Source organism: Actinomadura violacea, assembly GCF_017573465.1.
Lineage (GTDB): Bacteria > Actinomycetota > Actinomycetes > Streptosporangiales > Streptosporangiaceae > Spirillospora > Spirillospora violacea.
Genome location: NZ_JAGEPF010000018.1, coordinates 1 through 107,618 on the forward strand (window position 1 = coordinate 1; position 107,618 = coordinate 107,618).

At 71.1% G+C, this 107,618-nt stretch carries 126 protein-coding genes, 17 tRNA genes and 2 pseudogenes (1 of these 145 running past the window's edge); 33 read left to right on the forward strand and 112 right to left on the reverse strand.

Annotated features, from left to right (window positions below):
- Positions 1-15: 15 nt before the first annotated feature.
- Positions 16-447, reverse strand: a complete 432-nt coding sequence (locus J4709_RS28100) for a hypothetical protein (RefSeq protein WP_208244817.1) — start codon at positions 445-447, stop codon at positions 16-18.
- 382 nt (positions 448-829) lie between these two features.
- On the opposite strand from J4709_RS28100, the pseudogene J4709_RS56205 reads away from it, so the two are divergent.
- Positions 830-1,024: pseudogene (locus J4709_RS56205) on the forward strand (hypothetical protein); the annotation flags it as partial.
- Between the two features lie 82 nt (positions 1,025-1,106).
- On the opposite strand, the gene J4709_RS28110 reads toward J4709_RS56205, so the two are convergent.
- Positions 1,107-2,342, reverse strand: a complete 1,236-nt coding sequence (locus tag J4709_RS28110; RefSeq protein ID WP_307801617.1) for a phosphotransferase family protein — start codon at positions 2,340-2,342, stop codon at positions 1,107-1,109.
- 179 nt (positions 2,343-2,521) lie between these two features.
- Here J4709_RS28110 and J4709_RS28115 point away from each other — a divergent pair, with 179 nt between their 5' ends.
- A complete protein-coding gene (locus J4709_RS28115) occupies positions 2,522-2,794 on the forward strand; it encodes a hypothetical protein (protein ID WP_208244818.1) in 273 nt (90 codons plus the stop codon).
- Here the strand turns inward: J4709_RS28115 and J4709_RS28120 are convergent.
- The 5 genes from J4709_RS28120 to J4709_RS28140 form a co-directional block, all read right to left on the reverse strand.
- Entirely contained in the window at positions 2,775-3,368 is a 594-nt protein-coding gene (locus J4709_RS28120) for a hypothetical protein (RefSeq protein ID WP_208244819.1), read from the reverse strand. The genes J4709_RS28115 and J4709_RS28120 overlap by 20 nt on opposite strands.
- Positions 3,369-4,322: 954 nt before the next feature.
- The gene (locus tag J4709_RS28125; RefSeq protein WP_208244820.1) at positions 4,323-4,670 is read right to left on the reverse strand and encodes a hypothetical protein; all 348 of its coding nucleotides are present in this window, start codon (positions 4,668-4,670) and stop codon (positions 4,323-4,325) included.
- Positions 4,671-4,752: 82 nt separating this feature from the next.
- On the reverse strand, positions 4,753-6,009 hold the full coding sequence (locus J4709_RS28130) for a tyrosine-type recombinase/integrase (protein ID WP_208244821.1): 1,257 nt from the start codon (positions 6,007-6,009) through the stop codon (positions 4,753-4,755).
- On the reverse strand, positions 6,006-6,758 hold the full coding sequence (locus tag J4709_RS28135) for a hypothetical protein (RefSeq protein WP_208244822.1): 753 nt from the start codon (positions 6,756-6,758) through the stop codon (positions 6,006-6,008). The genes J4709_RS28130 and J4709_RS28135 overlap by 4 nt, the downstream gene beginning before the upstream one ends.
- A gap of 70 nt (positions 6,759-6,828) precedes the next feature.
- Positions 6,829-7,335: a hypothetical protein gene (locus tag J4709_RS28140; RefSeq protein WP_208244823.1), complete on the reverse strand. Its 507-nt coding sequence runs from the start codon at positions 7,333-7,335 to the stop codon at positions 6,829-6,831.
- Positions 7,336-7,985: 650 nt separating this feature from the next.
- Here J4709_RS28140 and J4709_RS28145 point away from each other — a divergent pair.
- The 4 genes from J4709_RS28145 (at position 7,986) to J4709_RS28160 (ending at position 11,726) form a co-directional block, all read left to right on the forward strand.
- The gene (locus J4709_RS28145; protein ID WP_208244824.1) at positions 7,986-8,360 is read left to right on the forward strand and encodes a hypothetical protein; all 375 of its coding nucleotides are present in this window, start codon (positions 7,986-7,988) and stop codon (positions 8,358-8,360) included.
- A gap of 125 nt (positions 8,361-8,485) precedes the next feature.
- The gene (locus J4709_RS28150) at positions 8,486-9,109 is read left to right on the forward strand and encodes a DUF6283 family protein (RefSeq protein ID WP_208244825.1); all 624 of its coding nucleotides are present in this window, start codon (positions 8,486-8,488) and stop codon (positions 9,107-9,109) included.
- Positions 9,106-11,226 carry a hypothetical protein gene (locus J4709_RS28155; RefSeq protein WP_208244826.1) on the forward strand — a complete coding sequence of 707 codons (2,121 nt, stop codon included), beginning with the start codon at positions 9,106-9,108 and terminating at the stop codon, positions 11,224-11,226. The genes J4709_RS28150 and J4709_RS28155 overlap by 4 nt, the downstream gene beginning before the upstream one ends.
- Positions 11,227-11,342: 116 nt before the next feature.
- Positions 11,343-11,726, forward strand: a complete 384-nt coding sequence (locus tag J4709_RS28160) for a hypothetical protein (protein ID WP_208244827.1) — start codon at positions 11,343-11,345, stop codon at positions 11,724-11,726.
- Between the two features lie 661 nt (positions 11,727-12,387).
- On the opposite strand, the gene J4709_RS28165 is transcribed toward J4709_RS28160, so the two are convergent.
- Positions 12,388-13,491: a PIN domain-containing protein gene (locus J4709_RS28165; RefSeq protein WP_208244828.1), complete on the reverse strand. Its 1,104-nt coding sequence runs from the start codon at positions 13,489-13,491 to the stop codon at positions 12,388-12,390.
- A gap of 410 nt (positions 13,492-13,901) precedes the next feature.
- Here J4709_RS28165 and J4709_RS28170 point away from each other — a divergent pair, with 410 nt between their 5' ends.
- Positions 13,902-14,540, forward strand: a complete 639-nt coding sequence (locus J4709_RS28170) for a TauD/TfdA dioxygenase family protein (protein WP_208244829.1) — start codon at positions 13,902-13,904, stop codon at positions 14,538-14,540.
- Complete coding sequence (locus J4709_RS28175; protein ID WP_208244830.1) at positions 14,540-15,460, forward strand: hypothetical protein; 921 nt, start codon at positions 14,540-14,542, stop codon at positions 15,458-15,460. The genes J4709_RS28170 and J4709_RS28175 overlap by 1 nt, the downstream gene beginning before the upstream one ends.
- Positions 15,461-15,523: 63 nt before the next feature.
- Here J4709_RS28175 and J4709_RS28180 read toward each other — a convergent pair whose 3' ends face one another.
- Together J4709_RS28180 and J4709_RS28185 are read right to left on the reverse strand one after the other, a co-directional pair.
- Positions 15,524-17,221 (reverse strand): hypothetical protein, encoded by a 1,698-nt coding sequence (locus J4709_RS28180; protein ID WP_208244831.1) that lies wholly within the window; start codon positions 17,219-17,221, stop codon positions 15,524-15,526.
- Between the two features lie 191 nt (positions 17,222-17,412).
- Positions 17,413-18,246, reverse strand: a complete 834-nt coding sequence (locus J4709_RS28185) for a TIGR02391 family protein (RefSeq protein ID WP_307801621.1) — start codon at positions 18,244-18,246, stop codon at positions 17,413-17,415.
- A 314-nt stretch (positions 18,247-18,560) separates the two neighbouring features.
- On the opposite strand from J4709_RS28185, the gene J4709_RS28190 reads away from it, so the two are divergent.
- A complete protein-coding gene (locus tag J4709_RS28190) occupies positions 18,561-19,442 on the forward strand; it encodes an NUDIX hydrolase (RefSeq protein ID WP_208244832.1) in 882 nt (293 codons plus the stop codon).
- Between the two features lie 184 nt (positions 19,443-19,626).
- On the opposite strand, the gene J4709_RS56400 is transcribed toward J4709_RS28190, so the two are convergent.
- Positions 19,627-19,893 carry a carbamoyltransferase C-terminal domain-containing protein gene (locus J4709_RS56400; RefSeq protein WP_208245316.1) on the reverse strand — a complete coding sequence of 89 codons (267 nt, stop codon included), beginning with the start codon at positions 19,891-19,893 and terminating at the stop codon, positions 19,627-19,629.
- 97 nt (positions 19,894-19,990) lie between these two features.
- Between J4709_RS56400 and J4709_RS28200 the strand changes: the two genes are divergently transcribed.
- The gene (locus tag J4709_RS28200; RefSeq protein WP_208244833.1) at positions 19,991-20,251 is read left to right on the forward strand and encodes a hypothetical protein; all 261 of its coding nucleotides are present in this window, start codon (positions 19,991-19,993) and stop codon (positions 20,249-20,251) included.
- 30 nt (positions 20,252-20,281) lie between these two features.
- On the opposite strand, the gene J4709_RS28205 is transcribed toward J4709_RS28200, so the two are convergent.
- The 3 genes from J4709_RS28205 to J4709_RS28215 form a co-directional block, all read right to left on the reverse strand.
- Complete coding sequence (locus tag J4709_RS28205) at positions 20,282-20,704, reverse strand: hypothetical protein (protein WP_208244834.1); 423 nt, start codon at positions 20,702-20,704, stop codon at positions 20,282-20,284.
- A 316-nt stretch (positions 20,705-21,020) separates the two neighbouring features.
- Positions 21,021-21,857 (reverse strand): SAM-dependent methyltransferase, encoded by an 837-nt coding sequence (locus tag J4709_RS28210; protein WP_208244835.1) that lies wholly within the window; start codon positions 21,855-21,857, stop codon positions 21,021-21,023.
- 83 nt (positions 21,858-21,940) lie between these two features.
- A complete protein-coding gene (locus tag J4709_RS28215; RefSeq protein ID WP_208244836.1) occupies positions 21,941-23,215 on the reverse strand; it encodes a DUF5753 domain-containing protein in 1,275 nt (424 codons plus the stop codon).
- Positions 23,216-23,648: 433 nt separating this feature from the next.
- On the opposite strand from J4709_RS28215, the gene J4709_RS28220 reads away from it, so the two are divergent.
- Together J4709_RS28220 and J4709_RS28225 are read left to right on the forward strand one after the other, a co-directional pair.
- Complete coding sequence (locus J4709_RS28220; protein ID WP_208244837.1) at positions 23,649-23,885, forward strand: hypothetical protein; 237 nt, start codon at positions 23,649-23,651, stop codon at positions 23,883-23,885.
- Between the two features lie 84 nt (positions 23,886-23,969).
- Positions 23,970-24,539 (forward strand): hypothetical protein, encoded by a 570-nt coding sequence (locus J4709_RS28225; protein ID WP_208244838.1) that lies wholly within the window; start codon positions 23,970-23,972, stop codon positions 24,537-24,539.
- Positions 24,540-24,640: 101 nt separating this feature from the next.
- Here J4709_RS28225 and J4709_RS28230 read toward each other — a convergent pair.
- Positions 24,641-25,072 (reverse strand): annotated as a pseudogene (locus J4709_RS28230) (pyridoxamine 5'-phosphate oxidase family protein); the annotation flags it as partial.
- A gap of 245 nt (positions 25,073-25,317) precedes the next feature.
- Here J4709_RS28230 and J4709_RS54950 point away from each other — a divergent pair.
- Both J4709_RS54950 and J4709_RS28240 read left to right on the forward strand, forming a co-directional pair.
- Positions 25,318-25,689, forward strand: coding sequence for an OsmC family protein (locus tag J4709_RS54950; RefSeq protein WP_208244839.1), 372 nt, complete (start codon positions 25,318-25,320; stop codon positions 25,687-25,689).
- 288 nt (positions 25,690-25,977) lie between these two features.
- The gene (locus J4709_RS28240) at positions 25,978-26,715 is read left to right on the forward strand and encodes a nucleotidyltransferase family protein (protein WP_208244840.1); all 738 of its coding nucleotides are present in this window, start codon (positions 25,978-25,980) and stop codon (positions 26,713-26,715) included.
- 364 nt (positions 26,716-27,079) lie between these two features.
- Here the strand turns inward: J4709_RS28240 and J4709_RS28245 are convergent, their stop codons facing one another.
- Positions 27,080-27,469, reverse strand: a complete 390-nt coding sequence (locus tag J4709_RS28245; RefSeq protein WP_208244841.1) for a hypothetical protein — start codon at positions 27,467-27,469, stop codon at positions 27,080-27,082.
- Positions 27,470-27,589: 120 nt separating this feature from the next.
- Between J4709_RS28245 and J4709_RS28250 the strand changes: the two genes are divergently transcribed.
- The gene (locus J4709_RS28250; protein ID WP_208244842.1) at positions 27,590-28,552 is read left to right on the forward strand and encodes an aminoglycoside phosphotransferase family protein; all 963 of its coding nucleotides are present in this window, start codon (positions 27,590-27,592) and stop codon (positions 28,550-28,552) included.
- A gap of 106 nt (positions 28,553-28,658) precedes the next feature.
- Here the strand turns inward: J4709_RS28250 and J4709_RS28255 are convergent, their stop codons facing one another.
- From J4709_RS28255 to J4709_RS28275, 5 genes are all read right to left on the reverse strand, one after another.
- On the reverse strand, positions 28,659-29,567 hold the full coding sequence (locus J4709_RS28255; RefSeq protein WP_208244843.1) for a hypothetical protein: 909 nt from the start codon (positions 29,565-29,567) through the stop codon (positions 28,659-28,661).
- The gene (locus J4709_RS28260; protein ID WP_208244844.1) at positions 29,567-29,899 is read right to left on the reverse strand and encodes a hypothetical protein; all 333 of its coding nucleotides are present in this window, start codon (positions 29,897-29,899) and stop codon (positions 29,567-29,569) included. Before J4709_RS28260 ends, J4709_RS28255 begins: the two co-directional genes overlap by 1 nt.
- Before the next feature lie 257 nt (positions 29,900-30,156).
- Positions 30,157-30,450 carry a hypothetical protein gene (locus J4709_RS28265; protein ID WP_208244845.1) on the reverse strand — a complete coding sequence of 98 codons (294 nt, stop codon included), beginning with the start codon at positions 30,448-30,450 and terminating at the stop codon, positions 30,157-30,159.
- A gap of 284 nt (positions 30,451-30,734) precedes the next feature.
- Positions 30,735-31,250: a hypothetical protein gene (locus J4709_RS28270; protein ID WP_208244846.1), complete on the reverse strand. Its 516-nt coding sequence runs from the start codon at positions 31,248-31,250 to the stop codon at positions 30,735-30,737.
- Positions 31,251-31,517: 267 nt separating this feature from the next.
- Positions 31,518-32,174, reverse strand: a complete 657-nt coding sequence (locus tag J4709_RS28275) for a vWA domain-containing protein (protein WP_208244847.1) — start codon at positions 32,172-32,174, stop codon at positions 31,518-31,520.
- Between the two features lie 806 nt (positions 32,175-32,980).
- On the opposite strand from J4709_RS28275, the gene J4709_RS28280 reads away from it, so the two are divergent.
- A complete protein-coding gene (locus J4709_RS28280) occupies positions 32,981-33,553 on the forward strand; it encodes a hypothetical protein (RefSeq protein ID WP_208244848.1) in 573 nt (190 codons plus the stop codon).
- Between the two features lie 116 nt (positions 33,554-33,669).
- Here the strand turns inward: J4709_RS28280 and J4709_RS28285 are convergent, their stop codons facing one another.
- The 20 genes from J4709_RS28285 to J4709_RS28380 all read right to left on the reverse strand — a co-directional run bounded on the left by J4709_RS28285 (position 33,670) and on the right by J4709_RS28380 (position 48,740).
- Complete coding sequence (locus tag J4709_RS28285) at positions 33,670-34,509, reverse strand: hypothetical protein (RefSeq protein WP_208244849.1); 840 nt, start codon at positions 34,507-34,509, stop codon at positions 33,670-33,672.
- 251 nt (positions 34,510-34,760) lie between these two features.
- Positions 34,761-35,390 (reverse strand): DNA/RNA non-specific endonuclease, encoded by a 630-nt coding sequence (locus J4709_RS28290; RefSeq protein ID WP_208244850.1) that lies wholly within the window; start codon positions 35,388-35,390, stop codon positions 34,761-34,763.
- Positions 35,391-35,709: 319 nt separating this feature from the next.
- Entirely contained in the window at positions 35,710-36,066 is a 357-nt protein-coding gene (locus J4709_RS28295; RefSeq protein WP_208244851.1) for a DUF6907 domain-containing protein, read from the reverse strand.
- Positions 36,067-36,079: 13 nt separating this feature from the next.
- Positions 36,080-36,943, reverse strand: a complete 864-nt coding sequence (locus tag J4709_RS53695) for a restriction endonuclease (RefSeq protein WP_208244852.1) — start codon at positions 36,941-36,943, stop codon at positions 36,080-36,082.
- Positions 36,940-37,179: a hypothetical protein gene (locus J4709_RS28305; RefSeq protein WP_208244853.1), complete on the reverse strand. Its 240-nt coding sequence runs from the start codon at positions 37,177-37,179 to the stop codon at positions 36,940-36,942. Before J4709_RS28305 ends, J4709_RS53695 begins: the two co-directional genes overlap by 4 nt.
- A gap of 251 nt (positions 37,180-37,430) precedes the next feature.
- A complete protein-coding gene (locus J4709_RS28310) occupies positions 37,431-37,598 on the reverse strand; it encodes a hypothetical protein (protein ID WP_208244854.1) in 168 nt (55 codons plus the stop codon).
- The gene (locus tag J4709_RS28315) at positions 37,595-38,071 is read right to left on the reverse strand and encodes a hypothetical protein (RefSeq protein WP_208244855.1); all 477 of its coding nucleotides are present in this window, start codon (positions 38,069-38,071) and stop codon (positions 37,595-37,597) included. Before J4709_RS28315 ends, J4709_RS28310 begins: the two co-directional genes overlap by 4 nt.
- Complete coding sequence (locus J4709_RS28320; protein ID WP_208244856.1) at positions 38,068-39,270, reverse strand: recombinase family protein; 1,203 nt, start codon at positions 39,268-39,270, stop codon at positions 38,068-38,070. The genes J4709_RS28315 and J4709_RS28320 overlap by 4 nt, the downstream gene beginning before the upstream one ends.
- 93 nt (positions 39,271-39,363) lie before the next feature.
- Positions 39,364-40,134 (reverse strand): hypothetical protein, encoded by a 771-nt coding sequence (locus tag J4709_RS28325; RefSeq protein ID WP_208244857.1) that lies wholly within the window; start codon positions 40,132-40,134, stop codon positions 39,364-39,366.
- Between the two features lie 256 nt (positions 40,135-40,390).
- On the reverse strand, positions 40,391-40,690 hold the full coding sequence (locus J4709_RS28330) for a hypothetical protein (protein WP_208244858.1): 300 nt from the start codon (positions 40,688-40,690) through the stop codon (positions 40,391-40,393).
- A 293-nt stretch (positions 40,691-40,983) separates the two neighbouring features.
- Entirely contained in the window at positions 40,984-41,493 is a 510-nt protein-coding gene (locus J4709_RS28335) for a hypothetical protein (protein ID WP_208244859.1), read from the reverse strand.
- Positions 41,494-41,617: 124 nt separating this feature from the next.
- Positions 41,618-42,205, reverse strand: coding sequence for a hypothetical protein (locus J4709_RS28340; protein ID WP_208244860.1), 588 nt, complete (start codon positions 42,203-42,205; stop codon positions 41,618-41,620).
- Positions 42,206-42,362: 157 nt separating this feature from the next.
- Positions 42,363-42,713, reverse strand: coding sequence for a hypothetical protein (locus J4709_RS28345; RefSeq protein ID WP_208244861.1), 351 nt, complete (start codon positions 42,711-42,713; stop codon positions 42,363-42,365).
- A 165-nt stretch (positions 42,714-42,878) separates the two neighbouring features.
- Positions 42,879-43,475 carry a hypothetical protein gene (locus tag J4709_RS28350; protein ID WP_208244862.1) on the reverse strand — a complete coding sequence of 199 codons (597 nt, stop codon included), beginning with the start codon at positions 43,473-43,475 and terminating at the stop codon, positions 42,879-42,881.
- Entirely contained in the window at positions 43,472-44,476 is a 1,005-nt protein-coding gene (locus J4709_RS28355) for a hypothetical protein (RefSeq protein ID WP_208244863.1), read from the reverse strand. Before J4709_RS28355 ends, J4709_RS28350 begins: the two co-directional genes overlap by 4 nt.
- The gene (locus tag J4709_RS28360; RefSeq protein WP_504740144.1) at positions 44,466-44,915 is read right to left on the reverse strand and encodes a hypothetical protein; all 450 of its coding nucleotides are present in this window, start codon (positions 44,913-44,915) and stop codon (positions 44,466-44,468) included. The genes J4709_RS28355 and J4709_RS28360 overlap by 11 nt, the downstream gene beginning before the upstream one ends.
- Positions 44,916-44,970: 55 nt before the next feature.
- Positions 44,971-46,296 carry a hypothetical protein gene (locus J4709_RS28365; protein WP_208244865.1) on the reverse strand — a complete coding sequence of 442 codons (1,326 nt, stop codon included), beginning with the start codon at positions 46,294-46,296 and terminating at the stop codon, positions 44,971-44,973.
- 162 nt (positions 46,297-46,458) lie between these two features.
- Entirely contained in the window at positions 46,459-46,746 is a 288-nt protein-coding gene (locus J4709_RS28370) for a hypothetical protein (RefSeq protein ID WP_208244866.1), read from the reverse strand.
- Positions 46,747-46,978: 232 nt separating this feature from the next.
- Entirely contained in the window at positions 46,979-48,253 is a 1,275-nt protein-coding gene (locus J4709_RS28375; protein ID WP_208244867.1) for an MFS transporter, read from the reverse strand.
- A 4-nt stretch (positions 48,254-48,257) separates the two neighbouring features.
- Positions 48,258-48,740: a hypothetical protein gene (locus J4709_RS28380; RefSeq protein WP_208244868.1), complete on the reverse strand. Its 483-nt coding sequence runs from the start codon at positions 48,738-48,740 to the stop codon at positions 48,258-48,260.
- A gap of 282 nt (positions 48,741-49,022) precedes the next feature.
- Here J4709_RS28380 and J4709_RS28385 point away from each other — a divergent pair, with 282 nt between their 5' ends.
- Positions 49,023-49,883: a hypothetical protein gene (locus J4709_RS28385; RefSeq protein WP_208244869.1), complete on the forward strand. Its 861-nt coding sequence runs from the start codon at positions 49,023-49,025 to the stop codon at positions 49,881-49,883.
- Between the two features lie 106 nt (positions 49,884-49,989).
- On the opposite strand, the gene J4709_RS28390 is transcribed toward J4709_RS28385, so the two are convergent.
- A complete protein-coding gene (locus tag J4709_RS28390) occupies positions 49,990-50,721 on the reverse strand; it encodes a hypothetical protein (RefSeq protein ID WP_208244870.1) in 732 nt (243 codons plus the stop codon).
- Positions 50,718-50,882, reverse strand: coding sequence for a hypothetical protein (locus J4709_RS28395; RefSeq protein WP_208244871.1), 165 nt, complete (start codon positions 50,880-50,882; stop codon positions 50,718-50,720). Before J4709_RS28395 ends, J4709_RS28390 begins: the two co-directional genes overlap by 4 nt.
- A 243-nt stretch (positions 50,883-51,125) precedes the next feature.
- Between J4709_RS28395 and J4709_RS28400 the strand changes: the two genes are divergently transcribed.
- Positions 51,126-51,452 (forward strand): hypothetical protein, encoded by a 327-nt coding sequence (locus J4709_RS28400; RefSeq protein ID WP_208244872.1) that lies wholly within the window; start codon positions 51,126-51,128, stop codon positions 51,450-51,452.
- Between the two features lie 109 nt (positions 51,453-51,561).
- On the opposite strand, the gene J4709_RS28405 is transcribed toward J4709_RS28400, so the two are convergent.
- The 24 genes from J4709_RS28405 to J4709_RS28520 all read right to left on the reverse strand — a co-directional run bounded on the left by J4709_RS28405 (position 51,562) and on the right by J4709_RS28520 (position 75,250).
- Complete coding sequence (locus J4709_RS28405) at positions 51,562-51,960, reverse strand: hypothetical protein (protein WP_208244873.1); 399 nt, start codon at positions 51,958-51,960, stop codon at positions 51,562-51,564.
- Between the two features lie 372 nt (positions 51,961-52,332).
- The gene (locus J4709_RS28410; protein ID WP_208244874.1) at positions 52,333-53,571 is read right to left on the reverse strand and encodes a hypothetical protein; all 1,239 of its coding nucleotides are present in this window, start codon (positions 53,569-53,571) and stop codon (positions 52,333-52,335) included.
- Between the two features lie 341 nt (positions 53,572-53,912).
- Positions 53,913-55,277, reverse strand: coding sequence for an alpha-galactosidase (locus J4709_RS28415; protein ID WP_208244875.1), 1,365 nt, complete (start codon positions 55,275-55,277; stop codon positions 53,913-53,915).
- Between the two features lie 241 nt (positions 55,278-55,518).
- The gene (locus tag J4709_RS28420) at positions 55,519-56,187 is read right to left on the reverse strand and encodes a 2'-5' RNA ligase family protein (protein WP_208244876.1); all 669 of its coding nucleotides are present in this window, start codon (positions 56,185-56,187) and stop codon (positions 55,519-55,521) included.
- An 80-nt stretch (positions 56,188-56,267) separates the two neighbouring features.
- Positions 56,268-57,233 (reverse strand): endonuclease/exonuclease/phosphatase family protein, encoded by a 966-nt coding sequence (locus J4709_RS28425; protein WP_208244877.1) that lies wholly within the window; start codon positions 57,231-57,233, stop codon positions 56,268-56,270.
- Positions 57,234-57,445: 212 nt separating this feature from the next.
- On the reverse strand, positions 57,446-58,327 hold the full coding sequence (locus J4709_RS28430; protein ID WP_208244878.1) for a helix-turn-helix domain-containing protein: 882 nt from the start codon (positions 58,325-58,327) through the stop codon (positions 57,446-57,448).
- 97 nt (positions 58,328-58,424) lie between these two features.
- Entirely contained in the window at positions 58,425-59,066 is a 642-nt protein-coding gene (locus J4709_RS55775) for an HAD family hydrolase (protein ID WP_208244879.1), read from the reverse strand.
- A 270-nt stretch (positions 59,067-59,336) separates the two neighbouring features.
- Positions 59,337-59,948, reverse strand: coding sequence for an HAD family hydrolase (locus J4709_RS28440; protein ID WP_208244880.1), 612 nt, complete (start codon positions 59,946-59,948; stop codon positions 59,337-59,339).
- A gap of 214 nt (positions 59,949-60,162) precedes the next feature.
- A complete protein-coding gene (locus J4709_RS28445) occupies positions 60,163-61,191 on the reverse strand; it encodes a M48 family metalloprotease (RefSeq protein ID WP_208244881.1) in 1,029 nt (342 codons plus the stop codon).
- Positions 61,188-62,063, reverse strand: coding sequence for an SAM-dependent methyltransferase (locus J4709_RS28450; RefSeq protein ID WP_208244882.1), 876 nt, complete (start codon positions 62,061-62,063; stop codon positions 61,188-61,190). The genes J4709_RS28445 and J4709_RS28450 overlap by 4 nt, the downstream gene beginning before the upstream one ends.
- Before the next feature lie 312 nt (positions 62,064-62,375).
- A complete protein-coding gene (locus J4709_RS28455; RefSeq protein ID WP_208244883.1) occupies positions 62,376-63,728 on the reverse strand; it encodes a cytochrome P450 family protein in 1,353 nt (450 codons plus the stop codon).
- Between the two features lie 67 nt (positions 63,729-63,795).
- Positions 63,796-65,130 carry a cytochrome P450 family protein gene (locus J4709_RS28460; protein WP_232384188.1) on the reverse strand — a complete coding sequence of 445 codons (1,335 nt, stop codon included), beginning with the start codon at positions 65,128-65,130 and terminating at the stop codon, positions 63,796-63,798.
- The gene (locus J4709_RS28465) at positions 65,130-65,915 is read right to left on the reverse strand and encodes a GTP-binding protein (RefSeq protein WP_208244884.1); all 786 of its coding nucleotides are present in this window, start codon (positions 65,913-65,915) and stop codon (positions 65,130-65,132) included. The genes J4709_RS28460 and J4709_RS28465 overlap by 1 nt, the downstream gene beginning before the upstream one ends.
- Positions 65,896-66,450: a DUF742 domain-containing protein gene (locus J4709_RS28470; RefSeq protein ID WP_208244885.1), complete on the reverse strand. Its 555-nt coding sequence runs from the start codon at positions 66,448-66,450 to the stop codon at positions 65,896-65,898. The genes J4709_RS28465 and J4709_RS28470 overlap by 20 nt, the downstream gene beginning before the upstream one ends.
- Complete coding sequence (locus J4709_RS28475) at positions 66,447-66,977, reverse strand: roadblock/LC7 domain-containing protein (protein ID WP_208244886.1); 531 nt, start codon at positions 66,975-66,977, stop codon at positions 66,447-66,449. The genes J4709_RS28470 and J4709_RS28475 overlap by 4 nt, the downstream gene beginning before the upstream one ends.
- Complete coding sequence (locus J4709_RS28480) at positions 66,974-68,710, reverse strand: ATP-binding protein (protein ID WP_208244887.1); 1,737 nt, start codon at positions 68,708-68,710, stop codon at positions 66,974-66,976. The genes J4709_RS28475 and J4709_RS28480 overlap by 4 nt, the downstream gene beginning before the upstream one ends.
- Before the next feature lie 208 nt (positions 68,711-68,918).
- Positions 68,919-69,776, reverse strand: coding sequence for a hypothetical protein (locus J4709_RS28485; protein WP_208244888.1), 858 nt, complete (start codon positions 69,774-69,776; stop codon positions 68,919-68,921).
- Positions 69,766-70,206, reverse strand: a complete 441-nt coding sequence (locus tag J4709_RS28490) for a hypothetical protein (RefSeq protein WP_208244889.1) — start codon at positions 70,204-70,206, stop codon at positions 69,766-69,768. The genes J4709_RS28485 and J4709_RS28490 overlap by 11 nt, the downstream gene beginning before the upstream one ends.
- A 71-nt stretch (positions 70,207-70,277) precedes the next feature.
- A complete protein-coding gene (locus J4709_RS28495) occupies positions 70,278-71,225 on the reverse strand; it encodes an endonuclease/exonuclease/phosphatase family protein (RefSeq protein ID WP_208244890.1) in 948 nt (315 codons plus the stop codon).
- Complete coding sequence (locus J4709_RS28500) at positions 71,222-71,887, reverse strand: HAD family hydrolase (protein WP_208244891.1); 666 nt, start codon at positions 71,885-71,887, stop codon at positions 71,222-71,224. Before J4709_RS28500 ends, J4709_RS28495 begins: the two co-directional genes overlap by 4 nt.
- Before the next feature lie 45 nt (positions 71,888-71,932).
- Positions 71,933-72,724 carry an SAM-dependent methyltransferase gene (locus tag J4709_RS28505; RefSeq protein ID WP_208244892.1) on the reverse strand — a complete coding sequence of 264 codons (792 nt, stop codon included), beginning with the start codon at positions 72,722-72,724 and terminating at the stop codon, positions 71,933-71,935.
- Positions 72,721-73,569 (reverse strand): SAM-dependent methyltransferase, encoded by an 849-nt coding sequence (locus J4709_RS28510; RefSeq protein ID WP_208244893.1) that lies wholly within the window; start codon positions 73,567-73,569, stop codon positions 72,721-72,723. Before J4709_RS28510 ends, J4709_RS28505 begins: the two co-directional genes overlap by 4 nt.
- Positions 73,566-74,411: an SAM-dependent methyltransferase gene (locus tag J4709_RS28515; RefSeq protein ID WP_208244894.1), complete on the reverse strand. Its 846-nt coding sequence runs from the start codon at positions 74,409-74,411 to the stop codon at positions 73,566-73,568. The genes J4709_RS28510 and J4709_RS28515 overlap by 4 nt, the downstream gene beginning before the upstream one ends.
- A gap of 182 nt (positions 74,412-74,593) precedes the next feature.
- Positions 74,594-75,250, reverse strand: coding sequence for a bifunctional DNA primase/polymerase (locus tag J4709_RS28520; protein ID WP_269757440.1), 657 nt, complete (start codon positions 75,248-75,250; stop codon positions 74,594-74,596).
- A 187-nt stretch (positions 75,251-75,437) separates the two neighbouring features.
- Here J4709_RS28520 and J4709_RS28525 point away from each other — a divergent pair, with 187 nt between their 5' ends.
- Positions 75,438-76,817 (forward strand): NsdA family TPR-like regulatory protein, encoded by a 1,380-nt coding sequence (locus J4709_RS28525; protein WP_208244896.1) that lies wholly within the window; start codon positions 75,438-75,440, stop codon positions 76,815-76,817.
- A 5-nt stretch (positions 76,818-76,822) separates the two neighbouring features.
- Here J4709_RS28525 and J4709_RS28530 read toward each other — a convergent pair whose 3' ends face one another.
- Positions 76,823-77,734, reverse strand: a complete 912-nt coding sequence (locus J4709_RS28530) for a phosphotransferase enzyme family protein (protein WP_307801643.1) — start codon at positions 77,732-77,734, stop codon at positions 76,823-76,825.
- A gap of 296 nt (positions 77,735-78,030) precedes the next feature.
- On the opposite strand from J4709_RS28530, the gene J4709_RS28535 reads away from it, so the two are divergent.
- The gene (locus J4709_RS28535; protein ID WP_208244898.1) at positions 78,031-78,654 is read left to right on the forward strand and encodes a hypothetical protein; all 624 of its coding nucleotides are present in this window, start codon (positions 78,031-78,033) and stop codon (positions 78,652-78,654) included.
- A 237-nt stretch (positions 78,655-78,891) separates the two neighbouring features.
- Here J4709_RS28535 and J4709_RS28540 read toward each other — a convergent pair whose 3' ends face one another.
- Complete coding sequence (locus J4709_RS28540; protein ID WP_208244899.1) at positions 78,892-79,275, reverse strand: hypothetical protein; 384 nt, start codon at positions 79,273-79,275, stop codon at positions 78,892-78,894.
- A gap of 42 nt (positions 79,276-79,317) precedes the next feature.
- Positions 79,318-80,241, reverse strand: coding sequence for a recombinase family protein (locus tag J4709_RS28545; protein WP_208244900.1), 924 nt, complete (start codon positions 80,239-80,241; stop codon positions 79,318-79,320).
- Between the two features lie 267 nt (positions 80,242-80,508).
- Here J4709_RS28545 and J4709_RS28550 point away from each other — a divergent pair, with 267 nt between their 5' ends.
- Genes J4709_RS28550 through J4709_RS55780 form a run of 3 tightly spaced genes read left to right on the forward strand, consistent with a single transcriptional unit; the run spans position 80,509 to position 83,524 of the window.
- A complete protein-coding gene (locus J4709_RS28550; protein ID WP_208244901.1) occupies positions 80,509-81,489 on the forward strand; it encodes a serine/threonine-protein kinase in 981 nt (326 codons plus the stop codon).
- Positions 81,486-82,058 (forward strand): AAA family ATPase, encoded by a 573-nt coding sequence (locus tag J4709_RS28555; protein WP_208244902.1) that lies wholly within the window; start codon positions 81,486-81,488, stop codon positions 82,056-82,058. The genes J4709_RS28550 and J4709_RS28555 overlap by 4 nt, the downstream gene beginning before the upstream one ends.
- Before the next feature lie 14 nt (positions 82,059-82,072).
- Positions 82,073-83,524, forward strand: a complete 1,452-nt coding sequence (locus J4709_RS55780; protein WP_307801628.1) for an ASCH domain-containing protein — start codon at positions 82,073-82,075, stop codon at positions 83,522-83,524.
- A gap of 51 nt (positions 83,525-83,575) precedes the next feature.
- On the opposite strand, the gene J4709_RS28565 is transcribed toward J4709_RS55780, so the two are convergent.
- From J4709_RS28565 to J4709_RS28575, 3 genes are read right to left on the reverse strand one after another with little or no spacing between them, the layout of a single operon-like run.
- On the reverse strand, positions 83,576-86,203 hold the full coding sequence (locus tag J4709_RS28565; protein ID WP_269757452.1) for a Tn3 family transposase: 2,628 nt from the start codon (positions 86,201-86,203) through the stop codon (positions 83,576-83,578).
- Positions 86,204-86,653, reverse strand: coding sequence for a DUF4158 domain-containing protein (locus J4709_RS28570; RefSeq protein WP_208244904.1), 450 nt, complete (start codon positions 86,651-86,653; stop codon positions 86,204-86,206).
- A gap of 53 nt (positions 86,654-86,706) precedes the next feature.
- Positions 86,707-88,155 (reverse strand): NsdA family TPR-like regulatory protein, encoded by a 1,449-nt coding sequence (locus J4709_RS28575; protein WP_504740145.1) that lies wholly within the window; start codon positions 88,153-88,155, stop codon positions 86,707-86,709.
- Positions 88,156-88,336: 181 nt separating this feature from the next.
- Here J4709_RS28575 and J4709_RS54960 point away from each other — a divergent pair, with 181 nt between their 5' ends.
- From J4709_RS54960 to J4709_RS28590, 4 genes are all read left to right on the forward strand, one after another.
- A complete protein-coding gene (locus J4709_RS54960) occupies positions 88,337-88,462 on the forward strand; it encodes a hypothetical protein (protein WP_269757441.1) in 126 nt (41 codons plus the stop codon).
- A gap of 157 nt (positions 88,463-88,619) precedes the next feature.
- Positions 88,620-90,116 carry an MBL fold metallo-hydrolase gene (locus J4709_RS28580; RefSeq protein ID WP_208244906.1) on the forward strand — a complete coding sequence of 499 codons (1,497 nt, stop codon included), beginning with the start codon at positions 88,620-88,622 and terminating at the stop codon, positions 90,114-90,116.
- Complete coding sequence (locus tag J4709_RS28585) at positions 90,113-90,982, forward strand: hypothetical protein (protein WP_208244907.1); 870 nt, start codon at positions 90,113-90,115, stop codon at positions 90,980-90,982. Before J4709_RS28580 ends, J4709_RS28585 begins: the two co-directional genes overlap by 4 nt.
- Positions 90,983-91,050: 68 nt before the next feature.
- Entirely contained in the window at positions 91,051-91,410 is a 360-nt protein-coding gene (locus tag J4709_RS28590; RefSeq protein WP_208244908.1) for a VOC family protein, read from the forward strand.
- Here the strand turns inward: J4709_RS28590 and J4709_RS28595 are convergent.
- The gene (locus tag J4709_RS28595) at positions 91,407-91,970 is read right to left on the reverse strand and encodes a hypothetical protein (protein ID WP_208244909.1); all 564 of its coding nucleotides are present in this window, start codon (positions 91,968-91,970) and stop codon (positions 91,407-91,409) included. The two genes, J4709_RS28590 and J4709_RS28595, sit on opposite strands and share 4 nt — an antisense overlap.
- Before the next feature lie 51 nt (positions 91,971-92,021).
- A tRNA-Arg gene (locus J4709_RS28600) sits at positions 92,022-92,095 on the reverse strand.
- Positions 92,096-92,136: 41 nt separating this feature from the next.
- Between J4709_RS28600 and J4709_RS28605 the strand changes: the two genes are divergently transcribed.
- Positions 92,137-92,421, forward strand: a complete 285-nt coding sequence (locus J4709_RS28605; protein ID WP_208244910.1) for a hypothetical protein — start codon at positions 92,137-92,139, stop codon at positions 92,419-92,421.
- Here J4709_RS28605 and J4709_RS28610 read toward each other — a convergent pair whose 3' ends face one another.
- From J4709_RS28610 to J4709_RS28630, 5 genes are all read right to left on the reverse strand, one after another.
- Positions 92,422-92,658 (reverse strand): hypothetical protein, encoded by a 237-nt coding sequence (locus J4709_RS28610; protein WP_208244911.1) that lies wholly within the window; start codon positions 92,656-92,658, stop codon positions 92,422-92,424.
- A 139-nt stretch (positions 92,659-92,797) separates the two neighbouring features.
- A tRNA-His gene (locus J4709_RS28615) sits at positions 92,798-92,871 on the reverse strand.
- A 2-nt stretch (positions 92,872-92,873) separates the two neighbouring features.
- Positions 92,874-92,945: transfer RNA gene (locus tag J4709_RS28620), tRNA-Val, on the reverse strand.
- Positions 92,936-93,112 carry a hypothetical protein gene (locus J4709_RS28625; protein WP_208244912.1) on the reverse strand — a complete coding sequence of 59 codons (177 nt, stop codon included), beginning with the start codon at positions 93,110-93,112 and terminating at the stop codon, positions 92,936-92,938. The genes J4709_RS28620 and J4709_RS28625 overlap by 10 nt, the downstream gene beginning before the upstream one ends.
- A gap of 27 nt (positions 93,113-93,139) precedes the next feature.
- Positions 93,140-93,361 carry a hypothetical protein gene (locus tag J4709_RS28630; RefSeq protein WP_208244913.1) on the reverse strand — a complete coding sequence of 74 codons (222 nt, stop codon included), beginning with the start codon at positions 93,359-93,361 and terminating at the stop codon, positions 93,140-93,142.
- Positions 93,362-93,417: 56 nt separating this feature from the next.
- Here J4709_RS28630 and J4709_RS28635 point away from each other — a divergent pair, with 56 nt between their 5' ends.
- Both J4709_RS28635 and J4709_RS28640 read left to right on the forward strand, forming a co-directional pair.
- Entirely contained in the window at positions 93,418-93,939 is a 522-nt protein-coding gene (locus tag J4709_RS28635) for a YkgJ family cysteine cluster protein (RefSeq protein ID WP_208244914.1), read from the forward strand.
- Between the two features lie 31 nt (positions 93,940-93,970).
- On the forward strand, positions 93,971-94,162 hold the full coding sequence (locus J4709_RS28640; protein ID WP_208244915.1) for a hypothetical protein: 192 nt from the start codon (positions 93,971-93,973) through the stop codon (positions 94,160-94,162).
- Positions 94,163-94,504: 342 nt separating this feature from the next.
- Here J4709_RS28640 and J4709_RS28645 read toward each other — a convergent pair.
- The 3 genes from J4709_RS28645 to J4709_RS28655 all read right to left on the reverse strand — a co-directional run bounded on the left by J4709_RS28645 (position 94,505) and on the right by J4709_RS28655 (position 94,858).
- A tRNA-Ile gene (locus tag J4709_RS28645) sits at positions 94,505-94,577 on the reverse strand.
- 80 nt (positions 94,578-94,657) lie between these two features.
- Positions 94,658-94,730, reverse strand: a tRNA-Val gene (locus J4709_RS28650).
- Between the two features lie 56 nt (positions 94,731-94,786).
- Positions 94,787-94,858 (reverse strand) — tRNA-Glu (locus J4709_RS28655).
- Positions 94,859-94,920: 62 nt separating this feature from the next.
- Here J4709_RS28655 and J4709_RS28660 point away from each other — a divergent pair.
- Positions 94,921-95,088 carry a hypothetical protein gene (locus J4709_RS28660; RefSeq protein ID WP_208244916.1) on the forward strand — a complete coding sequence of 56 codons (168 nt, stop codon included), beginning with the start codon at positions 94,921-94,923 and terminating at the stop codon, positions 95,086-95,088.
- Positions 95,089-95,421: 333 nt separating this feature from the next.
- Here J4709_RS28660 and J4709_RS28665 read toward each other — a convergent pair whose 3' ends face one another.
- From J4709_RS28665 to J4709_RS28720, 12 genes are all read right to left on the reverse strand, one after another.
- Positions 95,422-95,772, reverse strand: a complete 351-nt coding sequence (locus J4709_RS28665; protein ID WP_208244917.1) for a hypothetical protein — start codon at positions 95,770-95,772, stop codon at positions 95,422-95,424.
- 124 nt (positions 95,773-95,896) lie between these two features.
- Positions 95,897-95,970, reverse strand: a tRNA-Thr gene (locus J4709_RS28670).
- Positions 95,971-95,991: 21 nt separating this feature from the next.
- Positions 95,992-96,150, reverse strand: coding sequence for a hypothetical protein (locus tag J4709_RS28675; RefSeq protein ID WP_208244918.1), 159 nt, complete (start codon positions 96,148-96,150; stop codon positions 95,992-95,994).
- Between the two features lie 18 nt (positions 96,151-96,168).
- Positions 96,169-96,242: transfer RNA gene (locus tag J4709_RS28680), tRNA-Thr, on the reverse strand.
- Between the two features lie 27 nt (positions 96,243-96,269).
- A complete protein-coding gene (locus J4709_RS28685) occupies positions 96,270-97,067 on the reverse strand; it encodes an SAM-dependent methyltransferase (protein ID WP_208244919.1) in 798 nt (265 codons plus the stop codon).
- A gap of 94 nt (positions 97,068-97,161) precedes the next feature.
- Positions 97,162-97,238 (reverse strand) — tRNA-Leu (locus tag J4709_RS28690).
- 28 nt (positions 97,239-97,266) lie between these two features.
- A tRNA-Pro gene (locus J4709_RS28695) sits at positions 97,267-97,341 on the reverse strand.
- Between the two features lie 112 nt (positions 97,342-97,453).
- Positions 97,454-97,518, reverse strand: a tRNA-OTHER gene (locus tag J4709_RS28700).
- Positions 97,519-97,523: 5 nt separating this feature from the next.
- Positions 97,524-97,599, reverse strand: a tRNA-Arg gene (locus J4709_RS28705).
- 208 nt (positions 97,600-97,807) lie between these two features.
- Positions 97,808-97,881 (reverse strand) — tRNA-Phe (locus tag J4709_RS28710).
- Positions 97,882-97,987: 106 nt separating this feature from the next.
- A tRNA-Phe gene (locus J4709_RS28715) sits at positions 97,988-98,055 on the reverse strand.
- Positions 98,056-98,144: 89 nt separating this feature from the next.
- Positions 98,145-98,219: transfer RNA gene (locus J4709_RS28720), tRNA-Pro, on the reverse strand.
- A gap of 89 nt (positions 98,220-98,308) precedes the next feature.
- Between J4709_RS28720 and J4709_RS28725 the strand changes: the two genes are divergently transcribed.
- Positions 98,309-98,815, forward strand: a complete 507-nt coding sequence (locus J4709_RS28725) for a hypothetical protein (protein WP_208244920.1) — start codon at positions 98,309-98,311, stop codon at positions 98,813-98,815.
- 4 nt (positions 98,816-98,819) lie between these two features.
- Here the strand turns inward: J4709_RS28725 and J4709_RS28730 are convergent, their stop codons facing one another.
- From J4709_RS28730 to J4709_RS28780, 11 genes are all read right to left on the reverse strand, one after another.
- Positions 98,820-98,960, reverse strand: coding sequence for a hypothetical protein (locus tag J4709_RS28730; RefSeq protein ID WP_208244921.1), 141 nt, complete (start codon positions 98,958-98,960; stop codon positions 98,820-98,822).
- Positions 98,961-99,143: 183 nt separating this feature from the next.
- Positions 99,144-99,216: transfer RNA gene (locus J4709_RS28735), tRNA-Glu, on the reverse strand.
- 130 nt (positions 99,217-99,346) lie between these two features.
- Positions 99,347-99,418: transfer RNA gene (locus J4709_RS28740), tRNA-Ala, on the reverse strand.
- 550 nt (positions 99,419-99,968) lie between these two features.
- Positions 99,969-100,166: a DUF397 domain-containing protein gene (locus J4709_RS28745; RefSeq protein WP_208244922.1), complete on the reverse strand. Its 198-nt coding sequence runs from the start codon at positions 100,164-100,166 to the stop codon at positions 99,969-99,971.
- Between the two features lie 95 nt (positions 100,167-100,261).
- The gene (locus J4709_RS28750) at positions 100,262-101,221 is read right to left on the reverse strand and encodes a hypothetical protein (RefSeq protein WP_208244923.1); all 960 of its coding nucleotides are present in this window, start codon (positions 101,219-101,221) and stop codon (positions 100,262-100,264) included.
- 53 nt (positions 101,222-101,274) lie between these two features.
- Positions 101,275-101,550, reverse strand: coding sequence for a hypothetical protein (locus J4709_RS28755; protein WP_208244924.1), 276 nt, complete (start codon positions 101,548-101,550; stop codon positions 101,275-101,277).
- Positions 101,547-101,855, reverse strand: a complete 309-nt coding sequence (locus J4709_RS28760; protein ID WP_208244925.1) for a hypothetical protein — start codon at positions 101,853-101,855, stop codon at positions 101,547-101,549. The genes J4709_RS28755 and J4709_RS28760 overlap by 4 nt, the downstream gene beginning before the upstream one ends.
- Positions 101,852-102,154 (reverse strand): hypothetical protein, encoded by a 303-nt coding sequence (locus J4709_RS28765; RefSeq protein ID WP_208244926.1) that lies wholly within the window; start codon positions 102,152-102,154, stop codon positions 101,852-101,854. The genes J4709_RS28760 and J4709_RS28765 overlap by 4 nt, the downstream gene beginning before the upstream one ends.
- Before the next feature lie 229 nt (positions 102,155-102,383).
- On the reverse strand, positions 102,384-102,743 hold the full coding sequence (locus tag J4709_RS28770; RefSeq protein WP_208244927.1) for a hypothetical protein: 360 nt from the start codon (positions 102,741-102,743) through the stop codon (positions 102,384-102,386).
- 130 nt (positions 102,744-102,873) lie between these two features.
- Positions 102,874-103,308 carry a single-stranded DNA-binding protein gene (locus tag J4709_RS28775; protein ID WP_208244928.1) on the reverse strand — a complete coding sequence of 145 codons (435 nt, stop codon included), beginning with the start codon at positions 103,306-103,308 and terminating at the stop codon, positions 102,874-102,876.
- 346 nt (positions 103,309-103,654) lie between these two features.
- Positions 103,655-104,464, reverse strand: a complete 810-nt coding sequence (locus J4709_RS28780; protein ID WP_232384191.1) for a peptidoglycan-binding domain-containing protein — start codon at positions 104,462-104,464, stop codon at positions 103,655-103,657.
- A gap of 143 nt (positions 104,465-104,607) precedes the next feature.
- On the opposite strand from J4709_RS28780, the gene J4709_RS28785 reads away from it, so the two are divergent.
- Complete coding sequence (locus tag J4709_RS28785; RefSeq protein ID WP_208244929.1) at positions 104,608-105,009, forward strand: hypothetical protein; 402 nt, start codon at positions 104,608-104,610, stop codon at positions 105,007-105,009.
- On the opposite strand, the gene J4709_RS28790 is transcribed toward J4709_RS28785, so the two are convergent.
- From J4709_RS28790 to J4709_RS28815, 6 genes are all read right to left on the reverse strand, one after another.
- Entirely contained in the window at positions 105,000-106,475 is a 1,476-nt protein-coding gene (locus tag J4709_RS28790) for a helix-turn-helix domain-containing protein (protein ID WP_208244930.1), read from the reverse strand. The genes J4709_RS28785 and J4709_RS28790 overlap by 10 nt on opposite strands.
- Positions 106,475-106,768, reverse strand: coding sequence for a hypothetical protein (locus tag J4709_RS28795; RefSeq protein WP_208244931.1), 294 nt, complete (start codon positions 106,766-106,768; stop codon positions 106,475-106,477). Before J4709_RS28795 ends, J4709_RS28790 begins: the two co-directional genes overlap by 1 nt.
- On the reverse strand, positions 106,768-107,046 hold the full coding sequence (locus J4709_RS28800; RefSeq protein WP_208244932.1) for a hypothetical protein: 279 nt from the start codon (positions 107,044-107,046) through the stop codon (positions 106,768-106,770). Before J4709_RS28800 ends, J4709_RS28795 begins: the two co-directional genes overlap by 1 nt.
- Entirely contained in the window at positions 107,043-107,183 is a 141-nt protein-coding gene (locus tag J4709_RS28805; protein WP_208244933.1) for a hypothetical protein, read from the reverse strand. The genes J4709_RS28800 and J4709_RS28805 overlap by 4 nt, the downstream gene beginning before the upstream one ends.
- Before the next feature lie 91 nt (positions 107,184-107,274).
- On the reverse strand, positions 107,275-107,487 hold the full coding sequence (locus J4709_RS28810) for a hypothetical protein (protein WP_208244934.1): 213 nt from the start codon (positions 107,485-107,487) through the stop codon (positions 107,275-107,277).
- A gap of 100 nt (positions 107,488-107,587) precedes the next feature.
- Positions 107,588-107,618: the 3' end of a hypothetical protein gene (locus J4709_RS28815; protein ID WP_208244935.1), read on the reverse strand. 209 nt of this gene lie beyond the right edge of the window; 31 of the gene's 240 nt are visible here — the last part of the coding sequence; the start codon falls outside the window, past its right edge; it ends in the stop codon at positions 107,588-107,590.

Sequence of the window (107,618 nt, forward strand, 5' to 3'; positions counted from 1 at the left end):
GGCCGCAGAGATTCATCACGCCGGCCTCGCCAACGAACCCTGGGTGAACTCGCCAACGATCTCCGGAAACCCACGGGAAAGGCGAGCCCGTAGAAAGATCATCCGCCAACCATCGCTGGGCGTCACACCGAGGAAGCGGATCAGCGTGGCCAGCAGGGGAGGAGCGGTCAGGCAGACCACGACCGCATCTGCGACCCGGTCGAGCCGGCAGACCTCATCGCGGCGCCCGCTGGCGAGCACCACGATGAGGCACTGGCCTCCTATCGTTCCGGCGAGAAGGACGAACGCGGCCACCGCAAGGGCCAGCCCGGCGAAGCCGATCTGCAGTACAGCCCAGGCGCTCACCACGCCGCAGCCGCTCGCGTACACGATCGACGCAAGGGCAAGACGACGCCCGCGACGGCGCGGCGACCTGATGGAATCCTCCGATCTCGGCTGATTCGTCATAGACGTCATCACAGCATGCGAAGCGTTGCGACGAGGTGCAGTAGCAGGTCCTGGCCCTGGCCGCCTCCGACCTAGGCGATCCATTCACGCTCTTTTCGCCTCGTGAGCTCCATGAAGCGGCCGTTGACACCGCCGGCTTGCGGACGACGAATGCTCCGCCCGCCCCCGGGAGGTGAAGCGCCGGGCCCCTCCCTTTGGTGGGGCCCGGCGTTTGGTGATGCCGTGGTTCGTCGCGAAGGCTCCGGCTGCGGCTCGACTCAGGGTTGTTCGGGCGGTCGCGTGCGGCGGGCAGCGCTGGCGCGCTCGCTGAGTCAGTCGGCTTGGCGAGGGTGAGGGAGGCGGTGGCCGCGGCGGCGGCGTGTTCGGGGTCGCCGGCGCGCAGGTGCGGTTCATCATCGCGCCCGCCGACGGGACCCTCACCGCGATCACCGGCCTTCCCCACGGCGAGCCCGACGTGCCCGACGTCCGGGTCCGCGCCGCCGCCGGCGACCAGGTCGAACCGGCCGTCAGCAACCGCGGCCGCCTGGGATCCTTCGTCGTCACCGGAGACGACCCGCAGCGCCTCGAGCAGCGCGCCGACGCGCTGGCGCGCTGGCGCGCGGCATCCACGTCACCGTCAACGGCGCCGACGTCGCAGCGGGCCGGGCGGGGCTGGCGAGTCAGGTCAGCGCGGACACCACCGCGGCCATCTCCTGATAGGAGCGGGTCACCGCGTCGTGGTGGCCGAGCCGGAACCGCTCCAGACGCAGCGCCCCGACATGCCGGGCCTCATAGATCCGCGAGCGCAGCACCGCGCCCGGGGACGTGCGGTCGAGCCGGCCGTACCCGTCCCAGAACCCGCGCCGCTCGTCGTCCTTGGCGGTCGCCATGCGGACGGTCCAATCAGCGGAGACCTCCCCGAACCACGTGCGATCGAAGTCCAGCACCCCGCTGATCATCGGCGCCGGCGCGGTGTCCGACAGCATCACGTTGACCGTCCACAGGTCCCCGGTGAGCAGCCGCGGCTCGGTGACCTCATCCAGCACGGCGCGGTGCTCGGCGGCGACCGCGGCGACCTTGCGGAGGTCGGCGGCGTCCAAGCCGACGCTGTCCACGTCGGCGGCGATGTCCTCCAACGACGCCAGCACCGCCTGCGACCAGGTCGCGTGCCCCGGGCCAGCGACCGGCCCGAAGTGCGGGCCCCGCACGGCGTGCACCGCGGCGGTGATCTCGCCGAGCTGCGCGAAGTACCCGCCCCAGATCCGCCGCGGATACTCCGACAGCCGTTCGGGTGCCGGAACCCCGGCCAGCAGGCTCTGCACCATGTAGTCCCGGCCGATCACCGTGTGGGACCAGTCCGCGGCGATCACCCGCGGCATCAGCGCAGCGATCGGCGTCAGCCACGGCACCGACGCCAGCTCGTTGCGCATCAACTCCCGCTCACTGCGGAACTGCCGGCCCGGCTCCGGCGCCACCCGCAAGATCACCGGCTCAGCGCCCGCGACCTGGACGCGGTAGGTGGAGTTGTACATCCCCGCACCCAGCTCCACGGCGGACGTCACCTGGCAGCCGGCTCCGAACACCCGCCGCATCACCGCGCGGATCTCCTCGCCCGTCAGGGACTCTTGGAACGCCCCTTCGCCCCGGGCGATCGGCTGGTAATCGAGCGGTATGTCCTGGACGGGAGCGATACGGGCCTGCCGGTCCGCGGCGTCGATCCCACGTGACCGCAGGTCGGCGTACACGGTGTCGCGACGGACATCGGCCGCACGCGCCAGAGCGGCGACATTGCGGATCCCCGCCCACCAGGCGGCGGCGAGCAAGTCGGCGCGGTCCTGTGGGAGACGGTTGCGGCGGGCGACCCATCCGCCGAGCGCAGCCAGGGCCTGCCGAGAGGCGGCATCATCAATGTCCACCCATCCAACCTATGTCGACCCATTCGACATGTCGAGTGAGTCGACATTATCCGTGCCGGATACAGCGACTCGTAGGCCTGGGCCAAAGGTCAGCTCTTCCCCGCACTGCACGTAGCGATCTGGAAGATCATCCGCGGATGACCTGTGGTCGAAGGGCTCTGTCGCTACCGTCCAGGGCCATGACCACGATCTCGATGCCCCTGTCGCCGGGCCCTTTCGGCCCGGCGATGCTCGGCACGGTGCGGTTGACTCCCATGCTCTCGGAGCCCGTGCATGAATTGATCTGCCAGGACTGCCCGTGGGCACTCAGCATCGGCCCGCGCCCCGTCGCCGTCCTGGTGGCGGCCTCTCACTCGCGAAAGGTCCATGACACCGCGGTGTGCGGTGACCTTGATTTGCCCAGCGAAGCGGCCCCTGCCGCCAAGACGGGCTCTACGGCAACTCGACCTTGACCGGGACGGTCCAGTCCGGCAGGCCGTCCTTGCGGCCGACCAACTCCAGCACGAACGGATGCTCGGCGCGCTCGGCCTGCCAGGACTCGCCAGTCATGGAGGTCCAGTGCGGCGGCCGGGTCGGCTTCAGAACGAACTGGCGTCGTTGGCCGACTCGTAGCGCGCCGCACCGGACGGTGCGGCCGTGCTCGTCGGCGCCGTCGCCGCCATGGACGAACTGGTGGGTCGCCCAGACCTGCGCGGCGATCTCCTCCGCGCTCGGCCCGCCGGGGGAGACCGGCGCGCGGCCGGGGATGTCGTCGCGGACGCTGATGGTGATGGCATCCAGGCCGCCGAGTTCCACCGGCCCGGACAGCTCGATCCACACGTCGACATGGTCGAGGTTGCCCGGCCGGGCGGTGATGGTGACGTGCGGGGTCAGCTCACCGTGGCGGCGGTCGGCTTCGATCCGGCTGGTCGTCTGGTCAGCCGCGGCCGACCGGTGCGCCGCCCTCCAGGCGAGGACGCTGACCGGGACGCTGAAGGCGGTACCGACGATAGAGACGCCGAGCCCGGCGAGGGCGATGGGATCCACCTGCGGCACGGTAGCCGCGGCGCCAGCCCGCCAACACCGGAACACCAAACGGCGGCTGCGCCGGTGGGAGTCCGGCAACAACCGCGATAGTGGCAGCCGTGACGCCGACTGCGATAGCGCGCATGTACGGCTCCTTTTCCGACTCGGGCCGTGGATCCCCAGGCTGTGGGATGGAGTCTTACGTGCCGTTCCACTGCCGCGCGGGCACTGATACCGGCAAGAGTCCCGGCGGTGACGTCGTTCTCACCGGCCGGTAACAAGGGCCGGCTGGGCGGCTGCTCTTGGCGTCACCTGGATTCTGTCGGCAGCCCGGCGTAGAGTTGCGCCCGTTGGATCTACAGCCCCGCTCAGGCGGGGATGGTCCTTGGTTTTGTGTGGCCGGCAAGTTGGCCCCGCGTATGCGGGGGTACCCCAAGCCAGGTGATGGTGCGAAATGCTCCCCGCGAGAGCGGGGGTGATCCGGCTGCTAGGGGTAGTTGACCCTGACGTTTGGATCTTGCTCCCCGCGAGAGCGGGGGTGTGGCGCCGCCTTCGGGCGGCGCGGATCACAGCCAGGTAGCGCCCAGTGGACGCGACAAGGGCCCCGGTGCCGAAGCGCCGGGGCCCTTGCTTTCCCTCAAAGGGGCGATGATCGCGGGTTCGCGGGCGGATTCAGCAACAAACCCAACCAGTTGCGATCCCTCAAAGGGGCGATGAAGAAATATGCAGATCGGGTGAAGAAACTCGATCAGTTGCGAACCCTCATAGGGTCAATGAGTTCCCTACGTTAGCACCGTTCTCGCGCGCCGTGATGCCATGGGCGCGCTTTCCTTCCTGGCCGATCCCGACCAGCGCTCAGCTTCCTGGTCCGGGGGATCTGGCCAGGTCGCCGGGGATGGCGTCCAGCAGTTCGCGCGGCCCTGCGGGCCGGGGGAGGGAAGTCGCCAGGAACAGCGGAGCACCCTCCTGGGGCAGCTACCGGTCGTTCTGGACCCGACTGTCACCCTCGCGGCTGGCCGCCGTGGCCTGGTCGATAACCGCGAGCTCATGCGGCTCCATCTCGCATGAACGCACCGTTCCCGCGCGGGGAGTAGGCCCGTCATCGATCAGCGTGATCGACACCCCGGCAGCCCTCATCGTGGTCCCTAGCACCGCAACCTGATCGTCCGGCATCTCGGTCACGTTCGTCATGAGCTCGACCTCGGACGGAGCGATACCGTCCTGCGCGGCCCCCTCCACCAGCATCCGGACCATCTGGTCCACCTCGGTCTCAAAGGGCAGCCCTTCAGGGCGCACCACATACCCGGAACCCGGAATCTGCATAGCTACGTAGCGTAACCACGCTCACACGTGAGCGCAGACGCTTGAAGTTCTCCAGGCCAAGATCAGAGGTATGGATCGGGGGTCAGCCGCCTTGTTGGGTTGACCGCTCGGGGAGCCCGCTGAGGGTGGGGTGGGCGAGGATCCAGGTGTAGAGGATCTCGTGTAGGCGGCCGTCCCAGTGCGGGCGGTTGTAGATGCCGGTGGTGGTGCCGGTGTGGCCGAGCAGGCGGCCGACGCGGGGCTCGTCGACGTCGGCGGCGCGGGCGGCGGTGCTGATGCCGGCGCGCAGGGAGTGCGCGGCCAGGGCGTCGACGACCTCGTCGGGTTGTCCGGCGTCGGCGGCGGCGTCCTTGACGGTGGTGGCGACGTACCGTTCGGACAGTGCGGTGGCGCGGACGTTGCCGCCGTTGGTGATGCCCGACAGCAGCGGCGGCGCGGCCTGGCCGGTGCGGACCCGGCGGCGCCGGGCGAGGTGGCGGCGCCGGTCGGCGGCCTCCAGCCAGGCCAAAGTGGCGCGCACTGGGCACAGCCAGGTCAGCTCGGCGGGCGCGTAGGGGATGTCGATGGTGCGGCCGGCGCCCTCCTGGTCGGTTTTGCTGTGGCCGAGGGTGATCCGCAGGCCCTGTTCGAGGAGCTCCAGGTCGTCGACCCGGATGCCGGTGAATTCGGTGCGGCGGACCCCGGCGAAGAACCCGAGCAGCAGCAGGCAGCGGTCGCGGAGCGCGATCAGGTAGGCGCGGCGGACGGCGGCGCGGGCGGCCGGGTGCGGGCGCGGCGGGACGGGACGGGCGCCGACCATGGCCGCCAGCAGGGGCAGGGAGACGGCGTCCTTGCCGGTGGCGTGGACGCCGTGGGTGCGGCGCATGCCGCGGCTGATCTGCCGGATCCACGGATGGTCGGTGGGGGTGGGCAGCCCGGCCTCGCCGTGCTTGTACCGGATCGCGGCGATCCGCTGCGCCACGGTGCGCATCGCGATGCCGGTGCGGCCCAGCTCGGCCAGGTACAGGGCGACCACCTCGACCTCGGTCGGCCGCGCCGGCACCCCGACCGGCAGGCCGAACCGGGCGCAGAACCCTTCGAACTCGGCCCAGCCGTGCGCGTACTTGCTGCGGGTGGCGGGCGCGTGCGCGGCGGCCAGGTACCCGGCGACGTCGGCGGCCAGCGCCGCCAGGTAGGCGGCGTCGGCGTCGCCGTCGGCCGGGACGCGGGCGCGCACGAACCGGGCCAGGTCCGGGGCGGCGCCGCGGCCACCGGGCGGCGCGGCGGGCACCACCTGGCCCTGCAGCGGCTCGGATCGAGGCTCGGGCGGAGGTGCGGGGGAGGCGACCAGGTCGGTCATGCAGGTCCGTCCGTCGGTGACGCGGCGGGAGACGGGGAGGGGGCGGAGTCGGCGACCGCCGCGCGCGGGCCCGCGCCGGGCTCGCCAGCGGGCTGCTCGGCGGGAGCGCCGGTCCCGGACCCGGCGACGGGGTCGGCCGGGAAGCCTGCGGAGGCGGAGGAGGAGTCGGCGTCAAAGATCAGCGGGCGCGCGGCGTAGTCGCCCAGGATGCCCAGGGTGAGGGGGGCGTGTTCGGTCTTGCCGGCCGCCGGGAGGCGGATGTCGAGTTCGGCGCGGTGGGCGCGGCTGGGGCGGTGGGTGAGTTCCTCCACGGCCGCGGTCTCCTCGGGGGTGGGGGCGATGTCCTTGAGCGTGGAGGCCGAGCGCGCGGCCGCGGTGGCGAGCGCGGGCCAGGAGACCGGATCCGGGGTGACGAACTCGCGGCCCCAGGCCACGCCGAGCGCGCGCAGCAGCTCGGCGGTGCGGGTGAGCCGGTCGGCGTGCTGCAGCATCGCGGTGACCAGGTCGGTGTTGGTGGCGGTGCCGTCGGCGGCGCCGGGCAGCAGCGCGGCGACGTCGACGCCGAGGTCGACCAGGAAGTCCAGCAGCTCGGGCGGCGGCGGCTGCCGCCGCCCGGTCCCGCCGGGCGGCCACGGCTGGCCCGGCTGGTCCCGCTCGGCGGCGGGAGCAGGGCTGGGGACGGATGAGTCGTCGCCGTCGATGGGCCGGAAGGTGTCCAGGCTGGTCAGCGAGCGCTTGCGGCGGGGCATGAGGTCCTCCAGATAGCGGGCGGGCGGCCGGGAAATGGCGGCCGGGGAACTCGCGGGCGAGGCGGCCGGGTCAGGGGCGGACGGTGCGGTGGCCGCGGGCGCAGGCGGTGAGCGGGCCCAGGCGCTCGATCAGCTCGGACCAGGAGTAGCTGCGGTCGTCGGACGGCTCGCCAGCCCGGCGCCGGGGCGACCAGCAGTCCACTGGCAGCGCCCCGAACGAGTCGCGGTCGTCGGGGTGCCGCTCCCACACCGTGCCGTCGCAGTCCACGACGTCCCGCCGCACGTCATCGGCCGGCCGGGCCGACCGGCCGGCGGGGTCGGACCAGGTCCTGGGGGAGACCCAGGACGGGTCCAGGGTGTCTAGGGAGTTGCGGCGGGCTTCGGTCAGCGCCAGCCGGGCCGCCTGGCGGCGGTGGGCCGGATCACGATAGGAGGCGACCTCGGGCAGCGCGAGCACGTCGCGCACCGTCAGGTCGGCCGCCAGCCGGCCGTGGCCGATCTCGGCGGCCGAGGCCGGGACGTGGCTCAGTGGTGGCTCCAGTGGTGGCTCCAGTGGTGGGTCCGGTGGTGGCTGCATCGGGGTCGTCTCTCCTGTGCACGGTCCGGTGGGTGCCCTGCGTCGCGGCCGTGCGGACGGCCGGGAGCATGCCCGGGGTGATGTTCGATGGGTCGGCCGGTTTCCGGCCGATGCGTCGAGAACCCTAGTACGGATGGTCAAGATCGGTCGGTCGAAACACCGCAGTGGGACGGAGTGCATCTGATCGGCGGAGATCCGGAGCCTCGGGTGCCGGGCATCCCTGGGGACGGGGGGCATCGCAGCGAGTGGAAGACGGGCGCCCGGTGAAATCTTGGATGGCGGACTGAAATCTCCAGTGGCAGCGTGCTGTCGGCGGTGCGGCCGAACCTGGGTTACCTGCGAGTAAGGTCCGGGAAGTTTCCCTTCCCGAACCCATTTCCAGGCATCCGGCCGCGTCCCTTCCGAAGCTTGGTCAACCGACTCCGTCATGCTGGGGCACGCGGCGAGTCGACCGCAGCTCCCGATGCAATGCCCGGCGTTACGACCAAGTGACCCGCCGTGCCGGGCCATCGCCAGCAGTTTCGGTCATCTGACCGAATACCAGGGCAGTGGCGCGCGTTGGCGGTCGGATGACCGCGAGGCATGAGATGATCGACGCGGCTCCGGTCATTCGGTCGGAGCGGGGGCGGCGGCGCGGAGGGAGCAGTCGGATGACCGCTGAGCGGGTGCGGGACCGGGAGCCCGCAGTCGGTACGCCGGCCGCGGCCGGTGCCGCCCGTCCCGGCGGCGGGGAGCGCCCGGCGCCGTGGGTGTGGCTGATCAACCTCGGGATGGGGCCGCAGTTCCATGCGTTACCGGCGGCCGACGACCCCAGAGCGGCGCGTCCGCGCGGCTTGGAGGCGGTCACCTGGCCGACCGTGGACGCCGCCGCGGCGTGCGGCCACGACGGCCGGTTCCGGCGCGGCGCCTTCCAGCACGCCGACCTGCCGCGCTGCCCGGGCTGCTGCGCGGCCACCGGCACCGAGGAGGGCTACGGGCCCCGGCCCGGCGCGCCGGCCGGCACCACCGGCGGGAGCGCCCGATGACTCCGCGGGACCTCGCGCCCTGCGGCGACAGCGAGAACAGCGCCGGGAACGGCACCGGCGACACCAGCCTGAACAGCGCCCCGAACAGTGCCCCGAACAGTGGTGGAAACCGCAGGGGAAACAGCATGCGGAACCGCACAGAGGACGGCGCTGAGGACCGCGCGCGGATGCGGTTCCCCGTCGCCGGCTTCCCTCAGCCGCCCGCGGCCCGTCCGCTGCCGCGCCGGAGCGGTCCGTGCCGGGAGTGCCCGGCGGTCAAGGCGCACGCCACGCAGGTGGTGTCGCGGTTCCCGGCGGCGATGTGGCGGTTCCTGCGCGCCACCATTCAGGCGCCGGACGGAGGCTCGGCGGGACCGGACGCGCCGCTGTTCGGCTGCCACGACGGGATGCCCGGCGCCGCCGGCGCCGGGCTGGACGGAGTGTGCGCCGGGTGGCTGGCGGCCTTTGGGCACCGCAGCCTGAAGGTCCGGCTCGCCGAACTGCAGGGCCGGGTGCCGGCCTCGGCGCTGGCGCCCGCGGCGGGCTGGCCCGAGCTGTGGGAGGACTGGGACGCCATGGCGGCGGCGTGCACGCTGCGGCCCGGCGACTCGCTGAAGCACCTGCCGCCCGCTCTGCGGCAGATCACCCGGTGGGAGTGGGCCGGAGTCGCGCCGGAGGACCTCGACCGGGTGGTCGCCGAGTTGATGGCGGCCCCGCGAGCGCCGTCGCGATCGTGTGCACCGACGAGCAGGGAGACGACGGCCGAATGACCGTGAGCGAACAGACGGGCGACAAGCCAGCCGGACGGCCTGCCCGGGAGCCGGACGCGCCGCTCGGGCCGGGCGCGCTGTGGGGGCTGGCGCAGGTCCGCGCCTACACCGGGGTCGGCAAGGAGAAGGCGCGGACCTGGTGGCAGGCCACCCGCCGGCGCGCCGCCGACCCGGCCGCGGCCGCGGCCGCCGACGCGCTGCCGGTCCCGGCCTTCCTGCTCGCCGAGGGCGAGGGCACCGCGGGGTTCTTCTCCGTGCGCGGCGACCGGCACGTCCGGGACTGGTGGACGATCCCCAAGGTCCGGCCGCTGTGGCGGCCCGAGACCATCGCGCTGTGGGCGGCCATCACCGGCCGCGCGGTGCGCGCCGGCGGCGCGCTGTCGGACGAGTACCGGCTGCCGGTGCCGATGTGGGTGGACCTGCCACCGCTGCCCGAGCCGCTACCGCGGGCCACCGATGAGCTGGTGCGCCTGGACTGGCCCGGCTACACCCCGAGCGACCTGCACGTCCGCATCTTCGACGGGCCGTTGCCCGCGGACCAGACGGACGCGTTCACCCACCCCGGCGGCATGAGCGGTGCGAGGAAGACGCACACGCCGGGCGTTGCGCGCATCCCCAGGAACCCGGGCGGGGCGGTGCAGGCCCACCGCACCGTGGTGGTGCTGGCGATGCCCGACGGCGCCACCCTGCCCCCCACCGTCTGGGCCGAGGAGATCGCCGCGCACCTGCTGTCGACCGGGCGGCTCAGCATCGAGCAGGCGCGCCGCGCGTGCTGGTTCGCGCTCCTGTCCACCTCACGCCCGTTCCTGAACGAGGACAACCGCCTGATCGTGCTGCCGGATGCGTACTACCTCGGATTCGCGATCACCGACGCCGCCGCGCTGGCCGACGCGCCGGCCCTGGTCCGCCAGCGGCACCGGCTGACCGCCGCGCTGGACCGCCGCGCCGACCGGCCGGCCGGCGGCCCGCTCAGCGACCCGCGCGTCGAACGCGCCGACTTGGACGACATCGACGCGCTGATCGGCCGCCGCCTGGAGATCTATCCCCGCGGCAGCTACACCGCCGACACGGTCGCGCGGTTCACCGCGCACGAGCGTCCGGTCCAGGAGCCCTGGGACCCCGAGCACCTGGCCGCCGACCTGGAGCACCTGCCGGTGCTGCACGCCGCGGTCCAGGACGCGGCCGCCGGCGAGCAGCCGCCCGCGCGAGCGAAGGCTCTGCGGGAAACGGCTGCGGGGGAGACGGCTCTTCCCGAGCCGGTTCTGCGGGTGGCGCGTGATTGGGTCGCCGCCCACGCCCACCATCTCCTGAACGGCGGCTACCTGGACCCGGTCGGTACGAGCGAGCGGGACGCGGTGATCCGCGTCATGCCCGCGCCCACCGACGCCGACCGCGCTCTGGTCGCCCGGCTCATTGCAGATGAGGAGCCGTACCTGTACCCGATGGCGGTGCGCGACCTGCTCGCCGTGCGCGCCGCCCACGACCACGCCGCCGAGACCGGACAGCCCTCGGAGTTGGCGGCCGCGCTCGCGCACGCCGCCGACCGCATCGCCCTGCACCACCGGCAGCAGATCGGGGGCCGCGCGCAACTGCAGCAGTGGATCCCGGCCCGGGTCGACGCGCCCGGCCCCGCGCCGCTACCGCTCCCAACCCCCGACACCTCCGCCGACGCTGGTATCGAGGCAGCCCCGGACGCCGCTCCGGACGCCGCGGCCTACCTGGCGACCGTGTCCTGGTGGGGGCCGTCGGCCGACGACCGAGAGCACGCCGGCCTGCTGGCGGCGCTGTTCTACCGGCACGAACTCGACGCCGGGACCCGGCACGGCTACGACCCGTTCGGCCGCCTGGTGCTGTGGTGCCCCCAAGCCCGTGCCTTCGGCGTGGCCTGGCCGGTCACCGACCACACCGCCGACCTGCAGGACCCGCAGTACCGGTTCACCGCGCTGGGCGACGGCCGCGTCGACCTGGCCCCTCTCCAGGACCCGCGACGTCGCCGCTGCGAGAACGGCGGGATGGGCAAGACCGTCACGACGATGAACGCAGTGGACGTACCCGATGCGTTCGGAGCCGGGCCCCTCATCATCGACCTCGACGGACAGTCGCCCTCAGCCGGATGACGCGGCAGCGGCGGGCACGGCGGTCGGGAGCCGCTGCCCGCCGTCCCCGCTTTGCCGCCGCAGGCGGGGCGCCCGCGCCCGACCGAGACATAGTGTTCCGCTGCCACATCAGCCCCGTGCACGCGCGCATCGCGGAGGACGACCACCTGATGGTTGAGATCCGCTGCCTCGGTGCAGTTACCGGACCGAGCCAGCGGCAGTTGTTGATCACCATGAGTGGGATCGCGGTTGTGGCGGCCTCGGTGACCCGGATGATCCATCTGGATCCGGCCGAGACCGTCAGCGGAGCTGGGAAAGATGGTGCTGCTGGTGGTGGCGACGCTGCTCACCGCGTCACTGGCCGCGGTAGGGGCATAGCTGGTCAGACGCCTGCGATAGGGGAGCAAGGGCCCCGACACCACAGGGCCAAGCCCGGCCTCGGTAACTCTTCATTGCTCTTTACCTATGACAAGATCCAGGGCGGCGAACTTCTGGCGCACCCCTGTGACCTGCTGCTTTGATGTGGAACAGAGGATCTGGTTCACCAAGTCGCGCACGCGAGTGGCGTGTCTACACAGGCGCGGCGGAGGGTTATCCACACGGGGGTTAACAAATATGCCCCGCCTCCGCCTACCGTGGTCTCGCGCTTCCGCCTCGGCCGAGTCAGCTGGTCGACCGAGGATCTGGGCCTCTCGGCCGGTCTCTCCCCCTCCAGGGGAGTTCGTTCCAGGCCCAGGCAGCAGGGAGGTTCGATGGTGACGCCACCGGATGCCTCCCGCGGTGCGGAAGCGCACCCCGTCCCGGGGTCGCGGTGCCATTGCCGCCACACGGTCGCCCTTGCGGTGAGCGGTGTGGCGATCAATGGAGTCGTGGCCGTCTGGCAAGTGATCGGGCCGCTGCTCGGCCACTAGCCTCCGGGAACGGCAGGGCCCCTTGGACCGGCCGGCCCAAGGGACCCTAGCGGGGCGAAGTGGCCCGGTTCGGAGTGCAGACCAGCCGGGCCATCTTCGCGTCAACGGGGACCACGCGCTCCCGAAACCAGGACGCCGGCGCAGTACGGCCGCACCTCAATGTAGGCCAGGACCTGCAGTGCAGTCGACTCTCGGTCCCCCTACCAGCCACCGGAGTGCATGACCGGCCAGCAGAGTTGCAGGCGCTGACCGCAGGACCGGTCGTGCCGGGCTACATCTCGCCCTCGACGTGGCCATCTCGCTCTGGAGTCGGACGTCGAGCCGGGCGCCCGACGCGGTAGCGACCGCCGGGGAGCGGGGTGAAGGCGGGATGCCGCCCCAGTACCTGGACGACCTCGCGGGCGGTGAGGTCGACGTCGGTGACCGCGGCGGCGAGCGCTCCTGCGGTGAGGGGCTGCCCGCAGCGGGCCAGGTGGCGGGCGAGGGCCTGTTCGAGGGTCAGCGGGCCGTAGGGCTCGACCGCTTGCAGAGCCGCGCGGGCCTTCCCGTGGTTCTCATAGGCCTCGGATGCGGCGTCCAGCAACGGCAGGATGGCCCGCCCGGTCTGCCGAAGCCGTGTCCGGGTGCCCTCACGCGACAGCAGCCCGGCCTTGTGCACGACGAAGGCGAGCGCTGCGACCAGAGCCAGCGCCGGCGCCGGATGACGGCGGGCGAGGTCCACCACGCCGGCTCCCGCCGCACGGCCAAGGGCCAGGACGCAGCGGGCGACGATTTCGAGCAGTTCCAGGGTGTCGGTCACGGTCGCCTCGAAGCCGGCGGCGTGCAGGAAGGCGTAGGCGGTCGGCAGCCAGGTGTCGGCGAGGGTGCTGCCCAGGCCGAAGCGGGTGAACACGCTGTCGGCGGACAGGATGACCGCCGGAGCGAGGAACTCGGCGAGCGCGGCGGTTCCAAGGTCGTCGACGTCGCCCCGCAGGCGTTTGGGCAGGTCGGGGTCGGCGCGCATCAGCGGCTGGATCCTTGGATGCAGGAAGTCGCGGATCGGCAGGTCCACCACGGGCACCGTCGGCATAATCTGGCCCCACAGCGCCTCCTGCGCCAGCCGCAGTCCTTGCTCGGTGGACCGCGTGGTGGCCTCGGGCAGCCGTAGCTCTAATTCTGCTGGGACGTGCGCGGCGACAAAGGTCGGGGACCGGCCGGTGCGCGCCAACCCGGTGAACAACTCCTCTGCCCGGCCGTCGAGGGCCGCATGCCAGGCGCGGGAGGCCAGCGCGTTGGTGTCGGTGACCGCGACCAGAACCGGCGCGGGAAACAGCAGGGGATGGCGCGTCGGCGCCACCCGCCGCGGCAGACCCGAATGCTTACGTGTGCCCTCCACGGCCTCATTCTCGCCGGGCCCGGCACATCCGCGCCCCCGGATTCCTCCGATATCGCGGCCCGACCCGGCGCGGCGCTCGATCGAGTTCGATCTGCTCCTGGTCGCCGAAGGCAGGACGGTTCGCCGCCTCGTCTTCGCTCATGCTCGACACGCCGGTCGTCCTCACCCTTTACCGGAGCGGCCGGTAGGCCGGGGTCTCGCGTGTTCCGTTGGCTTCGTCGCCGACCCGCACGCCGACCCCGACACCACCGGCCACCGGATGGTCCGGCTCCCGGACCGGCGCGTCGACCTGATCCCCCTCACGGCCCGGACACCGAGGCAGCAATCCCGGTGCGGTCGTCAGAGCGGCAGGGAAGCCGGGAGCCTGATCCAGTAGACGCCCCAGCGAATCCTGCCGGTGGTGAGATGCGTTGACCGGGGAGTCCGCTACGCAGTGCAGCGATGATTGGCGCGAAACCCTTGACCGCTACGGCTTCGTCGTCCTGGACGACCATTCCCTCGCGCAGGTCGCCCCGGCCCTGGGGCGGCCTGGGACCTCTGCGCTCCTGACACCACACGACCGCCATAGGGCGGATCCTTGGAGCCTGTCCGGCGTCTACGGGCAGGATGCGTTCCCTTGGCATACCGACGGTGCGGTGTCCGCCCGCCCGCCGCGCTGGCTTGTCCTTCGCGCCGTCCAGATCAACGACGCGCCTCCGACCGAGCTGCTCGACCCCGCCCCAGCCCTGCTCGCGGAGCTGCGCCGGACCGTGCTGAAGGTGACCGACCGGCGTGGCCGGGTCCGCTATCTCCCCGCAGCCAACCACGAGCCTGAGCCAGAGTCCGGCCGCGGTGATGGTCGCTGGCGACTGCGGTGGGACCCGCGGACCTGCGTCCCACGCGCCGGCGTCACCATCGATGAGGTTTCCGCGCGCGCACCGACCGGCACCGTTCAATGGCATGAAGGACGTATCGCGATCGTGGATAATCATCGACTCATGCACCGTCGCCCTCCCGTTCCTCGTGAGAGCGAACGGGTTCTTGAACGCACCTATTTCTGGGACGAGTGATGTGGGATTACGATTCCTATATCGGCAAGGCGAAGCTGTACTTCACCCGCGCAGCCGAGCACCCCCGCGTCGACGACGACGAGATGCCGCTCTGGCTGCTGCTCGGGCTGGAGTTCCTACTCGGAGCCCCCCTGGCCAAGATCAGCCCCCTGCTGCTCGCGGACGTCGAGAAGGCCGGCGGCGCTTCGATCATGGCCGCTGCCGGATACCCCTCGAGCGCCGCGCCCCGCACGGTCCCTACTTCGACGGTCGTCTCCCGGCTCGAGATCGCAATCCCGGACTTCACTCCGGACCTCAAGAAAGAGGCGCTCGGCCTCGTCGGCCTCCGAAACGAGGAGCTCCACACCGGGAACTCGCCTCTGTCCGTCGACGCCGAGCAGTGGCTGCCCAACTTCACCCGGGTGCTGGAAGTCGTCTGCGCCCACTTGGGCCGCGACCCGGCGGACCTGATCGACCAGGAAATAATCGACCAGGGCCGCAAGCTCGTCGCCAGCCAGGACCAAAAGCTCGAAAACGAAGTCCGTAAGCGTATCAACGAGGCCAAGGCATTCTTCGAACGCCTTAAGCCCGATGAGATCTCTGGACGGCGAACACGCGGCAACGAGACACAAAGAGTACTGATTGATACCTTTCCCGAAGCGACGGCATTCCAGGTCGTCGCCTGCCCGGCATGCGGCGATCCCGGATTGGCCCGACTGGACGCCGTCCGGACCACCCGGGAACGCATCGAAGACGACGAGATCCACCAAGAGGTGGTCTACATTGCTGGCGGATTCACATGCACGACGTGCGAACTAGCCCTCTCGGGCACCCCGGAGATCCGCGCGGCGGGAATGCAACAGCAGTACATCCGAAGGTTCCATGAAGAGGCACGGGATCGATACCTGGATGCCTACGAGCCCGACTACGGGAACGACTGAGGCTTCAAAGAAGCCGCCGCCGCGATGAGCTGGCCTGGCTCGCGAAGCCAGGCCAGCCGGATGTCACTGCAGGTCAGTACGGGGGACAGCTGCGATGGTCATCGCCGGATCCGATCCGGGGATAAGGGTGATGGTGTCGCCGTGTGGCGACGCGCTGGTGGCGCTGGCGTCCTGAACACGGGCGCTCTTGCGGACGATGTACTGGTCCATGTCGAGCCGGACCTTCCTGCCATCGATGTCGATCAGCAGAGGAAGGGTCATGGTGACGGCGAATTCATCGTCAGAGGCAAACAGACTCTTCGGCGCCGGCAACTTCGCCCATGTGCCAGTGAGCTGTTCACCGTTCAGGATCCGTGCGATGTTCAACACTCGACCCCACCACTTGGCGTAGAGCGGGCCCGCAGGCAAATCAGGGATTTCGACGCGTTCATAGGTGTGCGCCTGGATGGTCTGCAGCGCTTCCAGCATCGGAACGTGCGATTTGGCCTGGGATGTAAGCGAGGACTTCAGGTCCTGCCATACCGGGCCGATAGGTTTTCCTCCGCTGCGGACCGCCAGCACGAGAGCATTGTCGTCCTCAAGCAAGGCGATCAGCCTCAGCGCGGGCAGCACTTCGGCCGGGACCCGCCCCGCCAGGGGCATCGGGATGATCTCCAGCGTGTTTCTCTCGGCCCCGTTGAGGCGCAGTTCCAGCCGCAACACCCCGCTTCGGTCTCGCGCGGCGATCCAGACTCCTGGGCCGGCGGCGGCGCTGCTGATCTCCACCTCGACCATGTCGAGGGTCTGAACGACCGAGCCGTCGGGAGACAGCGCACGTACTTCGAGGTCCGGCATGTTCTGCACCGGCCGCGGCCAGATGCTGATGCGTCCCTGCCCGGGCAGTTCGGTGATTCCCGGTGGTCCGGTGACGTCGAAGATCCTGCCCGGCATGTCCTGCAAGGGTGCCCCGAACTCGCGGAAGTCGGCGAGTGCTTGGGCCTGGGGTGTGCCGGGTGCGGCGGTCAGCTCGCTGGACATCACGATCGGACGCAGCCGCGTGGATTCGGCGCTCAACGCGATCAATCTCATCACCAGGTAGGTGACGGCATCGAGCTGCTGGTACTGCACCAGCACGATCATGGGATCGCTGTGGGTGTCGGCATCCCACGGCTGGTCGCTGACCTTGCCGGCACGGACTTCGACTTCGTACCGGTAGAAGGGGTCGAGTTCGTTGAGAGCAACGGTGAGAGCCTGATGCCGCCCGATCACGGCGGCGAGCAGGTCGTCCCCCGCCGCCTGTGCAGGGACCTCCTTGCCCGCGTGCAGGGCCTCGGCCATGAGGCGCTGCAGACGCTCACCACCGTCTCCGAAGAAGTACTCCACCAGCGACGGCCGTTGCGCAGCCATCCCATCAAGGATGCGGCCCCCCATCCATTCGACGCGGATGCCGTGGCCGGCGGTGAGCTTGTCCAGCCATTCCAACCGCTCGTTGGTGGGCTCCCAGGGCGTGACCAACGTCCACGACCGCACTGGAAGGACGGGAAGGGCCTTGTCGACGAAGGTGCGCCAGGAGCGCGCGATGTCCTTTGCCTGCTTGGCGGTCAGCTTATCGGCGTACCGTTTGACCTGGTAGATGTCGAAACCGTCCGGGTGCCGCACACAGATGTCCACTCCCCGGTCTCCCCGGGACGGGGTGATCTGGTTCCCGTGGGGGTGATCGAGCAACAACATCGCGGCGACGAACTCCTCGACGATCTCGCCCGGCTCGCGTTCCCAGTTCACCTTCGCTATGCGGCAATCTGAGCACGGACGAGCCGCGCGGAAGCGCCGCCACGCTGCCGCTCAGCAGGCCGGATCCGGTCGTCGGCCTCGCCGCTGCATCCATCAACGACCCGGATGACCGACGCATACTGCTCTCAGAGCGGCACTCGGGTCTCTGACCCGCGATCCCGTTGGCATAGGCGAGAACTGCGTCATGCCCCAGTTCGCACAGTCGCAGCGTCAAGGCGGCGGTGCACCAACGACAGCATCGAGAACAGATCGAGCGCATCCGCTTCGGTCAGCGCCCAGCCCGCCGCCGCCCGCGGCGTGTGCGCCGGCGGGTTCCGGAAGGTCCCGAAGATGCCCCTGAGCAGGTTCGCGAACCCGCGATGCTCACTGACCTCCGACCCGGTGCCATAGTCGTTGATCCGCACGGCCGGCACGCCTGCCGCCGCGCCGAAGCACTGGTCGACCAGTCCAGCGCCGTCACCCGACAAGCCGCTCATCTGCCGCAACCGTTCGCTGACCCCCTTGGTCGCCTCGAACACCGCATGGAACAGCGACTCGCGCAGCAACTCTTCCTCGCAGTAGCGCAGGACCTCCGGGTGAACACCGCGACGCGCCAGCTCGGTCCGCATCCGGCCGGCCAGCCGGGCCACCTCATCCAGCGTGGTCGCCGTCGCCGCCGCCCTTGCGACCTTGCCCTGTTCGTTGACCCGCAGCCCGACCAGCGACAACGCCTCCGTCAGCCCATCACGGAGTGCGTCGAACCGGCGCCGGTCCTGCAGGAACCGGCCCGGTGCCATCGCCTCGGTGATGAACCGGATGACGCAGTTGCTCGCCTGGTCGCGGTGCTGTTGGTCGAGCAGGGCACCGCCCAGACGAGTGCGCTTGTTGGGCGCCTCAACATCAGCGATCCTGAGCATCCCCAGCAGCCGGGTGATCTCAGGATTGCTCAGCCCGGGCCACCCGGTGCTGGCCAGTACGTCGGCGATCGCCTGGACAACGTCCGGCGACCACGGCGGATGCAGATCCTTTGAGGGCACGGCTCCATGATGGCGGTCACCCACTGTGCCTCCGCACCCGGATTCCCTGCTCTCGACCACATCCGGTACCCCGGAAGCGTGGGCGGCTCGCCACCCCTCCGATGAGTGCCTCTGGTCTCCGCGCCCCCGTCAACGTTCGACGTCAGGCTCTACGCCGAGACAACGCCACACGGGCAATCCGACACGACCCCCGCCGCCACCGTCCCGCTGGGTGCCGAGCAGGCGCTGCCCGGTGCCGTCCGCCGCGCCGCCCGGCACGACCACGCCGAAGGCCGCAGGGCAGAATGCCACTCCCCGTCGCTACGGTCAGCGACATGAGCCTCACTCAGGGTTTGGTGCCGCCGCGCACCCCGCTGTGGCGGTTCCTGGATCGAGAGCTGTCGACCGGGGTCCGCCGCGTGCGCGCCACCTACCGATCCCGACTGCCCGCCCGTCCGCTGATCCTGCCCGGCCCCGGCGTCGGCTACGAGGCTGGGACCATCGGTACGGCCATCGACCAGCGGCTGCAGCTGGCGTTCACCTGCAGCTCGCCCGTCGACGCGGCCACCCTGCTCGGCGTGGAGGGATGCGTCCTCGCCGCGGAGCAAAGCGGCGACCCGGCGGTGCGCGCCATCGCCGAGACCGGCCGGCACCTGATGGCGGAGCTGGCCGCCGCGGTGCGGTCGATGCGCCTGGACGACCGCCGAGCGAGACTGACCACCGCCAGCCGCGCTCTCTGTGAAGATGGAATCGTGCCTTCACCACGCCTCCGAGAGGCCGCCCGTGTCATCGTCCTGGACAAGGACGACCACGTCCTTCTCCTGAGATACGAGGAGAATGATGGCTTCTGGGCGGTTCCTGGTGGCTCTTTGGAGCCTGCAGAGACCTACGCCGAGGCCGCGCACCGAGAACTGCAGGAAGAACTCGGGCTGATCGACGTGAACCTCGGGCCCGAGCTGGCCATCCGCACCAAGGACCACCTGGTCGGAGGCGTCACAGCGCGGCAAATCGAGAGGTACTTCGTGGCCGTAGTGGACCCGGCGGCGGTCGACCCGGCTCTGGCCAGCCAACCCGACGCCATCGTCGTGCGGCAATGGTGGAGCCTGCTCAAGATGCAGAGCACCGACCAGACGATCTATCCGCTCGGCCTCGCCGAGCTCGTCACGGACTACCTCCAGAACGGCGCGCCCACAGCACCGTTCGAACTGGCCGGGTAGCAGCCTCCCATCCCAACCCGGACAGGACCATGCTCGGGGAAGGCTTGACTGGTGCAGAGAAGAAGCCGCCGTTCTCGTCGTAGCGCAGCAGCAGGACACGCTGGTCGGCGTCGAGAACGACGGCTCAGGCGGCCTCCCGGAGGGGCAGAGTGCTCATGGGTCTCAGCCTGGCAGGCGGTTCAGCTCAGTGCCGCTCGACCAGGTAGTCCCCGATGCACATCGCGTCCAGGTCGCACGCTTGGAACGTGGCCAGGGCGTGCGCTGGCGTCTCCACGATGGGCTCGCGGTCGTTGAAGCTGGTGTTGAGCACGACGGGGATGCCGGTGAGCTGGTGGAGGTGTTCGATCACGCCCCTGCTGCACGGACCCGTCGCCCTGGTCGGCCGCTCGAGGAGGGTCCATGGACCGACGAGGGCTGGGGGCCCAGCGCAAACGCCGCTGGAACGCCGCAGATCGTAGGTCTAGGTCGTCGCCCTCGGGTCGATTCGTTCATCAAACGATGAAAATTTCTGGGCTCGGCTTGGTCGGGTCCGGGGCACCGCCATTGTCATGGACACCATGACGGGCTCGCCGTGCGGCGGGCCAGTAGGCGACGACGCTCGCCATGCCGCGTGGCTCGCGCGGCTCCTCGGCGTGGATCCCTCCACGATCAGCAAGGCCATGCCTGAAGCCGGCGGACCGCCTTTCACCGTGGACCCGGCCACCGGGCGCAAGCTGTACCCGACCAGCGCCTTCCTGCAATGGTGGGATGCTCGGCCCGGTCCGGGGCGGCCCCGCAAGAACGCCGCCTCGGCCCAGTCCGCTGGCTGAGCTCTTACCTGCTCACCGAAGAACAGCCGCTCAGAAGAAGAAGCGATCGCAGCGCACGTTCCGGGCGACCTGGCGCAGGACGGTGCGCTGCTCGGCGGCGGTCAGGCCATCCAGAATCTGGGTGACCTGCTGAACCTGTTCGGTGACGTCGCCGTGCGGAGCCGGAGTGGCGGCCGGTGAAGCCAGATAGGCCGCGACCGCGCCGAACGCCTTCGCGGGCATTCCGGCTGCGGTCGCGGCGCGCCGGAGGATCGACCGTGTCTCCTGCCGCATCGCCGGGTGGTCGTAGCGGTTCGGGTCCCAGTCGTGGGCGAGGATCAGCGGTTCGGCGTGCTGGAAGATCAAGTCCCGGGTGGTGCGGTATCGGGCGTCTCGCTGCTGGTCGGCGGGATCATGCAGGCCCGGCCGGGGTCTGGGGAAGTCGTGCTCGGCCCAGTCCGCGCCCAGTGTCACGCATTCCTCGAAGGCGTACTGGCGGGCTTGGCGGGTCAGGCGCTCGCGGACTTCGCGCAGCTGCTCCTCTTGCCTTACATCCGCGGGGAGCGGCGAGGGTCCCTTCGTAGGAGGCATGGGGCGCATCCTAATCACGCGCGAACCGGTGCGTCTTGGCGCCGAAGGGGAGCCGGGAGGGAGCGAGCAGTGGGCGCTGGCGGTTGTGTCGCCGCGCTGGTGGCGTATATGGCGGGCACCGGCCCGGCGATCGGCATCTGGATTCCGGCGTCGTAGACGGACGGAGGGAGCCGCTGGTTGGCGTGGGGCGGCTGGTGGCTCAGGGTTTTCTGGCGATGCCGCCGTATGCCTCGACGGTGTCGGGGGTGAGGGGGGAGGGGTCGGGGCGCCAGTGCGGTACGGGCACTACGCCGGGGTCGATGAGGTCCAGGCCGGTGAAGAAGCCGCGGAGTTGGTCGGGGCTGCGGAGCCGGTAGGGCGCGGCGCCGGTGTCGTCGTAGTCCTGCTGGGCGTCCAGGAATGCCTGGTCGGTGGCGGTGCCGTCGTAGAGGGCCAGGAAGCTGCCGGACGCCAGGGCGTCCACCAGGGTGGTGATGGTGGCGGTGGCGGTGGTGTCGTCGGGGATGTGGCCGATGACGCCCATCAGCATCAGCGCGATCGGCTGGGCGAAGTCCAGGTGCTGGCGGGCGCCGGCGAGGATCTGCTCGGGCCGACGCAGGTCGGCGTCGAGGTAGTGGGCGGCGCCTTCGGGGGTGCTGGTCAGCAGCGCGCGGGCGTGGACCAGCACCAGCGGGTCGTTGTCGACGTAGACGATGCGGGAGTCGGGTGCGGCGCGCTGGGCGACCTGGTGGGTGTTGTTCTCAGTCGGCAGCCCGGTCCCGATGTCCAGGAACTGGCGGACGCCCCGGTCGGCGGCCAGGTAGGTCACGGCGCGGCCGATGAAATCGCGGCTGGCCCGGGCCAGGGCGGTGATGCCGGGGAAGGTGGTCGCGTATTCGTCGCCGGCCTGCTGGTCGACGGGGAAATTGTCCTTGCCGCCGAGCCAGTAGTTCCAGATCCGCGCCGAATGCGGCACGCTGACGTCAATGTCACCGCCGGAATCGCTGTCCGACCCACCCTGGGCTTCGTGCTGAAACCGCTGGTCATCGCTGCCCATCGGTGAACTCCCTGCCTGCGCGTCGATATTCCCTTCTTTGTCATGAGAGCAGACGGGTCCGGTGATGCCCAGGCTGGAGCGGGTCATGGCTGGAGCCGGTCAAGCATCCGCAGTAGGAGACTGACGCTGTCGTGCGGCTGTAGCGCCTTGCAGGCCAGCCGGGTGTAGCGCAGCGAGAGCTCCTCGATGGTCTCGGCGTCGTGGACGTAGTGGCCGTAGTCGTGGTGCTCGAGATAGACGATGTCGCCCAGGGCGGGCTCGGGAAACCGCATCAGGGTGATCGGCCCGTCGGGGACCCCGTGGTCGGCATCGGCGCTGCTCACCAACTGCAGGGTGATGTGCTGGTAGGCGGCCATCGAGATCAGGTGCGCGAGCTGCTCGCGCAGTACCGCCGGCGGCGCCGCGTGGTGGGCCAGGGCCCGCTGGTCGATGATCGCCCAGTAGTTCGGGGCGTCCGGGCGGTGCAGGATCTGCTGGCGGACCTGCCGGAGCTCGACGCGCTGGCGGAGCTCGGCGGCGGAAGTGCCGGGCAGATCCTCGGCGATCATGTGGCCGGCGTAGCCGGGTGTCTGCAGCAGTCCGGGGACGCGCCGCGGCGCGTACACGCGGATCAGCGACATCTCCGGTTCCAGGGTCAGGTAGGGGCCGAACCATGAGGGCACCACCTGGCGGTACTCGCGCCACCACACCCCGGCGTCATCGCCGCGGACACGGTCCAGCAGCAACCGCGCGGCCTCACGGAGGTCATCACCCGCGCCGGGGCCCGGGACGGCCAGGGGGCGGAGCCGGGCGCCGGTCTCGGTGCCGAGAGAGTCGGGAACGAGCAGGCCGGTTCCAGGCGCGGAACCGTCGTCGAGCCGGCCCGCTCCCAGCCCGGGCCGTAGCGGCTCCAGCTCCCCCCGGCCCGCCGCCACCGGCCGATGGCGGCATGGCGCCGCGGGCTCTGGGCGCGCCGGACGCAATCTGGACTGCGGCCAAGGCCGCTCCGACTGGGTCTCTCGCGGCTGGGTCTCTCGCGGCTGGGTCTCTCGCAGCTGGGTCTCTCGCAGCTGAGCCTGCTGCGGCCCGGCGGGCTCGGGCCGGGCGGGCGGCGCCGCGGGCACCCGGCCTGCGGTCTCGGTACCGCAGGGTTGGTGGAAGGCGGCCCGGAGATCCTCCAGGGAGGTCATGGTCGCGGTGTCGATGCCGCGCTGCGCGGCGATGTAGTGGATCACCGCCCACAGGCTCGCCACCAGCTCCCAGCGCAGCCTTTTCTCGTGCCGGCCCCGCAGGACGTCGTTGGCCGTTGAGCGGGGCACCCCTTCGACCTTCACCCCGTACACCGTCTGGCCCGACAATTTGGACGAAACACTCTTCATGGAGACATATGACGGCTTATCGGCCGCGCGGTAATCGCCGTTGAGCAGCGCGACCACTGTGGAGTACCGCGCCCCACGCCCACCTTCTGACATGGCCGTATCCGATCGTTCTCGAGCCGCTCACGAACCGACGCGGCCGACCGTAGCGGCGGCGCGGCAGTGGATAGCGGGTCACATGACACATAACACCGACCCAGTCGAGGATCACCTAACACGCTGCGCCACAGGGATATCAAGCGAATGTCAGATTGACGCGGATTCTCGGACACCTCCCGGATACCAGTCGGTATATCCGAGAACGTCCGGGAAACGGTGTTTGGGTCGCACCCCGCCGCCCGCCGGCGACAGGGTGATCTCACCCCGCGCCGCCCGCGGTCTACCTACCAGGCGAGCGCGGCGGCTCCCTCATCTGCCGTACGGAAGGAATCCCGCTATGCCGCAGTGCGCTGCCTCTCCACTCCGACGCCTCCTGGCCGACAGCGGCACCGGCACGGGCTCGGGCGTCCCTGATCCCGCGGGCGCGACGTGCCTGGACGACGCGCGAACCGCGCTGTCGCTGATCACCATGTGGGCGCTCCAGACGGGCCGGACCCTGCCCGCGGTGCCGATCGAGCAGCTCACCGCCCGCCAACTCGAGGACTTCTGGGCCGACGACTCCATGCTCGCCTGACCCGCCCCCCGTTCACCGGCCGGCAGAACCCGGCACGCGGCGCCCGCCCGGGCGCTCCCCCCTCCCCAACACGAGCGGACGATCATGCACACCACCCTCATCGGCGTCGACATCCCCTGCTTCGGTGATCAGCGGCGCGACGCCGACGCCCAGCGGCTCTTGCGCAAGCACCTGTACGAGCACCTGCAGGAGGCATTCCGGATGTCCCGGCTGCCCTGGGAAGCCTGCCATGTCGAGGACCGCGGTGACGGCGCGTTGATCGTCACCCCGGCCGACGTGCGCCCCACCGACGCCATGGACCCGCTCGGCCACCACCTCACCGCGCTGCTGCGCCGCTCCAACCGGCTCGCCAACGACCTCGGCCGGCTCCGTCTCCGCGTCGCCGTCCACGCCGGCGAGGTCCAGCACGACCAGCACGGAGTCCTGGGCCATCCGCTGACGCACCTGTTCCGGCTCCTGGAAGCCCCGGCCTTCAAACAGCACCTGCAGCAGGCCGACGACGCCGACCTGGCGATGCTGGTCTCCCACGAGCTCTACCGGCACGCCGCCGCGACCGGGCTGATCAACCCCGACGCCTACCGCCCCATCAACGTCCGACACAAAGAGACCCGCACCTGCGGATACCTCTGGCTGCCTCCGACCTACAGACGCTGAGCCGAAGCCTCGCGCGGACGCCGGTGAGACGACCGGCGTCGCGCGCGTCGAGGCGGCGGTCAGGCCGCGGGCACTCGGGTGTGGACGCTTTGCGAAACGCCTCAGGCGCGCCGGAGGGTCTGCAGACCCCGGCCGGGTCGCCACAGATCGATGACCATGTCGGGTCCTTCGATCCGGGTGAGAACGACTTCGCTGATGTCGGCGGTGAAGAAGTGGGAGTCGCTGAAGGAGTCGGGGTCCAGTCCCCGTTCGGTGAGCATCGCGGCGATCCGCTGCCGGTCGGTGGCCTCGATCGCGCGGCCGGTGACCTTGGCGTCGCCCGGCGCTGCGGCGGGATCATCGGCCGACAGGATGACCGGCGGGCCGTGGAGCGCGAAGCGCGGGTCGCGCTCCAGGTCCCGGGCCTTCAGCGCGCCGGGCATCGACCCGAACCACAGATCGTCCCCGACGAAGTAGGCCTCGATGCCGCTGACCCGCGGCGTCCCGTCCTTGCGCAGCGTCGCCAGGGTCTTGTGCTTGTGCGCCTCGAACGCGCCCCTGACCCGGGCCGCGAACTACGGCACCGACTCAGCGACCTCACGCCAACTGGCCAACGAACCCTCCCGTTCATCGCATCGGTCACACAAGACGCCCAGCGTCCCATCCGGGTCCGACAATCCGCCGTTGGGACTCCCGCCCACCAGCCCCCGAACGTCTCATTATATGAGAAGAATTGTCTCACAATACGGTGAACGGTCTATGATTCCACGGATCGGCCTTTCGAAGAGGAGGTGAGACGGTGGTCGAGGCCATGGCGCTTCCGATCCCCTGGCAAGTCAGGTTCCACGCGGGCGACAACGAGGGCGTCGCCGATACGCTCAAAGCCGACACAGGCGGGTCAACGGGGATGCGGCCGCACGAACTGCTGGAGGCCTCCCTCGCCGCCTGCATGACCATCTCGGCGCGAATGGCGCTGGCCGATCTCGGCATCACCGCCGCCGACGTCGGCGTACGGGTGCACCTGGAACGCGAGGAATCGGCGACGCGGTTCCGCTACGAACTCGTCCTCGCCAGTGAACTCGAGGCCCACCGGGCCGTGATCGCGGAGCGCATCGCGCGCTCGCCGGTACTGTCCACGCTGAGCAAGCCACTGGTCTTCCAACCTGCATGAGCGAGCCGGTTCAGGCAGGCCGGTGGGCCGGGGTGTCTTCGGTGCCGGGGACGCACCAGTTCGCGCGTGATCAGGATGCGCCACAAGCCCGGGTTCGGGCCGTCGGGTCGCAACGAGGCCTGGACGGTACAGACTTCCGGTCGGAACGGAAGGCTTCCCTGTACTGACCTCATCCGTTTGGGGGCGTGATGTCCGATCACCTTCGGGCCCGGTCCAAGGGACCGGTCTTCACCAGGGATCACCCGGTTGAGCGGCGGGAATTGGTCGGCGCGTTGTTACGGTGCCGCAATGACATCCGACCAGACCTCCTCTCCCCACGGTGGTGCGCCGGTACGCCAGGCGGTCATCCTCGCCGGCGGCCAGGGGACCCGGCTGCGCCCGTTCACCGACGACCGGCCCAAGCCGATGATCGAGATCGCGGGCAAGCCGATCATCGACCACCAGATCGAATGGCTGGCGTCCCAGGGCGTGCAGAAGGTCGTCGTATCGTGCGGGCATCTGGCCAAGGTCCTCCAGGACCACCTCGCCTCCCACGACCAGCCGGCCGAGATCTCCACGGTGGTGGAGACCGAGCCACTCGGCCGCGGCGGCGCCCTGAAGTACGCGGGCAAGAACCTGCCCTGGCCCGATGAGCCGTGGTACGCCGCCAACGGGGACGTGTGGACGCGGTTCCCGCTGCGGCAGATGGCCGCCTTCCACACCGAGCGCGGCGCCACCGCGACGCTGGCGCTGGCCCGCCCCCGCCTGCCGTGGGGCGCCGTCGAGGTCGACCAGCTCGGCCGCATCACCGACTTCGCCGAGGCGCCCCGCCTGCCGTACCCGATCAACGGCGGCGTCTACGTCCTCGGGCCGGACGTCATCGACCTGCTGCCGGACACCGGTGACCACGAACGCAGCACCTTCCCCCTATTGGCCAGACAGCGCCGGTTGGCCGGATTCTCGATTGAGGGTTACTGGCGCGCGATCGACACCCACAAGGACATCCAGGAGGCCGCGAAAGAACTGGAAGGCCACGCGAATTGCTGAACGCCTAATCCGAGTGCGGTTAATCCGCACGGACATCAGGCGTTGAGCCCGCGCCCGGGGGAGGCGGTCCGGGCCGGTCCTGGCCGGAGACCGGCGCCCAGGCACCCAGGCGCCCGTCGACAAGGCCCGACCCGGCCGGTGATCCACGCCCGGCACGCATCCTTCGCGTTCGCCGGGGATGCGCGAGGGCCACGACGGCCCCGGAGGCGTAGAGCAAAGGGGTCAATGCGTCGCCCCCGGGGCCGTGCCGGCCGGGCCGGTACCCCATCCGCCTTGCCTCAACGGAAAACGGCCCGGTGACCCATTCTCGCAGGCGCACGCGCGGCTTCCCGCCCGCATGCAGGCCGCGCCATCGGTCCGCTCTCTAGGTCCTTTGGGGTTCGGGTTCGCCGAAGACGAGCATGCCGTGGTCGTCGGTCTGGAAGCAGGCCGACTGAACGCGCAGCAGGTTCCCCGGATGCAGTTCCTCGTAGCGGGCCAGGACCTTCTGGTAGCGGCGGGCTCGGTGGGCCTTGACCGCTGCGCCGTCTTCGTCGAGCCCGCACGCCAGGGCCAGCGAGGCACCGGCCTTCGAGGCCGCCTTCTCCGAGGCATAGAGCCAGACGTCCAGCCTTCCGCTTCCGGAGTACCCCTTGTGGGCCAACGTCCACACCGCGGGCGCCTCCACGACCGTACGCGTGCCGTCGGGATGGTGGCTCTCGGAGGCGACGACGCGCGCCACGTAGGAATCCAGATCTGTGCCGGGCAGGTCCATGGCCTCACGCTACCGAGACGGCACGGCCCGCGACCTGACCGTGCGCTGACCCGCCCCATCCCGCTTCGCCTGGTGTTCGCCTTGCCGTTCCGCTCTGCCTTGGTGGGGGAGACTGGCCGGATGACCTCGACCGGTACTGCCGTGCGCCCGAGCTGGGAACAGCTCCCCGCGCGGCTGCGCGACGGCCTGGCCGACCGCCTCGGCCGCGTCGAGGGGGTGCAGGTGCAGACGGGCGGGTTCACCCCTGGCCTGGCCGCCCGACTCCAGCTCGCCGACGGCGACCGGGTGTTCGTCAAGGGTATCGACGCGGGCCATCCGCTCGCGGGCCGGTACACCGACGAGGCACGGGTCACGCGCGCCCTCCCGGCCGCCGTACCCGCCCCCAAGCTCCGCTGGGACGCGCGGATCGCCGGATGGCTGGTGCTGGCGTTCGATGACGCCGGGGGCCGTCACGCCGACCTGGCGCCCGGCTCACCGGACGTCGCGGCGGTGGTGGAGACGGTCGCCGGGCTCGCGGCCGCGCTCACCCCCTGCCCCGTCCCCGACGTCCCGGACGCCGGGATCGAACTCGCCGACTTCGTGCACGGCTGGCGGGAGCTGGCCGCCGGACCCGACCTGCCCGCCGACGCGTGGGTGCGCCGCAATCTCGACCTCCTCGCCGACGCCGAAACGGCCTGGCTGCAGGCGGCCGACGGCGCCACCCTCCTGCACGGCGACATCAACCGCAGCAACCTCCTCATCACCGAAGCCGGAGAAGCCGGCGGGGTGGTGCTGGTCGACTGGGGGCAGCCGGTGCGGGGCGCGGCGTGGATCGACGTCGCCGACCTCATCCCGCACCTGATCCTGGCCGGGCACACTCCGGCGGCGGCCGAGGACGCCGTCGCCGGCGCGCTCGCCGCGGCGCTGCGGGAGGCGGGCGCGGGCCCGGAGATGGTGACCGGGTACGCCGCGGGCTTCGCCGGCTACTGGGCGCGGACGTCGCGGCTGCTTGACCCGCCCGGCGTGCCGCACCTGCGAGGTCACCAGGCGCGGGCCGCGCGCGCAGCCGCCGCGTGGGTCGCGCACCGGACGGGCTGGGCGTAACCGGGCGGACGCGGGGAGCGCGACGCGGGGCATCGCGTGGTCGGCGACGTTATCCATGCGGGGCAGCGGGCGGACGGCAACTCGTGCGCTGTTGCGGGATCGCCGGTTAGGAGTAGCTGACCGGGGCGTCGCCGTGCGTGCGGACCACCGCTGCCAGCCGCGCGGCGGCGATGCGGAGGGTCTCCCAGCTCATCGTGGTGTCGTGCCCCCTGCGCTCGGCATCCTCCACCGCGCCCCGCGCTACGAGGAACTCCTGCAGGGGGAACGCCAGCTCGGGGGAGTCGAACGTCGCGGCCGCGTTCTCCAGCATCGCAGCCGCGGCGACCATGTGGGCGCCGGGGCCGAGGTGTTCGAGCCGGTCGGCGATCTCGGTGGCGGTGAGCCCCGCGTACGGAAGGTTCGCGCGCGTGCCCAGTACCGCCCCGGTACGACCTGACCGGCCGGCGACCTCGGCGAGCAGCGCGGGGTTGCCGGATTCCGCGGCGGCGCTGGAAGCGATGCCCTGCACCAGGACGGCAGCGGAGGCGAGCTGGTCGAGCGCGCCCGGGCTGCTCTGCCAGTCCAGAGCCTTCATCCGGCCGATCAGGCGGCGGAGCTGGCGGGACGCCGCGTGGGCCTCCAGGGCCACGCCGGCGAACTGTTGGGGGGTGGGCTGGGTCACCGCACGGCCTCCTTGCGGGGTCGGGACAGGTCGGAGCGTACGCGCCTGCGCGATTGCCCGAGCGGCCCAGTCGCGATGATGTTCCGCCTGCGCCCAAAGATCGGTGCCTTCGCCGAGCATGGCGCGACGAACCAGCATCGCTCCCATCCGGGCCACCTCGTACAACAGGTCGAAGGGCCGGCCCCGCTCGGCGTCGCCGATGAGGGAGGGAGCGGCATCGAGGATGTCGGCGCCTTCGCGTGTCAGACCGGCGAACTCGGTCAGGTACCCGGCGGCGCGCGCGTGTTCGTCTGCGATCTGCCCAGCGAACGTCGCGAACTCCTCTGCCTTCGTGCGCAGCATGTCCGGCAGCATCACGCCTCCTGCGTGGTGGTCGCGGCGGAATCCGGGGTTGACGGCGGCGGCTCGGACCGGACGGCGTCGTCGACGCTGCGATCTTCTCCGGAGGGTCGGCGGCCGTCATTGCGCTCCTGGCCGTTGAGGCTCTCGATGCAGAGGGTGTCTCGATCCGCGTTGCCGCGAAGGGCCTCTGTCGGGTAGAGGTTCTTTGCGAGTGGATCGCGGCGACAATCTTCTACAACCGAACGGGCTCCTTTCGGCCCGAAAGCCTCGATCAGGTAGCCGATCTGCGCCTCCAGTCCGCGGTTGTTTATCTTCGACGCGTGCCCGCTCGCCGCATCATGCACTGCTTCGCAAAGATCCTCGGGATCTAGTCCCATATCCGCAGCCAGGGAAACTATTTGAGCGTCCTCCGGGGTGGGCGGGGTCGTTGCTCCGGAAGACCTGGACGAACATTGCTCGCCGACGATGACCTCTGAGACTTTCTCCACATTTCCTCCCATTCATGGATGGTTTTCATGACCTGTTTTTCCGAAGGCGGGCGCCGCCCTGCACGCCTCTGGCGCCTTGATCATGACTCGGTGCCCTCGTACTGGCCGCTCCGTCAGGTAACGGGGGTGAGGGTCAGGAACGGCTCGTTCGGCTTCTGGCTCACACCGCCGCCGCAGAGCCGAATCACACCGTCAGCATCAACCGAGACCTGCGCCGCCTTCGGCCACTCGATCGGCGACTCGCGTCCGCCAGCGGCCTCCGCCATGTAGAAGCGGTTGGTGGTAACGCGGGTGACGATTCTCCGAGTGGTGCCGTAAGCGGGGTGGTCGGCGCGGGTGATGTAGTGGTTGGTGACGTCGTAGACCTGGCCCGGCTGGACTCGGCGCTTGATCTCCGCGAGGGTCATCTGGGCGTCCCTTCGGTGTGTAGAGGTACACATTGGTTCTCTGGCTGCGGCACGGCCTGAGGTCATGCCGAATCTTCGTTGTCCCTGCGATGAACTGAACGGGGGGCGCAATTGCGTCCGAGGTCGTCGTGGCGGGATGGGCCCGGGGCGGGCACCTTTCATGGCCAGCGCCGCGGTATCCGAGTGGCGCCGGCGCCCAGCGCCGAATTCGAGTCGCTGCTGAGGACCGACGCGCTGCGTCCCGATGAGCCCGACCACGACCGAGCTGCTCAGCTCGGTTCGGATCAGAACAGGGCGGCTTGGCCCCGGGGCTCGGCGTGCAGCGTCTCGGTCAGCACCGCGTACACCTCCGCGGAGATCACGCGGCCCTGCTCGTCGTGGGCGGCGAGTGCGGCACGCCATGCCGCGACCTGGTCGGGGTCGGTGGAGGAGTGGGTGAGCAGGCTCCCCGGGGCGGGCGTCTCGGGCTTGGCTTTCTGGTGCGCGGTGAGCGCGTCGAGCGCTGCGCTCATCCGGTCGCGTATCTCCTCGGTGACCGCGTCGCGGAACTGGGCGATGAGGTTCGCCCAGGGGATCCGGTACGGGCCGACGGCGATGCCATGGGCGGTGACCTCGCAGGTGTGGCCGGTCGCGCAGGTGTCGATCATCTGCTGCTGCCACTGCTGCTCGGCGACCGGGTCACCGGCCGCCGCGATGATCGGCGCGAAGTCCCACCGCAGCAGATGCACTGCGGCCTGCAAGCATTCGCGTTGGTGGCCGGTGAGCCGCTCGGGGATCGTGCTGGGCGCAGGTGTACGCATCGGGTGCCTCACAGACTCTTACAGAAGAAGTAGGGAGGGAGTGTCGGTCATCGGCGCCGCAGGGGCAGGGCGCTGCAAGCCGGGGCGCCCCGGCCCAGCGCTTCACCAACTCGCCGACAACAGGCGTGGCGTACCTTCGTTCGTTGCCCGGGTGGCTTCACGTGCGGCGCCGCCGCACCGGCGTGGCGGTGCGGCGGCGCGGTCCTGGTCGAGTCGGGCGGTCCTGGTCGAGTCGGCCGGGCGGCCGATGCCCCGGCCGGCCATGGCTTACAGGGCGGTGTCTCGTTCGTCGTCGGTGAAGGCGAAGCGGCCGTGGCGGGTTCCGCGGGAGACCATGTGGCCGGCCGAGGTCATGCTGTCCTCGGTCCGGTCGCTGGAGTAGGGCAGCGTGGTGTTGCGGGGGATCCCCAGCTCCCCGGCGACCGAGAACGCGTCCTGGTTGGCGCCCAGGAACACAAACGTCCATCCGTTCGGCCCCTCGCGGTGTTCCCGGATCAGGCCGTTGATCTGGTCCGGGCTGTAGCGCTGGGAGGCGTTGTCGCGCCCGTCGGTGACGATGACGACGATGACTTCGTCGGGTCGCCAGCCCGCCGGGATCTGCTCCAACCGCCTCCCTACCTTGCGCAGGGTGCGACCGATCGCGTCCAGCAGCGCCGTCCGTCCTCGAGGGACCAGCCGGAACTGCGGCACATCCTCCAGCGGCTTGGCCTCGTAGACCACCTCGTATTCGTCGTCGAACTGGCGCAGGGTCACCGTCGTGGGGACCTCGACCTCCCGCTGCGTGTGCAGGAACGCCTCCAGGCCCCCTTCGGTGTCCTCCTTGACGTCCCACATCGACCCGGAGCGGTCCAGCAGGATCTCGATGTGACGCAGCCGCGGGCCCGGGACGAGCTCGTTGTCGCGTTCGTTGTCGCGTTCGTGCACGGTTTCTCCTCATAGCTGGGATGCGGGCACCACAGGACGCGCCCCGGCTGATGAGCCGGGGCGTGTCTGCTCTGCGGGAATGAGCTGGTTGCGGTGGCCGCCCTGCGGTCAGGCGTCCTCGGCGACGCCGTCCGGGGCCTCCGCCAGTGCGACCGAACCGCCGTCCGGCGCGGCGGCCGCGCCGTGGTCCCCCTTCGCGTGCTCCCTCGTCCTCGAAGATTTCAGGGAGAGGGCGGGGGCGTCTCTCCCTGTCCGGCCGACAGCCGGTCAGCCTTGCCGGGGCGGTGACCGCAACCCGAGGTACTCACGGCCGCAGGACCCGCGAGGTGGAAGCCGGGTTGCGGTCACCGCCCCGGTAAGGCAGGCTGCGCCGCCGGACAGGGAGAGACGCCCCCGCCCGGGAGAGAGGTCTTGCTGGACGAGGCGAGTGCCTCCCAGCGCAGCGGCCCGCCCCGCGCCCGGAGGACAAGGTTGCCCGCCCCTCGGGGGCGCGGCCGGTCCGCCCGGTGCAGGGCCGTCGGCTCTCAGGCGCCCTCGGCGAGATCGGCAGCGACAGGGGAGGCCGGCCGCTCGTCCAGCCGGCCCTGGCCAGACGGCCGGCGGCCAGGCAGGCCGGGTTCTCCTCCTGTGCCTGGTCCTCCTGCGCCTGGTCCTCCCACACCGTCAGCGCATTGTCCTGGTCGGCGTCCTGGTCGGCGTCTGTAGGGTCGATGGATCTTGCTGGTTCGGCGGAGGCGGTGGTCGTGATGTTGGGCTTTGGGCGCAAGCGAGGGTTGGAATGGGCCGCCGGCGAGTTGGGCGCTCAGGTGGGAGAGGCGGGCACCCGGCCCCCGTTCGGAACGCTCACCGGGCCCTACACGGGAGCGATCGAGACGCCCGCCGAGTGGTTCGCGGTGACCCACCGGGGCCGCCAGGTCGTCGCCTTCAGTTGCGAGCAGAAGCCGGGGCCGTTCTCCTCCAAGGGCTGGAACCACCTCGTGCAGGTGCGCACGCCGTGGGTGCCCGAGACCCGAATGCTGCCCTACACCCGGCAGGTCCAGCAGGTCTACGAGCAGCTCATCCGGCCGGAGATGCCGATGTTCGTCCCCGACCACGCGCCGAACATCATGGTCTACTCGGCGGACCCCCGGCAGGCCAAGGCCGTCCTCACCGCGGAGTTCCTCACGGCGATCGACCACGACCGCCGGCCGCGGCCGAAGATCATCCCGCCGGTCTCGTTCAACGAGGGCGTCCTCAACCACCAGTCGCGCGGACGCCTCGACCCCCGGAAGGCGCTCGACATCGCCGACGGGCTCATCGACCTTCTCGCGCTCATCCCGGCCACGGCCTGGCCGGGCGACCCGCGGACCTGGCCCCCCGGCCCCTGGCTGCCCAACTGACACCCGTTGTCCGCGAAGACTCCAGCCGGGGCCGCCCGCCGCCTCACCGGTTGTGCCATCGCTCGCGCCGGTCGGGGCGGGCCTCCGGCCGGGCGGCACGTGTGGTGATCCGGCGTTCAATGCCGCCAGACGTTGACCCGCTCGGTCGCCAGCAGCGGCGCCCCCTCGGGGCCCTTGATGTAGGCGGCGATCCAGGTCTTGCGGCGCAGGGCGCGGTCGGGTCCGTGCGGCTGGTCCCGCCAGTGCCCCGACACTACCCAGCGATGCCGGAATCGACGGCCGTCCTGGACCCCGGTCTCTTCGCGGTCGTCTGGCCGGTACCGGCGCCGCAGGTCGATCACCGTCACCGCGGGGTCGCCGGTGTCGGCCTTCCGGGCGCTGGTGCGAGCGGGCTTGTCGGGGTCCGCGCGGGACCGGTCGGCCAGGGTCGGCTGCTGCATCAGGTGCCACGCTGCGGCGAGCGCGGCCAGCACGGTGCGCATCCCCGGGTCCACCTCGGCCATGGAGACCTCGCGGCCCACCGGGAGGACGTCGCCGCCGATGAACAGCAGCGGCGGCATCCCGTCCAGCCCGACCCGGTCGGGGAGGTCCCGTTCGGCCAGGTGCGCGGCCAGAGTCTGTCGGGTGAGGTAGGCGACCACCGCCAGACCGTCGGGGTGCGGGCCCCACAGCAGCCCGTCGGCCGGAACCAGGCGGCCGCGGTCCCCGACCGGCAGGGACCCGATCCCGCCATCGACGTGGAGCAGCCCGCAGGGCGCGGGCCGCACGTGCGGGCCCCACGCGGTCGCGGCCAGTTGCGCGCCGGCGTGCACCGCCAGGGCGGCCATGTCCTTGCTCACCCAGTACAGTTCCGCCGCCCTCAGATGCCGGACGAGCCGCTCGTGGGCGTCGCCGGAGCCTTCGGCGGCGGGATCGGCGTCGTCGTGGACGCGTTGCGGCGGCAGCGGCCCCGACATGCGCAGAACGGTCTTGGCGCGACAGGTCGGCAGGCGCCTCGGATGCATCATCGGCCTCCAGGTCCCAAGCGAAGCTGGCCGACTTCAACCAGGTGAAGTCGGCAGAACCCCTCTGAGGGCCAATGAGGTACCGAATTTAGCACCCTCGCAGTCCAGGGGCGGGGAACGCGGCGTCATCCGCTCCGCCACGTAGGCCGTTGACGGAGGGGGTGCCGCGGCGACGTCGTCGGTGCGAGATGTCGGCGTACCGGTCACCCGCAGCCGGCGGCGCTGAGACCTCGATCGAGCGCGCCACGCAGTTTGTCGTACTCGTCTTTGCTCAGGGTCTGGTTGGGGATGTCGAGCCGGATGGCCTGTGCGGGGTGCGCGTCGGTATCCACGGCGATGTTGGTGTGGAAGGCATCGGGGACGAGCGTTTCGGCATCGGGGTAAGTGACGCGGACACGGTAGTGCTCGATCCGGCCGCCCGGCTTCTTCAGACAGCTTTTGGCGCCGGCCTCCATTCGCTCGTAGATGCCCCGGTTGATCGCTGCACGTTGGGGGACCAGGTCGTAGCGGCGGTCGACGCCATGAAGCGTTGCGGCGATCAGGTGCCCGCCGTCGTACTCCGCGCTGTGCGCCATATGGCCGACCGCGCGCTGGCAGGAACCGCGGTCGGCGACGCTGGTGGTCAGGTCGTCGGCTTGGGCGCGTTCGGGTCGGCCGTGGGCGTCGGTGTAGTACGCGGCGCCCTCGGCGCGGTACACGGCATTGGCGGCCAGGTGCTCAGTGCAGGGAGCGGGATCGATGCCGCGCGCGTCATGGACGGCGGCAGGGCCGGGGGAGCGGATGGCGGCCTGGGCGGGCGCGGCGGTGAGGGCCGCGATCAGCGCGACGACCACGGCGGCGGTGATGGGGGCTGCGGAACGGGAGCGTGCCACGGTCGGGGGCGGTCCTTTCGATGGTCGGCGCGTCCGCCCTTGCGGGCGGCGAGCGCATGCCAACCAAGGAACCACTAACAGCAACGCAAGGTGACTATCCGCGATCGTGGAGTGTGGTGGCGGGACCGGTGCCACCGGTGTTCCCTTACGGCCTCTTGCGGCGAAGGCGGCCGCTCACTCCGCGACCGGTCCTTCGGAACCGGGGTGATGCCCGACCCTCGCGGCCACCTGGGCGCAGTGGACCTGCCGCCCTGCACACGGGCGCGATCGCGGGGGGCCGTCAGCGGGCGGCTTGCTCTCCCAGGTCGTGCAGGACCTCGGCGACGCGACGGGCCAGCTCGGGGGTCAGGGTGACGGCGCTGAAGTCGCTGTCGAGGAGGCTCAGCTCGACTTGGGTGGGACCGGGCGGGGCGTCCAGCGGGGTGACGAACGCCTGCAGCTGCATCTGGACGGTGGTCGGCTTGCCGTCGGGCACTCGGCTGACGTGGGTGGTGATGATGTCGATCGGCTCGCTGCTGTGGTGGAAGCCGTCCTCAAGGTGCAGGTAGGCGCCGGGTTCGAAGTGGTCTCCGGTGCACCAGGAGGGGCAGGGCTGCAAGGTGACCTGCTGCCCGTCGTAGGTCGTGGCAACATCCATGTCCCTCACTGTCCTACGGCTCCATCCGCCTTGGGGGAGCAGTGCGCTGATCGGACGGGTCTCGATCCGATGACGCGCGATCGCCGGCGCCGGGAGAGCCGGGGCGGCTCGGCCCGGCGGCCGCCGGATCGAAGCGGAACCGCAGCCGGTGGCGGCGCCCGCGGCCGGTCCCCAGCCCGAGCAGTTCGGGCAGGCTGATGCCGTGCGCGGCCCACCTCTCCAGCTCGGCCCGGCCCAGCAGCGCGATCCGGAACTGCTCGGCGTTGCGGCGGGCTGAGGGGGTGAACCCGCCGTTGGTGACCACCACCGCGACGTCGGCGCGGTGCGCGGGCCCGGCCGTGCCGTTCACCTGGTAGATCACCGGCGCGCCGACGTTCGCCGCCCGGGTGGTGTGCTTGCACTGCACGACGATCCGGGTCCCGGTCGCGGCGTGGAGCCCGATGACGTCGGCGGCCTGGTCGTCGCTGCCACCGACCCGCCAGGCGGTGATCTTGTCGCGCATCATCAGATCGGCGACGGCGACCTCGAACTCCTGTGGGTCCAGCACGTCGATCTCGGCCAGGGGCAGCGTCAGGTCCGCGCGCCGCTGCGCCTGCACCAAGGCCCGCAGGCTCCGCGCCCGGCCGCGCGTCCACCACACCGCGCCGCCGGCCACCAGGAGCGCAGGGATCACCCACCAGGTCGCGACCAGCGCGCGCAGCAGCTGACCGAGCAGCTGCACGGCCACGGCCACCGCGAACACCGTCAGCAGCGCCGCCCCGATCCAGTCCTGAACGGTCCGCGGCCGCCGGACGCGCCGGACCCGGCGCAGCAGCCACACTCGCGCCTGCACGGCCGCCGCCGGGCGACCGCCCGCCCGGTAGGGGCCCGCGGTCACGGCGTGCCCGACCCGTGCGGGACCTGCCCGTGCGAGGTCTGCCCGGTGGTCTGCCCGGTGGTCTGCCCGGACGGCGCCGGGGCCGGTTTGGCTCCGTCGGAGTCGCCGTCGTGCTGGCGGGCGGCGAACAGCAGAGCCAGCGCGATCAGCCCGGCGATCAGCCATCCGGACGCCTTCCCGCCACCGCGCGATGACGGCGCGTTCACCCAGTGCCCGCGCCGGTAGTACCTGGCCATGAAAGGGGGTCTCCTCCCCGAGCCGGTCCCGCGCGGACCACCCGCGCCCCTTTTTGACTCGACTCAGACCCGTTACTGAAACACCCCAGTCAGACAAAATCCGCCAGATTCCATGCGATCACTGCAAGTTATGCACATTCGGATAGGAACCTCTCGCGCGGGCGTCAGCTGCGCCTAACCCCCCGCGTGCCGCTGGCCCCGGGTGGATCACCTCGGGGACGATCGCCTTGGCGTCGTCGAGGGCGAGCACGTCAGCCGTCGCGCGTCTCAACAACGCGAGCCGTGACCGGAACGTCTGGGAACTCCTCGCGGTGCTCGACGACCCAGTCAACGGCGGTCCAGTAGTCCATCGGTCCCGCGAGTTGCTCGTCGGTGTCATCGCTGAAGATCGCGTACTTGGTGTCGTCGGTGATCGTCACTTCGCCTCCTCGGTCAAGGTGGCTGCGCCTGCGGGTGTTGAGTTCAGCAGAGCAGTTCGTGCTTCACCGGCGCGCACCTGGCACGCTAGGGCGACGTCGCTCCAGGAGGTCCGGGTGAGCCGCAGGCTCCGGACCGCCTCGCTCAATGCCTTCTCGTACTGCGCGCGGGCCTCGGCGAGCGCATCGAGCTGAGCCGAACGCGGCCTCACTCGCAGCAGAGGTTCCTGGACGCCGGTCTGCAGGATGACCGCTTCCCGCGCGGACGTCGCCAACGCCAGCAGGGTCCTGCCATGGACGAACACGCCGTGCTGCGGCGCGGCGATGATCCACCACCGGCCCTCGCGCACAGCCGGCAATACGATCTCCTGCCGGTCCTCGCCCGTTCGCTCCGCACCGGTCCCGGCGTCTTGGGATTCGAGTTCCTGGTCAGTGTTCAGTTCCTGGTCAGTGTTCAGTTCCTGGTCAGTGTTCACAGGCTCTCCACGAGGTTGAGAAGTTCGGTGGCCAGCGCGGACGGCAGGTCTCCGCGCGGTACCACCACCTGGTGTCCAGCGATCTCGTACAGGGTGTGGGTGTCGCTGCCGCGGACCCGCCGCACCGGCACGTCGCGCTCGCGCGCGACGGCGATCACCCGGGCCATGCTCAGCGTCTGCGGACGTCGCATCTGCGCGGTCACCTTCTGGGTCTCCGCCCAGTACTGCGGCGTCACGATCGCCGGATGCGCTGGTTCACGTGACCACACCCATTCCGAGATCGGGTTCCACCGGCCCTGGCCGGAGCTGGTGGCACGTCGGTTGTAAACCATGAAGCCGGTGTACTTCGGCTGGGCGAGCATCGCCGCGACCCGTACACCGCGCCACGGCCGCCGTCCCGGGTCCTGCGGATAGCGGCCCGGGTCGCGGCGCAGTTCGGCGGCGATGTCGGCGTCGCCCAGCCGCTCGTCGCGGCGAAGCCGGAACACCTCCCGGACGGTGTCGGCACGACGGCCGTCGGGATGCAGCGCCAGCCGGCATTTCGGGCGCCCGGCACCGAACCGGTTCGCCGTCGGGGCCGCGTCGGGATCCTCGACGGCGATGTAGCCGTAGCAGGGGTATCCGTGGCGGTAGCCGTTGGCGGCGTGCTGCCGCTGCCCCCGCATGGACATCTCCACCATCTCGTGGCGGGCGACCTCGGCGTGGACCTGCGCGGTCCGCCGCGCCTGGAGCCTGCCCGACTCCATCCCGCCGCGGGGCTCGTTGGCGCACTCCAGCGTGATGCCGCGGCGTTTGAGGTGGTCCTCGACCATGAGGCTGGTGAGCATGTTGCGGGCCGCGCGGCTGATCCGCTCGCAGATGACCCGGGTGAACTCGCCGCGCTCGACCGCCTCCAGCAAGTCGTTCACCCCGCCGGCGCGGGGCACCGGGATCTCCAGGCGCTCGTAGTCGGCGTCGCTGACCTCGCCGCGATCATCCAGCCCGAGCATCCCCGACTCGACGTCGAAGAAGTAGGCGGCGATGCTCTGCCCCTCCTCCAGCAGCGTGCAGGCGTCGGCGACCTGCCCGGCCAGAGACGATCCCGGGTCCTGCTGGTCCTTGGTGGAGCAGCGCCCCAGGAACGCGATGCGCTCCTCACGGCGCCGGCGAGGCTCCTGGAAGTTCGGTAGATCACTCAAATCAATGGGGGCTTCGAACATGATCCTTCCCTGATCGAGGAAGACGGGACGCTGGGCGTGCGGTGGGGCGGCGCAGATGCGGGCCGTTCGCGGCCGGCGCTCACGGTGGTGGTGTCAGTCCCCGGCGCCCCAGCCCGAACCGCGGCCGGGCGCCAGCGTGCGCTGCTGCACGAACCGCACCGGATAGGGCACCTCCAGCGGCTTGTGCTTGCGGCCGTCCGCAGGATGGTGCACGAGCCGACGTTTGTAGGCGCTCCACCAGTGCGAGGTGACGGTCTCGCCGGTGTCGGGATCGGCGCGGACGTCCTCGCCCACCCATCTCGACGGGGTGTCGTAGCGCTGGGTGGTCTCGATCGCGTAGATGTCGCCCTGGCGGAGGACGCGCCGTCCCGCCTCGCGCGCCTTGACGACCTCAGCGGGCGTGACCCACCTCAGCGCATCGGCGACGGCGGTGATCGCCCCCGGGACACGCACCGCCCACGGGCCCGCGTCATCGACGCCGCACAGGTACGACAGCGCCGCGGCCCGCGATCCGACACGGCGGGAGTAGTACCGCCAGCCGTCGACGTGCAGCACCACCATCCCGTCACGCCGGTCGACCAACGCCAAGGGCTCGCGGCGCAGCGCCGACGCCTTGAACCCCTGCTCGATCGAGGTTTCACCGCCGCGCCGTACGATCTCGGCCGTATACCGTCGGGTCAGGTGCTCCACCAGGCGCTCGTCCACCGAACGGGCACGCTCCCGCAGAGGGGCCCGAGCGGCGCGCGAGCGTCTCAGCTCGATGATCGCCGTTCGGGAACGCGCGCCCGGCAATCCCAATTCGGCAGCACGTTGCGCCAGCCGAGCCGGATCGGCGATCTCTGCCGGCGTCAGGCGATTGGCCATGCCACTTCCCTTCAGAGTGAGATGCGGAAATTCGGTTGATCGGCAGTCAGATAGGAGCATTCACGCCGATTGTTGTTCGCCCCGAGGGACTCAAGTGGGTCGCCCACGACAGGAGACGTCATATTCGGGAAGTCTCAAAAAAGGTTCATGCATGCAGACTGGTGGGCCGCCTACACGGCGGCCCACCAGTGCAATGCTCCTATCGAGCTACCGTGGCTCACTTGTTGACGCGGTGGCTCGATTCCGTACCGCGGCCCTACAGTTGATGGCGTCGGCGGAGCGGAATGACCGCAGCCAGCTCGGCGATCTGCTCGTCCTCAGACTGCTTGATCAGCAGTTTCCGCGTCTTGATCCTCAGCTTCATGGCTTCGCCGGTCTGCTTTCCCTGCATGACGTAGAGGGCCGCGGCCACCCCGGCGAGAGTGGCCGTCAACTGAGAGGTGCCGGTGCACCAGCCCAGCAGGAAACCGAGTGCGCCACCACCGTAAGGAGCAGCAATGGTCGCGATCACCGAATGGCGAGCGCGTGCATCGACGTATGCGAGGTACCGCTGCAACTCTTGGGCTCCTATTGTGATCTTGTGGGAGTTGATGGCTTTCCCCTTTCTCTGTAACGGGGGAGTAGCCGCTCGATTCTCGCGGCCTAGCGTGCTCCGTCCCGGCGTGCTGCCGGACCGGGCCGCCGGGGGCTGGCCCGCATAAGTGGAGCTTGCGGAGCGTTGCGGGGCGGCCCCCGGCGACCCAGGCTGCTTAGCCGGGACGGAGCACGCCAGGCCACCGCTGATCAGGTCCCCGGGGACGGGCACCGATAGCGCCGGAAGTTTCAATATGGATAGTTCGCCTTCGGGCGCTATGACCTCACTTCGCCGATCTCGTGGGTCAGGCCGTGCCTGGACAGGCAGTTCCACATCGCGACCTTCTCGGCGAGGAACCGGTCGTGTTCGGCTCGGATGTCGGCGATGACCTGCTCGGCGGAGCCGGGCTCCGGCTCGCGTTCGAGTTCTTGCAGAAGCTCGTGCGCGCGAAGCCCCAGCCGGCTGAAACCCTCGCTCTGCGCGATCTGCCTGGCGAGGTGGCGCAGCGGGTCTCGCAGGGACGCCAGGGCGTGCACGGCCATGTTGAGGCTGCGCGCGCGGGCGGCGTCGAGCGCGGCTTTGCGGACCTGGTCGCCGTGCTTGCGTTCGTCGATCAGGCGGCCTCGCTGCCAGTCGCGCAGCTTGGTGTTCTCGGCGGCGAAGATCCCCAGGTCCTCGCGGAGCCGACTGATCTCGGCGCGCAGCTCCAGGCCGATTTCGGGGAGATGGGACTCGACTTGGTCCAGGATCTCGGTGAGATGCTGGTCGCTGATCGGCTCGATCATCGCACTTGTCCGTTCTTGTCATCGGGCTGCGCCGCGATGGGGCGCCGCCGTGGGGCCGTATGAGGCTTGCTCAGCGGGACGGCCGGCCCCGGGGGGGGTCGGTCCCGGCGGGCAGCAGAACAGTTCACGCGCCCTCGTCGGTGGCCGGCGCCTCGGTCAGGTCCTTCCATGCCTCGCCGGTCCACACCTGCCAGATGTCCCCCTCCTCCAGCTCCTGCGTCTTCAGCTGCTCGACCAGCGCCCGATCGTGCGCGGCCTTGTATCCCGCGGGCGCGCCGTAGGGGATGTAGGTGGTGCTCAGCCCGAGCGAGGGGTCGAAGGAGCGGACGCCGCCCTGCCCAGTGGCGCCGATCGCGGCGAGCCACGTGCTGGTCTCGTACTCGGTCACGAGCGCGTCCGCCACGTATTCGGCGGGAACCTTGCCGGAGTCGGTGGCCCGCAGCCTGGTCACGCTGGCGCGGGCGAACTCGGCTCCCGCCACGAGTTGGTTCCAGAGCGCGATCCGCTCGGAGATGGCGGAGGCCGGCGGTCCGGGAATGAACCGGGTCTCGCCCCCCGTCCCCTCGTTCTCGATCGTCCCGACGATCTCCTTGTCCAGCTGCACCGTCGCGGCGAACGCCTCGCCGTCATGGGTTCGGTGCGCCGTCTTCCCGGTCACCCGCAGGCGCCCGTGGGGCAGCCGCAGCGGCGAGTGCTTGAGCTCGTACATCACAGGAAGCCTCCTTCGAGAAAGCAACAGAAAGCCCCCGGCATCCGTGCGGATGCGAGGGACGTGGCGGCCCTGGTCCGTGGAGTGTCTGCGGGGCCCTTCGCTGGTGAGAGGCATCGCCGCCCGGTCAGAGCGAACAGCCCAAGACCAGGGAGCGGTGTTAAGAGTCGGTGAGGACCAAGCCGATGTGGTCGATGACGTCCTGACGGGTCAGGGCGGCACCAGCGTTCGCCAGCAGCGTCCGGTCGCCGGATCCCGCGAGCCGCCTCCATCGTTGAGCGGCCTGCCAGACCTGCTCAGCCGTCATCGCGTCCAGCACCTGGATGCCCTCCGAGGCCATGAGCTCGGCGAGCGCGTGCGCTCGGGAGACGATCTCCTCGGCCGCCACCAGCCTTGACGCCCCGGCTGCACCCCGAGCCTCCAGCAGCGCCTGGTCATGCTCGTGCTCTTCCTCGTACATCCGCCGGATCTGGGGGTCGTGGATCGAGGACCAGTCCCAGGCGATTCCCACGTGTTTCTCCCTTCAGCTTGTTCGTCGTCGCCGTGTCCATCACGGCCGACGTGCTGCAATGCAGCCAGTGCCCTGTCGGCTGATCTGCGCCGCAATGGCGAGCGGCATCAAGGAGTCCAGCGATGAACCGCCGACCCGGCAGGGGAACGAGTCCGGGCCACGCCGTCAGGCAGCCCCATGGGCCGCCGCCCTCCGCGCGCGCGGCCGGGGCTTTCCGCCTGCCTTTTCCAGTTCGGCCAGGTGCTCGGCGACCGGCGGGTACATCGCGACGATCGCCGTGACCGCCGCCTGCCGGCTCGCGAAGCGTCCCAGCGACCCCGGGATCCTCGCGCCCGCCGCCCCGGCCGCTTGGGTCGCCGGGTAGGACAGCCGCGCCGCCCAGCTGTTCGGCTCGCTGAACGGCTCCTCTGGATACCAGGTGCCGTCGACCGTCACCACCCCGGACTTGGCCAGGTCCACCGCGATCCCGAGCTGCACCCCGTCGAAGTCGACGTGCGACCACTCCGGCGCCCAGCCGAACCGCCGGTACACCGCCAGCCGCAGCGGCGCCCGGTCCAACACCGCGTCCAAGGCCATCGGGAGGTGCTCCAGCGCGTGTCCGCGGCACAGCACCGTCTCGCGCTCGGGGCCGCGCGCCGGCTGGTAGACCGTCGCCGTCCACGTCGCGATGCGGTCGCACCGCACCGCCCGCCCCGTCTGTTCGTCCGGCTGCAGCGTCCGGCACCGCGCCAGCAGGGCCGGCAGGTCCGCCGCGGCCCTCACGACTCGGTCCCGTCCGCCGGGCCGGCGTCGGCGAGCGATCTCACCCGCTCGGGCACCTCCCGCAGGCTCGGCGGGAGGTCGTCCTGGTCCACCAGGTCCGCCGCGAACCGCAGGAACCTCCGCGCCTCCTGCAGCGACAGCCCGTACAGCTCCTCCCCGGTGAGCGCCATCGGGTCGACCCGCACGACCTCGGCCCACTCCAGCTGGTACGTCTCGACCAGGGCGCGGACCCGCGTCCCCTGGACCGTGTGCGCCAACGCCGCCACCAGGTCCTCCATGTCGAACTCGGCGGCGCCGGTCTCGATCCCCAGGTCGAACACCACGTTCACCACCTCGACCGCCCCGGCCTCCGGCGGGAGGCCTTCCCGCCGGCGCACTGTCACACCGGTCGGCGGCCGGCCCGCTTCGGAGCGGTTCGGCTGAGCGTCGGCGATGATGGCCTCCAGCTCGTCGAGCCACCTGCGCGCCGCCGCCAAATGAGCCCGGACCTTCCGGTTCTGGTCGTCGTCGAGGTGGCGGGCGCTATCGGTCGCGCGGGCGACGGCGTCCTCCAGATCGGCGGCGATGAGATCGAGCACGATCTCCAGCATCCGGGCGCGCTCGGCACGCGTCGGCTCATACCGGGGCAGCTCGCCGCCGGCAGAGACGAAGGACCGGACCTCGGCGTGCGGATCCATCCACTTGGCCAGATCGTCCTTGGGCATCTTGCCCTGGCCGACCAGGAGCGAGGCCGCCATGAACCGGATCGTCTCGCGATGCAGGTAGTCGTCGATGAACAGCCGCTGGAAGTCGGTCAGGTCACCGCGGACCCACTGGTTCGTCTCGCACAGCAGCTGCACCACGTGGGCGCGGATCTTGAAGTAATCCTGCTGCTGCCGGACGGCGGACTGCCCCAGCGCGATCCCCATCTGCCAGAGCGCCGCGGCGACCGCCGCCGCCCGCGCGAAGGTCTCCGTACGGTCGGCGTGGTCGTTCTCGCCGCCGTGCACCTCAACTGCCATCGGTCTTCTCCTTAGGGTCGTGTCGCTGTCCGGCGAGCCACCGCGCGTGCTCGGCGGGCCCGAGGTGGTCGTAGATCGCCTTGCCGATGCCGTAGCCGGCCGAACGCTGCTGATGGCCGCAGCCCTTGGTGCACTCCCACAGAGCCGCGTCGCCGTAGGGATCGTCGGGATCCCTGCTCCACCGGGCGTGGCCCGGCCACCCGGGAGGGCGGTGGTATCCCTGCGCGCACGCCGACACGCGCCGCGCCTGCATCTGGTCTTGGTCGCGGGCCATCCACGGATCCAGGCACGCTCTCGAGCAGAACTCGAAGCTGTGGTCGGGCCCGATGCTCTTCACCGTGTACCTCACGCGGTGAAGAGGGTCCAGCGGCCGGTCGCACACCAAACACTCGTAGGTCACGCTCTCCTCCGTCTCTCCCGCCGGAGAAGAGCTATCCATATGGATAGTTCTCCTCCGGCGGGACTCGTCTAGTTGAGGGGGTGGTTTCCGCTGCTCATCGGCTGGAGCTTCTCTGCCGTTGAACGTTTCGAGGGACCCGGTACACCGTCGTTCCAGGCTTGGCTGGCAGGTCCTCCCGGACGGTCAAGGGCCGGATGAACTTGGTCCGCCGCTCGAACGTGACGCCCTCGATGGCGCCGTCCTTGTACACCGGGCCCACGAGCCGGTCGTCGGCGTCGCGGATCCCGACCCGCATCCGGTACTTCCAGTAGCCGCGGCGTTCCTGCCGGTACTGCAGTTGCTTACCGGTGCCCGCCGGGCGCTTCTTGGCGGCCGGGGCGTCGGGTGCCCGGTAGTCCAGGACCCGGACTCCGTGGTAGGCGCCCTGCTGGGCCTGCTTGGAACGGTGGACGCGTCGCGTGTGCGCGCGGTTGCTCTCCCGCTTGCGTCGGCCGGGCGACCGGGGCGGGGACTTCCAGTCCTCCCACGACAGCAGACCTGCGTAGTTCCAGATCACCTCGGCGGCGCGGGCTCCAGCGGTCATGGGGACCGGGATGGGCAGCCATCCGTAGCGGCCGTTGCGCAGGGGCCGGGCCACGATGAGGAACGCCAGGTCGTCCACGGCGAGGTCATCGGTGGCGGCCATGAGCACGCCGAGCAGGAGCGCTTCGGCCGACAGCAGATGCCGTCGGCCGCCCTGGTAGTCCTCCAGGGTGTCGTCGTCCCCGGCGACCACCGACAGCGGGATCCCGTCGTGGAAGATCCAGGCGTACCGGGCCGGGAGGCGGATCTCTGAACGCCTGGCGGGCACCGGCGGCGTCGCGGTGGCGACCTCGACCGCGATGTCGGCCGGGACGAAGTGCGGCGTGCCCAGGTAGGCGTAGGCGGCCGCGACCGATTCGGTGACGCGGGCCTCGGCGATGGACCTTTCATCTGGTGTGCGGGGAGCGCCGTGCGGCGACATGAGCAGCGTCGCCATGGGCCAGCGCAGGGAGCCTGCGTCCGCCGGGACGTACCCGGACAGCCGGCACCGGTCGCGGAGCCATCGACGGCTGCTCATCTCGAAACGCACGTCGTTGCGGTAGCCCTCGGTGAACATGCTCACCAGTTCGTGAGCGAAGTCGACCGTCTCGCTGATCTTGTCGAGGCGGTGCAGGGGCGAGATCACCTGGGCGGTGACGGTGTAGGCGTTGTCGGGGAGGTCGTCGAGCGAGATCCCGAAGTCGCCGAGCCTGCGGCCCATGCCCGAGTCGGCGGCGACCCGCTTGAACGCTCGCGGGACCAGTTGCTCGGCCTCGTGGGGGAAGTCCTGCTCGGGGCCGAAGAGGAACAGCTGGTCGTCGTCGTTCAGATGCATCCATTCGCCCGGCTCGCGTGGCACGTCGGAGGCTCCTTTCCGCAAAGGAGGACGCCCCCTCCGACACGCGGTCGGAAGGGGCGTCCGAAGGGGGCTATCTGGTCCAAATGAGGGGCTGCCTGAAAGGCGTGACCGCGCCCAGGGCCTCGGATCAGGTCAGGTGGGCCCCAGGGGGCTGCGTAGCCATCACAGCCAGGGCGGCCCGCCGCTGTACCAGGGGATCGCTGCGGCCAGCGCGGTCGTGCAGACCTCATGGTCCAGCGGGATGTCGGGCTGGTTCAGGTAGGTCTTGGCGAGGGCCAGTGCCGGGGGGACGTCGGGGTCTTGGAGTCTGCGGTCCCGCTGGTCTGCCGCGTAGCGCAACCAGAGGGCGAGCATCGCCCATGTTCTGCGGTCGGAGCAGGTCATCTCGCGATAGACGAGCATGCGATCGGCGGCCTCGCGCAGAGCCGTGGAATCGGTAAGGGACGGCATGTGAAGTCTCCTGGTCTGCGGCAGCACATTGAAGGCGGGAAGCCCTCCCGGGCGCTGCCCGGCGATCGGCCGACCGCCTCACCGGGACGGTGGCCGCAACCCGGTCAAGAATTGAGCGCAGCGAAAGCCGGGTTGCGGCCACCGTCCCGGTGAGGCAGGCTCTCCCCGCCGGGCAGCACCCGGGAGGGCGTTGCCGAATTGCACTGGTGCGCGAAGGCCGGTCGATCCGTGTTCATGTGGCGATGGCGGCGACTTCAGGGACGGTTGGCGCCTCTGGATCCAGGTCCAGGCCCCGTACCTGCCGCAGCGCCAGCGGCGCGAGTGCCGCGACGGCCATGACGAGCGCGCAGGCACCGATGACGTGCTGGGCGCCGACGTGGTCGGCGCCGGCGCCCACCAGGAGGTAGGCCAGGGGGACGGGGACGCTCTCCACCAGCAACGCGTTGGCTTGGACGCGTCCCAGGAGATGGTTGGGGATCTTGATCTGGATGATGCTCTGCTGGGTGTTGGCGGCGGGACCGGCCATGAACGCGCCCAGCAGCATCCCACCGATCACGCCCGGCAGCGGCAGGCCCGCGCCCATGGTCGCCGGCCCGAGCGCGAGCATCGCGGCGCCCAGGCATCTGGTCCACCCGGCGCGGTGGATGGTGATCCGGCTGGCCAGCCAGGCTCCGGCCGCGCTCCCTGCGGCCAGGGAACCGTTGATCAGTCCCCAGTCCCGCGAGCCTGACAGGCTCGTTTGAGCGTAAAGGGGACCGATGATGAAGGCTGACATGAAAGCGCCCTGCACGAAGGCCTCGGACAGCGTCAGGGCCAAGAGCCAGCGGCGTCGGCGGAATGCCCGCCACCCGTCGATGAACCGCGCGGGCGGCGGCGCGGGAGTTGGCCGCTCGGCCGATGCTTCGGGCGGGTTTTGGGGGCGGGTTCGCGGGAGGCGGGTGAACCACCATGCGGAACCGATAAAGGACAGACCGTCCCAGGCGATGCACCATCCGGGTCCGATGCCGGCCACCGCGATTCCGGCGGCGGCGGGGCCGATCGCCGCGATCGCCATCTGCACGGTCCGCATGGTGGCGTTGGCGCGGGTCAGTAGCGTTTTGTCCACGACCAGGGGGAGGATCCTGGTGCCGGTCAGGTAGGACACGCTGGCGAAGGTCGCGCCGCCGGCGGCGACCAGCGCGAGCGTCAGCACGGTGGCGGTGTGGGTGAGGATCAGCGTCGCCTCGATCCCCTGGCACGCTGCGGCGCCCAGCTGCGATCCGATCAGCATCCGGCGCAGGTCGCCGGTGCGGTCGGTCAGGACCCCGACCAGCGGCATCAACAAAAGCCAGACCGTGTACTCCACTCCGAGGACGACGGCGATGCCGGTGCCGCCGCCACCGGACGCCAAGATCGCGAACGCGAGCGCGACCGGGGCGACCGCTCCGCCCAGGACCGAGGTGATCCGGGCCCCGAAGTAGGCGCGGAACCCGGGGTTGCTCCGCAGCAGTTCAAGTCCGCCCGCCACCCGGTTAGCTCCCCGTCCGGTCGTCCGATGCCGCGGCCCCGGCGTCAGGCGCGTCAGGCCCGGCGGCGGGCCCGGCTAGGACGGCCGTGACGTCGTCGATCTGAGCCGATGGGAAGAAGATCTGGGTGCTGGTGAACAGCCCGCGATGGTCGCGGAAGGAGAAGCAGTACCAGTGCTCGGGGCCGGGTCGAGGGGAGACGCGGTCGGTGAAGCGCGGGTCGGCCGCGACGGCGGCCAGGAACGCATCCGCGTCGTCGTTGCCGAGCTTGAGCCAGGCGTAGCCGGCGTAGTAGGCGCCGGTGCGCTCCCCGCCGGGAGCGCCTCCGTGCCGGCTGGCCTCGCCCATGTCCTGGCAGGACCCCAGCGTGGTCCAACCCCGTTTCCACAACTGCCGCACCAGCGGCAACACCGCGATGTCGACCGTGATCGGTGCGCCGTCGGGAGCGGTCACCTCGGCCGCGGGATGGAGTTGGACGAGCTCGGTCATCAACCATCTCCTCATCCTGCGGCCGTTGCGGTGCGCATCCCCAGTGTCGTTGCGGGGACCGACGTGCGGGAGGCAACGACACATCGCTTCCGGGGAACAGCGCCGTGACCTACGGTGGTGGATGACTATGAGGTCATGGCGCGGCCGGAGAGCGCGCTGGTTTTCTGTCCCCGCGGAGTCGAACGGCTGTTGCGTCTTGCGACGTGAACGCGAATGGCGTTTCGGGGCCAATGCCGGTGTGTCCCTGTTGGGCTTGTGTGCTCGGGCGTACGGTGGCGGTCTATGGCGATTGATGACGACCGGTTCGCTTGGGAGTTGGATTTGCCGGTGGCCGGCCTGGACCGGCCCTGCCGCTATGTGTGGCTGTCGTCGATCTCGGCCGGCTGGCAGCTGATCGGCTGGGTGCTCCAGCAGGTCGATCTGCTGCCGCTGTCGCAGTCCCTGGTCGATACGGCATGGCGCATCGAGCCGGAGGTGTTCGACCGTGTCCTGGCCACGATGGCCGCCGCGGTAGCCGAGCAGGCGTGGCAGCAGCGATCCACGCCGAGCGATGCGACACTGACCGGCGTAGCAGCGCAGCTCGATCGGATCGCCGACCTGCGCCACCTGGAGCATTACGGCGACAACGACCCTCCCGACGACCTGCTGCCGATGCTGGTGGCCGCGACGCCGGACGAACTGGACGGCTACGCCGACATCGCCCGCCGCATCCTGGTGGAGCACGCGGCGGCGCACACCGCGGCCCTCGCGGACGGCGCAGGGCTCACCAGGGCCGTGACGGTGGGGGATCGGCTGCCGTTGTGCCCGCATCATTGGGGTCCGGCGACACTGACGCACCGCACGCCTCGCCGCGTTCGGGACTCGATGATCCGACCGGTGCCGCCCGAGCGCCACATCACCGTCAGCAACACGATCTGTGTCAGTGAGGCGGGAGATCTGGTGCGGTGCCCGCGGTGCGGAGCGACCCACGGTCTGATGCTGTCGTCGGAGGCCGGCGGCTGGGCGGTGACCGTCCGGTGCACCAACGGGCACAGCTGGCCCGAGCCGCGGCTGTCCTCGGAGAATCTGGGAGAGTTGTTCGCGCGCATAGAACAGGAGGAGAAGGAGGAGACCGACTCCGACTCCGAGGGCACCGGTTCTTGACGGCACCTGGTGCGCTCCAGGTGGGGAGGGCTCGCGGCGGTTCATTCGATGCGGGACTGCTCGGGGTGCACAGGCATGTCTCCGCCGCGGCGGGCAGCGGCGCGGCTCAGTACTCGTGGTCCCCGGAGGCGATCGCGGCGAACACCTCACCGATCGACCCGAACCCGGTGAAGAACTTTTCGGTGTCCGCCAGGTCCTCGAGGAAGCCGGGAGCGTCGGCGAGCGCGTCGTCGGAGTCCAGGGCGCGGGCCCAGCGCTCGGCGAGTGCGGCCAGCTCGTAGCAGGCGCCTAGCAGCCCCCCGAACCCTCCGCCGGATCCGTCCCGCCCTGCACCGTCCCGCCCTGCACCGTCCCGGCCTGCGCTGTTGTGTCGTGGGCTGTTTTCGGGTGCCGGCGGGGCGGGGACGGGCTGCGGGTGGTCGTTGAGGGTGACGCCGGTGGCGCGCCCGGCCAGGCGCAGGATCCCCGCCCAGGCGGCCAGCCGGGCGGTGCGTATCCACAGCGGGTCATCGGTGTGCGGCGGCAGGGTGCGGGTGGGGATGCGGGCCGCTGCGACGATGTCGGCGGCGACCTGCTGCTCGGCGGGGGTGGGTTCCCACCGCCCGGTCTGCAGGTCGTGTACGGCTCGGGCCGCCCGCGAGCGGACGGCCTCCGCACGGTCGCGGTACCCGGCGTGGTCATGGAGGTCCAGCACGCCCGCAGTCTGGCAGATCCCGACCGGTCGCCCGCGCCGGTAGCCCGCTGCACCGGCGATGACCGGAGTTGCGGCCGCCGGTTCGGTGAGATCGCCGGCCTCGATCGGCTGGTCGGCGGTGACGTCGTCGGCGAAGACGTTCACGTCGCCCGCCCGGTGGCTGAGGTCTGGCGCGAGCTGAGGATCTCGGCGCAGGGGCTGCATGCCTGGACGCGGGCGGGGAAGCTGCGGCCGGCCCGCGCGGCCAGCACCGTGACGGGGACCTGCCCGACGTGCAGGCACTGGTCGCGGGACTGGGGATGCACGGAGTAACACAAGCATCCGCACCCCGGGCCCTCCGTCTCTGGTCCCTCCGTCTCTGGGGTGTCTGTCTCTGGGGTGTCCTGAGCCGTGGTCATGCTGATGATTGTGGCGGCCGCCACCGGCGATGGTGCGCTGTTTCGCGGCGGGGAACACCACCTGGGAGCGGAGCCGGTCCGCCGACCAGGGCCCGGTCCGCTGAGCGTCAGGGGCTTCTCCGGCCTTGGGCGCTGGGTTATCGTCCGGTCATGGGCGAGGGGACCGACTCCGGTGGTGGCGGGGCACGTGAGGTGAGGGTCGTGGAGATCGCCGCGCGCGTGGTGGAGGCGCTGCGCGCGACGGGCAACTACCAGGCCCGCTACGACAACGACGAGGAACGCGCGGTGCTGCAGCAGGCCGCCCGGATCGCTCGCGCGACGGTCCGGCCGCGTCGGATCACCGCCCGCACCACCGCCGGCGTCTTCTACGCGGTGTGGAGCGAGCCGACTCCGCTGGAGGACGAGGTGCGCTGGCACCAGATGGTCGAGGCGGTCAACGCCGTCCAGCCCAAGAACTGGCGGCAGCGCCGCCCGTAGGCAGTGCCCATAGGCGGGCGGCCGGAAGGATGCGCTGCCTCAGCAGTAGCCGGCGTGTCGGAGCTGCACGTCATTCATCGCCCGACGGCCGGTGTGTCCTCGATCCGGATCACTTCGGAGCGTCGGTGCCGGGCGGTGCCGGGCTTTTCGCGTGCACCAGCAGGACGGCGCCGTACCGGTGACCGGTGGGGTTCTCGCGGTCTTCGGCGTCGTCTTCGGTGGTGGGCTGGACGGTGAAGGCGAAGCCGTTCGCGGTGAGGACCGCGGCGATCGCGCCGATCATCACCGCCGCGATCGGGTGGCGCCCCGGTTCCTCGTCGAGGAACTCGTCCACCGCGTAGAAGACCTCGACCTTGTCGCCGTGGCCGCGCAGCCGGAAGCCGCCGTCCCCGAAGCCCTCCGGGTGCCGCGGCTCCTTCCCGGTCTCCAGGCCCTTGAGCCCGGCCACGTCCAGCGCCGCCCAGACGGCCGTGGACAGTTCCTGGCCAGCGGGGGTGTAGAAGCCCATGGCGATCACCGTAGCCAGCCCGCCCGGTTCGCTGTCGGCCGCGGCTGACGATCGCCCTGGTTTCGCCACGTCCGCCGCGGCGTTCAGGCGCTGCAGCTCATGCGGCTCTGGCTCGCGGGGGTATACCCGCGGGTCGAGGTCGCCGACCTCGGCCGCCCCGGGCCGGGCGGGGCAAGCAGCCCACCGGCACCGGGCCGCCGACCGGACCTGCGCGCCGGCGGAGGCGTGCTCGGGGCCGCGAGGACGTGACTCCTTGGCGAGGGCGGATTCCTTGGTGAGATGGGGCGCCTGCCCGCGCCCGGCGCCGGCTCCGGCGTCGTTCAGCGTCTGCCTGCGCGGACGGATGCTCCCCGGGTCTGGGCGCGGGCCTACCTAGCAGGGGTCGAGGGGTTCGGGGGAGGGGGCCATCCGCAGGAACGCGGTGACGGGCACGTCGGTCTGGTAGCTGTGGCCGGCCGGGCAGCGGGCGGTGACCTCCTGCGCGCCCGGCAGCAGCCGCAAGACGACGCCGCGGCGGGCCTCGCATGTCGGGCAGTGCACCTGGTGCGGGCGGCCGTGGCAGAGCGGGACGCCCTCCTCCTGCTGGTCCGCGGAGGGATCGCTCACCCACCAGGTCTCGGTGAGCAGCACCGACACCTCCTCGGCGCGCAGCAGGCACCGCGGGTCGCAGACGCGGGCGCTGTCGGGGGCGGGTGCGGCCAGCACGACGGGGCTGGGGTCGGCCGGAGTCACCGGCCGGCCCTCTCGCACCGCCGCAAGGCGGATGGGGGGAGCCGGATCGGCGATGGTCCCGAACCGCCGGTGCACCCGCTCGGGCAGTAGCGCCAGCAGCCGCAGCGTGTTGCGGTGCGCGGCGAGGCGACCGTCCCGGTAGGCGCTCTGTCCGCCGACGTCGCTGACGGCCGGGACCGGCCAGGGCGTGACCAGCCGCGCGCAGGCCCGCAGCACCGTCACCCGAGTACGCAGCATCTCGGATCTGAGGTCGCCGTAGCAGTAGTTCACCAGCGAGCCGTCCGGGCCGCCGTCCTGGGGGCCCTTCAGCTCGCCGTAGAGCGGGGACCGCCGCGACGGCACGAGGTTGAACAGCCGCTCGATGTCGGCCGCCAGGCAATCGTCGTCCACAGCGTGGAACGGCCGGCCGCCCAGGTTCTGCGTCAGCTCCCGGGTCATGGCGGTCGGGACGGCAGCGACGTAGTACACCTCGGCGGTCGCGCTGCCGTGGAACAGGTCCGTCACCATCTCCGCCAGCAGACCATCGGAAGACGTCAACAATGTGACCTCCACGTCCCCGCGACGAGCCCGGCCACCAACTGCACCGACACCAGCACCGGCGCCGGTGCTGGTGTCGGTGTCGGCGGGCCACAACGCCGTCGGTCCGGCCGCCGCCTCGAACCCCAACTCGCCCAGAACCCGCTGGACGCGGTCAGGAGCCTCGGCGTAGCCCAGATCGTCCAGCCGCCGGGCACGAGCCTCCGCGCGGACGGAGTTACCGTCCCGCAGCACCTCCCGCGTCCAGTCCGCGGCCACGGCCCAGACCCGCCGCGGATCGGGATCGCCTACCGCAGCCTCCCACCGCGCGCCGTGCCCATCGCGGCGCATCAGCGCGGCCACCTGCCCAAGGTCCTCCCGGCACCACCCTCGGCCCATCCCGTCCCGTCCCCCTCGGCTCTATCCGGGCACATGGGCCTGCTCGCGTCCCGAAGCATCCCGCGGCCGCAGACCACTTTGCTCCCAGAAGACTCCCGGGCTCAAGGGCGCTCGGATGCCTCCAGCGCCACGACGCAGGAGGGCGAACCCAGCGCACCGTTCCTGGCGCGGCGGCGGCCCCGGCCGCGGACCGGTCGGCGGCGCGGTGCGAGGGGCGGGCCCTGCTCGACCGTGCGGCCCGAGGCGACCGCCGCACCCCCGCCGCACCCCCGCCGCACCCCCGGCCGCGCCACCGCCGCGCCTGGTCAGCGGCCTCGGGCGAGCACTGTGCGGGTCGTTTGGACGCCCCAGTCGTCGAGTTCGTCCAGGCGGTCGCCGCTGGCGCGCACGTTCCGCGGCAGCGCGTCGACGTGAGCGGCGATCTCCTCGCGCCCTTGAACCTCCGGGCCGACCATCAGCACGTCGGGGTCCGGGCGGGTCAGATGGGCCAGGTGCGCGCGGGCGGTGCCCGTCAGCACGGCGGACCTGCCCGCGGGCTGGGACAGATCCCCCTCGGGCGGCTCCCACACCGGCCCGTTGTCGGGACTCACCCGGTATGCGGTCAGACCCGCATGGACCGACGCCAACGTCGGGTTTCCGCACCCCAGCAACACAGTTTCCGGGCCGGCCGCGTCCCGGATCAGCCGCAGCGCCTCCCGGTAGGCGGTGACCGGGCCGACGCCCGAGGCGCGCCGCCCGGGCAGCGCCCCGGTCCACAAAAAGTCGAGCTTGAGGACCTGGAACCCGGCCTCGACCACACCGGTGATCAGGCCGGTGAGCAGGTCGGCGCCCGCGGGACTGGTGGGATCCAGCACGCGGACCCGGCGCGCCGTCCCGAACGGCGCGTCCACCTCCGGGACCCACGCCTCAGGGTCGGCCCGGACCGCTTCGGAGTCGACCTGCGCCAGGGTCGGGCACAGCCACAGCCCCGGGGCGAACCCGCGGTCGCCGACCCTTGCGGCCATCGCCTCCAGCGAGCCGAGGTCGGCGCGGACCGAGGTGCGCCAGTCGCCCAAGGTGGCGAAGTACCCGTCGTCCCACAGCAGCGACTCAACCGGGAGTTGGTGCCGGCGGATGGTGTCCATGGTGGCCTGGACCGCGGCGTGGTCCACGCGCCTGCGGTAGGCGTACCACGAGCACCACAATGGCGGCACCGGCCGCTCGTCGCGGGCCGTCCAGCACTCGCCGCCCGGCGCCCACCGCGGCCCCCAGGTGTCCGGCCATGCCGCCGCCCAGGCGTCGAGCGCACGCCGGATCGGGCCGGGGAAGCGTTGGCGGGTGCACGGTCCGTCGGCGGTGATCCGGTAGGTGCGCGCCCCGTGCGGGGTGGCGCGAACGACCGGGATGTGAGCCGGGTCGGGCGCGGCGTACACCATGACGTCGTCGCCGACGCCGGGGTCGAGCGCCAGCAGGCCGCCGTCGGACTGGACGGTCCCGGCCGCATGCATGCCGGGGTCGCTCCAGGACGCGCCGCGCCGGTAGAAGTGATCGTGCAGGCGCTCGTCGCCGGGCCGCGGACCGTTCTGCCGCCACCGGGTCACCAGGCTCGGAGACCAGCTCTGCCAACCCTCGCAGTACACCTGAGCGACGTCGGGATCGACCTCGACCTCGTCGAGCACGATGTCATCCAAAGCCTCTCTCCCTTTCCTTGCGATCAAGCCGCCGGCCCCCGCCGCTTGCGGGTGAGGCAGCAGACGATGCCTTCTGAAGGCGCGGCGGGCGGCCGATCACCGCGGACCGACCACCGGCCCCCGCACCGCGCCGTATCGCAACGGCCTGGGGCGGCGGGAGGCACGGGAGGCGCCGCGACCGGGCCGGGTGACCGTGACAGCCGGGGCCGCGTCCGGACGGTCGGACGCGGCCCCCGGGGCGTCACGACGACGGCGAAGCGCCGTCGGCCGCGGCGCCGCCGCCGGTGTGGCCGAGGGGGATCTCCGCCAGGACGCTCCAACGGATCTCGCGCCGATCGTGGTACTGGCCGACATACACCAGGCGGTCGGCGCGCAGGGTCACCTCGCCGCGGCCGTGGTCGCTGAGCCACGCCTTCAGGGCGGCGCGGTCGACGCCGGCGGCCTCGGGGCCGGCGGCGTAGCCCAGGCTGACGTGCGGCCAGTAGGTGCCAGGGATCCACGGCCACCGGTCGCCGACCACGGCCCGGGTCTGCTGCCAGGTCATCTCCCACAGCGCGCGGGCGGGCGGCCCGGGCCGCCCCAGGCACTCGATCGCGACGTTGCCGGGGGACGGCTGGCTGAAGGTCACCGTGAACGGGTCGATGTCCGCCGCGCACACCCGGACCCCTTCGATGATCCGGGCGATCTCCACGGCGCTGGCGTCATCCTGCGGGCCGGAGTGCAGGACGGTCATGTGCAGCCACTCGGGGGCGACCGGCTCGATACCGGGCCGGTGCGTCAGTTCGGTGTAGGGGTCGGTCAGCGCCGTCCGGACCTGCTCGGTGTCGAACAGGACGTGCCAGTGCAGGTCGGCGCGTCCGGCGGGCCAGGCGTCCTTGCGGGACTCGACTCCGGCGAAGAAGTCATCCATGATCTGCTGCCCTTTCCCATGAGGGGTGTTGTGGCTCTGTGAAGGAAGGTCGTTCGGGAAGATCGGGGATCGGGGAACGGTCAGACGTCCAACTCCACGCTGATGCGCAGATGGTCGCTGTCGGGATGGTCGGGGTCGGCCGGCTGGTGGACCTGGTAGGAGGCCAGCCGGTCGGCGAACGGCTTGTTGAGCAGGATGTGGTCAATGGCGCAGGCCTGGCGGCCGTCGGGGCGGGGAAGCTGGGTCGGGCTGGTGTCGCCGGCGAGTTCGGCGGCGTCGTAGAACCCGACGCCTCCGACGCGGCGGCCCGGCTCGCCCGGCCGTCCCGGTCGCCAGATGCCGCACAGGTAGTCCAGGGCGTCGGCGTCGGGGACGTTCTCCTCGGCTCCCGCGAGGGCGGGGGACCACCGGGTGCGCCAGGCGGGCCGCCACGGCTGCTCCGGCGGGTATATGGCGGTGTCGTTGAGGTCGCCGGGCTCCCAGTCAGGCCCCGACAGGGTGGTGTTGAAGTCCCCGGCGATGGCGCAGGGGATCTCGGTGGCGGCCAGGCGCTGGAGCTCGCGGGCGTCGGCCAGGCGCTGCTGTCCGCTGAAGATGTCGCCGTGCACGGCGACGATCCGGAACTCTTCGGTGCGGCCGGGCAGGCTGCCCACCAGCATGTTGCGGGTGCGTGCGGCGAAGTCGGGGGCGGTGTCGTCGTACCAGCGGTGCACCACGATCCGCTGCAGGTCGACGAAGACGACCGGGGCGAAGGGGCCCCATTGGCGCGGCAGGCTGCCGATCAGCGGGGTGTAGGTGGGGCCGCCGGCGGCGCGCAGCGCGTTCGCCGCGCCCCACGCCGCGGCCGCGCCGCTGAACCGGTAGTAGTCGCCCTCACCCAGGACAAGCACGGCTGGATAGCTTCCGGTGCTCATGATGCGCACCAGGCCGGTGAAGTCCCAGCACGTCCCGGACAGGCTGATGAGGTCGTTGGCGTAGCCGATGCCGTCGGCGGCCACGCGGCCGCCGTGCTCGTAGTTGATGTAGTCGATCCTGAGCCTTGTCACGGTGGTTCTTGCCTCTCCTTGCTGTCGTCGGCCAGTGGATCCGGCGGACGCTGGGACCCGTTCGGGAATGGCGGGCTGGGCGGGTGACGCATGGCTCGCTATTCGTCCTGGCCGGGCATGACCGGGTCTGCTGTTCTTGAGGCTCGGTGCTCTCCTGTGTTCCGGTAGGGGATTTTGTTGTTCACGGGCCAGCGGCAGCCCGACGAGGGCTTTTAGCGGAGCCGCCATTTTCCGACCGCATGTTCGATGAACTGTTTCGACTCCGCCGGAGGCAATGCATAGTCCTTCATGGCGTTCCAGGATTTGCGGTAGAGCTGCGCGCCGTCCCCGAGGTACAGCTCGGGTGAGGCCAGGCCGTCGAGGTAGGCGATGTCGGTGAGGCCGAGCTCGCCGGCGAACTCCAAGACCGTGAACGACTCCCCGAAGACCGGTCTGCGAGCCATCTCCAGCGGCAGGATCCGGATGTCGACGTTCGGGAGCTCCGCCTGCTCCAGCAGGTGCGTCATCTGGCTCTCCATGACCGTCGGGTCGCCGACAGCGCGCCAGAGCGTGGATTCGTCGATCACCGCGGCCAGGCGCAGCGGGGCGGCCGGTGGATCGGCCTGCGCATCGGTCTGGCGCAGCCGCTGCTGCCGGTGAAGACGCAGCTCCAGGCGGCGCGCCACCTGATGCGGGGTGGCCACGCCGATCGCCTGGCCGCTGTCCAGGACGCAGTGCGCGTAGCTTTGGTGCTGCAGCAGCCCCGGGACGGCGGCGAGGCTGAAGGTCAGCGCGGCCCGTGCCTGGGTCTCCATGGCGAGGTAGGCGGCGAAGGTCCCTCCGGCCACATCGCCGTAGTCGTGCGCCCATCCTCGGCTCGTCGGCGCCTGCAGCGCCAGCAGCGCGTCTCGTGCAGGCCCCTGCACGTGATGCGCATCCAGGAGCAGGCGAAGTTCACCGGCGCCGATCCCAGTTCGGCCGTGTTCGATTCGGCTGAGCTTGTGAGTCGGCCAGCCCGCCTGAGCCGCGACCTGCGCGATGGTGCGGCCCGACGTGCGTCTGATACGGCGCAGTTCATTGCCGAGGCGGCGCCGGTGGACGGCGGCTGCGTTCACGATTCATCGTCTCCGCTTGGTCGGGGGCGGTGGAGTGGTGGAGCGGTTCTGCCGCCTCCCTTGCCCCGGTGGCTCGTCCGGGTGGGGCGGCCGTCGGTCATGGCTGTCCGCCCGCGTCGGATCGGCCGGTCGCTTGCCGGCCGAGGTATCTGGGCAGAACGGACAGATCCCGGATCTGTGGGAGGTCTTCGATCAAGGGCGGGTAGGCGATGTCGAAACGTGGCAGCAGCACGCCGCGAAGGCCGTGGAGCTGCGGAGCGGTCACGTCGTTGGTGATGCCGGGCCCGACGCTCAGCACGCGGCCGGGGACGCAGTCGGCGGCGGTGATAATGCGGGAGTACACCAGCGGACTCGGTTTGCCGGCGCCGACGGTCCGGGGCTGCACGATCATGTGGAACAACTCGCCGATCCCGGCGGCGCGCAGAGCGGGGGCCAGGTCGCGATCGTGGACGCTGGTCAGCACGAGCCGCAGTCCGGCTCCGGCCAGCTCGTGAATGGTGCGCGCGGCGTTGGGAGCGATGCCGGGGTCGATGCCGGGCCGACGCGGCCAGCTCGTGGGGATGAGGGAGGTGTAGTCGATCGCAACGCAGCTGATCGACGGGCCGAAGTAGCGTGCGCGGGCCGGAGGGATCGCGGTCGGGGAGACGCCCCAGACCGAAGGGTTTGAGCCGTCTGGTGACGACGCGGCGGGCCGGCCGGGCTGGTGGCCGACGGCCGAGCCGATGTGATTGATGGCCACGATGCGTCTTCTGGTGAGTGGTGGAGGCGGGCGGGGTCGCCGTTGCCGGTTCGTCTCACCGGCTGGCGGGGTGCGATTCGCAGGACGCGGGCCTGCGGGCCAGGACGGATCGGGCGCCGGCCAGCGGGCTGCAGCCGGGGTGTGATCTGGCGGCGGATGGCTCCGGCCGAGGGTGAGATGCCTTCGGCGGCACGCCTGCTCCTTGGACACGCGCCCCGCTTTTCCTGAACCGATTGGGTCTGTGAGAGCAGACCGGTTCCGTTGCGAACCTCATGCATCGCAACCTTCTGCCCGAGCCGCCCCCAGCTCACGAGTGCCTCGCGTCGCAAGCTCTGGGGCATCGGCGCCGGTGTGCTCGCCGGTCAGCAGAGCGGGCAGCTTCTCGAAGTGGGGGATCCGGGTGACAATGACCTGCGGTTCCTCGGGGAGTGACTGCCATCCGACGTAGACGGTGCGGATACGGCCCCTGGCAGCGGGGAGGATGCTGTGCTCGATGTCACTCCCGCACATGACCAGGTGTTCCGGCCGGACTTGGAGGTCGGCGAGGATGTCGCGGTACAGCATCGGGAAGAGCTGCGGGTCGGGGTGGCGCCGCTTGCGGCTGCTGGTCTGGTAGATGCGGTCGCCGAACAGCGCGCCGATGCCCCGGACGTCCAGAGCGGGCCGGATGTCGCGGTCCGGCATGGTGTCGGCGACCACCGCGAGGGTGACGCCGCCGGTCTCGTGCAGCTGGCGGAGCGTGGCTGCGGCGTACCGGCACACCGGCCGCATCATCGTCGCCACGTCGAGCGGGTCACAGGAGCTGGTCAACACGTCGTAGCCGACCAGCAGGTGGGTGATGCGGCCGCCGTGCCCCTTGGCGCGGAACAGATGGTTGGTCATCGGCGAGGCGTCTTTCGCGTATGGGGATCGGGAAAGGGATCTGGTCCTGCAGGTGTCGGCGGTCCGAGGCCGGGGCCGGATGGAGCCGGGCCGGACGGGCCGGGGCCTGCGCGGGATCGCAGCGGCCGCGACCGCGCTCCTGTCCCGCCGATAGGGGCGGGTATCACGCCAGTGCGCCGGGCGAGGCGACCGGCGGATCTGCGCCGCCACTGGTTCACCGCGTCCTCCGGTCGACGATGCGGCTGGTGAGGCAGGCGCGCATCCGGACCGGCGGGTGGATCGGGGAGGTCCGCACGATCCGCAGGTACCAGGGGGCGCGCCGCATGGTGTCGAGGACCGCGGCGTGCCAGGCGGCGGCGCCGTCGCCGGCGGTGCCTGCCGCGGCGGTGTCGGCGGTGAGTTCCCGCGCCCAGGCGACGCCGATCAGCGCGGCGGCGAGTACCGGGACGGCCACCCAGAGCGCGGCGGGTGCCAGGAGCAGACCGAGCAGCATCCATCCCGCTGTCATGGCCATTCCCCACAGGAGGTGGATCCGGCGTTGCAGCCGGGTGGTGTGCTGCAGTTCGTGGGCGAGCACCCACCGCAGCTGATCGACGGTGCCGAGCAACCGGTCGCCGACGATGATCATCGGCGGCGACAGGCAGACGACGGCGCCGATCCGCATGAGCGGCGGAGCGTCGGGCTCGGTGATGTAGACCGGCACGTCGGTGCCGAACCGGGCGGACGCCAAAGCCCGGGCGTTGTCGATGACCGCCGCCGCCTGCGGCGGAAGCTGTGGCGCCGCACGTCGCCGGCGTTCATAGGTCGCACGGGGGGCGAGCGTGCGGACCTTTTTGATCGGGCGGACCTTCAGGGTGACGAGCCGGAGGATCTGCGGTGTCATGAGTTTGCCGACCACGAGCGCGGCTCCCGCCGCCCACGCCGGGCCCGCGGTGGAGCGCACCAGCATTCCTGCTCCGAGCAGCGCCGCTGCCAGGGCGTAGAGCCCGATGATTCGGAGCCCTGCGGCTCGCTTGGAGGCGATCCCGCGGTAGAGGGCCTCGTGCACAGGAGTCGCGAACTCGACGACCTCGGTGTCCGGATCGATGGTCTCCGTGCCGGCCCGGCCGGGCGCCGTCGGCGCGGCGCTCGACGCCTCCCGACCGGACTCGGCCCCCTCAGGTTCCGCAGCGGGTTCCGCGTCGGGTCCGGTGTCGGGTGCCGTGTCGGGTGCGGGCGGCGGGGACTGCTGCGGGCGGGTCATCGGTGGGTTGTTTCCTTGGTGGTGGGTGTGCGGGCCAGGCCGCCCCAGGCGTGGACGGGCGGGTTGTGGCCGGGGTGGGGGTGCCATCGGTGGATCGGCACCACGCCTGGTTCGGTCAGGTCCATGCCGGTGCCCGCGAGCAGGCGGGTGAGCTGGGCGGGGGTGCGCAGGTACCAGGGGTCGGCGCCGGTGGCGTTGTAGCCCTGCACGGCTTTGGTCAGGGCGGTGCTGGTGGCGGTGCTGGCGGCGGTGATGTCGCACACCGCCAGGTAGCCGCCGGGCGTGAGCGCGTCGGCCAACCGGGAGACGATGCGCCGGGCGGCGGAGTCGCAGGGGTCGCTGATCGGGATATGCCGCAGCACCGACATCAGCAGGACCGCGACCGGCTCGCCGAAGTCCAGCCAGCCCCGGGCGGCGGCCAGCAGCGCGTCGGGGTCGGTCAGGTCGGCGTCGATGACGCCGACGGCTCCGCCCGGCGCGGACCGCAGCCACGCCCGCGCGTGGGCCAGCACCAGCGGATCGTTGTCGACATAGACCACCCGGGCGTCCTCGACCACCTGCTGAGCCGCGGTGTGGCTGGGCGTGCCGGGCGGCAGACCGACCCCGACGTCGACGAACTGGCGGACCCCTGCGCGCGCGAGCCGGGTCACCAGGCGCAGGGTGAACTCCTCGCAGGCGCGGGCGAGGACATCGATGGCTGGGTAGATCGCCCGGAACCGCTCGCCGCTCACCTGGTCGGCCCGGAAGTTGTCCTTCCCGTTCAGCCAGTAACCCCAGATCCGGGCCGAGTGCGGGACCGCGGCATCAATACCCGACAGCTGCCTCTCGGCTTCCCGCCAGTCGAACGAGCCGGTGCCCTTCACGGCGCCCACGACCCGGGCTCGGGCTCGGGTGCTCGCCCAGGGGCCGCCGCCCGGCGTACCGCCGCGGCGACCCGGCCGGGGCGCGGGTGAACCCGCGGCCCGGTCTGAAGGGACCGGGGCTGCCGGGCGAGGCCGCTGGCCGCCGCGGTCACCACGCCAGGGCCGACCGGCACGGGGCCGACCGGAATGGGGCCGGGTGCGCGTGAGATCAGCATGGGTCTTCTGCCTGGTCGAAGGGGTGAGCGGGCTGGTAGGGAGGGGGAGCCGCGTCGGGCGGCCGCCGGAGCGGAGTCGCCGGGTGGCCGCCCGAGGCGGCTGGTGTCACCTGGGTGGTGCGCCGTCGAGGTGGACCGGCAGGTCGGTCGGGCAGTTGGTGAACATCGAGGGGACCTGAGTGAGGTCGTCGTCGGGGACGGCGAGCGTCAGGTCGGGGTGGCGGTCGAACAGTGCGTGCAGGGCGATGCGGGCTTCGAGGCGGGCCAGGGGCGCGCCGAGGCAGTAGTGGGCGCCGACGCCGAAGGCCAGGTGCTGGGTGTTGGCGCGGGTGATGTCGAAGCGGTCGGCGGTGGGGCCGTGGACGTCGGGGTCGCGGCCGACGCCCCCGTACAGGCCGATCAGGAGCTGGCCGGGCGGGATGGTGGTGCCGCCGATCGGGACGGCGGCCTTGGTGTATCCGGCGACCAGGTAGTTGATCACGCCGTCGTAGCGCAGGGTCTCCTCGACCACGGCGCTCCAGCCTTCGGGCGGGAGGGTCTTGGCGTGGGCGAGCTGGTCGGGGTGGGCGAGCAGGGCGCGGACCGCGTTGGTGATCAGGGTGAAGGTGGTCTCGTGGCCGGCGACCACCAGCAGCCAGAGCGTGTCGATCAGCTGCCGGTGCGTCAGGGCGTCGCCGTCGTCGTCGCGGACGCCGATCAGGGCGCTGGTCAGGTCGGCGCCGGGCCGTGACCGGCGCCGCTCGACCAGTTCACCCAGCAGCTCCAAGCGGCCGGTCTCGACGTCGGCGGCGTCCTTTGCGGTCTTGTCGCCGGTGCGCATCAGGGCGTCGACCAGGGCGCGCATGCGGGGCCGCATCGGGTCGGGGATGCCGAGCAGCCGGCAGATCACGCCCATGGGGATGGTGTAGGCGTAGTGCGCGCGCAGGTCGACGGCGCCCTCCACGCCCTCCGTGCCGGGGCTGCGGTGGTCGGGCAGGGCGTCCAGGGCGTCGTGGACGATGCGGGTGATGTCGCCGGCCATCTCCTCGACCCGGCGGGCGGTGAACACCCGGCTGATCATCTGGCGGAGGCGGCGGTGCTCGGGGTCGTCGAGGAAGAACATGTTGGTCAGGCCGATGAACATGCCGGCCAGCGGCCAGTCGTCGGGGACCAGCCCGTCGCGGTAGGCGGCCCAGTGCCGGTGCGCGACCCGGGAGATGTCGGGGTGGCGGCTGAGCCGGCCGAGGAGGTCGTGGCGGGTGACCGCCCAGGCGTGGACGGTGTCGGGCAGGCCGGGCAGCACGGTCCGCACGACCGGTCCGGCGGCGCGGAGCCGGGCCATCTCGCCGTGCGGGTCGGCGCCGTCGGGGTCGATGGACACGATCGGGACCGCCGGCTCCGCGCCGCCGGAGCGGACCTCGGGCTGCTGGTCGGACTGCTGGTCGGGCCGGGTGTCGGGGCGGCTGGGGTGAGGGGTCATCGGTTTCCTCCCGAGGTCGGGAACTGATGGGGGTGCGGCGGGGGGCCGGATCGGGTGCTGGCGCTGGTCAGGTGCGGGGCGGGGTGGAGAAGCGGACGGGCAGGACGGCGGGGCGGCGGGCCCAGGGGGAGGGCTCGTAGGGGATGTCTTCTGGGGGGATCGCCAGCTGCATGGCGGGCAGGAGCCGCAGGGCGGTGTCGACGGCGGTACGGGCGATGAGCCGGGCGGGGATCTTGGCGGGGCAGGCGTGGTGTCCGGCGCTGAAGGCCAGGTGGGCGCGGTTGCCGGTGTCCAGGCGGGGGTTGCCGGTGCGGGCGCGGGGGTCGTGGTTGGCGGCGGCCAGTCCCAGGATGAGGGGGTCGCCGCGGGTGATGAGGTGGCCGCCGAGTTCGTGGTCGTCCAGGGCGTAGCGGGCGGGCATGTTGGCCATCGGGGGGTTGGCCCACAGCATTTCGTCCAGGGCGTCGTCGACGCCGAGGCGTCCGTGCCGCAGTTGCCCGGCGAAGCGGGGGTCGGTGAGCATGTGCCGCAGGGTCTGGGTGATCCAGTTGGTGGTGGTCTCCCACCCGGCGACCACGGTGATCACCATGCTCTGCTGGACCTCGTAGTCGGTGTGCAGGTCGGGGTGGTGCAGGAATCGGGTGGTCAGGTCGTTGGCGGGGGCGGCGCGGCGGGCGTTGATGATGCGGGTGAGCAGGGCGTTGAGGGCGCGGTCGCCGTCCTGGGAGTCGGCGCCGGAGCCGATCAGCGCGGTGATCGCCCGCTGCAGTGCGGTGTTGTCGGCGGGGCTGAGCCCGAACAGGTCGGTGACGGCCAGCATCGGGATCGGTGCGGCGTATCCCGACATCAGGTCGGCCTTACCGTTGCTGGCGAAGCCGGCGATGAGCTGCTGGCAGCGGGCGCGGACGGCGTCGAGCATGGCGATCTGGTCGATGCCGTCGAGGGCCTCGGTGATCGGGTCGATGAGGCGGCGGTGCTCGTGGCCGTCCCGGAAGTAGCCGTTGTCGCGGGGCCCCATCATCGGTAGCAGCGGCGAGTCGGGCGGCACCAGGCCTTCGGCCAGCGCCCGCCAGTTCGCGGGGTTGCGGGAGTAGAGCTGCTCGCGGCGGGTCACCTGCAGGATGTGGTCGTAGTCCAGGACCAGCCAGGCGTTGATCGCGGTGCGCTGCCGCTGCGGGTCGGCCGGGGTGAGCTCGACCGGCGCGATGGGCCCGAACCGGGCACGCAGGTGCGCGTAGACGTCGGCGGGCTCCGGGCAGGCGGTCGTGGCGGCCAGCGGTGTCAGCCCGGTCAGCTCCGCCAGCCGTCGCCCCGGCGCCGACACCGCGCCCGGCACCGCGCCCGGCACCGCGCCCGGCAGGGTGTCCGGTAGGGCGGCCTGCTGCAGGTGGAAGTCGCTCATCAGATCTGCCTTGGCGTGGAGGTTGTCGTGAACGGAGCGCTGCCGGGCGGTGCGGGCGTCGGAGGGGAGTGCGCGGGCGCCAGCCGGTGGACGTACTCGACCAGCGCGATCAGGGCGCTGAGGCTGGAGGCGCGGTCGCGGGCGTCGGCGTCGATCAGGGGGGTGTCCTCGCGCAGGTCCAGCGCGGCGCGCAGGTCACCGTGGTCGAAGGGCGGGGTGTCGGGGAAGTGGTTGACCACCACCACCAGCGGCAGGTCGGGGTGGTGTTCCTCCATCTGGTCGAGCGCGGCGAACGAGACGTCGATGCGGCGGGCGTCGACCAGCACCAGCGCTCCCACCGCGCCGGGCACCAGGCCCTGCCACAACTGCCAGAACCGCTGCTGGCCGGGCGTGCCGAACATGAACAACACCATCCGGGGAGAGATGGTGATCCGGCCGAAGTCCAGCGCCACGGTGGTGGCCGTCTTGTGTTCGAGCTGGGCCAGGTCGTCGACTCCGACGGAGGCGGTGGTGAGCGCTTCCTCGGTGCGCAGCGGCGCGATCTCGCTGACCGACCCGATCAAGGTGGTCTTGCCCACCCCGAACCCGCCGACCACCAGGATCTTCACCGACCGCTCCACCGAATCGGGCAGCGCATCGAACACCGGCCCGGACAGCGGCCCGGACAGCGGATCGGGCAGTGGGTTGGGGGGCGCGGCGGGCGCCGGGACGAGCGCCGAACCGGCAGGGGCCGCGCTGGCTCGCGCCGTCTGGTCCGGCGCGGGGTCAAAGGGCGCGGAGGCCATCGAGGATCTCCTCCAGAATCCGTCGGTCGACCGTCACTGGGCTGCGGAAACGCAGCAGGCCGCTGTCGATCAGGTCCGCGGCCAGCACCGTCACGACGCTGACCGGCCGCTGCAGGCGCGCCGCGACCTCGGCCACCGACAACTGCCGCTGGCACAGGACCAGCAACGCGATCTGCTCCCGCGACGCGGTCACCGGCAGCCCCCGCCCCGGCGGCGAAGCCGACAGCGGCGAAAATGCCGAGCCCGTCAACGCCGAGCCCGTCAACGCCGAGCCGGCCAGTGGCGGGCGGGGCGATGACGGGCCCGGTGCTCGCTCGCCGGAGTCCAACGCATCGGGGTCCAGCGCACCGGGGTCTGCCGTGTTGGCGCCGGCCGGTGCCGACGGTCCGGCCGATGGGCGGTCGGTGACGGTGCGCAGCAGCGTTTCGGGCTGCAGGGTGTTGCGGGTCGGTGTCGTCCGTCCGCCGGTGACGACGTAGACCGGCACCAGGTGAACGGGTTCCGCCGGCGGGGGGCTGTCATCGAGGCCGCTCATGGGGCGCCCATCGCGCCGACCCCACCACCGGCGGCCCCGCCACCGGCTCCCGTCCCGCCGCCAGCGGCGCTTGCGGCGCCGCTCGCGGCGGCGTGGCGGCCGCCCAGGTAGCCGGTGGCCGAGGAGGGTCCGGCGGTGTCACGCGCCGGGGTGGCCAGGTTGGTCTCACCGATCTTGTTGATCAGGCTGCTCATCTGCTGGGCGATGAGTCCGGGGTCCAGGGCGGCGGGATCGGCGACGACCGCCAGGTGCGAGCCGCCCGCCGCGCGGCGGGTGAACAGCACCGCGCCCGGCAGTTCCATCGAGGACCGCCGCATGCCGGGATCGCTGGTGTCGCTGAAGTCGCGGGCGATCCCTTCGGCCAGGCTGTTCAGCCCGGCGCACACGGCCGCGAGCCGGGCGGAGACGGCGTCGTCCATGCCATCGGACCGGTGCTTGACCAGGCCGTCGGCGGTGGCCACGAGCACGTGACGCACTCCGGGCAACCGCAGCAGGTCCGCGAGGATCCAGTTCTGGTCGTCTGTCATCGCTGCTCGTCCTTGGGGTCGTGGCCGGGCCCGGTGCCCGGCCGGAGGTCGGTGTCGGCGGCCGTGCCGCCCGGCGCGTCCGGGATCGCCGAGCCGCCGGAGTCGGCGCTGTCGGTGCTGGCGGGGCCGGTGAGCGGTACCGCGTTCCAGTAGGCGTCTATCCACGCCGCTTCCGCGGCGGGATCGGCCGGCGGGACTGCGCTCGCCGACGCCCCGCCCGCTTCGGCCGCGCCGGGTGCGGGTGCGTGAGCCGGTCCGCGCGCAGCACTCGGAACGCCCGGAGTGCTCGGTGTGGGATCGCCGCGGCGGTGCCGACGACGCTGCGGGAAGCCCTCCGTCGGGCCCGCCCCGGCCGACGGCGCGGCCGACGGTGCGGCCGACCAGCGCTCGGTACCGGCTGCGCCGTCGGGGCCGGAGCCCGCGCCGCCGCCGAGAGACGCTCCCGTGCCGCGGAACGGCGCGCTGCCGGAGGGGGCGCTGCCGGAGAGGGTGCTCGCGGAGGGGTCGGTGTCGCCGTACGGCTGGTTGGGGTGGGGGAACGGCGGGATGGCCAGGGGGACGGTGGTGACCAGATTCTGCGGGATCAGCACGATCGCGCGGACCCCGCCGTAGGGTGATGCGGCCAAATCCACGCCGATGTTGTGGCGGCGGGCGTACCGGCCCACGACCGCGAGCCCGGTCTGCGGCACCGCGCCCATATCCTCCAGCCGGACCGGCCGCTGCCCGGCGGCGACCTGCCGCAGAGCAGACAGCTCGTTGTCGCGCAATCCCAGACCGGCGTCGTCGATCTCGACGACGGCACCGCGCTGGACTCGGTAGACTTGGACCTGGACCGCGGTGGTCGGCGGGGACGACTGCGCGGCGTTGGCCAGCAGCTCGGCGATCAGGTGGATGACCGTCTCGACGATCGGCGACGCCACCGCGACCTCCCGGTCGCCGGCGACTTGGACCCGGTCGAAGGCAGTCATCCGGCCCGAGGCCGCGCGGACCACCTCCACCAGCGGTTCGTCGTTCTGCCACTGCTGGCCCGGCCATTCCCCGGCCAGCGTCACCACGCTCTGGGCGTAGCGGGCCTGCTGCGCCGCCGCGTGCTCGACGCGCGCGCTGACCCGCAGGGCCACCGGATCCTCGGGCATCTCCCGCACCATCTGCTGCGCCTGACCGGCGATCTCCAGAGCGGAGGCCTGCAGCCGCCGCGCCAGCGCGATCTGCGTCTGCCGCATCGACCCCAGCTCGCGGTGCCGCCGCTGCGCCAGCGCACCGACCTCCGCCACCAGCCGCTCAAGCAACACCGCGGTGTCAGGGGCCAGCACGCCGGGCGTCGCGTCGGCCGGCAGGGTCAATTCCGCCTGCGTCCCCTCGGCGAGCACCGGCAGTTGCCGCTCGACCAGGTGGGACAGCGCCGACCGGACGGCATCCAGTGCCCGCGCCATCTGAAGGTGACGCTGCTCGGCCGCTTGCCCGGCCTGCGCGCTGGTCCACTTCAACTGTTCGAGCTCGGACCGTGCCGCCGCGAGTTCTCGCCACGCCTCGGTCGACTCTTCTTCGGCCAGGACGTGGGCTTGTTCGGTGGCGCGGACTCGGCGCCACATCCACACCGACGCCCCCAGCGCGGCCCCTGCCCCGGCCACAGCGACCAGTGCCGCGGCCGGCTTCAACCCGCCGGTCAGCAGCGGCGCCGCGACGGCGTGCACGACCAGCAGCGCGCCGCAGCCGCTCGCCGCCCACCCCACCCAGCGCGGCGCCGGATCGGCGTCGGGCGGCAGCGGGCGTGATCGCGGCCACGAAGCCGGAGACGGAACCGGTGCCGGCGGGGAGCCGGGAGACGGCCTGTGCCGTGACGGTCGGGTGGGGCGCTGCAGGGGCGTGGTCATGATCGCCTTCGGGTACGGCGGGATGGACGGGGGGTCGGACGGCCGGGGTAGCGGGCCGCCGGGGCGGCTAGTCCGGAGCCGGGGGCGGAGTGCCGTACCAGTCGTCGCGCAACTGAACGCACAAGGCCACCAGCCTCAAGACGAACTCGGGGTGCAGGTCGGGCGGGACGTCCTCGACCGGAAGACGGCGTAGTTGCCGGTGCAGCGGCGCGCGCAGGCCCAGCTCGTCCTGGCCGCAGACCGCGTGCAGGTGCGCCGACAGCGCGGCGCGGGTGTGGCCTCGGCCGTGCGCCTGCGCCAACTGCTTGACCAGCGCGGCGATCTCGCGGGTCAGGTGACCGGCGACCTGCTCCAGCCCATGCCGCGCCAGTAGCCGGTCCACTGCGGCCAGGGCCGCGCCGTCCTGGCCGCCGCGGCAGGCGTAGCCGCGGCACAGCTCGGCCGCCTCGAACTCCAACCGCGCCGACGCGCCCTCCACCGGCGGCGGGGGTGGCGGCGGGGACGCCACCGGCGCGAGACCGGTGACGCCCGCGACGTGGAGGATCTGCTCGGCTGCCTGTGCCACACTCGCCCCGGCCAGAGCTCCCTCGTCCAGGCCGTCGAGCCAGAAAAAGCCACCGCCGCACCATCCGATCTGCGAGACCGGTTCACCGTCGACGACGACGGTCAACACCACGGCGGGCCGCGCCGCCCCGAGCCGGGGGAGGTGTTCGGACGTCGCCTGCACCGCGGCCCCCGCCGGGAGATCCGCGTGACCCGGCGAGAGGTTCGCCGCAGGGTCCGCGACAGAATTCGCCGCGGGGTTCGCGGAGCGGGCCGGCGTGAACTGCGCCCGCATCACTCCGGTCACCCGCGAGCTCCGGATCTTCAGCTGCAGCAGCAGCCGGCCCAGGGGCTCCAGCCCGGGCAGATCGTCACCGCTCATCGGCATCCCCTCGCGGTGAGGCGAAGGGGTGGTTCTTGCGCACCCCGGCCAGACGTATGGTCGCGCAGCCGCAGATGATCCCCAGCGCCTGGATCAGATCGCCGGGGGCAATCTGCGGGTCGGGCGGCGGAGGCGGCGCCAGCAGCAGCAACCGCGGCAGCACTTCCCATGCGCGGCGGTCGAAGATCTTGGGCGCGGAGCGGAAGGCGCCCATCAGCGTGGCGAGCGCGGCGGACCGGCTCTCCCCGGTCTCCTGCGCCAGCACCCCGAGCAGACTCCGGGCACACGGGAAGGCGACCACGACCACCACCTCGGCCTCGTGGCGGCGCAGCAGCTCACCGAGCAACTCCCCGGGTCCACGGCCCGCCGATGCGTCGGCCATGTTCAGAGCGGTGATCCCCAGGTAGAACCGGCGGAAGTCCTCGTGCACGTCCCCGGGCACCTCCCGGGGCACCTTCTTGTGCACGTTTCCGGGCGGGGGGCCGGTGGTCGGCCGCGCGCTCATGCCCGACCCCCGCGCCGACGGCCGCCGTGCTCATGGTCGTCCCCGGCGCCTCGTGCTCCACCTATGCGGCCCGGGGCGAAGGACACCGACACCAGGCGGTGATCACTGGCCCGGTCACCGACGTCGGAGACCTCCACCTTGTAGGTGTCGGGCAGCACGGCGCCGGACAGGGCCCGGCTGAAGGCGATGTGGTCGATCCGCTGGCCCTGGCCGTTATCAACCCCGCCGTTCACGGTCGGGGTCATGTCACCGGCCAGGCACCCCGCGCTGACGAAGCCGGCCTCGGCCAGCACACGCAACGCGCGCCGATCCGACACCAACCGCCCGCCGCGCGGCCGCGCCCCCGGAGGCAGCGACTTGTGCAGCCGCTTGTGCGGCGGGCGCTTGGACCAGTCCGGCTCGAACTCGCGGTGCCGCCGCGGACGCCACGGCCACCAGGACGGCCCGCCCCGGCAGTCGGGCCACGAGGAGTTGGCGTCGCCCAAGACGATGGCCGGGGTGCCCGGGCCGGCGTACCGGGTGAGTTTCAGGGCCGCCTCCAGCCGGGCATCCCCGGACCAGTGCGGCCACTGCACACTGCGCACCGCCACCAGATGGCCGCACACCTCAAGCTCCAGCCAGCCGACCTGGTCGTGGAACACATCGGGCAGGCCGGGCGTCCAGTGCCGCACCGGGCGGCACCGCGCCGACCGCACGAACACCATCTGGTGCAAGGTGCCGGAGGTGCTGGGGGTCAGGAAGCTGCGGTCCAGCCCCGACGGCCGCAACGCCTCCTCGGCCTGGAACCGGCGGGCCTGCCCGTCCCCATCCCAGCCCTTGGCCTCCTGCAACGCCAGAATGTCGACCGGCCGTCCGATGCTCTTCAGCAACTGCGGCACCAGGTCCAGGCGTTCGCCGTCCTGAAGGTTGAGCGTCGCGACGGTGACGACGGCGCCCGCGTTCACCGCTCGCCCCTCGGGCGACGGCCGAGCAGCGCCGGCAGCTCACGCAGATGCCCCAGCACCGGAACCCTCGTAGGAACCTGCTCCTCCAACGCGCCCCGGTCGGCGGGCCCGGCGATCAGCACCGCCCGCATCCCCGCCGCCAACGCCGGCACGATGTCGGTCTCGATCCGGTTGCCGACGTAGCAGCAGTGCCGGGGCGCCGCGTCGGCGACCTCGGCGATCGTGGCGAAGAACTCGGGATCGGGCTTGCGCACCCCGATCACGTGGCTCTGGATGACCGCCAACAGCAGCCCGCGTATCCCGGCCTGGTCCAACCGTCTGTCGCAGAGGCGATCCGGCAGGGTATTGGAGGCCACCAGCACCGCCAACCCGTTCCGGACCAGCGCACGCACCGCCTCGGCGGCCGCGGGATCGACCGGCGACGAATCCGACCGGCGCGCATCCAGCCGGCGCGCATCAGCGCCGAGGTTGGCGGCCAGGAACCCCTCATAGCCCAGGCCGGGCGTTGATGCGCCGTCGTCCGGCTGAACGGGCAGGTCCAAGACCCCTCCGTAGTCGACCGCGACACACCGGACCTCCCCCGCCCAAGCGGGGACACCGGCGCCGCGCACGGCCGCAGGAGAAACGACGGAGACCTCACCGCGGTCATCGAGATCAGACATGGGCCACTCCCGCCTCGTCGTTGTTGCACGCCAGCCCGCAGTGCCTCATTCGGTGACCACCGCCACCGCGCAGAGGGCGTCGTCAACGGCGGACGACAGGGCGAAGGGGGAGGGCTGCGGGCGCCACCGCGTCGGTGTCACCAGGCCGGGCTCCACCAACTCCAGCCCCTCGAACAGCTCGCCGAACTCCTGCGGTGAGCGCAGCACGTACCTGGCCGCGCCGGTGTCCCCGTACTGCCGGGCCGCCTGAACGTGCCGGTCGTCGGTGCCGGTCTCGTCGCTGATCGCGATGCAGCTGCCCTTGGGGAGCGCGGCCGCCAGCCTCTGCACGATCAGGCGCGCGTCGAGCAGGTCGGGAACGCCGCCGAGCACATGCATCAGCAGCACCGCGACCGGCTCGTAGAAGTCCAACTCCCAGCGCGCCTTCTCCACGATGCCGTCCGGGTCCTCGACATCGCCCTCGATATAGGCGACCTCGCCCTCCGGGCGGGAGGTCAGCAGCGCACGGGCGTGCGACAGCACGAACAGATCGTTGTCGACATAGACGATTCGGGCCTGCGGGTTGACTCGCTGAGCGACCTCGTGGGTGTTGTCGACCGCGGGCAGCCCGACACCGATGTCCAGGAACTGCCCGATCCCGGCCTCACCGGCCAGGAACTGCACCGCCCGCGACAAGAACTCCCGCACCCCGCGGGCCAGATCCACGATGTCGGGAAACGTCTCCTGGTACTGGGCGCCGGCCTGGCGGTCCACCGGATAGTTGTCCTTGCCGCCCAGCCAGAAATTCCAGACACGCGCCGCATGGGGAACGCTAGTGTCGATCAGCGTGTCGGTCATACGCGGCCCTGCCGATCCCCGGCGGACTCCCTGACACGTCCGACACCCATGTACTGCGGCGTCGTGATGGGGGCCCAGGGGCTGGTGAGGTCCGGGTGCCACCACGCACACGTCACCAACCCAGGCTCCAGCAGATCCAGCCCGGAGAAGAACGCTCGCACCTGCGGGAGGGAGCGGGCCTGCACGGGCTCGGCGCCCAGCGCCGCGACCTCGTCGGCGCCAGCCTGCCAACCGGCCCCGCCATGCTCGGCCGTCGGATGGCTGACGACCAGATAGCTGCCCGCTACCAGCGGCGCGAGCAGGCGGGGGACGACCGCGGCCGCCTGCTCGTCGGGCAGATACTCCAGCCCGCCTGCCAGGACCGCGACCGGACGGGTCAGGTCCAGCCAGCGGCTCGCCCCGGCCCATACCGTCTCGGCGTCGCGGACGTCGGCCTGCACGTGGCCGACCGAGCCGACCGACGCGCCGGTGAGCAGCGCCCGAGCGTGGACGAAGACGAGCGGGTCGCTTTCGACGTACACGACCCGGCAGTCCGGGGCGGCGCGCTGGGCGACCTCATGGGTGTTGTCGACGCCCGGCAGGCCCGGCCGGATTTGCAGGACCTGCCGGATCCCGGCATCGCGGACCAGATGCTGGATGGCTCGGACCTGTGCGTACCGGGCCTGCCGCAGCATGTCGGAGACCTGCGGATAGACGCCCATGAGGACATCGCCGGCCTCACGGTCGATGGCGTAGCAGTCCTTGCCGTGCAGCAGGTAGTTCCACACCCGGTCCCACTGCGGAACGCCGCTGTCGATCTCGACCCGGGGCGAGAACGGCGCCCGAGTGAAGCTGGAGGCCGTCACCGGGCGCCGCCCTCGGACAGCCCGGTCAGCTCGGCCACTAAGCCGACAACACGGACGCTCTGCTCGCCCTGGCAGGCGCGGGCTTCGGGGCGCCCCCAAACGGCTACGTCCCGCAGTCCGTGCTTGGTGATCCGCCATCCCCTGACCAGTGCCCGGATCTCCTCTTCCGATCGAAAGAAGATCGGGTCGGTCGCCTGCCGCTCATAGACCTCGGTCATGTCCTCGACCCGGTCCTGCGCCGTCGCGGTGGTCGTCGCGTGCGACAGCACCACGAAACTCCCGGGCGTCAACCAGTTCCGCAGGTCCTGCATGACGCGTGCCGCGTTAGGCACGAAATGCAGCACGGCGGCGAGCACCACGACCATGGGCTCGTCCAGGTCGATCAACTCGCGCAGGGCGGGATCGGTGAACAGTGCGTCGACATCGCGGACATCGCCTGGCAGGACACCGCCGTAGCCCGGTTGGGCGCGAGTGTGCGCGAGGACCTTCGGGTCGTTGTCGATCCCTACGACAAGCGCGCTCTTATCCACGTGGTGGACCTGATCCTCCACCGACGCCAACGGCACATCCGTGGTGATGCCGCACCCGATGTTCAGCACGCGGATCAGAGCCGGGTGAGCACGGGGAAGCAACTCCTTGACCGCCTCAGCCGCGGCGCGGCCAGAGAACTCATAGTTTGCTCTGGCCACGGCTCTGGCCTGAGGCGCTATCGCAGTGAGTTCGTCGGCAGCCTGCCGATCGACTGCGATGGCGTCCCTGCTACCGAGCAACGCGGCGTAGGTGCCAGCGGGGCTGGTCTTCTCGGGCTGGCTGTCTCTGTCGTAAGAGAGCGCTTCGCTCATAACGGGTCCGTTGTCATAGGAGAGTGGCCGGCGACGGGGGTTCTCTTTCGAGCGGCGTCTCAGCGTCGCGGCGGTCGTCCGCGCTTCCTCGGCCGGAGGAGCGGAAAGGAGCGATGCGGGCGTGGGCGCTGCGCCAAGGAATCTCATGTGGCTTTTAGTTGGGAAATCAGCGTTCGCGAGAGTCACCGGAGCCATCGCTTACGCTGCTGTGCCCTGTGGACGTTCAGAAGGATCGGGCTGAGTTCTTGAAAACGGGGCAGGCGGGTGACGTTTGCGTCAGTGGGTGGCACAACCCAGCGGGTGTGGTCGTTCTCCCCCGTGCCGCCCGAGGGCAGCACGATGAGCTGACCTGGTCCGGTGTGGACGAGCTCGGCCCGACTCGCGTCTACCGAGTCAGCCCACGCCCCAGTTTGTCCGGATTCAATCAGGAGGCTGATGGTTCCGTCGTCGGACATCACCGGACCGAGCCACGCCCCGCGTTCGGTCAGCGCTTCCAAAACCCTCTCGCCCACCCGTATGGGCAATGTGATTGCCTCGAACACCTCGCCGACGGGGGTGACGATGCCCGCTTCCGGCCATTTCTTCCACCATTGATGGATGCGCTCAAGGTGGGTTGTCGGTTCCAGTACTCCGCTAATGCTGTCCAGTCCAGCGGCATAGCAGCCCGGGGTCGCGGCCCCCACCATGACGGGCCAGCCCCACCGCGCGTAAGCGAGAGCCGCCTTCAAAGGGGTGATCGCCCGGCCGTGGACAGGAGGCGCGGGACGTGCGCGCTCGGAGTCGGCACGCCTGCAGGCCGAGCGACCGGGCGCACGCCAGCTGGGCAAGGAGGCCGTCATGTCCTTTACCCAAACCGTTCGGGGACGAGCGCGGGAGTGTTCACAACGGGTGCACTGCACGACAGGTGGGTGCAAAAGGGGTGCACACTCGCACTACCGAATCGCTGGCTCCACTCCCGTTGACGTGGCCGAATGGCTACGCTCGGCACCAGGTCGCAGGGATACCGGTGATAGGGAACTGAGCGCCATGGACAGGGAACCGAACCACGACCTGGTCACCGTCATGCGGGAGGCCGGGATCTCCAACAAGGCCCTGGCCAAGGCCGTCCGGGATCTTGGACGCACGCGCGGCCAGGATGTCCGCTGCACGCACGTAGATGTGGCCCGATGGCGATCGGGCATGATTCCCCGTGGGATCAAGCCCGAACTCATCGCCGTCGTGCTGGGCCGCTGTTTGGGCCGCCCTCTCACTCTCGCCGACATTGGCATGGCCAACCCCGGCGGTCCGCCCCTTACCCTGGGCTTGGACTTCACCGCCGATTCCACGGCTGCACTGCGGACAACTCACGCGCTGTGGAGTGAGGATCTGAAGCGGGCGGAGTTCCTCCGCCATGCAACTGTTAGCGCTGCAATGCTCACCACTCCCATGGCGCGTTGGCTGATCGCCCCGCCGGCTGACCCGCTCAACCGGACCGGGCGGACCCTCACGGTCGGCCGCAGTGATGTCGAGGCGGTCCGCACGACCGTGCACATGTTCGAAGACCTCGACCACCAGTTCGGCGGCGGCCACGCTCGAACCGCAGCCGTCCAGTACCTTCATAGCCAGGTCACTCCGCTGCTGCGCGGCAACTACACCGAGGCCGTCGGTCGCCAGTTGTTCGGCGTTGCCTCTCAGTTCACCTACAAGACCGGGGCAATGGCCTACGACATCGGCTGCCACGGGCTGGCCCGCCGCTACTTCATTCAGGCTCTCAACCTCGCGCATAGCGCTGGGGATCGGGCCTTGGGCGGCAAGGTCCTGGCGCTGATGAGCCACCAGGCCAATTTCCTTGGCGAATACGCCGAGGCCGTCGACCTCGCCAGAGCTGCCAAGCTCGGCGGCACCGGACACGCCACCCCAACGGTCCACGCAATGTACTGCGCCATGGAAGCCCGGGCCCTAGCCAACCTCGGCGACGTCCGCGCTTGCCTCCGCGCACTCACCGAAGCCGAGAAGGCATTCGCCCGACGGTGCCCCGACGAGGACCCCGACTGGATCGCCTACTTTGATCTGGCCGAATTCCACGACGAGTTTGGCCACTGTTTCCACGCCCTCCGTCAGGCACCACAAGCCATCCGCCACGCCTCGCAGTCGTTGAGGGCATCCGGCGACGCCTACCCTCGTAGCCGTGCCTTCTGCCGCTTCACCCTGGCTGGCTCCTACCTCAACGTCCACCGCACGCAGCACCGCGATCTCGAACGAGCTGTAGCGATCGCTACCGAGGCCCTTCCCTGGGTCAACCAACTCAAGTCGGTGCGGATCCGGAGCTACATCAGCACCTTCGACCGGTATTTGGATCCTTACGCCGACGACAGCACGGTGGTCGACTTTAGAGAACGTCTCAAAGCAATCGTGAACGCCGCCTGAACAGGTCAGGTTCCGGGTGTCCAGCGCCGGGGAGCCGTGGGGTCGCGCAGCGAGGCGATGCGCCGCTGTGCTTCGCCGATCAGGCGAGGCTCTCGCCCGGTACGGGCTGCTAGCCACGCGGTCATCCGCAACTCCCGGATCGCCGCCAGCGTCGTGAACCCCTCCCAGCCGGTTACATCGAGGCCGTAGGCGTCGGTGAACGCTGCGTACTCGGCGTCGTCGTACCATCCCACATTCCGATAGACCGCTGGAACCGTCAGGTCCCACTCGGGCGGCCCCAAACTAAAGCGTTCCAAATCCAATAGCACCGGAATCCCATCGCCACCAACCACGATGTTCTTGCGGTGTGGATCACCGTGAATAACAGCTGTTGGCAGAGCGAACTCAAGGTCGGCATAGGCTGCTTGCAGGCGTACCAGTACGTCCCGCAAGAAATCTCTGTCTTCGGCGTCGATGCCGGTAGCGGAATTGATGTGCGAGCGTTGTCGGACAAAGGGCTCCAACGGCTCCACCAGCCCAGCGGGCGGAGCCGGCAGGGCGTGCAGGCGACGGAGCAACGCCCCCATCTCGGCTGGGGTCGCCTGGCGAGGATCTTCGATCTCCTCCCAGAACGTGATCACCCTCTCCCGGTCCACCACAGGCTGCTCGACGGCTTCCGCTGGCCGGACCGCCGAGAAGCCCTGCGAAGCCAGCCACCGGGCCACCCGTAGCTCCCGCTCCACCCGAGGCAGGGCACCCACAGACGAGGCAACACGCACCACGAGCCGAGCCGCGGGAATCCGGAACACCGCGTTGTCAGCGACAGGTCCCAGCAGCACTGCTCCGCCAGGATTGACCCCTGCCGTCCGACATACTTCGATGATGGCCTCGAGGGCCGACTCTGCGGTGAACGGAACCGCTTCCCTATCCGCTGGCACCAACCGACCCCACCTTCACAACCGAGCCCCTCCGGGATGTCCCGGAGGAGTCCAGTGTTCCAGCCGGGCTTCTCGCCTGCCGTCCAGAATCCCCTTGTGCACCCACCAGCCAGTCACTGCACCCGTTGTGCACACTCCCACACCGGGCCCTCAAGCGGTTTGGCTAGAGGGACGTGACGGCCCGCCTGCAGCGAGCGTCGAGCCCCGGATTGGCGAACGGAAGCGGCGCGATGGTTGGTGCCGGCTGGGAGCCCAAACGTATCCGGGTCGCCCAGCTATGACCTCAGGGAGCATCCATGGACCAGCGGATCGGCCCGGTCCCAACGCAATCCACCAGGAACTGCACTACAGGAGCAAACACCGGCCGCGGCGAGATCGAGCGCCTGGAGATCCTCGGAGAGAGCTCGACGGTGACCATCACTGTCTGGCCGCTAGAGCGTGGCATCGGGACCTCCTACCTTCGCAGGCTGTGGCGCGGCGAAGTAAGCCGCCACTTGGATGACGTGACCATGAGGGAGCTGGAGACGGTAGTCAGCGAGCTGGGCACCAACGCCATGGTCCACACCGATGGTGAGTGTGAGTTTCGGGTGGTCAGGAACGCGGGTGCCCCGGTGCTCTGCGAAGTCGCCGATGCCGGCAACGAGATCGAACTGATCGCTGGCCGTCTCGCCGAGGCCATCAGCTCCACCAGTACCGACAACCTGATCGTTGCGGACGGCGACGCTCACGATGGTGACGTCGTCGATCCCGAGGGGACCGTTGCGGGCCTCTCGGAGGGAGGACTCGGACTCGGGATCGTCGCAGCATTTACTCACGGCAAATGCGGCGTTCGTCCAACTCGCCTGCTCAGTAGCGGCCTCGTCGGCAAGAGCGTTTGGTTCGAACTCCCGGACGCATCGAATTCAGCGTCCAGGACATGACGTCGTAGTACTGCGATGCGCTGGTCCAGCGGGCGGCCGGGCGGTTTGGGCCGGCAGACCAGCGGGATTCGGGGCTTGAGCAGCAACCGAACGGAAAACGGCGTTAGCGAGCCGGCTCAGGCGGAGTTACCGCCGTTGGCCGTTCGGATGCGGGTGGCGTGGACCCTGTGGGCTTTCCGTTCGGCGGGGCTGGCGGTGTCGGCGGTCGGCCGGGTGCGGTGCGGGTGGCGTGGGAGGCTATTTCTTTCGGGGGATCGAGGGGTCTTCCAGCAGGTCCAGGTAGGAGTTCCACAGGTGTGCCAGGGAGGCTCCGATTCCGCCTTGGCGTTGGTGTTGGCGGAGGCGCTGGTCTCCGAGCTCGCCCTCGTGCTCGAACAGGCGGTTCAGGTGCAGGGTGGCGTCGGCGGCCGCCGCGGCCGAGTCGGGGAGCACGGTGTAGATGATCAGCGCTTTCATCGCGGTGAGGACGACCTCGGCCTTGGCCATCATGGGGTCGCCTTCGGCGAACAGGAGGGTTTCCCACAGCTCGTTGATCTCGTCGTATCGCTGGGCGGGGGACCCGATGAGCGCGTCCAGTTCATCGGCATCGAGGTTGGTGAACCGCTCGCCTGCAGTGCTCATGGGCACGTCCTCATGGTGGGGGGCTGATGGGTGGTGTGCTGGTCAGCGGCCTGGTGGTGGCTGTTGTTCGGCGGTTTGGAGGCGCGTGGCGTACACCCGGTGGGCCTTGCGTTCGGCCGGCGCGGCGCCCTCGGCGGCCAGGGCGGCGCTCTGGTGCAGCGCGGCGAGGTGGAGGGTCAGCGGGGCGGTGAGGCGGACCGAGTGGCCTTGGCCGCGGCGGATGGTCCGCCCGGCCGCGATCGCCTGGCGGATGGTGTCGTCGCCGGCGGCGTGGAGGTGGTCGGCGAGTAGGCCGGGCAGGTCGAGCGTGACCGGGGCGTCGGCAACGGGGCCGGGCGGTTCGGCGGGCTCGGGGGCGTCGAGGTGTTCGGGGAGTTGGCGGGCGCCGGCGGCGTCCAGGACGCGCCGGATGGTCTTGGGCGCGACGTGGTGCCGGCGGGCCAGGGCCTTGACGGCGGTCCCCTGGGAGTAGGCGGTGACGACGTCGGCGGCCGCGGCGTCATCGAGGGCGGTCGGGCGGCCGAGGGTCTTGCCGGAGGCCTCGGCGGCGGCGACGCCCTGGCGGGTGTTCTCGCTGATCATGTCGCGCTGGAACTCCAGCACCGAGGCCAGCACGTTGACCATCATCTTGGTGCCGGGGTCGTCGGCGGCCAGGTCGATCCCCGACAGCAGCCCCGACTCCACCCGCAGGTGCAGGCCGCGGCGGATGAGGACGGGCCGCAGGGCGAGGATGTCGGCGACCGAGCGGAACAGGCGGGCAGCATCGGCGATGCGGATGGTGTCGCCGACGGCGGCCTCGTGCAGCAGCTTGGTGAACCCGGCACGGTCCAGGGAGAGCCGGCGGCTGGAGGTGGCGGGGTCGTCGTAGACGGGGGCGCCGGAGGCCAGGAGCGCGGCCAGGGCGTGCCGCTGGCGGGCATCGGTCTGCTTGTCGGTGGAGTGCCGCAGGTAGACGCGGTCGGCCATGCCCGATCGGTTTCCCTTCCCGCGGTGGCCCGGGAGGTCGTCCGGCGGGCTCTGGCGGCCATGTTAGGGGGCGAAAAGGAGGGGCGGAAGCGGGGATCGGATCTGATTGGATCGGCTCGGGGTTTCGGCAGGTCGGGCGCGGGGTTCTCATTGGATCGGCGGCGGGGGCGCAGACGACCGATTCCGCCCCCGCCACCGATTAGCCTCTGGGTAATCGGTGGGCATGGAAGTGGGTATTTTCTGGGCACGCCGTGAGAGACTGGGGTCATGGCCCCTTCCGAGACGTCCGTCCGTGATCAGGAGAGCCCGCTGCTGGAGTTGGCCGAGGAGATGCGGGCGCTGGTGCGGTACGGGCTGCCGGTCCGCGCCGACCGGGCGGGCCCGCATCTGCTGGCCCTGCCCGCCGTCCGCGCCCGGGCCGTGGACCCCGCAGACCGCGCCAGCCTCGCCCGCGCACTGGAGTTGGCGCTGCGCGAAGAGCTGGACCGGCTGAACCACGAGCTCGCGCCCGCGGCCCGGCTGCTGCTGGGCACCGATCCGGCGACCGCGGGCGCGAGGCTGACCGTGCGCCGCCAGGCGGCGGCCCAGGCCAGCGGGTACGAGGTGCACCACTTCCGCAAGCGGATCGAACCGAAGATCTGGGACCTGCTCACCGGGCAGCTCGGCCGCGCCGGCGACGCGTCGGTTCTGGTCGCGCCCGTCCTGCATCCCGCCCGCCGGCCGCTGGTGCTTCCCGCCGATGTGTTCGCCTGGGAGGCCGTCGAGCATCAGCAGGCGCTGGCGGCCCTGTGGGGCGCGGTGTACCTGCTGCGCGCCGAACTCCTCGCGGTCGCCGCGCTGGTCAGCATGGACGCCGACCGGCTCGCGCTCGATGCGGCGGCCGAGAGGGCGCTGTGGCGGCACGCGCTGGTCCTGCACGCCGCCGCCTCCTACCGGGCCGCCTACGGCCAGGTCCTCCTGCACACTGCCGCCGACTACGGCCAGGTCCTCCTGCACACTGCCGCCGACCCCGGCCCGGCCCCCGGACCCGACGAGATCGCCGCGTCGGCCGGCTGGACCCCGGAGCTGACGCCCGCCCAGGAGCTGCTCCTGGCCGAGCTCGCCGACCCCGAGGCGGGCCTGCCCGGCTTCGCCACCGCCCTGACCGCCGCCCGCGGCGGCCGCGAGCTCGCCAAGTCCTGGCGGGCGGCGCTCACCGGCCGTACCCCCGAGGGGACCGGCCCCGACCAGGAAGAAGAAGGCTCATGAGTCTGGAACAGCTTCTCGACCCGTCCACCCCGCCCCGCCGCTACGTCATCACCGGCGGCCCGTCCTCGGGCAAGGAGGGCGTGTTCGCCGAGCTGCACGCCCGGGGCATCCCGGCCAGTGAGGGCGAGTTCGCGCGGGAGATCTACCGCAGGCACCGCGACCGGCTCGGCCGCCACCTGCAGGTCGGCGACCGCCGCGCCTACTCCCGCGACGTCCTGGAGGCGTTCGTCGCCGAGTACTGCGACCACACCTTCGGGCTGCGGTTCTACAACCGGGGCATCCCCGACGGGTACGGGTGGGACGCCTTCTTCGGCCTCGGCCCCTACCCCGAACTCGAGGAGGCCTCCCGCGTCTACCGCTACGACGCGGTGTTCGTCCTGGACGCGCTGCACGACTTCGACTCCGAGGACGACCTGGTGTGGGCCAAGGAACGCGAGATCCGCCGCGTCCACGAGCTGATCATCCAGGGCTACTACGACGCCGGCTACCGGCCCATCTTCGTCCCGGCCGACGAGGCCGCCCGCCGGGTGGAGTTCATCCTCGCCCAGCTCCCCATCCCCACCCTCTGACCGGGAGGCATCCCGTGAACGGCGACAGCGTGGAGATCATCAGCCCCAACAACGTACTGGCCAACGCGATGCTCCGCTCGGTGGACATGGTCCGGCCCCGCCTGCAGGCGATGGGCCCCGACCGGGTCGCGTTCTGCGTCGGCACCCAGATCAACGGCGCCCCGCACCTGGGCACCTCGCTGGTGCAGACGGCGGCGTTCCTGCTGGCCAAGCAGACCAAACGCGCGTTCGGCGTCGACACCGTGGTCCGGTTCGGCGCCCTGGACAACGCCCCCTACGACGTGCAGCTCGACCCCGAGACCCACCACGCCTACCAGCAGACCTACTTCCACGCGCTCGGCGCTGAACGGATCGAGGACCTGGTCGCCAAGTACTACCGGAGCATGTTCGACTCCCTGGCCGACGCCACCGGCGTCGACTACGAGGTCGAGACCTACACCAGCCAGCAGGCCAGCCCGGAGTTCCGGCACGAGTTCCTGGCCACCCTGGGGCGGCTCGACCAGATCCGCTGGCCGCTGGCCCCCTCCCACGGGCAGGTCCACCTGCGGTTCCCCTGCCCGCAGTGCGGGTGGGCGGAGAAACGCGCCGAGCGCACCGAGCTGCTGCGCACCGGGTCCGGCGGCGCGGACTTCGCCGCGGTGTGCACCGACCACGGGCCCTACGAGGTGGCGGTCACCGCCGACACCACCACCTACCTGGACCTGGCCACCCTGTACCGCAACCTGGTCAAGGAACGCCTGGCCGCCCGCGACCACGTCACCTTGTCGGTGATGGTCAAGGGCGGCGACTGGGCGTTCGGCTGCCAGCTCGTCGACGAGGCCTTCGCCCAGCTCCCCAGCCTGACCCCGCCGCCCCGGGTCTTCACTCCGATGGTGCTCACCGACACCGGCGCGAAACTGTCGAAATCGCTGATCCGCGAGGGTAAGGTCGCCCCGCCGCCCGGCGCGCGCCCGTGGATGCTGGACGTCACCGCGTGGGAGGGCGACACCGACTCCTACGTCGACGCCCTCGTCTGGCTGGTCGGCAGGATGCTCGCCGACCCCAAGCACTTCTACCGCTCCTACACCACTGCCGAACTGGACAAGCTCATGGCCGCACGCCCGACCGCCACCACACCGGGCCTGCGGGCCCGCGAGATGAACCTCTACCGCCGCTACTTCGACCTCGTCGCCGCAGGAACGAAAACGATCGAGGTCCGGGTGCAGTACCCCAACCTGCGGCGCCTGGCCGCCGGCGACTACATCCGCTTCGTCTGCGGACGCGACGACGCCCTCACCCGCGTCAAGCGCGTCGCCCGGTACGGCTCCTTCGAGGAACTCCTGGACACCGAGGGCCCGGACAAGGTCAACCCGGCCAGCCCCCGCGACCAGCAACTCGCCAACATCCGCCGCATCTACGGCCCCGAGAAGGAGGCCCTGGGGGTGCTGGCCATCGAGATCGAGCTCGTGACCGGCCCCACGACCTGATCCGTCCGGCCACCTGACCTGCCGCGATGCGGTCCCGGCGCCCGCCAGGTGTCACAGCTCGTCGTCGTCCTCGGCGGCGTCGGGGTCGCGCAGGTCACGGATCGCGCCGGGCGCCAGCTCGGGCAGCACGAAACTGTAGGCGCCGTGGACACCCAGGTGCCGGTTCACGAACGGCGAGAGCCGGGCCATGTCCTCGTCACGGACCGGGTAGCCCTGCGCCTTGAGCTGCCGGACGGCCGCGTCGAGGTAGACGGTGGTCCACAGCACGACGCAGTTCAAGACCAGCCCGAGGACGCCGAGCTGGTTCTCCAGGCCCCGCTCATAGCGGTGGTACAGCTCGCCCTTCTTGCCGTGGCAGATCTTGCGGGCCAGGGCGTGCCGGCCCTCCTGCAGGTTGCGGACGTGCTTGATGTCGCGCCGGTAGGTCTCGTCGGTGTCGATGTAGGCCAGGATGTGCAGCGACTTGAAGATCCGGCCGTAGGCGGCGAAGGCCTCGCCGAGCGCCGTGGGGTGACCGTCGCGCTGCAGCATGGTGACCACGTCGTAGGCGCGGACGGTGCCGGTGTAGATCGAGGCGACCACCCGCAGCATGTCCTCCCAGTTCCGCCGCACCTTCCGCAGGTCGATCTTGCCGCGGGCGAAGGTGTTCAGCGGCCCGTAGTCGGCGTCGGCGTTGATCCGCCAGCCCTTCTGATCGGGCAGGTCGGCCAGCGCGGGCCGGTAGGAGATGCCCAGCAGTTCCAGCAGCCCGAAGACCACGTCGGAGTAGGAGCCGGTGTCGGTGACCACGATCTCGGGCAGTTCCCCGCCGTCCAGGCCGAAGATGACGTCGACCATGTGCAGGGAGTCGCGGATCGTCCCGGACACGACCTTCGCGCCCCGCCCGATCCCTTGATCGTTCATGGCGTTCAGCCAGGTCATACCGCGCCGCGATCCGAAGAACTTGCGGTTGGGGCGGGCGAACGCGGCCGGGACCGGGACGATGAACCGCATCCCGTCGACCGCGGCGACCATCCCGCCGCCCCACGCCCGCGCCAGCCCGAGCCTGGCCTGACGGGCGACCAGCGGAAGGTTGGCCGGGGCGAGAGTCTCGGGCCGGAAGTAGTTCTGGAACACGTGCGACAGCCGTGAGCGCTCCAGCGCGGGCACACCCTGCTTGGCGATCGGCCGGTACCCGACGTTCATCGAATGCGCGGCCAGGCACGCCGCGATCGAGATCGGCAGGTCCTCCAGCCGGGACCGGCCGCCCGACACCGCGGTGAACGCCTCCGCCACCGCCGGCTCCCACGACATCACCTCCAAGATGACCTCGGGCAGATCGACCCGCGGCAGCATCGCCGTGGTCCGGTCGCGCAGGTCCACCAGCGACGGCGGCTCCTCCACCGCCTTCACCCCGGTGAGGTGGATCTTCCCGGCATCGTCCACCCGCACCTCGGTGTTGGCCGCCAGGCCGCCGCCGACGTGCCGGTAGGCCGCCTCCAGCGTCACGGCGTGCTCGGCCAGCAGCGCGTCCGGATCCTCGGGCAGGCCCAGGGTGGTCAGCACATCTGGCCGGACCGCCTCCCACGCCGGGCCGGCCAGCAGCGAGGCCTGCGGGTTGCGCCACTTGGTCGAGGCGTCGGCGTAGATCTCCCGGCGCTTCAGGGCCCGGTAGAACTGCTCCAGCACGCAGAAGGTGTAGGCGTGCCGGTTCACCGCGCCGCCCTCATGCTCGGGGTGACCGAACACCAGCCGCTTCCACGGCCCGTTCACCACGCCATGCTCGATCGTCCGCGCCGGGATCAGCGGGGCGGTCAGCCGGCTGCGGTAGGCCAGCACGTCCGGCAGCCCCTTCATCGCCGCGAGGATCGCAGAACCCTCGGCGTTCGCGCCGAACTCGATCACCCTGGGCAGCAGCTTCAAGAACCCCGACACCGTGGTGTACCGGCCGACCAGCTCAGACCGCCAGTCGTCGGGGTCGGCCGCATCAGCGGGCGGGACGCTGTCGCTGACCACCACCAGCGCCGCCCGCAGCTCCGCACGGGACACGATCGCCTCGATCGCCTCCCACACCTCCGCCACCCGCGGCTCCTCGTCTTCGCCGCCCCACCCGTCGGAGTCGAACAGCGCCTCCACCGCGACCGCCAGCCGGGCCGCGGATCTGGCGAGCTTGGGGTGCTTGCGGACCGTCTCCTTGTTCGCCGCCGTCTGCGCCTTGTTCAACAGCTCGGTGGCCATCAGCAGGTCCAGCAACTCCAAGGTGTCATCGACCGACTTGGCCTCCAGGAACCGCACCGTGGCCAGCAGCGTCGCCAGCCGGCGGCCGTCAGGGTGACGACGAAGCTGGGACGCGTCCGCGCTCATCCCGTACCTGGCCAGCTCCGCCAACCGGCGCGGCGGCACCAGCGCCTCGGCGCCGAGCTCGGCCGTACCCAGCCCCATCACCTCAGCGACCTGGTCCAACGCCTTGATCATCGTCGGCCCCGACCCGCGCGGCGCCGGACCCTTGCGCCACCGTTCCAGATCCGACACCCGCGACCCGGGCGCCACCTCCAACAGCTGATCCAGCACGTACCGCTGCCCCACCGTCAGCAGGCCCTCCAGCACACCCCACAGCCGCTTGGTGGTGTCGTCGCGGACCTGGGCCACCAGCCGCGCCAGCGTGCTCACCCCCGGAAGCAGCACCTGCCGCTCCCGCAGCTACCCCGCCGCGTCGTTGAAGATCGCCTTCGGACCATCACCCGTCGTCCACGACCGGGCCGCCACCCACGCCCGCAGCTCCGCCTCAGCCGCCGATAACTCGATCAGCCCGTACGCCTGCCGGATCTCCCACTGGTGATCCAGCTTCGTCTTGGCCCGCTCGGTATACCTCTTCACCTGCGAGGAGTCCGCCACCACGAGCTGCTCGGCGACGAAGTCCAGCACCGCCACCGGCACATCAAGGGGATCCTCCAGAAACGTCCCCAGCCACCGGACGGTCACCAGCTGCAGGCTGAACCCGAGCTTCATGTGATCGCCGCGACGACGCTCCACCAAGGCGCGGTCCTCGTCATCGAGGAAGAACACCCGCTCCAGATCACCCTGCGACACGGTCCCCGCGTACCGGCCGAAGGCCGCCGCCTCATCATCCGTCAGGAACTCAACCGGCATACGCCGCAACGTAGGGCACACCCACACACGAACGACACAGAGTCACTCAACCGTTACAAGATTCGCCCGCTGGTCCGCTCCACCCGCATCCGAACGGCCAACGGCGGTAACTCCGCCCGAGCCGACTCGCTAACGCCGTTTTCCGTTCGGTTGCTGCTCAAGCCCCGCAACCCCGCCAGCATCTTGTCGGCCTTGCGGACCTGCGTGTTGCCCCGGTACGGCTGCCAGGCGGCGCGGATCTGCGTCACCAGCAGATCGATCCGGCCTGAGGAGACCACTTTCAGATCCGAGGCGATGCCCAGCAAGGTGTACGCGGCCTCGTCGGGCTGCCGCCGCCGCACCTGGATATGGGCGAGCCGCGCCCCGATGAGCGCGCGGCTGCGGCGCTCCCCGGGTTCCCGCGCCCGCACCGACGCCGCGAAATGCTGCTCCGCGCTTTTCAGGTCGCCGAGCTGCGCCAGCGTCAACCCCATCTGATGCTGATACGAGGAGGGCTGGTAGTTGCCCGGCCACCTCTCGCTCTGCGACTCCGCTTTCTCCAGGTACGACTCCGCCTCACGCAGCAGCGTGAACGCGCGGTTCCGGTCTCTGTCGGCCGCCGCGAGCGTCTCGGCGCGCATCCCCGTTATCCACGCCCGGGTCCGCAACGGCGCCCCGCCGCTGATGCCCTCGGCGGCGGCCTCGGCCAGGTCGTGGGCCTGCCGGTCGTGGCCCAGCTCCACCGCCTGCACGGCCAGGCCGCGCAGCGCGCACGCGCGCATCAACGGGTCGCCGGCCTCGTCGGCGAGCCGGGCCGCCTGCACGTAGTACTGCTGCGCGGTGCCCGCCCGTGAGGCGTCGGCCGCCATCCACGCCGCCAGATACGCAAGCTCGGCCGCGGCGACGAACAGCTCTGGTCTGGCTTTGCCGGTGGTGCCGCGCAGCAGCGGCGTCACCTCATGGGTGATGTACGCGGCGACGGCGACGCGGCCGTGGCCGCCGCCGTACAGGTCGTCGAGCCGCCCGAACTGCTTGGTGGTCTCTCGGATGCGGGCAATGTCGGAGGCCCCGGCCCGGCGGTCCTCGCCGGGCCGGCTGGCCATGCGACGCAGCCGGTCGGGCATCGTCGCGGCAGCCAGGGAGTACAGGCCGGCCGTGAGGGTCGTACGGCGGTCAAGCATGTCTTCTCGTCCAATGCGCGTCAGCAAGGCGACGGGGTCCCCGCGCCACGGGTCTTCGGGGGCGGCGGGGACGTTCGGGGGCCAGCCGAGGTCCGCAGGCGCCAGACCGGGACGGTCGAGCAACCTCGCGAACGCTTCGACCGCGTACGCCATCGTCGCCGGGAGTGGGATCGCGCCGTTCAGCCATTTCCCCAGGGTCTGGGCGGCGCACCGCAACATCGTGCCGTCCTCGGCCGCCACCGCGTTGATAGTCGCGGCGATTGATGCATAGCCGCAGCCGGTGCCCTTAATCGCGGCCTCCAGCTCCGGATTAGCTACGGCGCAAGTCCGCGGCCGAGACATCGTCCTCACCCTCTCCCCGTGTCACCCCCAAGCTTCGCGCTGTGACCAGGCTGAAGCAATACGAAGTGAAACATGGAAATGGAAGCGACGCCGTGTCCTCTTCCAGACGCGCTCAAGCAAGGCTTTCCTTATGGGCGCGAGGGCCCCGCCAGAGGGGTTCCACTCATCATCTGGAGGACAGATGAGCGTCACGACCAGCACCACCAAGGCCCCGTCCGCCGCCGCCGTGAAGGCGCTCCAGGACCGGGTGGCGGCGTTCGCCGGCACCGGCGCGACCGCCGTCGCCCCCACCTCCTACCACCGGTAGCAGCCCCCCGGGAGGTGGGGCGGCAAGGCCACCCCGTCCCACCCCCGAGACCTACCACCGGTAGGAACCCCCCGGCGGGGTGGAGCCAACCCCCTTGGCTCCGCCCCGCCACCCCTTGGTCGTCCCTCCCTCATCCTTCAGCCGCAAAGGAACCCCCATGCCCTCCGACCTGGAGTTGACGTTCCTGGGCCACCAGACCTGGCACATCGCCACCGGCAACGCCACGGTGCTGCTGGACCCCATCCTCAAGCCGGCGTTCGGCGCGGGCACCCTCGACTTCCGCATCTGGCCGCCCCGCCAGGTCGACACCGACGCGATGCCCGCCCCCGCCGCGGTCGTCCTGTCGCACGAGCATCTCGACCACCTGCACCTGCCGTCGCTGGACCTGCTGGACCGCACCGTGCCCGTCTACACCGGCCACACCGTGCCCCACGTCGTCTCCGACGCCATCGAGCATCTCGGGTTCGAGGTGCGGCGCGTCGACCACTCCAAGCCCATCCGCATCGGCGACCTGGAGATCACGCTGTACCCGGCCGGGGCCCGCACCATGTTCTGGGAGAACCGGGTCGTGCAGCCGCTCGTGCGTTCCTACGGCGGCCGGGAGGTGTTCATCGGCGTCGACGCCGACGTGTCCGACCTGTACCTGGAGGACATCGCCGCGCAGCGCCGCCCCGTCCCCTACATGGCCGTGGTGTCCAACAACTCGCAGACGGTGCCCTACGGGGCACTGGGCGCCGACACGAACCTGCTGCCGGGCATCGACGGGCCCCGCAAGCGCCGCACCGGCATCGAGGTGCTGCACAGCCTGTTGATCGACTACCTCAAGCCGCTGGACGGCGTCGCCGAGGTGGCGCTGTGCGGCAACGGGTTCACCGCGCCCCGCTCGCCGCACGGCCCGTTCCTGTACGCCGACCACCGCAAGCTTGCCGAGCAGGCCAACGCGCTTCAGCATCTGTTCCGGGTGCACGGGCCCCGCCCCGGTGACCGCATCACCATCCCCGCCGGCGACGCCCCCGCCGCCTGCTCTCGCGTGCCGTGGGTGACGATCGACGAGCAGACCGAGGCCGCCAAGCTCGCCGAGCTGGAGGCGTTCGTTGCCGCGCCGGTCGCGGTGGAGCCGACGCCCATCACCGGGCCGCTGTCGGGTGAGCAGTGGGGCCAGGCCCGCTCCCGCGTCGCCAAGGAACTGCAGCGGCTGGCCACCGACCTGATCTCCACCCGCACGGGCGCGCTGGCCATCGGCATCCACGACTACCTGTCGGGGCCGCTCGGCTCCGAACGGCTGGTGCTGCGGCTGCTGGACCCGCCCGGCAAACGCGGCTCCGTGGAGTCCTACGCCTGGGACGTGTCCCGCCCCTCGTTCGAGCGCGTCACCTCCACCAGCCGCGACGAGGCGATGACCCGCTACCCGTTCGGCATCGAGATCTACTACCAGGACTACGTCGCGGTGCTGGAAGGCCACGCGCAGATCTGGGACGTCGTCGGCGGCTCCTACCAGGGGTGGAACATCGGCGACCCGCTCGACTCCCCGGTGTACGCGCTGTTCGCCGTGTACGGCGAGCACCAGCGGCCCGACCTGGCCGCCCGCGTCTACGACGAGACCGTCAAGCAGATGCGCCTGCAGGCGTCCGGCGCGGTCAAGGCCGGCCGGTGAAGCCGCCACCCGCCGGGCCGCTGGACGGTGCGGCGAGGGCCCGGCCCGGCGGGTGGCTCCCAAACCCGCTCACCACCTGCCCCGAGGACGCCATCGCCGAGGCGCACATCCTGCTGCGCCACTTCTACCCCGGCCACTACGGAACGCTGAGATGTCTGGCGGCCCGGTACCGCAGCCACGTGTTCACCGTCGACACGCCGCCGCGGCTGGTGTTCAAACGGCACGCAGCCGAAGGCGCGTACCTGGGGGAGGTTCTGGCCTACCAGCTCCTTGAGCACGCGGAAGTGTTGCCCCGCCTGGTCGCGTTCGACGACGAGTCGCGGACGCTGCTGGTCCCCTACATCCGCGGCACGGTCGACCTGTCCCACGGGTCGATGTTCGACGAGCTGGTCCGCGTCGTCGCGCGGGTGCACACCGCGCCCGCGTTTTGGCACGACGACGTCGCCGGCACCGCCGCGCAGTGGCGCATGGACGTCATGCTGGACGGGCCGCCGCCGGAGTGGGTGCCGCAGCCCGACGACTGGCGGTGGCTGCTGCGGCTCGTCCAGGACGCGCACGGTGAGGCGCACGTCCCCATCGGGAATCTCGACCTGAAAGCCGAGCACGTGCGGCGCCGCATCGACGGGCGGCTGGTCATCGTCGACGGCGAGACGCTGCGGCCCGACCTGACGGGCATCCCCGACCTGGTCACGCTGGCGTTCATGGCGGCCGACGTCTCCGGCTACAAGCCGCGGCGGATCCGGGACGTGTATGTGCAGGAGACGCGGGCGCTGGGCGCAGACTGGACGGACTCCAGCCTGGTCGCGGCGCTGAACGCGTTCGCCGTCGCGACGGGCCTGAAATCGTTGCACGGCGCGGCTGACTGACTCCGCGCCCGGCGGGCCCGGGACGCGTGTTAGCGTGCGCTCCCGTCCCGTTGAGAGGCCCGTACGGCATGTTCCAGCGCGTTAGCACCGTCATGTACTTCGCGACCGACCCCGAGAAGGCCGCCCGCTGGTGGGCGGACGCTCTCGGGGTCGGGTCCGTTCACACCGACGTCGACGGAGATTCGGTGTACGCCTGGTTCAGCGTCGCCGGCATCGAGCACGGCTTCCACCAGGCCGACGACGAACGCAACCCGCGCGGCGCCAGCCCCGTCGTGTACTGGCAGGTCGACGACCTGGACGCCGTCCGCAAGCATCTCCTCGATGCCGGGGCCGTCCACCACCGGGGCCCGCTGACGGTCGAGCCGGGCCGCCGCATCTGCCAGCTCACCGACCCGTTCGGCGCCGTCGTCGGCCTCGAAGGCCCCTAGCGGGCGGGCGGTTCCTGCACGCCCAGCAGCGTGCGGATCTGCGCGGCGGCCGTCTCCGCCGCCTCCAACGCCGCCAGCAGCGGCTTCCCCGACGTCGCCGAGTACGCGACGCCGTCCATCTCTACAGCCGGGTTGTCGTGCGCGTCCCGCCACGTGTGCACCATCGTCGCGGCGGCGCGCAGCAGCTCGACGATCGGCGGCGCCGGGGTCGACTCCACGTGGCCGCGCCCGATCTCCTGGATCGTCAGCGCCGCCCATTGCAGCCGCCACTCGGTGAGGTTCAGCGTGATGACGGGGTCGCCGGCCGCGACTTCTTGCTCCGCCGACGACACCAGCATGTGGACCTCGTCCAACGACAGCGGGTCGGCGTTGTAGTTCTGCGACATGGAGTAGGCGTTGGACCACGCCACCAGGACGCCCAGCAGCGCGGTCACCTGCCGCTCCGGGGTCATCTGCTCCAGGCCGATGGAGTTGGCGTCGACGGGCACCTGCAGCAGCCGCAGCGCTTCGCGCAGCTCGTCGGCGGTGGGGAGGCCGTCACGCACCTGTGGGGAGGACATGCGGGGGAGCGTAGCCGCCGCCGCGGACACTCCACAGTGGAAGACACCCAGCCGGCCCGGCCGGACTCGAACCGGCGACTTCGCGGTTAGGAACCGCGTGCTCTGTCCTGCTGAGCTACGAGCCGTTACGCAACCCGCCACACAATGGGCGACTAGGCTGCCCGCCATGGCAACGTCCACCGAAATCCTGGTCGCCGCGCTCACCGACGCCGGCGACCCGAAACTTGCACCGCTGATCGAGCGGGCGAAGACCGGCTACTACAACGACTTCCAGTCCCCGCTCGTCTCGCCCATCATGGAGCTGGTAAAAGACCTGCGGAAGGCAGGCCACCACGACCTGGCGCGCCGCGCGATCGACGGCGAGTTCGACGGGACGAAAGAAGAGTCGGACGCCTGGGCGGCGTCCCCCGAGGGGCAGGAAGTGTTCCGGTCTCTGCTGCGCGGAAACTGATCAGCGGCGCAGTCCGCCGCGTGCAGCCCCCCGGTGAGTGCCGGGGGCTTTGCTGTGCGCCCCGGGCTCGCGCACCGGCCACGCCAGCATGACGCCGAACAGTGCCATCACCATCGCGCCGCCGCCGTACGGGCCCACGCCCGTCCGCCAGTACAACAGGCCGAGCACCACCGCCGACGCCAACGCGATCGCGCCCGACAGTTCGGCGCGCCACGGCGCCCGCCTCCACCCCCGCATACCGGGGACCGTATCGGCTGACCGGCCGTAACGTCGCAGCGTGACCGGACCGGTACGGGGTCGTGGAACGCTTCCCCCGCCGCCGCGATGGTGGCGGCGTTGCCGGGGCCGTCTCGCCCGTACCGGCACGGCCGTTGAGGGTGACCGGAGGGACTCGAACCCTCTCATCCCAGGTTCACAGCCTGGGCCCTCGTCCACTTCGGGATCGGCCACAGTGCCCGGTGGAGGACTCGAACCTCCGGCCAACGCCGCGTGAAGGCGCTGCTCTGCCGCTGAGCTAACCGGGCTCAAGCCGCGCGAACGCGGCCCCGCGCCGCCGGAAGTAGTCGGCGACGCGTCGTTCATCTCGCCCGATGGCCCATCGGGCGATCGGCGGGGCGTCCACCACCACACCGTCGCGGACCACCAGCCCGAAGGTGGCGTGCCGCAGCGAGACCCAGACCCACTGCTCCACCGCCCGCTCCTCTTCGCAGGCCGGCGGCTACGCGTCGCCGGGGACCCCGATGCCGACCGCCTGGCCGGGGCCGATCACGTCGACCCACAGCTGGTCGCGGCCGGGCGTGAACTCGACCGGGCCGTCGTCCATGCCGACGGCGATGAACGACTTCGGGTCGTCGGGCTCGGGCTCGAACTTGATCTCGACCACGGTGCCGTCGTGCCGGGTGATGGTTCCCCGCCGGGGCCGCACTTCCTCATCGCTCATCAAAGCATCTTCCATTGTGGGGCGGGTTAAGGCGAGCACTGTCTACGTTCGCGACCATGAGCAGGGCAGACGACGTCGACGCCGAGCTGGAGACCTTGTACGCGCAGGTCCCCGGAATCAACTGCAAGGGGTTGTGCACCGACTCGTGCGGCCCCATCGAGGCCGGGCTCCGCGAGCGGGCCCGCATCGCCCGCGCGGGCGTCCGGCTTCCGCCGCACGAGGACGCGGTCCGGGAGGCGGGCTCCACCATCGAGGACTACGAGTGCCCCGCGCTGGTCGACGGGGCGTGCAGCGTGTACGACGTGCGGCCCATGATCTGCCGCCTGTGGGGCGCCTCAGAGATGCTGGTGTGCCCGTACGGGTGCCGCCCTGAGCCCGGCACCAAACGGCTTAGCCACGCGCAGGGGATGGCGCTGCTCGACGCCGCCCGCAAGGCAGGGACCATCGAGCAGCCGATCCCGCTGGCTGAATGGGAGCGCCGGTTCGCCGACCCGAAGGTGTTCCGCCGCTTCCGGGCGTTCGTGCCGCAGACGGAGGCGGTCAAGCCCATCCCGCCGAAGAAGCGCCGGCGACGCTGAGGCGCCCCAGGCCGCGAGGCACGATGTCTCGGTGACGCCCCACGCCACCATGCGCCCGATCTTGATCCGGCCGGACCGCACCACCGTCCGGCCGGGCGAGGCTTCCAACGCGATGTGCCGGTCGACCTCGGCCGTGTACAGGGCGCGGTTGGCGCTGCGCGCGCCGAACAGCAGGAACGGCGCGCGCTGGTCGCGCTCCACGAACGACCAGAAGCCGCAGTAGCCGGCGGGGTGGAACCCGAAATGCTCGTGCAGGGGAGCGGGGCGGCCCGGACACGCGGGCTGCCCGCATGCGGCGTCGTACCAGACGCCCGGCTCGTACTGCTGCCCGAACGGCACCAGGGAGGACGGCAGCCCCGTCCTCCAGTCGACCGTCAGAACCTTGTAGACCTTCATCGAGCCTCCTCCCATGGGGCTGAACCCGGGGACCGGCGTGGCCAAGGGCGGACCTTGCAACCGATGCCCCCGCACCGCGTAGCAGTAGGGCCGGGCGCCCGGCCCCGGCGCGGGGACGCGCTACCGGCCGTTGCGTAGCGACGTCGAGCATTCACCCCCGGGTTCAGCGTCGCTCGGGCGGGACTCGAACCCGCGTCCTCCCGTTTATAAGGCGGGTGCGCTGCCAACTGTGCCACCGAGCGGAGAAAAGGAAACAGCGGGCATCCCAGATAAAAGGGACACCCGCTGTCGGGCCCGGGACGTGAGCCCCGGGCGGGGTTAATGGCGGGAGCAGGATTTGAACCTGCGACCTCCGAGGTGTAGCCCCGGCGGGCTACCGAACTGCCCCATCCCGCTTTGTTCAGCGTAAGACGCGGCCCGTTCGCCGGCGACCTGTTCCGCCGGATTGCTGTAGCGCAGGCGGGGCTCGAACCCGCATTCTCCGGGATGAAGGCCCGGCGACTTCCCGTTCGTCTACTGCGCCTTGCGTTTCGCTAGCCGCCTCGTCTTGATCGCGGTGAGAGTGTGCGCCTATGGTCGGGGCGCATGACGGATAAGCGGGCAAATGACCCAGCCGGGGCGGACGGCCCCGACAGCGCCGACGAGCACGAGCCGGTGGTTCAGCACGACGACGAACGCCCGCTCAACGTGTTCAACGGGCACGCCGAGAACGTCGTGCAGATCGCCGGGGACGTCGGAGTACTGAACCTGTGATCGGCGGTGGTTCCGGTACCGCCTGAGGGCGAAGCCCGACTGCGGGGCCAGCCGGGCGCGCGCAGCGCGGAAGGCGGAGGGCATGATCCTCATGCAGTCGCCTGCACCACCGGTTTTTAAGACCGGGGCCACCTCCCCCGATGGCGTCACCTTCCTTGGGCCTGTGAGCCGAGCCGGCCTGCCGCACCCGGTCGCCCTGGCTGAAGAGAGATGCGGGTCGGCTCGCGTCCCGCAGACGCCCGGCCACACGGCCGGGCGTCTGCTTTCGGCAGGGGCTATGCGCCCCTCAGCGCCCGCCTCGCGGCCTCGCGGCCCCGTCCGGGCACCCGGTGTTCACACCCGGGTCGGCAGCCCCATGGCGGCGTTCACCTCGGCCAACCGGATCTCCCAGTACTCGGCCTGCCGCGCGCGCCGCAGCCGGCGCCGCTTGGGCCCGTACCTCGTCTCGTAGCGCAACCAGTGCAGCATCGCGGTGATGGCGAACTTCATCCTGAGCGTCTCATCGGCGTCGCTCGCGACGAGCCGCGCGATGTACCGCTCCGCGGTCCGGAACTGCCGGGCGTCCGCCACAACGATGCACGCCGGGATACACCGGTACGGCTCGGTCACCCTGGTGACGAACATCGTCCCGCCCATCACCAGCACGAACAGGCCCGGCACGGCGAGCGCACTCCACAGGTTCATGTGCTCCTCCTCAACGAGGCCATGTTGCGCGGCCGGGGCCGGCGACGCCAGCCCACGTCGCCGGGCGTCCCGGCCGCTGGGGATCGAGGGGGGCGTGAGCACCGACCCGCACCCTCGATCCCAGAGCCTCCGGCCGGACTCGAACCGGCAACCTCTCCCTTACCGAGGGAGCGCTCATACCTGGTGAGCTTCGAAGGCGTGCCGCGCGGCTGCGCGGGGTCATTCGTCGGGCACGTACCGGCGCGCGACGCGTCGCCGGCGACCCATCTTCTTCAAGACCGGCCACGGCATGCGCACCGCGTCGCCGTGCCGGTCGTCCTTGTGGTCCTTGCAGATCGGGCACCCTTTCCAGCGGCGGTGCGGCGAGTGCGAGGTCATGGCGGGTCCCCCCTTGGGAGCCTTCGGCCGGACTCGAACCGGCGGCCTTCTCGTTACGAGCGAGGTGCTCTGACCAGCTGAGCTACGAAGGCATGCTGGGGGCGGGCCGCCCCCAAGGTCTACGGCTTGCGCGCCAGGCCGGCGAAGTTCCAGCCGTGCACGTCGACGGCGTCCTGGCCGTCGTGCCTCCACTCGTTCACCGGCACCAGCCCCGGCTCGACCATGTCCAGGCCGGTGAAGAACCGGGCGATGCCGTCGGGGGTGCGCTTGGCGATGGTGGCGGTGTCGGTGTTGGCGTACAGGTCGACGACCGCCGCGAACGGGTCGCTGGCCTCGTTGCGCACCGGGTGCGACATGGCGACGTACGAGCCGGGCGGCAGCGCGTCGACCAGCTCGGCGACCACCCGATAGGCGAAGTGGTGCTCCGGGACGAACTGCATGATGGCGAACAGCAGCAGCGCCACCGGTTCGCCGGGGGAGAGCAGCTCCCGCACCTCCGGCGCCGTGAGGATCTCGGCCGGGTCGCGGACGTCGCCGCGGATGATGTGCACGTTCTGGTGCGGCATCAGCATCACCTGCGAGTGCAGGATGACGACTGGGTCGTAGTCGACGTACACCACGTGGACGTCGGGGTCGGTGGCCTGCGCCACCTCGTGAACCTGCCCGCGGGTCGGCAGCCCGGCGCCGATGTCCAGGAACCTGCGGATGCCGCACTGCTCGGCGAGATACCTGGTCATCCTCTGCAGGACGGCCCGGTTCTCGCGGGCCATCTCCCGCACCTGCGGGACCCTCTTCAGCGTCTGCTCCGCCAGCTCGCGGTCGACGGGGAAGTTGGTGTCGCCGCCCAGGTAGAAGTCGTACGTGCGGGCGACGTTGGCGACGGTGGTGTCGAAACTGGAGGCATCGGACGCTGTCATGACCGGAGATTAACTCTCCGCCGCCTGAAGGACACCAGCGTTTCGGTGGCCACCGTCGGCCGTGTTTGCGCTGCTGGAATGCCTGAGCGTCGAGTGCGGGAGGGGGGAGTCGAACCCCCAGAGCCACCGGGTTTGAGCCGGCGAGGTATGCCAGGTTCCCATCACTCCCGCGAGCGCGGCGGCGTGCACCGTCTTCGCGTGGTCGGGACGGCGGGACTCGAACCCGCACCCTCCAGCCCCCCAGACTGGCGCGCTGCCGTTGCGCTACATCCCGTAGGTGCAGGGGACTCGACCGGCTCAGCGATGGCCAAATCGGAATCGCACGGTCAGGCTCACCCGTCGCCGGCGTCGCCCGGCCGCGGCTCCGCCAACTCGAGATGCGCATCATCGGGCGGAACTCGAACCCGCGCCTCCTGGTTCCCCAGGCGCTCTGCCCTTGAGCTACCGACTATCCCCTGGCACTCGCAGCAGGGCTCGAACCTGCGACCTCCGCGTCCGTAGCGCGGTGCTCTGTCCACTGAGCTATACGAGCTGGGGCGGGAGGCGGCCGACCGGCGGGCCCATGCCGGTGCTAAGCCGCGGGCGTTCCCTCCGCTCCCCGGCGCAGTCGCCAGCGCACCTCGCTGGCCGCACCGAGTCCATCCCGCCTTGGTGGCGCGCCGCCGCTTACCGCCCTACGGCAGCCAGCAGCGTCCACCCCGGCGACCCGGCACCCGCGCGCAGGTTCCGTGATCACCTTGTGGTCTCCCGAGGAGTCGAACCTCGCCTCGCCTCAGGGCTTCAACCTGGCGCTCTACCGATGAGCTAGAAGACCAAGACGCCCGGCGCTTCGAGCCCCCCGGGGGAGATGCGCTCGACTACGCCGGGCCGCGCGTCCCCGCGCGGACCGTCCCGTGAGACGGCCCGCCGGTTGGCGGCTTCGCGCACGGCCGGGATTCGAACCCGGAACCTCCCCTTCAGGGGGCTCTGCCGATTGAGCTACCGTGCCACCCGCTTCGCAGAGCGGGCCCAGCCCGCCTTCCCGTCCGCCGCGTCCCCAGCCTGCGTTCCAGGGCGGCGGCGGCGGTTCGGCGTGCGTCGGGACGGCAGGATTCGAACCTGCGGCCTCCCGGTTCCGGACCGGGCCGTCTGACCAACCTGACGTACGTCCCGTTGTGCGCCGCGAGGATCGCCCCTCGCGGCCGTTCTCGATATCGGTGTCCTCCCGTGCATGTCAGAGGATCGAACTACGGTGTGGGGCCATGCAGCGATACGCGGTCGGCGAACCGTACGACCCCAAAAACCCCCGGCGCCGCTACGACGACGGCTTCCACTTCTCCTTCAGCGACACCGGCATCATGCTCGTCGGGTTCATGGCCGGACCGAAGCCGGCGGAGATCCAGGACTTCAAGTCCGGCGTCGCGCAGTTCGCACTCGTCGACGGCGAGTCATGCGCGGTGCTGTGCTTCCGGTTCGGCACACAGCCGTGGAGCGACGCGCCGTGGGAGGCGTGGCGTCTCCCAGCCGGCTACCGCCTGCCCGAGCAGGGCGCGAACCTGATCACGATCGTCCTGGTCGACGGCGATACCGGGATCGTGAAGGTGGTGCGGACGATCGGCTGGAAGCCAGACTTCGCCGCCGCCGCGCATCGGGTGTTCAGCCGCCTGGTCGCCGGGCCGGCCAGCCCCGAGGCGGCGACCGCCGACCTGAACCGGCTGTTCGCCCTGCCGACCGCCGAGCTGGTGAAGCAGGCCGTCGCGCGCGACTGAGCCGTCAGTCGTTGTCGGTCCTGCGGTTGAGCAGGACGCGGGTCTTGCGGGCCTTGCGGACTCGGCCCGCGCGGGCCAGCCGGTTGCCGCGCCCGCCCGGGGCGCTCTTGCGGTGCCGGGCGTAGGTGCGCAGGGTCCCTCGCATCGCACACTCCCTTCCCACGGTGGGGCCGGGGATCCAGCCCCGGCCCCACCCCTGCGATATCAGCAGACCCACGGAGGGTCGTGGAGTTGCCCGGAATCGAACCGGGGTACCGAGACGGTCCGCGTGCGGCTTTCGCCTCGGTCGAGACCTTTCAACCCCATGCGGCCGCCGTCGGCGCCGCCGTACCGCATGCGGGACTCGAACCCGCGGCCTCCGGATCGAGAATCCGGCGTCTTCCCTGCTCGACCAATGCGGCATGGTTCGGGGGCCGCCCGCTGGTGACGGGCGGCCCCCTGGATGGGATCTCTGCCAACCGCGCGCCCCGCCGTCCGTAACCGGGGAACCACCCCCGGCCGACGGGCCCGCACCCACCCTGCGGTCTACGGTGGACCGGCTCGGACTCGAACCGAGATCTCTCGCTTGCAAGGCGAGTGTGTTGCCGTTGTCACTATCGGCCCGTGACGGGTTCCCGGTGGTCGCCGGCCGCTGCCCCGACCCGTGATGGTGTCGAGGTCCCACGCTGCGCGGCTGCCGCGCGGTGACCCGTATGCGGGTGCCCCTGACGCCCCTACGGGCGCGGGGCACCGTCTGGGCAACGCCGTGGCGTTGCCCTTGGGTGTCTTCCACTGTGGAGTTCTCAACGTGTTGCCGAACCCATGGCCCCGGTGGTCGCCCGGTGGGGCGGGTAGTAGTGCTGTTGTCCTGGTACGCGAACCGCCTCCAGGCTGGCCTGGAGGCGGTTGGCGCGTCGACCGGGTTTCCGGTCTACACGGCCACCACTCCCAGGGTCGGGTCGGCGGGCTGCGCGGCGTGCTCGCGGTGCGTGGTCTTCGTCTGCGGCATGCTCTTGCGCCTCCCTCCGTGGCCGGTGTTGCATCCTGCCACCCATTGTGTGGTCGGTTAACGCCCAGTGCAAGGAGGTAGCGGGGAAAAATCTTGCGCCGGGTGTGTTCTGGCAGCTCAGGCGAGCCGTGCCCGGTGGGGCCCGCCGCCTGGCTTGGGCGTGTCCTAGTGGGCCTTGACCGTCTCGATCAGCGACCGCAGCGCCGCGACCGGCATGGTGAGCCGCGGCCCGTCGGGGTCGACGGAGTCGCGGATGGCGCGGACGCCGTCGCCGGTGGCGGCCAGCTCCACACAGCACGCCATGTCGGGGTCGCTGCTGTGGCTGCTCTTGCGCCAGACGGGCCTCTGGGTGCCTGCGCTCATGTCGTGCCCTTCCGAGGTTGGAGATGTCGGAGGGCACCACGCTACGGCGCGGCCCCCCGGCGCATCAGCACACCGGGGGGCCACATCGATCCGGCTCAGGCGGCCAGGGCGCTCTCTCCTCCGGTGAGCGCGGCCGCCTTCTCCTCGGGCGACAGCAGCAGCCCCGCGACCATGCCCAGGCCCAACGCCACCCGGACGGGATCGGAGCGGCGGTCAGCGGCGTGCGCGGCCAGGACGCCGGCGACCTCCGCACCCCGCGCACGAGACCCGGGCCGCAGCTCGACGCCGAACGCGCCGTCGCTCTGGCGGCGGTTGGAGCACTGGAAGAACAGCCCGACCTCCTGCCGCATGGCCCGCACCGCGTTGTCGGTGAGCCCGGTGCGCACGGCCGCGCTGTGCGCGGAGTGCCCGTCCAGCAGCAGCCGCACCGCGTCCAGGCGCGCCTGCGCGAGCCTGCGCTGCACGGTGCGCCGCTCGTCGTACCGCACGGCACCCAGCACCAGGTCTCCGTCGTCGTAGGCGGTGAGCGCGTACCAGCCGGCGTCGGCGGCCTGCCGCGCCTCGGTCTGGTCGGGGCCCCACTTGCCTTCCATGTGGTCGGCGAGCGCGACGAGCGTCTGGTGGACGGTGCGGGGCAGCGTCCGCAGGTCGCCGGACGCGATCCGCTCCAGCCATTCTGGGTCGACGCCGAGCTTGTCGGCCTGCCAGCGCAGCCCCCAGCCCTGCCGCTGCATGCAGCGGATGAGCTGGGGGTGCAGGTTGGTGACGCGCGTGGAGTTGGGGGCGACGCCGCCGATGTTCGGCCGCGCCGCGGCCTCCTTACGGACGTCGTCGACGGTGACGTGCAGAAGCTGCTGCACGTTGTGAGTGGCCGTGGTGTAGGTCTGGCGGTGGAGGATCTGCCGGGCGGTGTTCACGGGAATCTGCGCGAGCCGCGCAATGCCCTTGACGGAGGAGCCGGGCACGGTCAGCAGCTTCTCCATGTGCGCGGCGGCGGGCTCCAGCGAGGTGCGGGTGCCGTGCTTGGCGGCGTCCGCGGTGGCGGTGGTGTTCACGGTGGGCTCCTTGATGCGGGGCCCGGGTGCTTCCCCGGGCCGGTGAGGTGAGGCTACGGGGCGGGCGCCGGCTCGGGCGCGTCTTCTGCCGGTGTGTCTTCGCGGCCCCGGTAGTGGCGGTCTTCGGGGTAGTCGCCTGCGGCGTGGCTGTCCATCCACGTCTTCGCGGCGTCCTGGAGTCCGGCGGCGTGGAACAGCTCGGCGAGCGCCTCGGCCTCGTCGCAGGTGAGCGCCGTGGCGACTTCGTCGGCCAGCTCGCCTTGCGCCCAGGTGCGCGCGAAGGCGGCGGCGCTCTCGTGCAGATCCGGTGAACGCTTGGCCTCGGTCACGACTGGTCTCCCCGGGGCGCCGGTTCGGGTGCGTCTGCGTCTTCGGGTGAGTCTTCGCCGCCCCGGTAGTGCATGTCTCCGGCGTCGTCGCCGTCGGCGTGCCAGTCGATGAGGTTCTTGGCCTCGTCTTCGAGCCCGGCGGCGGTGAGCAGTTCGGCGAGCGACTCCGCCTCGGTGCAGGCCAGCGAGGTGCCGATGTCGTGGGCGAGGTACCCGTCCCTCCACACGCCCAGGAACATGCGCAGCGCGTCGTGCAGTTCCGGGGTGTAGTCGAACTCGGGCAGCGGCTCGTTGGCGCGGTTCACTGCTCCTCCAGGGCGGTGTCGAGCTGGCGGAGGACGTCCTGCACGCGGAGGCGGTAGCCAGCCATGACGGGCAGCAGCGCGGCGCGGATGGCGCGGGCCTGCGGCAGGCTGTAGCCGTACTCGCCGCGCCAGTCGTCATGCATGACGGCGAACCACTGCTGGCGGTTCACCGTCACCGTGGCGGCGGTGAACCAGATGACGGGCCGGTGGCGGCCGTGCCACCAGCGGCGCGCCTTGACGGCTTCGGCGATGGCCAGCTCAAGCGCGTCGTACAGCTCGGCGGGGCTCATCCCGGTCACGGCCGTGACTTCCGGCGTGCGGCGCCGTGGTGCACAGCTTGGTGCACGGCGCGGCGCGAGGTGCGTTGCCATGAGGCTCCTTGCGTCGGGCCCGGCGGCTCAACCGGGCACCCCTTCATTGTGGGGTCGGTTGCCGTTCGTCGCAAGGAGGGGCGGGAGAAGTCGGGCACGTCGTCACGGTGCCTGACCAGGCCCGTTAACGTCGCGGGCTACTCCGGCGCGGGGCGGCTCAGCTGGCCGCCGGGGTTCTGCGGTGCATGACCGGGGGAGAGGGCGGGTCGGCGCGCTGGCCGCCGCGCCGGGCCCGCTTGGCGCGCCTGTGCTCGCGGCGCGTCGACCCCATGATCTTGCGGGTCACGCGCGAGACGTAGGAGTCGTTCACTCCGGCGGCGTCGCCGATGACCTGACCGGTCAGGTCGGTGTTGTGGCCGAGGACCGCGACCAGGTGGTCGCGGACGTCGCGGAACAGGTCCATGAACATGTCGCCCTGCGCCATGCCGTCGCGGATGGACGTGAGGGCGTCGAGCGCCTGCTGGACGAGCTGGTCGTCGGGGGAGTCTTCCTGCAGCGCGTGGATGACGTACTTCACGGTGTCCAGGTATGCGCTGAGCTGGGCGAACGATTCTTCCAGGGCGCGTGAGTGGACTGCGGGTTGGGCGTCAGTTCGGGTGCGCGGGCGCACGAGTGATGCTCGCTCTCGTCTCTGCTGGCCCTGAGGATCAGAACGGGGGGTCATCGCTGCCGCCCGCAGGGGTGTTGGCCCACGGGTCGTCGGCGGGCTGGCTGGGGGAGTCGCGGCGGGCCCGGTCCACCTTGGCGGTGGCGCTGCGCAGCGACGGGCCGATCTCCTCGGCCTCCAGTTCGAAGACGGTGCGCTTCTCGCCCTCGCGGGTCTCGTACGAGCGCTGCTTGAGCCGGCCGGTGACGATGACGCGCATGCCCTGCCGCAACGTCTCGGCGGCGTTCTCGGCCTGCCTCTTCCACGCCGTGCAGCGCATCCACAGCGTCTCGCCGTCCTTCCACTCGCCGTCCTTGTAGAAGCGGGGAGTGGAGGCGACGGTGAAGTCGGCCTTGGCGACGCCGGAGGAGGTGAACTTCAGGTCGGGGTCGCGGGCCAGGTTCCCCACGATCGTGAGGGTGGTGTCTCCTGCCATCTTCAGCCTTCCGTGACGGGGTGGGGTGTGGGTGGCCCGTTCCACCGCTGCGGGAAGGCGGGCCGGGGGCGGTCCGCGGCACCGAAACCTTTGTGGCCATACCCGACGATGGTTCCATTGCCGGACGATGTTCCCGTGCAGAACATCGGGCCACCCGGGGAAACCCGGGGTCTCCAAGACGCGGTCACGCATTGTGGGGTCGGTTGTCGATTTCTGTGATCGTACCCGCGTACGAGCCCGGTTCGTAGGTGCCACGCCCGCTAATCCGACGCTAACCCGACGCTAACCTTCTCCGCACCGTCAAGGCGGAGTCAATAGGAGCCCAGCCCGTTGGCAGGTTTCGTGATCACTTGACGCGCAGCAGCACCGGCCAGGTGTCGGGGCCCACGATCCCGTCGGCGGCGACGCCGCCCCACTTCTGCACCGCCTTCACCGCCGTCTCCGTCACGTCGTCGAAGTGGCCGTTGACGTGCACCTCCGGGTGCGAGCGGGCCAGCAGCAGCCCTTGCACGCTCTCGACGTGCTCGCCGGTGTCGCCCTTGCCGAGCGTGGGGAGCTTGCCCATCATCGCCTCCTGCCATCCGCCGGCGAACATGCCCGACGGCATCGGGCCCGGGTCGCCGTGACTGTTGCCGGGCACGTGGCAGTGCCCGTAGTGGCCTGCCTTGCCGCGCCATGTGGCGGCCGAGCGGGAGTTGCCCGACCACTGCGGGCGCCCCGACGGCCACACGTCGGGGATGCCGAGCGTCCGCATCCACGCCACGATGTCCTCCAGCCCCTTGCACGGGGTGTCGGCGAGCGTGGCATACGTCTTGCCGTTCACCACGCAGCCGGGGGAGAACCACGCCTCCACCTGGATGCAGCGCGAGCCCATCCGGTTGGTCTCCACACCGCCGGGCGGGTGCTCCAGCGCGCGCGCCGACTCCTCGGCGCCGTAGAACTGCACGATGCGCCCCGACCACGGGTCCCACATCAGGTGGGGGCAGTACCCGACGTTGCGCAGGTAGGACGCGACGTTGTCGAACGCGGGCAGCCTGCCGTGCTTGTCGAGTGCGTCCCAGGTGATGTGCCACACCGCGCGGGGCGGCCCACCGGCCATCGAGCCGCCGTTGCGCTGGGCGCTGCGCGCGATGCCCGACATCCACATGCTGGTCATAGCGAGCAGGATGCGGGGCCGGGCCCGTTAACGTCGCGCCCTTCCCCCGCAGGCTGTAGGGCTGGTTGTCGCCCAACCTGCGATCAAGACGCGATGTTTGTTCGGGGTTGTGCGCCCCACGCCAGTAGGGGACCCTGACGAACGTGGCCACCGAAATGATCGATAAGAAGCCAACGACGCTGTACCGGGAGGGGAACCGGTCCGCCCCGGTCATCCGCGGCAAGAGCGAGTCGCTGCGCGCGTACCGCCGCCAGATAGCCGACGCCGAGTTCGGGCCCGACGCCCGCGCCCACGTTCTCCAGCAGGTCTCCTCCGGCGTCCCCCTCGCCGAGGCGGCCGCGCAGGTGAACGTGTCCATCGTGCGGGTGTACGGGCGGGCGCTGTGGGACGAGGAGTTCCGCGTGCAGCTCGACGACGCGTTGGACGCCTACTCCGCCCCGTTCATGTCCGACAAGTGCGGGACCCCCGCCGGATACCGGCGCCGCAAGTGCCGGTGCCGCAACTGCCGCGCCGCGCACAGCGAGGAGACCGCCCGCTACCGCTGAGAGACCGGCTTCCACCCCTGCAAGTATCTGCGGAGCGTCGCCGCGGACACCCCCATCCGCAAGGCCGTCTGGCTCACCGACACCCCGTCCTCGACCATCTGCCGGGCCTGCTCCACGGCCGTCTCGTCCATCGCGGGCGGGCGGCCAGTCGGGCGGCCCGTCTTGACGCGCGGCGTGCCCCGCCGCCGGGACGGCACCACCTCGATCTTCTGGGTGCGGGGATTCCACCGGAGCCGCTCGATATTCCCGTCGACCAGCTTCAGCGCCGCGGCGACGGCGTCGGCCGGGACGTCCACCGGCGCCAGCTTGGCGCGCTTGGCGATCGGGGTGGTGCCCGGGTGCCCGTCGCGCATCACGCGCGAGTAGTGCCCGGCACACAGCCCCAGCGCGTGGTGCGGCTCGTCGCAGAATTCCAGCGCGCACGTCTCGGCCGTGGGCTCGGTGTAGGCGGTGAGCCTGCGCAGGCGCTGCGCCATCACCGGGTCGCCGGCGTCGCCGGTGCGCCGCCACCTCGACTTGTGCGTGGCGCACCACCAGCGGGTCGCCCTGCGTGCGGTGCAGCCGTAGGGGGCGAGCATGCAGTTCCCGGCGTCGACGGCGTCCTGCTCGGCGCGCGTCAGCGGCCCGATGGGGCGGCCCGGAGGCGGCGGCGGCTTGCGGCGGTACAGGACCAGGTGGTCACGGAGCCCGTCGTAGCGGAGCCGGCCCGGCGACCACGACACCTCGGTCCAGTCGCGGTCCAGCAGGTTGAAGAACCGGTCGTCGGCGGTGCAGCCGCGGTACTCGCCGCAGTAGAACAGCAGGTCGCCGGTGTACGCCCTCAACGCTTTGTAGGCGGCCGGGTCCCGGTAGGGCGGCCACACCATCATCAGCGGGACGTCTCCGGCGGCAGCGGCGGCCTCAGCGGCGTCCATGGCCTGCACCGGCGCCCAGCACGGGCCCGCCGTGCCGGTGTACTGCTCGACGAGGCCGTACGCGGCGGGCGGCATCTGCCCAGCGGGGCATGCGTCGGTCGCGTCCACCTCGACGCCGGCCTGGGTGAGCTGCCACGCCCAATACCCGGCCCCAGCGCACACCTCGGCGATGCGGCGCGGCAGCCCGGCCGCGTCGAGCTGCCCCACGATCCACGCCACGTCGGCCGGCGACGGCACCACGTACCCGAACGCGACGGTCAGCTTCTCCCGCATGCCGAGCAGGTGCAGCAGGTCGGGCGCCAGCGGCATCGTCATGACCGCGCCCTGGTCGGTGGTGGGCAGCAGCCGCGCGATCTCCCAGTACGGGTTGACGGTGGTGGACTGCTGGTCGTGCACCGTGCCCGCGATGGGCGGCTCACCCCACCCCCAGCCGAGATGCGGCGGCGTCTGCACCGGCTCCCGCTCAGCCCAGAACGCTTCCAGCTCGGCGCGCAGCCGGTCCACGTCCAGCAGCGGTCCGGCCGGGACCGGCTCGGCAGAGGGCACCGCCATCAAGACCTCCCGGGGCAGAGGGCAAGGAACTCCTCCACCACGATGTCGTACGCCGCGACCTTGACGGCGGGGCCCCGCACGACGACCTGATGGGTGCGGGTGAACCAGCCACCGTCGTGCTGGTAGTCGACGGCCAGGCCCAGCCGGGTCGCGTCCATGGCGATACGGCGCCACAGCCGGTGGGCGCCGATAGTGGAACGGAAGGTGCGGCGCAGGGTGGTGGTGCCGCCCCGCTTCCTTGCCTCGGCGAGCCGGGCCTGCTGACGCGCGGAGAACACGATGTCCATGTCCATCACCCCATCCGCCCCAGCTCGGCGCGGAGCCGGCGGCGGGCCAGGACGTACCGGGTGCGCGTGAGCACCCAGCAGCCGGGCCCGAACAGCGACAGCGCGGCCACGCACGGCAGCTCCCATCGCGGCATTGGCGGGCCGTCTGCGGCCCAGCAGATGACCTTCCCGGCGGCGAACCCGCTCCACGTCAGCAGGACGCCGGCGACGGCGGACAAGCGCAGCAGCCGCTCCTCGTCGCGCAGCCGCACCACCGTCGCCGGCGACGAGTCCCGGGCGGTCACCGGCCGCGCCGCTCGTTGCGGCATTCGTCCAGCAGCCGCAGCGCCGCGGCGTCGAAGTCGCGGTTCAGGCGGCGCATGGTGTCGTAGTCGGGGCCGGGAACCCGAACCGGCGGGGCCGGGGTGGGGCGGGCCTCCACGGGGCGGGCACGTCGTGCGCGGCGCGGATGGCGCGGTGGTGGCGCACCAGCACGTCGGCCAGGCGCGTCACGGGATTCACGATGCGGATCATCAGGCGAGGTCCTTGTGAACGCTGCGGGCGGGCAGGGTCTCGCGGCGGCCGTCGCGGTGGCGGACCACCGCGCAGTTCAACGTCCGCGACTTGGTGGGGTCGGTGGACGCCGGCTTGTCGACGGTGTCGCGCCTCTCGAAGACGACGTGGTGACCGTTGGTGGTGACGAGCCGGTCTCCCGTCTTGAGGGCTTCCAGGTCCTTCACGAACATGTCGGTCAGCTCCTTGTCTTTCGCGGCCCCGGGTGCTTCCCCGGGCCCCACTCGTACATTGTGGGGTTGGTTAACGCCGGTGGCAAGGGCGCAGGGCCGGTTATGGCGCCGTGCCGAGGTGGCCGGGCGGC

Bases quoted from the DNA above. Each gene is read 5' to 3' on its own strand.
- J4709_RS28100 (WP_208244817.1), bottom strand. From the start codon at position 447: ATGACGAATCAGCCGAGATCGGAGGATTCCATCAGGTCGCCGCGCCGT.
- J4709_RS28115 (WP_208244818.1), top strand. From the start codon at position 2,522: ATGACCACGATCTCGATGCCCCTGTCGCCGGGCCCTTTCGGCCCGGCG.
- J4709_RS28125 (WP_208244820.1), bottom strand. From the start codon at position 4,670: ATGCAGATTCCGGGTTCCGGGTATGTGGTGCGCCCTGAAGGGCTGCCC.
- J4709_RS28130 (WP_208244821.1), bottom strand. From the start codon at position 6,009: ATGACCGACCTGGTCGCCTCCCCCGCACCTCCGCCCGAGCCTCGATCC.
- J4709_RS28135 (WP_208244822.1), bottom strand. From the start codon at position 6,758: ATGCCCCGCCGCAAGCGCTCGCTGACCAGCCTGGACACCTTCCGGCCC.
- J4709_RS28140 (WP_208244823.1), bottom strand. From the start codon at position 7,335: ATGCAGCCACCACCGGACCCACCACTGGAGCCACCACTGGAGCCACCA.
- J4709_RS28145 (WP_208244824.1), top strand. From the start codon at position 7,986: ATGACCGCTGAGCGGGTGCGGGACCGGGAGCCCGCAGTCGGTACGCCG.
- J4709_RS28150 (WP_208244825.1), top strand. From the start codon at position 8,486: ATGCGGAACCGCACAGAGGACGGCGCTGAGGACCGCGCGCGGATGCGG.
- J4709_RS28155 (WP_208244826.1), top strand. From the start codon at position 9,106: ATGACCGTGAGCGAACAGACGGGCGACAAGCCAGCCGGACGGCCTGCC.
- J4709_RS28175 (WP_208244830.1), top strand. From the start codon at position 14,540: ATGTGGGATTACGATTCCTATATCGGCAAGGCGAAGCTGTACTTCACC.
- J4709_RS28190 (WP_208244832.1), top strand. From the start codon at position 18,561: ATGAGCCTCACTCAGGGTTTGGTGCCGCCGCGCACCCCGCTGTGGCGG.
- J4709_RS28200 (WP_208244833.1), top strand. From the start codon at position 19,991: ATGGACACCATGACGGGCTCGCCGTGCGGCGGGCCAGTAGGCGACGAC.
- J4709_RS28210 (WP_208244835.1), bottom strand. From the start codon at position 21,857: ATGGGCAGCGATGACCAGCGGTTTCAGCACGAAGCCCAGGGTGGGTCG.
- J4709_RS28215 (WP_208244836.1), bottom strand. From the start codon at position 23,215: ATGAAGAGTGTTTCGTCCAAATTGTCGGGCCAGACGGTGTACGGGGTG.
- J4709_RS28220 (WP_208244837.1), top strand. From the start codon at position 23,649: ATGCCGCAGTGCGCTGCCTCTCCACTCCGACGCCTCCTGGCCGACAGC.
- J4709_RS28225 (WP_208244838.1), top strand. From the start codon at position 23,970: ATGCACACCACCCTCATCGGCGTCGACATCCCCTGCTTCGGTGATCAG.
- J4709_RS28240 (WP_208244840.1), top strand. From the start codon at position 25,978: ATGACATCCGACCAGACCTCCTCTCCCCACGGTGGTGCGCCGGTACGC.
- J4709_RS28245 (WP_208244841.1), bottom strand. From the start codon at position 27,469: ATGGACCTGCCCGGCACAGATCTGGATTCCTACGTGGCGCGCGTCGTC.
- J4709_RS28250 (WP_208244842.1), top strand. From the start codon at position 27,590: ATGACCTCGACCGGTACTGCCGTGCGCCCGAGCTGGGAACAGCTCCCC.
- J4709_RS28255 (WP_208244843.1), bottom strand. From the start codon at position 29,567: ATGCTGCCGGACATGCTGCGCACGAAGGCAGAGGAGTTCGCGACGTTC.
- J4709_RS28265 (WP_208244845.1), bottom strand. From the start codon at position 30,450: ATGACCCTCGCGGAGATCAAGCGCCGAGTCCAGCCGGGCCAGGTCTAC.
- J4709_RS28270 (WP_208244846.1), bottom strand. From the start codon at position 31,250: ATGCGTACACCTGCGCCCAGCACGATCCCCGAGCGGCTCACCGGCCAC.
- J4709_RS28285 (WP_208244849.1), bottom strand. From the start codon at position 34,509: ATGTCGGGGCCGCTGCCGCCGCAACGCGTCCACGACGACGCCGATCCC.
- J4709_RS28295 (WP_208244851.1), bottom strand. From the start codon at position 36,066: ATGGATGTTGCCACGACCTACGACGGGCAGCAGGTCACCTTGCAGCCC.
- J4709_RS28305 (WP_208244853.1), bottom strand. From the start codon at position 37,179: ATGGCCAGGTACTACCGGCGCGGGCACTGGGTGAACGCGCCGTCATCG.
- J4709_RS28320 (WP_208244856.1), bottom strand. From the start codon at position 39,270: ATGTTCGAAGCCCCCATTGATTTGAGTGATCTACCGAACTTCCAGGAG.
- J4709_RS28325 (WP_208244857.1), bottom strand. From the start codon at position 40,134: ATGGCCAATCGCCTGACGCCGGCAGAGATCGCCGATCCGGCTCGGCTG.
- J4709_RS28335 (WP_208244859.1), bottom strand. From the start codon at position 41,493: ATGATCGAGCCGATCAGCGACCAGCATCTCACCGAGATCCTGGACCAA.
- J4709_RS28355 (WP_208244863.1), bottom strand. From the start codon at position 44,476: ATGGCAGTTGAGGTGCACGGCGGCGAGAACGACCACGCCGACCGTACG.
- J4709_RS28360 (WP_504740144.1), bottom strand. From the start codon at position 44,915: ATGGATAGCTCTTCTCCGGCGGGAGAGACGGAGGAGAGCGTGACCTAC.
- J4709_RS28370 (WP_208244866.1), bottom strand. From the start codon at position 46,746: ATGCCGTCCCTTACCGATTCCACGGCTCTGCGCGAGGCCGCCGATCGC.
- J4709_RS28380 (WP_208244868.1), bottom strand. From the start codon at position 48,740: ATGACCGAGCTCGTCCAACTCCATCCCGCGGCCGAGGTGACCGCTCCC.
- J4709_RS28385 (WP_208244869.1), top strand. From the start codon at position 49,023: ATGGCGATTGATGACGACCGGTTCGCTTGGGAGTTGGATTTGCCGGTG.
- J4709_RS28400 (WP_208244872.1), top strand. From the start codon at position 51,126: ATGGGCGAGGGGACCGACTCCGGTGGTGGCGGGGCACGTGAGGTGAGG.
- J4709_RS28405 (WP_208244873.1), bottom strand. From the start codon at position 51,960: ATGGGCTTCTACACCCCCGCTGGCCAGGAACTGTCCACGGCCGTCTGG.
- J4709_RS28420 (WP_208244876.1), bottom strand. From the start codon at position 56,187: ATGGATGACTTCTTCGCCGGAGTCGAGTCCCGCAAGGACGCCTGGCCC.
- J4709_RS28440 (WP_208244880.1), bottom strand. From the start codon at position 59,948: ATGACCAACCATCTGTTCCGCGCCAAGGGGCACGGCGGCCGCATCACC.
- J4709_RS28445 (WP_208244881.1), bottom strand. From the start codon at position 61,191: ATGACCCGCCCGCAGCAGTCCCCGCCGCCCGCACCCGACACGGCACCC.
- J4709_RS28455 (WP_208244883.1), bottom strand. From the start codon at position 63,728: ATGACCCCTCACCCCAGCCGCCCCGACACCCGGCCCGACCAGCAGTCC.
- J4709_RS28460 (WP_232384188.1), bottom strand. From the start codon at position 65,130: ATGAGCGACTTCCACCTGCAGCAGGCCGCCCTACCGGACACCCTGCCG.
- J4709_RS28465 (WP_208244884.1), bottom strand. From the start codon at position 65,915: ATGGCCTCCGCGCCCTTTGACCCCGCGCCGGACCAGACGGCGCGAGCC.
- J4709_RS28470 (WP_208244885.1), bottom strand. From the start codon at position 66,450: ATGAGCGGCCTCGATGACAGCCCCCCGCCGGCGGAACCCGTTCACCTG.
- J4709_RS28475 (WP_208244886.1), bottom strand. From the start codon at position 66,977: ATGACAGACGACCAGAACTGGATCCTCGCGGACCTGCTGCGGTTGCCC.
- J4709_RS28485 (WP_208244888.1), bottom strand. From the start codon at position 69,776: ATGAGCGGTGACGATCTGCCCGGGCTGGAGCCCCTGGGCCGGCTGCTG.
- J4709_RS28500 (WP_208244891.1), bottom strand. From the start codon at position 71,887: ATGTCTGATCTCGATGACCGCGGTGAGGTCTCCGTCGTTTCTCCTGCG.
- J4709_RS28505 (WP_208244892.1), bottom strand. From the start codon at position 72,724: ATGACCGACACGCTGATCGACACTAGCGTTCCCCATGCGGCGCGTGTC.
- J4709_RS28515 (WP_208244894.1), bottom strand. From the start codon at position 74,411: ATGAGCGAAGCGCTCTCTTACGACAGAGACAGCCAGCCCGAGAAGACC.
- J4709_RS28520 (WP_269757440.1), bottom strand. From the start codon at position 75,250: ATGACGGCCTCCTTGCCCAGCTGGCGTGCGCCCGGTCGCTCGGCCTGC.
- J4709_RS28525 (WP_208244896.1), top strand. From the start codon at position 75,438: ATGGACAGGGAACCGAACCACGACCTGGTCACCGTCATGCGGGAGGCC.
- J4709_RS28535 (WP_208244898.1), top strand. From the start codon at position 78,031: ATGGACCAGCGGATCGGCCCGGTCCCAACGCAATCCACCAGGAACTGC.
- J4709_RS28540 (WP_208244899.1), bottom strand. From the start codon at position 79,275: ATGAGCACTGCAGGCGAGCGGTTCACCAACCTCGATGCCGATGAACTG.
- J4709_RS28545 (WP_208244900.1), bottom strand. From the start codon at position 80,241: ATGGCCGACCGCGTCTACCTGCGGCACTCCACCGACAAGCAGACCGAT.
- J4709_RS28550 (WP_208244901.1), top strand. From the start codon at position 80,509: ATGGCCCCTTCCGAGACGTCCGTCCGTGATCAGGAGAGCCCGCTGCTG.
- J4709_RS28555 (WP_208244902.1), top strand. From the start codon at position 81,486: ATGAGTCTGGAACAGCTTCTCGACCCGTCCACCCCGCCCCGCCGCTAC.
- J4709_RS28570 (WP_208244904.1), bottom strand. From the start codon at position 86,653: ATGCCGGTTGAGTTCCTGACGGATGATGAGGCGGCGGCCTTCGGCCGG.
- J4709_RS28575 (WP_504740145.1), bottom strand. From the start codon at position 88,155: ATGTCTCGGCCGCGGACTTGCGCCGTAGCTAATCCGGAGCTGGAGGCC.
- J4709_RS54960 (WP_269757441.1), top strand. From the start codon at position 88,337: ATGAGCGTCACGACCAGCACCACCAAGGCCCCGTCCGCCGCCGCCGTG.
- J4709_RS28580 (WP_208244906.1), top strand. From the start codon at position 88,620: ATGCCCTCCGACCTGGAGTTGACGTTCCTGGGCCACCAGACCTGGCAC.
- J4709_RS28590 (WP_208244908.1), top strand. From the start codon at position 91,051: ATGTTCCAGCGCGTTAGCACCGTCATGTACTTCGCGACCGACCCCGAG.
- J4709_RS28595 (WP_208244909.1), bottom strand. From the start codon at position 91,970: ATGTCCTCCCCACAGGTGCGTGACGGCCTCCCCACCGCCGACGAGCTG.
- J4709_RS28605 (WP_208244910.1), top strand. From the start codon at position 92,137: ATGGCAACGTCCACCGAAATCCTGGTCGCCGCGCTCACCGACGCCGGC.
- J4709_RS28610 (WP_208244911.1), bottom strand. From the start codon at position 92,658: ATGCGGGGGTGGAGGCGGGCGCCGTGGCGCGCCGAACTGTCGGGCGCG.
- J4709_RS28630 (WP_208244913.1), bottom strand. From the start codon at position 93,361: ATGAGCGATGAGGAAGTGCGGCCCCGGCGGGGAACCATCACCCGGCAC.
- J4709_RS28635 (WP_208244914.1), top strand. From the start codon at position 93,418: ATGAGCAGGGCAGACGACGTCGACGCCGAGCTGGAGACCTTGTACGCG.
- J4709_RS28660 (WP_208244916.1), top strand. From the start codon at position 94,921: ATGACGGATAAGCGGGCAAATGACCCAGCCGGGGCGGACGGCCCCGAC.
- J4709_RS28665 (WP_208244917.1), bottom strand. From the start codon at position 95,772: ATGAACCTGTGGAGTGCGCTCGCCGTGCCGGGCCTGTTCGTGCTGGTG.
- J4709_RS28675 (WP_208244918.1), bottom strand. From the start codon at position 96,150: ATGACCTCGCACTCGCCGCACCGCCGCTGGAAAGGGTGCCCGATCTGC.
- J4709_RS28685 (WP_208244919.1), bottom strand. From the start codon at position 97,067: ATGACAGCGTCCGATGCCTCCAGTTTCGACACCACCGTCGCCAACGTC.
- J4709_RS28725 (WP_208244920.1), top strand. From the start codon at position 98,309: ATGCAGCGATACGCGGTCGGCGAACCGTACGACCCCAAAAACCCCCGG.
- J4709_RS28730 (WP_208244921.1), bottom strand. From the start codon at position 98,960: ATGCGAGGGACCCTGCGCACCTACGCCCGGCACCGCAAGAGCGCCCCG.
- J4709_RS28745 (WP_208244922.1), bottom strand. From the start codon at position 100,166: ATGAGCGCAGGCACCCAGAGGCCCGTCTGGCGCAAGAGCAGCCACAGC.
- J4709_RS28775 (WP_208244928.1), bottom strand. From the start codon at position 103,308: ATGGCAGGAGACACCACCCTCACGATCGTGGGGAACCTGGCCCGCGAC.
- J4709_RS28780 (WP_232384191.1), bottom strand. From the start codon at position 104,464: ATGACCAGCATGTGGATGTCGGGCATCGCGCGCAGCGCCCAGCGCAAC.
- J4709_RS28790 (WP_208244930.1), bottom strand. From the start codon at position 106,475: ATGGCGGTGCCCTCTGCCGAGCCGGTCCCGGCCGGACCGCTGCTGGAC.
- J4709_RS28795 (WP_208244931.1), bottom strand. From the start codon at position 106,768: ATGGACATGGACATCGTGTTCTCCGCGCGTCAGCAGGCCCGGCTCGCC.
- J4709_RS28810 (WP_208244934.1), bottom strand. From the start codon at position 107,487: ATGTTCGTGAAGGACCTGGAAGCCCTCAAGACGGGAGACCGGCTCGTC.